Source organism: Halalkalibacter kiskunsagensis (assembly GCF_037027555.1).
Classification (GTDB): Bacteria; Bacillota; Bacilli; order Bacillales; family Bacillaceae_D; genus Halalkalibacter; species Halalkalibacter kiskunsagensis.
On record NZ_JAXBLX010000003.1, the window covers coordinates 1 to 115,343 of the forward strand.

The window sequence follows — 115,343 nt, forward strand, 5'->3', positions numbered from 1 at the left end:
CTCGGCCGTTATCATGGCAATATTTAACCTTTAATTCATCATATACAAAGGAAAAATCAACCAATTCGTTAATTCTCATTAGTATATTATCTTTTGGTACGACCATATCGTATATTGCTGAATAAGGACTTAAAAGAAGAGATTGTTGGTTAAATATCATTAGACACACCCGCTTTTGATTGATACTTAATTATAAATCAAATAAAAAGCATTTACTGCTCAAAAAAAAGAGTAGTAAATGCTTTCGAGACTTTTTCAGTGGCTTCCATTAACGCACTGGGGGTCAGGCACTTTAGGATATGAGGATACAGTTCATTTGTATCCTTAGAGCTCTTTCAAATATTAGCTAAGACCCGCTTTAGTTCGTGTCCATTTTATAGTCTAAAGCCACTCTTCTCTCTTTTGGCTCGATTAACCGTCAAAAGGTTTATCTGCCCACATAACATCATGCCTTAATACCCAAGCTTCTTCCTTCTCTATTTGTCTAATCGTACTTTCCATCGTTCTTATCCTACTCTTTCTTTCCATTTAGTTTATGATAAAGAGACATGCTTCCCCAAATAACACTTGGAACGGCGACTGCTCCTATTACCATATACACTAAAACGTGAACTGGACTGCCTAAACCATTACCAAATACCAAAAGGATAACTGCTAGAAAGAGGAGAAAGAAAGGTAATGTTGTTGCCAGGTTTGCCAATCCTTTTTTTTCTTTTGCCTTCCATTTGTTATTGTATGTTGCGCAAACTGTCCAAGCTACGGGAATGGCAATCACACTAAGAATAACAGCTATTACAAGAAGAACTGATTGCCATGTACCAGAGCTTACCATTGCCCCCATCCATGCGAGAGTCGTTATGAAAACGATTGGAATCGCTAGTCCTTTCATAGAACCACTTAGATTTGCGTACTTTTCTATCAATGTATCACGGTCACTGTAAATCGGTTTTGTACCAGATTTCGCTCGAAATAAATGAATATTTCCTTCTGAGGCAATATGCAACCACCCCGCAGATGAGAAAAAATCAAAGTATTCTTCTTCCTCCCCCTCTTTTAATGAACGACAATCTACACTGTAGATATAGTCTGTGCTTTCTCCTTTTTCAAGTATATACCCCATAAACTTGAAGCCTTTCACATGCCACCCATTTAAAGAAAATCTGCGCAATTTTTCCATGTCCTTCTTCTCTGAAAAAGCCAACCCACCCGAGGTAATGTACTTTGTTTGCATCATTTTTCATCCTCCGTTAATCCAACTTCTGCTAATTGAATCATCTGTTTTCTTAGCTTCACATCTTCTTCTAATACTTCTCTGCCTTTTTGGGTAAGTAGATATGTTTTTCGTCTTGAGTCCGAGCCATCATGCAGATAAATCCATTCTTGTTTCAATAACTTTTTTATGATCGTATACATGGAAGCAGGTCCTATCGTGATCGCGCCATTTGTTGTTTCATCAAGTAAGTTCATAATTGCGTACCCATGCCTAGGCTTCGTTAAGGCAGCCATAATATAAAACATGGAATCTGTTAATTGCTCTGTTGTTTTCAACTCATCACCCCTTTGTGTCACTTAAAGATATATCACATAACAATATAGTTCCAATTAAAATGTATCACAATGTGATACATTCGTCTATAGATATATCATAATTTGATATATCTGCAAATGGAAGAAGATGTGACAGACATTTTTGAACAGGCTAAAAATGGTGCCTGACCCCCAGTACTTCATTTTCTCTTCTATAAAATCAAACACTTCTCTTTTCGGTTTTGCATGACCAATGGTTCCAGAAATAAAAGTCTTTTCTACAGGAATCCAGCGACTAATGCCGAGTTGCTTTATTTTCATTGCTTGATGTTTTTCCTCACCATTGGTAAGAATCCCAAGCTGTTTTCCTTTTTTATTATCAATTAAAAAAGAAAAGCTCCTACAACAAGAACACCAAAAATATATCTTGAGGAAAAGGGATAAAAGTGCAATCCTTATCGATTTAGTGACAGAGGAGGGACAGGTTTTGAACTGTCCCCGTCACTCAGACGCCATACCTGTCCCCTTGTCCCAATAAACATTATTAAGATATAACTCGAATACATTAGGGATAATGCATAAATTTATGTTTTAAATGGGGGAGCATATGATACAAATTATGGGGATGCCTTTTCAACTGACTGAAATGGAGAACTTTGGTAGAGTAGAAAGAACGATTATACAACGAATGTATGAAGATCCTGCCCTATATTCATATTCTTACTTCGATGAATTTGTATTTGAAATCAAAACTCGAAAAAACATTATAGATAGTTCGATAAGCATGAATGAAAGCCAAATGGAGTTTACCGTATTCGAGAATGCTCGTTGCAATCCACAGTACTGGTACTTAACAGAAACAGGTGGATTCCTGTTAAGGCAAGATATTAGGCCCTCTGATGCCATTCAAGACATTTATAGGAACAGTTCACTTTATGGATTTGATTGTTCGACGGCTTGTGTCATCATCTTTTATCATGCCATTCTAAGCAGTATAGGTGACCATATATTTAATCAAATATTCCCAAACCTCTACTTATATAGTTGGCATGCTGATTCGGATCTTGGACTACACAACATTTATACAAATCATTTTATACCTGGTGATATTGTTTATTTTAATAATCCGGACTTTCATCCACAAACTTATTGGTTTAGAGGGGAAAATGCTGTAGTTCTTGGTGATGGGACCTTTTTTGGACATGGGATTGGAATATTGACAGCTCAAGAAATGATACAATTTTTAAATGAAAATAGAATACCACAGAGTAATCAATCCGCCTATTTGCTCGATTCCATCACTAGACCTGACTTTAGCCATTTAGCAAGAATGACAATGTTACAGCGAGGATATCTCACATTTAAAAAGCAACAAACCATAATCCATCATAACCAATGTTCAATATCCTTTATACAATATCTGTTTTACCTTCATCAAAACCTTAATCGATGATTAAAACGGACGTTCTCCTAGTAATCATTTTTGATTTTATGACTCCGAACCAAGACACCTACCCATTTTTATGTAGACGGGCTACATTTTCAAGGTAGGCGAGTATTATATAGTGATAAGTAACTAACCCGAGAGGAAGTGTCAACATGTATCCAAACGTAAACGCACCTTTTGCTATGGGAGCTAACGTTAACGCACCATTTACTATGGGAGCTGCCGAAAATATGCCATTCACTATGGGAGAAGCTTCTCCTTATCAACCATATCATTATTCTCCAGTTATGGGGTATAGTGCCCCTTCACGCTGCTACGATAGTTTCATTCTAATTGTAGTCTTGTTTATTTTGTTAATTATTGTAGGTGCGGGCAGCTACTCTAAATGCTAAGCTCTAGTACCGGGGACAGGACCAGCTAGCAAAAGGACGAATTTCTTGCCTCTTTTCATTAAAAAAACACAAGAACCGCCTCCTTGCTTCATAAATGGAACAGCTTCTTCTTCTGTCCACTCAGACATGAGACCATCATTTTTCTAAAAAAAACCTGTCATTTGTCGACTTCGACAAATGACAGGTACCACAACATGTTTAGACCCCCGAGAATAAAATTGAAAAGTTCCTGCCGCACTTGGTTGATTAAGAACAGCCATGTTTGTGTACTTACCTAGATTAACTTGTCGATAATTGTCCTAATATACTCCTTTATTGCCTTTTCAAAAGGATCTTATATACTTAATATACCAAAACATACGGCATGATTTCATCGTTAAATGTAATATTTAAGTACCGTTTTCTAAACCAGCGTTTCAACTGTGACAATCACATAAAAAAGACCATTCACCTCTTTAGCAAAATGGTCTTTCGTTTAACTAAATTTTTATATAGATTGTATGGCGTCATTTACAGCCTTCGTTCCTCCCAATACCTGGAATTCCTTTCCAATCGTTATGTCATTTTCTAAGCTAGCAACAATTACACTTGCTACGTCTTCTCTAGGTATCTCACCTATTTCTAGATCGAAGCCCGCTTGGATCAGATTCGTTCCTTCATCATTTGTGAGCGCGCCTGGATGGATGATTGTATAATCTAAATCCGTTCCTCTCAACCATTCATCGGCATAATACTTTGCTACCACATATGGTGCAAACGAAGGAGATGCTGCGAGGATTGCTTCACGCCTCGTGTCAAACGAACTTATCATGATAAACCGCTTCACACCAGCAACTTTGGCCGCCTCGATTGTTTTCACAGCACCATCCAAATCTACCATTATCGTTTTATCTTTCCCTGTGTGCGGCCCAGAGCCTGCGGTAAATACAATTGCATCGACTCCTTCAGCTGCCTTTGCAATGGATTCAATATCTCCTTCAAGATCAACCACTACAGTTTCCGCACCTAAGTTTTCAAAAAAAGAAGCTTGTTCTTGATTCCGAATCATTGCCCTCGCTTCCAGACGATCACTATCCTGAATAAACGACACAAGATGTTTTCCAATTTGACCATTTGCCCCAACAATAAGAACTTTCAAATTATCCATCCTTTCTATTTAAATGCATAAGATCCTATAGTCTTATGAATCTCATTTTACTTTCATGATAAAAGGATAGAAACGGAAATGCAAACACTATGTCCATATGAGAGAGGTTTCTTGACCCTTTTCCCAAAAAGTGTGACACTGTTTGGCCCTAATGTCCATTTACTTTTCGTATCTACTAATCTTTAATTATCACGTCTGAACTTGATTCGCAAAAATTGTTTTTTACCTTGATACATGTTTCAAAATATTAACTGGACACGGAACCTGCCCACGTGTCCATCTTATCCCATTATAATCTCACGAATATCCTCTTCTGTTAATACAGCTGATGCTTGTTCTTCTGAATCCACAATCTCTGCAATGAGATCTCTCTTTTTTTCTTGGAGCTCATTTATCTTTTCTTCAATGGTGCCACGGGCAACTAGCTTTATCACTTTCACACTTTTTTTCTGTCCCATTCTGTGAGCTCGGTCTGCAGCTTGCTCCTCGACCGCCGGATTCCACCAGAGATCATATAAGATGACCGTATCTGCACCTGTTAGATTCAGTCCTGTTCCTCCTGCTTTTAAGGAAATAAGAAACAACTCTCTCTCACCATCATTAAATCGGTTGCAGAGATCCAATCGTTCCTCTGAAGGAGTTTGTCCATCAAGATAGAAATAGGTTTGACCTCTCATTGTAAGCTCTGTCCCTATCAGCTCAAGCATTTTCGTGAATTGGGAGAATATCAGCACTCTTCTTCCAGAAAGTCTTGATTCCTCAACGATTTGTAGAAGCTGTTCAAATTTTGCTGAGCTTCCCTTATAGTCATCTACAAACAGGGCAGGGTGACAACAAATTTGTCGCAACCGGGTCAATCCTGCTAATATTTTGATCCGGTTCTTTCTTAGTGTATCCTTATCAAGATGCTTTAATGTCTCGTGTCGTAACTTTGCTAAATAGGCCATATAGAGCTTTTTCTGTTCCGGTAGCAACTCTGCTGATACAAGTGACTCGACTTTCTCAGGCAACTCAAAAAGCACATCCTCTTTTATTCTACGAAGTAAAAATGGGCGAACTCTCAGAGCAATTTTTTTCCTGGATAGTTGGCTGTATTCCTTTAATCCTTGGAATAGTTGCGGAAAAACGACATGATAAATCGACCAAAGTTCTTCAAGTGAATTTTCCACCGGTGTTCCTGTAAGCCCGAAACGATGGTCTGCCTTGATCCTTTTAACAACTCGAGCTGTTTGGGTCACTGGGTTTTTAAACGCCTGAGCCTCATCAAAGAAGACAGTATGAAACGTTTGCTTCTCATACCATTTAATATCACGACGAAGTAAAGGATAGGACGTAATCATTACATCTAATTCTTTCGTATTTTTTAGTATTCGTTCTCTATCCAATTTATTTCCATCTACTACTACGACTTGAAGTTCAGGAGCAAATTTCATGATTTCATGTAACCAGTTATACGTCAAAGAGGACAGGCAAACAATAAGGACCGGCTCACTTCTTTTTCGAATCCGTGAAAGCTCAGAAACAATGAATGTAATGCTTTGTAACGTTTTACCTAGACCCATATCATCGGCTAGAACGCCACCAAAACCATAACTCGCAAGTGTCTTCATCCATTGATATCCGCGCTTTTGATAGTCCCGTAATACAGACTCTAAGTTATGTGGCACCTCAAATTCCAGATTTCCCGGGTTAAGTAGATGATCAAGAAATTGACGAAACGATTCGTCTGCCCGAAAGACTTGGCTATCATCAATAGAATCAAGAAATTTTAGCCCTTGAATCATAGGCATATTAAGACTCTCTTCAAAGTCTTGATCCTGAAGCGGAACAGTATTCAAAAAACGATGAATTTCTTCCATCTCCTTCGTCTCAAGAGATAGAAGTGACCCATTTTGAAGACGGTAATATTTTCGCTTCTCTTCTAGTGCTGCTAAAATTTCCTTAATTTGTTTGTCGGCGATCCCATCCATTTCAAACTTAAATACCAGCCAATTTATTCTTTCTTTTTCATTGACCTTAACTCTAATTCTTGGATGGGGATTCTTTTTCAAGATGCGATTTCGGACAGCCGTTGTTGCATAGATTTGGACGATTGCTTGAAGCTTTGGAACGACATGGTATAAAAATTCATACTCAAGTGCTTCATTTTGCATAAAGTAACCGCCATCTGTTTTAGAAAAACCGCTTTCCTCCATGAGTTGAAGGATTTCCTCTTCTCTTTCCAAATCCCTTAAAATCATTGGTCCTTTTGGAATGTCTCTGCTTTCCAATGGTTGAAAAATAACATTTTCATATTGAAACTCTAGTCCTACGAGCAATCGGTTTCTCAAACGATCCAAGTATAGCTTGGCAATAAGCGGTGTTTTCAACATCTCCTGAGATAATGCTTTCGACAATTGGACCTTACCCACTTTTTTCAGGCCTGGTACGATTTTTTTCAGAAAAAAATTGATTTGTTCATGTGGAATTGGAATGTGATTCTTACTCGGAGACGCTAACATTTGCTTTAATTCGTATAATCGTTCACAATCCTGTCCTTCTAGCTGAAAGACTTTCCCGTCACACAGCACAGCGCTATAGAAGTTTAAAACGACCATTCGTTCAAAGCCTTTGATTGTCAATTGATAATCAGCGCCCTCGGTTTCTTCGAATGTAAACTGTATAGGAGGTGTTCCATCCACCATTTTGAATCTCTCAAAAGTACGACCATTATGCAAAAGCGAAACGAATGGAGCTTTTGTGAGTATTGGGACGAGATCCTCCCATGAGGAAGGTGGAAGTAGTAATATCTGATTCGTAACGGTATCGTCAGAAGCGTAAGGCTTGGCTTCTAGAAAGGCATTCTCATCACAAATGACACCAATAAGTTGTTGAATAACTGCATCTGTTTCAATTGAAAAGCAATGAATGCTTGGATCATAAGTAAATGCAGGGGATACCGCACTTGGTTTCCCTTGTTTTACAGCTTGTAGAAAGTCTCGTATGTTTTGTACTTTTGTACTCCCGATCTTTACTTCCATTCCAAGTAAGTGCTGATCCCTTCCGATCAAGACTGGAAGACTTGTAAACCTGACAGGAAGAACTTCTCTTTTTTCAAAATAAAGTTGTTGTCCAGTTGTTCGTGTAGGTCCGTCTTTAAATAGTGACATGAAGTCTTCTGTTAGCTCACCATAATTAGATGGTTCAACTTGTCCACTTGAAAGTGATTCCCCTTGCCGTTGTAGTCCATAAATGGCTAATAAAACGGCCGCAATATGTTGACAGCTTTTTTGAAAATTAGCTAATGTCGGACAGCTGCATTGCATCTGAATGTCCCCAGTTTCCCCTTTTGAAATTGTGACATGAAAATCATCCTTACCACTAACGGTGGCTTCACAGAAATCAGGGCTATACTGATTAAATGTCACTTTATTAGAGCGATAAAAAGAATCCCCTCTTTTATAGGAGACAGTACCGCAAATTTCTTTAATCATTTTGTGATTTATTTTTATCTCCATGTACTTCCGCTCTTCCCTTTTTATTTATTGAGACCAAACTCCTCGTATTTATTTCTTTCAATTTTTAAAGGTCCTGTCCCCCACTGCTTTAACGGAAGCCACTGATAATGTCCATCGAGAAAGCGGCAATTTTGCTTAAAAGGGGACAGGAACCAAAAATGGGTGATAAAAAGGAATTTTGTTATTTTATTTTTACGTCTTAACAATCCCCACAACATTACTTTTCGGAACGGTTGGATCATGCTTGACGATAAAAGCTTTTGAAAAACGACTATGGTATTTTGATTCATGCGATTTTGGTGTTAAAATAATTAACTTTCGTTGCAACTGTTGCACATATAAATCAAAAACCTTTACTTTTCTGTTTTCATCTAACGCACTATCAAACTCATCGAGGACAATAAAGCCTGGTGTGGTTTGTAAATTTTGAAGGAGAGCTAAGGCAAATAGAAGAGAACTAAGTGACTCTTCTCCACCTGAGACACCCTTCCCAACCTTCCCACCGCGGGCTTTCACACTGACATCCTCTAATGCTCCCTTATGCCCTTCTTTTCTTGCTTTAATATATAAATTAAAATGTGTCCGTTTTCTTCGGTCTTCATAAGATTCCCAACTAATGTCACCTTCAAATTGAAACTCGTTCATGTATGTTTTAAAGCGTTGTTGGATTTCTAGAACGCGCATGTTTATCGTTATCTCTAAGTTATTTCTTAGCTCTTCTGCTCGCTCTGTATCTTGCTCCAGTAATACTTTCGTACGTTTATATTCACTGTCTAATCGATCATATTCATTTTTTATTGTTTGATAGTTCGCCTCTGCCTCAGGATCTATTCCGTCTTCATGTCGTGCATTATTAAAATTAGCTTTTCCTAAATCGCTATTATGCAGCAATCGCGAAATCGTTAATAGCTTTCCCCTATCCAATTCACTTGAGCATTCATTATAAATCTCAAAGACCAAACCTTTCATTTCATTCAGCTCTTTAATACATAGGACGATTTGTTCTTTTTTCACATCTAAATCTTCTTGCTTAGTTTGAAGCTGTTTTTCATTCGTTCTTATTCTACCTATTTCAGAATCAATTTGATCCTGGATCGTGCCTCCTTTCCGCTCCGTACGCCTAATCTTCTTCTCTAAATATTCCTGCTGCTCATCCAGATCTTTATTTAATTGCTTCTGGCGGTCTAAATCCTTAGTATCGTTTTCATTCTTTTTCTTTAGACTATGAAGCGCTTCATACTTATCTGACATTTGACCTAATTCGTTATAAAATTGTTTTTCATCGTTTAATTCTTTTTGGAGATTTTCTTGCTTCACTTGCTTACGCATTAAAGCATCTCTTTCAGCTTCCAATAATTTCTGCTCCGACTCCAACTCATCTTTTTTGTTCGTCTCTTCTTCTAATTTTTGTGTTCGTTGTCGTCGTTCTTCTTCCAAGGTCATAAAAGCTTCCGATTCCTTTACTCGATGAATGATACTATTCAATTCCTGATGAATTTTTGTAGTATGTTCTATGCTTTCATTTAGATTCTCTCTTGCTTTTTTATCTGATTCAATCTGTTGCATAACCGCTTGTTTCCTTGCCATCAAAGCTTTTGCACTTAGGATGAATCGATCTTTTTCTTGCGGCCCTCTATAACCAAACGAATCAACTAAGCTTCCATTCTCCATTCTCACTTTCCCTTGAGTAAATAGCTGTTCGATCCACCATAATGCTTTCATTGCTTGAGGTTCTTTTGCGCCAATTCCACTCTTCATTTTTAAATGGAGGTGGGGTAAGCGAGTTACAGACCGGTTAGGAACTAGCTTCATTAAAGGGACATGATATAAATCATTGGGTGGATTCAGGCTCTTTCCTTCAAAAAAGATCGTATATTTCATCGCATCAAACATGTGTTCATCTTTCAGTCTTGCCTCTTCATCTAGCTCCACTAGTTCACGGAGCGGATAAGCTTCGATTCTCTTTTCTTTAAAGAACTGTAAGGACTCTATCTGTCTTTCTGATAAATCACGGTTTTGATCTAGCAATTCTCGTTCCCTCGTTAACTCAACTAGCCTTCTTTCTATATCGATTTTCTTATTTCGAAAAGTCGTCAAATCATTTTCTAACCTATCAATATCAACCTGCACAACGTGACTACTCTTATATCTTGCCAATCTTTCCTTATGAAGAACAGCTGCTTCGTTATCACCTTTAATCACCTGTTCAAGTGTTGCCATCTGTTCTACGATTAAACGCCAGTGACGATCCATTTCACTTAGCCTATCCTGCACTTTCTTAAACCTCTCGTTTGTTTCTTTTTGGGAGATAGTCAGAGTGTCTAATTCATCGCGAACTTCTGGTTCTGTTCTCCTAATAAATTGCTTTCTTTCGAGAATGGACTTTAGTTCTTGCTCTAACTCATTTATTTTTAACTCATTTTCTGAGATTTTCTGAGATAATTCATTTTCTTTTGTCTCTTCTTTTTCTATCTGTTGAAGGAGCCATTCATTATCGGCCTTTAGTTGTTTAATTTCAGTTTCTATTAGCTCCTGTTGCTCTTTTTTAGCAGCCACCCTTTCTTTTTCCTCTTCAATCTCTTCTCTTATTTGCTCAATTATATCTTCCAGCTGGTCTTTTTCGTTCTTATAATGAACTTCTAGTTGCAATAGAGATCCAATATAAAGCTTAGCACCAGATTCTAACCGGTTTTTATTAGCTAAAAAGCGATCTAGAGCATTTTTTGACAAGGAGAGCAATTGTTTTTTGTGCTTCACATTAATCTCTGCTGACCCTAGTGTTTCCTTCGTATCCTTTAACTTCTCCATGCTTTCTTCCCAATTTCGCTGTACCTGATCAATTCCGTGCATTTCGCTAAAAATACGGAAACGTTCTTCTGGGCTCATCACTGCAAATTGATTTACTTCCTGCTGGTACCAAATTAAATAAAATAAGTCAGGGTCAATTTTATATTTTTGTCCAAGTGCCTTTCTGTAAGCAGTAAAATTATTAAACCTATCCCCTGAGGTGAATTTAATCGGCGTTTCCCACTCATCAATTTCCTCTCCTGAAAAAATGAAGAACTCTTTCTTAATGGGTTGACCTGGCTCTTGGGCAATATGCAAAGAAAATTCAACATAGGAAGGTGCATCAATCTTCATTGCTCCTTCATTTTTAAAAAGGAGGGATATCTTCCCTTTCCACGTCTGTTCTTGTGGTAGATTTCGAGACTTCAACCCTTCAATGTCCACTTTCGATGAATACAAGACAGCCCCCATGCAGAAGGTGATCGTTGACTTCCCAGCCCCATTAGGTCCTGTAATCATTACATGACTGTCTTTACCGGACAAGTTTAGTTGTGTTGGTTCGTAATCCCGGATGCCTGAAAAGGTTAATCGCCACGGTATCATTCAGATTCCCCTTTCTGATAAAGGTTATATCGTTTAAAGAACTTTAAAACCTCGTCCTTATTTAATTGATTTGATTGACTAAATTCCGTTGATCTTCGTAAAAACGAATCCGAAAACAGGTGTACACCAATCGCAGTTAATACATAGGCTTTTTCATGAGAGGAGGTTTCGAAGTCTTCGATAGCACCAATTTTCTTCAAGGGATCAAGATTCACTAAAATACGTTGATTTGCCTTCGTAGACTCGTGCCCAAAAGCATTTAAAAGTTGATCAAATAAAGTAAACTCATGCTGCAAGACTTCTTGCTGATAAAACATATAGAAAAGAATAACTAAGCTCTCTTTTGTTAACGTGTTTCGCGCCGCCCTAGCTGGCACTCGCATTAACACAATGACTTGATCTCGGCGTTCATCATAGATCACTTTGAAATACCGGCTCACAGCTTGATTTACTCTTGTAATAAAGGAATAAAATTCTTTGTCGTCACCTTGAATTTCTAGTTGCTTTTCCACTTCTTTTCTAGATAAGCCAAAATTTCCACCTCGGATAGAAGCAGAAGAAGAAAACAGTATATTCATGAATGCTAGTTCTTCCCTCTCTGATAATACACCTTTTAACGATTGCATCACATTGAGCGGATTAACATTCGTCTCGCCATTTCCCTCACGAACAGACCTTTCATCATTCTGTTTTTTTTCTGTTTTTTCGTTTACTGACGACTTTGGATCTGTCTGCATCATTCATCCACTCCCAATTTCTATCATATAATGGGGATTTTGTTCCCTGCTCCCCTTTGGTGATCGCTACTTTCTTATTCCCGACTAATGCAGAAATGGCCGTCATCGCATTAATAGCATCACTCCACTTTGTTGAGGTGGCTTCAATCACCACTTGCTCCATTGGTGCCTCTTCTTGTTCCTCAATGTACTTTTCGATTTTTTCTGTCTCTATCATTTCCTTCATCATTAACCAATTTGCATTATTCAATAATTCTTCCACATCATCTTCAGATATTTCCTCTGATGAGTAAACTACTTCCTCCTCTACCTCTTCCATCGGAGCTTCAATCGGTTCATACGTTTCGAGATAATGTATCCCTTCGTCAATGGCTATTGGAGATAGTGGCGCAGCGAATTTCACAGGAATCCATAACCCGTCAATGGCTTCATCTTCATATTGATTTTGTTCCATAAAACTAAGGAGGTGATGCGCATTGGGAACGTCAGAATGTAAAGGAGGTGCAAACATTTTCGTAATAAAATCCCTCACTTTTTCAGGTTGAATATTTGAGGATAGAGGTGTTTCTTGCATATGTGTAAATTTCAGAAACTTATTTATCATCCCTAAACTTAAGTTGGTTCCTTCTGCTAGTACCGCTGTCCCCTTCTGCATAAGATTCGTTAATACTAGACTTTCCTCCACTGTTTGGAATTGGCGAAAACGGTCTTTCAGTTTCACATCTAAATCTTCCATCAGTCCATGGATCAACTCAAGTTGTGGCAAAGCATTCCGATCAGCTAACATTTCAAGTTCTCGTTCTTTCATTAATTGAATAGCATTTTCCACGTTTCGAATGATACTTGCAATTTTATTCCCACCTGATATTCCTTTGTCGTCATAGGCTTCACTCAGCTCTGCATCTCTTCTTGCCTGAAACAGAGACCGGCCAATGTCATCATGCTTATAATAAGCGAGGGAATCATTCGCGAGACGTATTAGCATATCCATCATTCGTTTCCCTAGATCCCTCATTTTAAGTTGTTTAGACTGCTTGGACATCCAATTGTTGTTAATTAAAATTCGAATGACTTGCTCCACTCTCTTTTTTGAAGGTGGATGTTCATCTGTAAACCTATTTTGGTATCGATAAAAAACAGTTTCTTCATTTTCGATAGGGTCATCAAGCCCAAGTGCCTCTTCGTTAATGAGTTGGATAATCCTTAAAAAGCGCAGAATTTCTCCTGGTGACTGAAACGCATCTTGGGAACCTAAGTCTTTTAGAACACCTGCTAACGAAGCAATGTCTCTCATAGACTGAGATACCTCTGGCTCCGATTCATTCGCAGTAAAAATAGAAGTTAATGATTGATCCATTTCAGCCAGTCCTCCTTTCCTCCCAGCACTTGCTCTTGTTCAAGTGATTGTTGTTCCAATAGGACCTCCATATATTTTTCAAATTCATGTATCTCTCTAATAATCATTTTTCTGTGAGTGATCCATTTAAACTCCATATTAGGGGCGGTTGAACATGCTTGATACAGCTCCTTGGTGATTTGCAGTCCGTCCTTATCATAGTCACACCAAATAATCACCTGTTTAAGAGAACTGTTCGTCAGTAACTGTTGGATACATCGCCGGTGAGAGTTGCGTAAATGCCCATCCACACAAATGACTAGCGTGTTCGTTGCCTTGAGAAACCCCTTTTCAGAAGCTACCCTCGTTAAGATTCCTCTATTTTCTACAAGCCATAATGTGGTTGCACTAGTTTGATAGTTATCTTCTACAATCGATAAGTCTGTTAAGCTATGCACTGGACCGTAAGAATACGAAGAGAAAACACCTCTCACGTCTCCTGAAAAATAAAGTGGTGTTATTTTTCCGAGACTAGTTAGACCGAGATTCACTACTGGACATTCAGCCCATTCTTCCAACTGTCCAATAAACTCTTCTTTGTTCGTATCAAAGACTTTTGAACCACCAATTTCTTTATAATAACTTGCCCCCACTTCTTTCCAATCAAAATTATCCTTTTGCTTAGAGAGTTGTAGCGTAGCCGTAGTAAAATGGAGAAACTTCAACCGCTTTTTAAAATCCCATTTATTTGGAAAAACATGTGTTAGTTTCAATGCATCTATGTCCTCATGTATCAGTGAAACTATTGACTCTTCTAATAAATGAATAGCTTCCTTACGTTTAGTAACCTGAGTAGCAATCTTCGTTTGTAAAATCTTATTCGCTTTTTCATTCCATAGGTGAAGTTCTTCCACACTAGCACTTCTATCTTGATTCGAAATATCTTCCAAATAAGCAAATAGTTTATAACCCATTCGATAGTCACTAGATTGAATCGTTTTTTCATCCTTTTGAAAACGTACTTCTTTCATAATCCACCCTAGATCAAGCCATTGAAGAGTTGTTTTATCATACTCATTTAGTTGTATCTTCTTTTTGGGTGTTAATTTCATTTTTTCAAGAATTGGATCGATCGAATCACAATTAGATGTATTACTATTTGGAGAGAACATTAATTCTCCAATTTTCCTGTACGTTCTCGCTGTTTTCTTTACAATTCCTACTTCCACAAAAGGAGACGCTTCCTTCGTCGTACTATTAAAATGTAATTCTTCCCCTTTTTTAAGAACATGTCGTTCAATAAAGTTAATAATTGATTGATCGATCATTTCCGTGCCTCCAATTTGTTGCTATCTATCATTTTTCGACAAAGTGCTATATTTCTATTTTATCGCTTTTTCCGAAGCAATGAAACGAAACTATATGATAATCAAAGACCACTTTCTCCCAATTATAGGCACAAGGGTACATGTCCCTCGTTCCACTAGCACTTTAAAATATTGGAAATCGGGAACCTTTTCTTTGTCTTTAAAAAACAACTACTAGTATCTCTTCCGGTAAATCCGAACCCAATCTTTATCTCATTCTCTCGCTTGTAACCTCTATGTAAACATATTGTAATACTATTCTTTTTTATGAACTCATAGGGATAGAATTATGTAAGTTACTATTCGATCTTTACTAGGAGGAAAACAATATGAACAAGCTAATTTTCGTACTAACTCTACTAGCAGCTCTATGTTTTGTGACACCTACTTTTGCTTATACCGTTCAAAAAGGGGACACCATGATGGAAATCGCACAAGACAATGGATTGACATTAAGCGAATTATCGAAAGCTAATCCACAAATTACAAATCTTGATCTTATTTATGTCGGTCAGCATATTAATATTAATTTACATAAAAAGAACCCCTCTCCTGAACCAAAAAGTGAAAAAAGCACCTCTATCAATGAATCTGTTTCAGAAAAAGAACTAGATCTCCTTGCTAGAATTGTAAGAGCCGAAGCTCAATCAGAACCTTTTGAAGGAAAAGTTGCAGTAGCTGATGTTGTCTTAAATAGAGTAGAAAGCCCTCAATTTCCTGATACGATAAAAGAAGTCATTTATGAGCCTGGACAATTTCAACCTGTTGCCAATGGTCAAATCAATAAACCAGCTGATGAGGAGTCAATCGAAGCAGTTGATGCGGTTTTATCAGACATGAGAAATATAACGGAAGAGTCATTATTCTTTTACAACCCAGACATAGCAACAAATCGTTGGCTAGATTCTAGAGAAACAGCCGTTGTTATTGGACAACATGTATTTAAAAATTAATTCTGCTATAAAAGTAGATTCAAGGAACATATAGGACTCTAAAATAAAAACCGGTCCATAACAAAAGTAAGATACTGATACTCCACTCTCTACAAATTAGGATAAAAAGGTCCTGCTCCCGCTCTACTAAACGGGTACAGGACCAGCCTACTCTTAAAACAGTCTTTTCCAACCTGCATCTTATTAATCTATGACAGATCCTTCACCCACAGAGCAATGTCGATCAATTTGTGTGCCTTCATCAAAGCCATTTCCTAGATTAATGCTTTAAATCGCTCGATAATTACCATTATTATATAAGATAGAATCTATTAGATTGTATGATTGGTATCATTTCATATAGCGGTATTCCATCAGACTATTCAAAATAGAGACTTCTTGCAGAATTTCCTCTCCAACATTCGTTTCTAGAACCTTTTTTCTTTCTAGTTCTTTATCCACCAATCTTTTTACTGATAAAACATCAGTTCCATTTAGTAGAACATCTTCTTTTGAATTAAAATGTGTATGGGCGACAAGCTGCATACCAAAGGAATTATATAATAAAGTATATCCAGCAATCCCTGTTGTTGATTGATAAGCCTTGGAAAAGCCTCCATCAATGACAATCATCTTTCCATTTGCCTTAATTGGATTTTCACCCTCAATTTCTTTAACGGGTGTATGGCCATTAATGATATGACCTTGATCAGGATTAAGATCAAATTCTGTTAGGATTTTGCGGCAGGTTTCCTCATTTTCACGTAAATGGTAGTATGGATTCTTTCTCTCTTTATGGGTTTTTTTATCCTTAATGAAATACCTTTCAAAGGTCGTCATTTCTCTTTTCCCAAAGAGTGATGAATATTCTCCTGACCATAAATACCAGACCATATCTTTCGCAAGATCATCTGTCTCTTCAGGATGTGCAAAAGCATGTCGTAAATAACGTTCAAACGTATCAAGTAAATCACGACCGGCATAGGTTTTATTTTCAATGACCATTTTTTCCATATTTCCTTCTTCATCTAAAGGAATACATCCGTGTATTAATAAGTTTCCGTTATACTTTAAATAGAGACTGCCTTTTTTCATAAGAAAATTCATGTGTCTAGCCAGCTTTTCCGAATGCTGGACAGAAAATAACAGTTTGTCCATCACTTGTGCTTCTTCCTCCAACAGTTGATCGGGTTGTTCCTGATTAACCGTTGCAAAGCAAGTATTTTCTAGTGGATATGTTTCCCCATGAATCGTTATTTCATTTCTGTCATAATCAATTTTCTCAAGCAAAAGCCTTTCTGACATCTTAAAGTACGGGCGTCTCTTTATAATTGGGCTTTCAAGTTTGAACTGAATCATGGCAATGGCTTGATGAATTTTCGTAATTTGTAATTGTTCTTCCTCAGATACTTTTTCATCTGAATGTCTTTTTGGTCTAAAGACTGGATTGTCGTCATAGTATTTTTCCGCAAGATTAAGAAGTGGCCTTAGATTGATTCCATACACATCTTCAATAATATCCAAATTATCGTACCGAGCGCAGATTCGAATAATGTTAGCGAGACAAACCTTGGATCCAGCAAAGGCCCCTAACCATAGGACATCATGATTCCCCCACTGAATGTCAACAGAATGATAATTGATAAGAGTATCCATAATTTTGTCGGGTTCTGGTCCGCGATCATAAATATCTCCCACTACATGAAGATGGTCTACAACCAACTGCTGAGTGGTATAAGCAAGACCTATAATGAGCTTATCAGCTTGACCTAAGGAAATAATTTGCTGGACAATTTTTGTGTAATAAGGTTCCTTATTTGTAAATTCATCCGTTTTGTATAGAAGTTCTTCTATAATATAAACAAACTGATCAGGCAATGCTTTCCGTAATTTCGAGCGCGTATATTTAGAAGAGGCATAAGAAACAAGATTAATCATACGCTCAATGATTACTGTGTACCATTGATGTAATTCTCTTTCATTGTCAAAATCATTCTTAATTAACTTTATTTTTTCTTCAGGATAATAAACTAATGTTGCAAATTCTTTAATCTCTTTTTCAGTTAATAACTTTTTATAAAGATCTTCTATTTTCCCTTTTACATTCCCCGAACCATTTCTTAACACATGCTGAAAGGCTTGATACTCCCCGTGTAAATCACTAACAAAATGTTCTGTTCCCTTTGGTAGATTAAGGATGGCTTCCAGATTAATAATTTCAGTGACCACTTTTTCTTCACAATCATATTTTTGGGCCAACAAATCTAAATATTTTGAGTTCACTATTATGTATCCCCTTCCAAAATTCATCATTGTTTTACATAGAAAAGATTGCGATTACACACTTACACTATAAGAGAAAACTCAAATCGAAATTATAACGGTAATTTATATTTTCATTGTTTTTGTTATATTTAAATATACCAATTCGATCAGATTCTACTATTATATCAAAAAGGGGGGAAAGGGGACAGGTTCACTGTCCCACCGCCTCAATCCGACGAAAACAAAGGGACGGTTCTTGCTTCTTTCCCATAATTGCTTCAGACTCCATGCTCATCACACAAGGGGATCGCCTAACCACTTCTCCTGTAACCGGCAACAAGTCCAAATTCAAGGTCTGTTGATAAGCATAGTTGTATTACGTTTGTGTTTGAGCAGGTTAATAGCAACAAGCGCACTATTATTCAGAAATATACGGAACTTACGGAAGAAGAAATTCAATTTTTTCGTTTTCATCCAGACACGCCTAAGGAACTACGAATTCGCTTTATATAGAATTTAGTAGAATTTAATGCTATGTAGGATTTAAAGAAATGGTTCCATTCCGTATTTCTCTAATGCTTCATAAAAACAGTGCCAGACCCCCAGGTGCTTTAAAGCACTGGGATCTGGCACCTATCTTACTCAATTCATTCATCTCTTGCATTCGACAAATCCGCCTCAATCCTGCTCATAAACTCCTCTGCAGCGCTGTATCCTTGCTGCCTTAAATACCAGTTATTTGCCGCAGCTTCAATTAGTCCTGCTACGTCACGTCCAGGCTGAAGTTGAATTTCAATGGATGGAACCTTTACTCCCATATATTCTGTAAAAGCAGCATCATGTTCCAATTCATTATTTAACGAATCTTTTTGCCATTTCATTAAGTGAATATCGAGTGAAATTCTTGTTTCATCTTGGAATACTTTTCGGCCATACATCCGTACTACATTTAATAGTCCAATACTCCGAAGAGCCAAAAACTCCTTTGTGTGTTCATCATGGGTGCCTAGAAGTGTTCGTGGACTAAGCTTCTTTAATACGACGACATCATCAGCCACAAGACGATGTCCCCGGCCAATTAATGTGTGTGCAATTTCACTTTTCCCTACTCCGGAATGACCACGAAGTAAAATCCCAACTCCAAACACATTTACACAAACTCCATGTATAGAAATTTGCGGTGCCAAATTTTTCAGCAAGTAGGCATCCAACATAATAATAAATTCAGATGTTGTTTCTACTGTGTTTGTTACTAATAAAGGGATGCCTTCTTCTTTACAATAATGCGTTAAATATGTAAGTCCTTCTTCACCAGCCGTAACGATAAAACATGGTGGGTGATAATGAACAATATTGCCAATCCTGATTCTTCGTTCCTCATGGCTTAGCTTATGCAAATAGTTAATTTCTTTTCTTCCTAATATTTGAACTCGTTCCGTCGGAAAAAAATCAAAATGGCCAACGAACTCCAAACCGGGACGATGCGCATGTGATTGGGTTATATTTTTTTGTAACTGATCCTCACCAGTCAATACTTTCAATGAAAATTTCTCTACCAAGTCTGCAACAGTTAATTTTTTCACTTTCTGTTCACCGCCATCATTGCCTATTAATTTTTTTTCATCTTTATTCATTATAGCACAAGGGACAGGTCCCTCGTCCCAGTCTGTCCTCTGTCCGTTAATCTATTGGATTAAGTTCCTGCCCCTGCACTATAACATATTAGAAGTTAGGAACCATTTCATTATTTTTGAAAAAGAACTTCCAGTATCTCCTCCGGTGAATCCACAAGGCAATCCGGCTGTTGTGACTGCACAAGCTCTTTTGCATCATAACCCCAACTTACCCAGATGATTTTGACTCCAGTTGTCTTGCACGCCAAAATGTCGCGTTGCTCATCACCCACATATATAACTTCCGATGCCCCTAGATGATTTTCCTTAAGAAATTTACGAATCAATTGATCTTTGCCAAATATTAGATTTGAACTCAAAATCTCTGATATATTTCGAACATAATTTCGTCGTAATACCTCTTTAATCACATCCTCAGAATTAGAGGAAATAATCGCAAGTTTGTGACCTTCTCTCTCCAATGTATCCAGCATTTCTTTTATTCCAGGATACAAGTTGATCTCCTTTGCATATTTTCGATAGAAACGATAGAAGTCTGGAATGATGAGTGGCGTTTTAAAGATCGGGAAGTTCAAACACTTGATTCTTTCAAGGATCGGTAGCTTTCTAAGTGAGTTCCATTCCTCACGTTTAATCTTTCGATACTGATGTTTGTCCGCTAAGCTGTTCCATGCAGAGATGAAAACATTTCTGGAATCAGCTAGCGTTCCATCAAAATCGAAAATAATATATTTAAGCATCATTGTCTCCTATTCTCTCCACAGTAATGAATACGCTAGATATAGATTCATACATACATTAGTCACATTTCTCCCATGCGTCTACAAAATCAATGCTCTATTTGTGAACTTGACCAATATAGCCATTTAATCCACCTATAGCCCGTTATTTAAAAGTTGGTTATCTGATAGCTAATGTATACTATTACCCCAAGCTCTAAAATGTACTCAATTAGCTGGAAATAAGCGAAATTAACGTAGTGGGAGACAGGCACCCGTATGTGCAACCGAACTTGTGACCTTTGTAAAAGCTATTAAACTGACCGCTTTCAATACAAAAAACGCCGGATTAAAACGACGTTTCATCAGTATTATTACGGGACTTTATCGCTTTTGTTTATCCATGAAAAGCGAAGACAGCACCTGAAAGAGAAGAACTGGGGGGCGTGGCTTGAGGGGTAGAAACCGTTTCGAGCCTCTCGACAGGTACCTAGTACCTACAAATATTGTTTAGTAGAATCTCGAATAATTAATTCTGGATCAATGACGCTGGATGCACCTGTATCCCTTGCTTTTTTGTGTGAGCTCGTTACTACTTTGATTATATCTAATATCATCTTTGCAGCACTTTCACCCATCTTGCTCTTGGGATGTTGAATTGTCGTCAATTTAACTTCCGTGACATTGGCCATAAAAGAATCGTCAAATCCAACAATCGAAATATCTTCAGGAACTTGAAGATTTTTTTCTCGAATAACATCAAGTAGTCTAATTGCTAGTTCATCATTATAACAGACAATAGCAGTTGGTACGTCACCATCTATGGTTAACTTGTCCCGCAAAATTTCAACAGGTTTCGTCGCTTTCTCTTCGGAACAATAGGTTACAATATTATTAGGGTCAAAGGTTATACCATGCTCACGGTGTGCTTTAAGAAATCCCTTCATCCGTTTATTACCTTGTATATCATCCGTTTTAAAGAAACCGATAATATTGGTATGTCCCAATTCAATGAGATGCTCTGTTTGAACATACCCACCCTTTTCATCATCCATCGTGATGCTAAGGGGATCTAATTCATCATAAAAAGCATTGATCATAATATAGGGGATATTTTGTCTTTCCAGATTTAAATAATAATTAATATTTGGATTAAATAATGCACTTTTCGTTGGTTCGATAATAACCCCATCAAAACGCTGTGTTAAGATTTTTTTTAGAGCCCTTTGCTCGCTGTCGTGATTATTATTCGTACTAAACAAACTAACATGATACCCGTACTGACTTAAATAGGATTCTGCTCCTCTGATGATGGAAGGAAAAATATAATCGGAAATGGACGTCGTAATAATTGCTATATTCTTTTGATTACTTACATTCGTACTTACTTCATCTATAGACCGATCTACACAAAACGTACCCGCACCTTGCTCTCGATATAACCATCCTTGTGTTACGAGCTCTCCAATGGCAACGCGAACTGTATGTCGACTGACTTCAAATTGTTTCATCAATTCACTTTCTGAATAAATCTTTTGATGAGGTCGGAAGGTGCCGTCAAGTATTTTAGACATAATCGCTTGTTTTACGATATTGTATTTTGTTTCGATTTTCATTCACCTCCATGACACGCTGCAGTTCGCTCCACTTATTACTTAATAAATTGACCCCATGTACTTAGGGATAAGCATAAAAAGGAAGCAGAGATTTATTTCTTTTAAACCTCTGCTCCGTTGATACTATCTTCTCCAAATTGCTTCATTCCACTTTAATTCATTGCGGAATTGTCTCACTTTCGTATCCTCATCGATGACAACCACTTCTATTTTTGCCATATCAGCAAAGTCGTATAATTGTTCTGTCGTTACATCAAAAGAGAATACCGTGTGGTGTGCACCACCAGCATAGATCCAAGCTTCAGTAGCTTCACTTAATGTAGGTTGTGGTTTCCATAATACTTTAGCTACTGGTAATTTTGGTGTCTCAATGGTTGGTTGTTCAGCTTTCACTTCATTGATTACAAGACGGTATCTACCACCTAGTTCAATAAGTGAAGCATTAACTGCATCGCCGCCTCTACCATCAAATACTAGACGTGCTGGATCCTCTTTCCCACCGATCCCTAGAGGGTTAACAACAATTTTAGGTTTAGTAGCTGATACTGTCGGACAAATTTCAAGCATGTGTGAACCAAGAACCATTTCATTACCAGGCTCTAAGTGGTACGTATAATCTTCCATGAAAGAAGTTCCTTTATTACCAGAAATAATTTTCATTAGGCGTAGCAATGCTGCTGTTCTCCAGTCACCTTCACCAGCAAACCCGTATCCCTCTGCCATTAGACGTTGTGCTGCTAGTCCTGGAAGTTGCTTCATTCCATGTAAATCTTCAAAGTTTGTCGTGAAGGCGTTGTAATTTCCTTTCGACAAAAATGCTTTTAAACCTAACTCAATACGTCCTTGCTCAAGGATCGAGTCTCTTACTGCGCCTTGGTCACTTGCTTCAGCTGGAAGCTCATATAATTCACTATACTCATTATAAAGTGCATCTAGCTCTTCATCCGTTACTTTGTTCATTTCTTCAACTAAATCACCGATGCCATAATAATCGACGGTCCACCCAAATTTAATTTGTGCTTCCACTTTATCCCCATCAGTTACCGCAACGTTTCTCATGTTATCACCGAACCGAGCCACGCGAATGTTTGGACCTTCTGTAACACCTACAGCTGTTCTCATCCAGCTAGCTAATTTTGTTGTTACATCGTTGTTTTGCCAATGTCCAACAATAACTTTTCTTGAAACATCCATTCGAGTTCCAATAAACCCGTACTCTCTGTCACCGTGAGCTGCTTGGTTCAAGTTCATGAAGTCCATGTCGATTTCGCTCCATGGGATATCACGGTTATATTGGGTATGTAGGTGAAGTAATGGTTTTTGTAGAGCCGTTAGTCCTGCGATCCACATTTTGGCAGGTGAGAATGTGTGCATCCAAGTAATTATCCCCGCACAACTTTCATCTGCATTTGCTTCGATTGCTAATTTTTTAATTTCATCTGCAGTTTTAACAACAGACTTAAATACAATGTTAAAAGGAAGTTCCCCTTCTGTATTTAACCCTCTTACAACTTCCTTTGAGTTGTTAGCCACTTCGCGTAATGGTTCTTCTCCGTATAAGTTTTGACTACCAGTAACAAACCAAAATTCATAAGGTCTTGTTTTTAACATGTGTATTCCTCCAAATTTATTATTTTATAGAGTTAGATTCATTGTTCAAGTACTATTGTTTCATGACATGATTTGGCCACGTTCGAAATAGATCAGCATATTTAGCCATTTAACATCCTCTTATTTTTTCTGTCCATAATATGCATTTGCGCCATGTTTTCTTAAATAGTGTTTATCCAATAACACCTGATCCATCGTTGGGATTTCCGGATTAATTTGATATGTGTGGAAATTCATTTGCGCCACTTCTTCTAAGACAACAGCGTTATGAACGGCTTCACTTGGATCTTTCCCCCAATTGAACGGTGCATGACTATGAACTAGTACACTAGGAATCTGCATAGGGTCAATGTCTTTAAAAGTTTCAACAATGACATTCCCCGTTTCCAATTCATACTCTCCTTGTATCTCTTCTTCTGTCATTTCTCTCGTACAAGGTACGGTACCGTAAAAATAATCTGCTTGCGTTGTTCCTAATGCATGAATGGGTTTACCCGCTTGTGCCCAGCTTGTTGCCCAAGGAGAATGGGTATGAACAATTCCCCCAATGCTAGGAAAATTTTGATAAAGTACTAGATGTGTCGCTGTATCAGATGATGGTTTTAAATCACCTTCCACAATATTCCCCTCTAGATCTAGTACAACTAAATCTTCTACTGTCAACTTCTCATAAGCAACTCCACTTGGCTTGATAACTACTAATCCACTCTCTTTGTCGAAACCGCTTACATTACCCCACGTGAAAGTTACCAAACCATACTTAGGTAAAGCCAAATTTGCCTCTAATACTTGCTTCTTCAAGCTTTCTAACATTAGCTGTTCAGCACTCCCTTCAACCAATCATCATCTTGTACGTATAAATCTTCTTTCATGAGTAAATAATAACGTAATTTGTACGTACAATCAACAGTAATTTTAAAACTAAGTTATATTGTAGTTATCTATCTACAATTTGTAATGTTCGCCAGCGGTAAGTGTATGTGTAGGTGCGGACCAGTAAGTATTCGAAAACAGCAAAAAAACGACAGGAAAAAACTCCCCCCCTGTCGCGCTGTAAATCCCTTCCTATTTATTGATGATTTTCTACTGCTGCTCTTTCAATTGCAAGCCCGTTCTTATAACGTTCCATAAATTGTTCAAAACCTTCTACATCTTTCGGATCTGGAGAAACCGTCTTCACTGCTTGGTCTACAAATACTTTCTCGTTCAAATACGCTTCCAATGTTTCATTTTCCTGTTTGTTCAACATATACGATCCAAGAAGGGCAATCCCCCATGCTCCACCTTCACCTGCCGTTTCCATAATTGAAACTGGAACATTAAAAGCAGCAGCTAAGATACCTTGTCCGACACCTTCTGTCTTAAATAATCCACCATGACCTAACACTTCATCCAGTTTTACGTTCTCTTCTTTAAGCAGAATATCCATCCCTATTTTCATCGCACCAAACGCTGTCAATAAATGAACACGCATGAAATTAGCAAGATTGAAATTGCTTTTTGAAGAACGAACAAACAATGGACGACCTTCTTCAAAATGGGTCATATGTTCACCAGAAAGATAGCCATAAGATAATAGACCACCACCATCGGGATCTCCTTTTAGAGCTTGCTTAAATAATGTTTCATATAACATATTCGTGTCAACTTCAATCCCCATTGCATTTGAAAATTCTTCAAATAATCCTACCCATGAATTCAAGTCTGAAGAACAGTTATTGGAGTGAGCCATCGCTACTAGATTACCTGTAGGTGTGGTGACAAGATCAATTTCAGGATGGACTTTGGACAAATCTTTCTCCAGTACCACCATGGCAAAGGCAGAAGTGCCGGCAGAAACATTACCAGTACGTTTGGCCACACTGTTTGTGGCAACCATACCAGTTCCTGCATCACCTTCTGGCGGACAAAGCGGAATACCAGCATGTAGCTCTCCGGTAACATCCAGAAGTTTCGCTCCTTCTTCTGTAAGTATGCCAGCGCTTTCACCCGCAACCAAAACGTTAGGCAAAATATCTTCCAAATTCCATGGTAGATTATTAGGGGCAATCAATTCATTGAATTGATCAAGCATTGTTTGATTATAGTTCTTTGTGTTCAAGTCAATTGGAAATACACCAGATGCTTCTCCAACTCCGAGAACCTTCTGCCCAGTCAGCTTCCAATGAACATAACCAGCTAGCGTCGTCTGAAAACCAATATCACTAATATGTTCTTCCTGATTTAAGATCGCTTGATACAAATGAGCAATACTCCATCTTTGAGGAATTTGATAGTTAAACAGTTCTGTTAAATGACTCGAAGCCTGTTCGGTAAAATTGTTCCGCCACGTACGGAATGGGACTAGAAGTTCTCCACCTTCGTCGAAAGCCATATAGCCATGCATCATTGCACTAAAACCAATTGCACCTATTGTTTGTAAGGTAATTCCATACTGCCGTTTCACGTCAATCGCCATCTTTTGATAGCTATCTTGTACACCCTTCCAAACTTCCTCCACACTATATGTCCAAATATTATTCACATTACTATTTTCCCAATCATGGCTGCCAGAAGCGATTGGTGCATTATCTTCGCCAATAAGAACTGCTTTAATTCGGGTTGATCCAAGTTCTATACCAAGTACTGTTTTCCCACTTTGTATCGCATTTTTCGCATCAAGACTCATTCAACTTTCCTCCAATAGATTCATAATTTAATAACCTAGTTCAGTAACCGCTTACATCAACTTGCGTAAAAGTAACTAAACCACTTATGTAATGTAACATCACACTTTAACACCTGTTTTTTCAAGTTTACTAACCTTAGCTTTTTTAGCACTCCTTTTCAAAAATGAAAATGAAACATCTTGTACGTATATATATGAAATTATAATTTCATGATACTATAATTGGTACGTACAATCAAGCGCAATTTGGTTGTGACATTGGACAGCCTCCTTGTCACACAGAATGGCAGCTTATCGAATTAGAACCATACCATTTACCTCATTTGTCTAGATCTTATGTTAATTGGTGCGATGAAATTACATGGTCAATCAAGAACACCCTTATAGATGCCTATCACTTAGAAATCTGTAAAACATTAAAAGAGTTTAGATCCTTGAAGTACAAGGATCCAACTTTTTCCCACTACAAATCTTGAATATAAAAACCATTCGACAAGTGACATGCACTAGTATCCACCGGGGAACAGGCACTTTATTTGATCTTCTATTGGTTTGCAGCGTTTCATCCCAGCGCTCGAGCCACGTATTCCAGACACGTGCGTAAAATAAAACAATCGTGTCACGACCGTGATAATCCATTTATCGTCTCCTTATTTTTTTCTAGTCTTTGTTATTAGTTATGCCACATGTATTTTTATTAATCACATAGGGTCTAGGAAGCAGCATATAACAGACATGAGTTCAATATTAGAAAAACGTTGTTTAAAATACAGTCACATGGAAAAACTGTACAATGAATTACGGATGCGAAAGAAAGAGTATTTAGATGAAGAATGTAAAGGAGTAATAGTATGTTTTTCAGTGTCGACGGTTTCTTTTCTTATAGTTATTTAAGACGTAGTGGTTTTGATGAAAATATATTAAAGGTCATGCCAGAAGATGAAATTATAAAACTAAATAATCTATATAGCCAAGACAAAGATGCTGCCTTGGAATATTTTGAACAATATTACTAAGAGCGAAGATAATACAAGACCACTGAAAAAGGTTGCTTTTTACCTTTTCCAGTGCCCTCGATAACCCTGTTTATTACATAGGGAGCTCTTTGCAGTCATCTGTTTCTTCGAGTGATAAAAAACGTTGAGGTTATTTATTACTTCTTTGGGTTCAGCCCTTCCCAGCGTTACTGGTACTATGGTTTCGGCTAACTTCTGTGCGCATGCCTGGCGCACAAGACAAAGCAGGAAAAGCTTTACAGCTTTTCCTGCTTCTTATCTATAATAGACCGGAAAATAAACCCTACACATTCACCCCGAAAATTCGCCTACTTCCGTCCATTTCCGTCTCCATTCAATCCGTTCCTGCTCTTCTATTTGTTTCTCAAGCATATCATCCCAGCGTTCAAGCCATGTATTCCAGACGCGCGCGTAGAAGATGTCCTGTTCTTTATTGTACAATTGAAATTCCAGACATGGAACATGTTCGACTGTCTGTTGCTCAAAACTATTTACATCAGCCACTACTGTTTGGAAACCATCTTCGTCCAATCCATTTTCTTTCTCGGTAAGAACCTGCAAAATTCGGTCCCTATTGATAAGGTCTTGAGTTTCTGCGTATCGGTAAAGTGTCCATTTATCGTCTGTTCCGGGCAATGGTACGGGCATCGATGGCCAAAATTCATCATGACCTGGGCTATAAAAAAGCTCTGTCCACTCTTCTTCCATTTCCTCTTCAATGATGCCTGTCTTCAACTGTTCATGCCCTTTCGTTGTTAACTTGTAGATTGATTTTTCCAGCCAGATCAAGCCTGTTCGCTGCATTTTTTCAATTAAATCGGCAATGAACAGCTCCTCTACTAACAGCATTTCAGCCAAGTTGGCTGCGCGCCGGATATTGGTCTGTTCAACAGCGAGCAGTATCATTTTCATGAGAATATCCATTTTAGACCGCTTTACCCGTTTAAAGGCTACGTCAAATGTTTCCACTGGCAAATACCATATAGCCGACTCTTTGATTTGGACAGCTTGGTTCTCTAGCAAACTAGCGCGTATACGTTTCGTGAAATTATCCATGCTGTATCACCTCTTCAAGCGTTCGCAGTCCGTGTTGCATTTTGACAGCTTCTAATACGTGCTTATACATATGTCTCGTTTCTGCTTGTCTTGCCTTTTCGGTAAACATTTTTGTACTGCCGATTAAAACGAGTAGCTCTCTTGCTCTTGATAGGGCGACATTTAGTCGGCGGTAGTCTTTGGCAAAGCCGATATCATCATGTTTGTTATCGTGGTTGCGTACCATGCTTAACAAAATGACATCCATTTCCATCCCTTGAAAGCGGTCGACTGTCCCGGTGCGAATCGTCAAGTGGTCCAAGCGTAGCTCCTGATGAATCAAGCGGTCAATCCTTTTGACTTGTTCCCCGTAAAAACTAATGACACCAATACTTTTTTTCTCATCCGCATTCATTCTTCCAGCTTGCTTCGCCTCTGCCGTCGCTTGATCCAATTCCTTCAGCAACTCCCCAATTCTCCTCAATTCAGCCGGGTTATACAGGCTTTTTCCGCCTTTCATTCTTTCTTCGAAAAACGCGGGCTCGTTCGCGATATCCAGCCATAATAGATGATTATCTCGCTGAATAAGCGATGATTCGAGCAAATGATCCCGCTCGGAATCGGAATCCGTCAAGCCACATTGGAGCCGTTCGTTTTCCTGCTCATAAAATGGCGAAATGGTTTCCATAATGTTTTCGTGCATCCGGTATTGAATTGCGAGCATCGTTTTATTGCTTTTCGGCAAGTTCTTAAACAACCTTTCAAAAAGCGATTCTTTTAACAATTTTTTTAATTCTACTTTTCCTTCAAAGTCTTCGCTTTCGTCCGCCATCTCCTGCAATGCCTCTTCTAGCGTATCGTTTCCTAATAGAGGCGGCAGCTGGTGATGGTCCCCGACTAAGATGATTTTTTTTCCTTTTAACATCGGCAAAAGGAGCTCCGGCGGGGTTGCTTTTGATACTTCGTCAATAATAACGACATCAAAAACGGGGTAGCTGTCGATAAAATCTTTGCGTGCGGATGCCACACATGTCGTTCCAATTACATTGGCATGCTTTACATAAAGCTTCCGGATTTCATCTAGATCATAGTCATTTGCTTCTTCAAGCAAGGAAAGCCATTGTCCTTGAATGGACTGGAAAAGAGGGAGTTTCTGTTTTTCCTGTTTTAATGATTCGCGTGTAAAGGAGAGACTTGCCAATTGCTTTAATACCGTTTCATGCTCCTGTTCCAGTTCGGTAGACAATATTTTATTTAAAGGTATCAGTTCTTCTTCCTTCTGCTCGATCACGTTATGCAATTGTGCCAGACTGGACTTTATTTGTGCGAGTTCTCGCTCCTCTTCCTGAAGCTGCGACGTTTCTTTTTCTCGATTCTGGCCATTTATAACTATCCGTTTTTTCACTTGCTCATACTGCTCTTTCCTTTTCTGCAGTTCAAGCGCATTTGCTTCCTTTTGAAGAAGCACTTCTTTTGCGTTTGGAATCGGTTCCGTTTGCGCCATCTTTTGCATAAGCGTGTTTTGAAGAGAGTGAAGTTCAGTGTTCTGCTCGTCGATCTCCTTTTGCCACTTTTGATAGGACATTTTGTTTTCATGCTGCTTATGCTGAAGTTGCTTTACCATTTCGTGTTTCAGCAGTCGAAAGGCATCCTGCGCCATTTTTTTATACGTATCATATGGCTTTAGTCGTTCCGCTTTTTGCCGCACAAAGCGTCTCCTGCTATATAATCCTTCAAGATCTGCGACAAGCATCTGCGGATAGATGTTTGTGTGTCCTTTCAGTTTCCTTCTTAGTTCATCTAAAAAATGATCAATTTCCACCGCGGTATAAACGGCTGACCGGTTCAACGCACGTTTTTGAACTTGGCCAATCGAAATGCGCTGCCCCTTTAACAGCTGTTCAACATAGGAAATCGCGCTGTTTAATTTGTCATTGTATTCTTTTAACTTTTCGAGCTGGTTGATTTCTCCGCGAATTTCCTTCAGCTCTTCAAGTAACTGCTGAACGTTTATAGGTCGTTCTAGATTTTGTTCAAGGATGATCCACTTTAAGCCGTCGACTTGTTTAACGTCTGTTACTTTTGCTAGTAAAGCATCCATTTGCTGTGTTGCCTCAGTCCACTTTTCATATTCAGCAGTAGCTTGATCCTTAATTCGTTTTCTTTTATCTATCTCATCTTCAAGCTCCTGACAGGCAATGCTGCGCCGTAGTTGCTGAATCACTTGCTGATTGTCATCATACTCTTTTTGAATGGCGTCACTGTCCGGCTCATCAAGTAAAAAGGTTTCATCTTTTTCAATGACTGCGTTCATCAAACGAAGAGACTGACGGGTCTTTTCCACATGCTGCTGAGCTGATTGCTGCTTTTGATCGGCCACATGCACTTTCTTTTTTTGCTCATCAATAAAAGATTCAATTTCGCTAAATCGTTCTTTCGCTTTCTTTTTCGCTTCAAGCTCCGCTTCCACTCGTACAAGCACCGGTTGCAGTTGCTCTTGTTCCCGTTCATTCTCCACCCATTCTGCTTCCATTTTTATTTTTCGTTTTTGGCGTGCTTTAAATTGAGCAGAGACTTCTTTTAACGTATGCTCTTTCCAATATTGGCCTACATTTTCTTCGATAAACTTTTTGCCTTCTTCTTCAATGCTTTCTGTGCGCCCTACCCGAAGGATGCGAATATCTTTATTAGCAAGCAACCTGCCAAGAGCATTGTCTACCGCCAAATTGGACTGCGAAGCAACGAGTGTGCGTAGCCCCGCTTTCGCATTTTGCAGGCAAATCTCAGAAATGACCGTTGTTTTTCCGGTTCCAGGCGGCCCTTGAATGACGTACAGGTCTTCGGCTGACATTGCGCCTATTACGGCTTCCTGCTGGAACTCGTTCAATCGATTGTGAAACTGCAGCGCATCTTGTTTTTTCGGCGTTCGGACCGGGGGCTTGTTTTCAAATAGAAGTTGTTCAAGCTCCGGGTTCGCAGCCAAGCCTTTCTCTAATTGCGAAAACCCTTGCCGTAATCTTTTCACCTGACTCAATGTCGCAAAATTGCTGAAGGTGACTTCTTTTTGATTCAGGTCAAGCTGTTGCTGCCTGGCTCGTTCCTCCATATATTTGTTCAGTTCCACTTCCACCGTGCGAGTGGAACGATTCGCTTTCAGCACCTTCCCTACATCCAGGTCAATTCCCTTAAGTTTAACGCTCAAATCTTTGAGTGATTTCCATTCCTTATCACCTAACTGACAGCCGGTAATCGTCATTCGGCTGAAATCACCATTGAACGTAAGCCCTGAATAACGAGAAATCATGTCTGGAATATCCGCAGAGCGCTCCTGAATTTTCAAATAGCCTTCCCAACTCGCAATACGCTTTTTCACATACAGTGAACTTTCCTCGGCAACCGGCATTTCGTAAATCAAACTCAGCAAATCAAGCGGGACCATACTCCCCCTTTGTACGTTCAAATCAAATGTTAGATCCGCTGCGCGTCGCCAGTTTGTCTGCACCGCTGAACGCCCCATCTTCGTCGTTACATTCGTTGCAATAAACCGCTCCTTCTCCACCACACAATGCAGAATGACCACAAGCCCATCATACGTATTGGTCAACCGTCTATTCGCCTCATTGTCAAAGTATAATGCAGCTGAAAGGGGACGATCGGCCGTTTGCGGATACTTTTCTATATATACGCGAAACGATTTCTCCAACGAAAAAAACGAACGCTCCTCTATCCCGAGCACCCGCATCTTGTCCTTCGCTTTATTCGTCAAAGTAATCGGACAACGATATGTCGTAATAAGTTTCTTCATCAAATGTCCACCTGCTTGCTTATTCAGCACAAAAAAGTTTTGAATGGTTATTCGTCCAAAGTGAATTATAGCATATTGAACCCGAGAGGTCTCAGAATGAAATAAGATACCAAAGATTCCTTATTGCCCACACATCGTTTCTTACTTGATTAATCTCACTACGAGAATCACAGGAAATGAATTTAGATAAGGCGACCTGTTTATACCGAATTCGTTGTTTTTTCATCGTCGTGTCTGTTATGAAATTTAAAGACACTTGTCGTGCTTTATTAAAGCATGTAAGTGTGACACACAACCATTAAGCAATCAAACTAAAAAAGACAAGGTTACCTGCCTTTGTCAATCATACAATATGTTGTGTTCGAGTATATGAACTGTCCCTAACATCGTTAACCACCCCTTTAATTTGGTCATGATCCAGTTATCTCCCTTCTTATAGACAATGAAGAAGCTCAATTTCGCAAGTTTGCTACTCATCAACATGAGTGAGGAAAAGGATACGGACGTAAGTTGTTAGACTATGTAATAGCGGAAGCGAAAAAAAGAGGAGCGAAAAGGATTTCGTGTAATGCAAGAAAGAATAAAGTACGTTTCTATAAAAAGTTTGGTCTAAAAGAATCAAACAAGAGTTTGATTAAAGGAGGCAGAACCTACATTATCATGGAAAAAAACTTGTAGCATGATGCCGGTTAGTGGATGAGTAAAATTAAGCAGGATGAAACTTTATGATATATTACGAAGGATATCACCACCATCTTCATTAAAACTCAACATTGGGGATGAAAATGCGTCCCCAATGTCGTTTTATTTATTGATCAAATTGGTCTAACAAAACTACTACTTTATTTTGATCGACAAACAAGACCAGTCACAAATTGTAACCACGCATACACTCCAGTTTTCACAGTTTCAGAAACCGCAGAATCCTTACTCGGATCCAAACATACAAAATCAATATGACGAACACTAGGTTGCTTCCCAATCTCTAGTAGGGAATCGAATAACTCTACTGTGGACAATCCTCCTGGTGTGGAAGCTGGTACTCCAGGTGCGACAGAGATATCGAGTACATCCATGTCAACTGTTACATACACGCGATCCACTTTATTGGCTAACTGGTTAAGTGCTTCCTTAACAGAATGAACAAATCCAGCTTTGCGAGCCTGCTTTAAAGTTATCATTTGAATCGAATGTTTTTTAGCGTAGGTGATAAGTGGTTTTGCATTAAAATAACCATGCAAACCAATATTAACGATATTTTCTCCCTTGACTGTAGATCCGTCCACTAATTGTCTAATCGGAGTACCATTAGCCGGTCCTAATTCAGCCGGGTCCCGTACATCAAGATGTGTGTCAAGTTGCAAGATTCCGATTGTTTCGTTTGGAAAAGCCTCCTTAATCCCTCTTACTGAACAGGCGGTCGTTGAATGGTCCCCTCCAATCATAGCAGTGATAGTTTCAGGGTAGTTTAACGCTAAAAAAGCTGTCATTTCTTGAATACGTCGATGGGACAAGAGGATATCTGTTGTATGCATAACGACATCTCCAGCGTCCGCAACTTTGAAATCTGCTAAATCGACATCCTCATCTAAATTGTATGTGGCAAACCCCTTCCACAGCCGCCGAAATTCCGACGGATATAAGGATGCACCAGAGACACTAATGGAAGAACGAGAAATAGGTGCACCATATAGAAGAAGATCGGGCGTTCCCTCGCTATCTTTCAGCTGTTTGACCCAATGATGGACATATGTTGGATCGTTTGTGTTTGTATTCCATATCCATTCTGGCGCTTGAAGCCACTCTTCACTCATGTTTTACCCTACCACCTTTATCCCTTTTTTCCACACTGCTTTCAGGTGATTAACACCAAATAAATACTGCAATTCCTGATAGTTTTTCACGTTCCATAACGCGATATCAGCTTGCTTTCCAACCTCTAAAGAGCCGATCCGATCTTGACGATTAATGGCACACGCCGCGTTATATGTCGCAGCGGTTAATGCTTCTGCAGGCGTCAAACGCATTAGGATGCAAGCTAAATTCATGACTAGCGGCATCGAGGTGGTTGGGGAGGACCCAGGGTTGCAATCTGTGGAAATCGCTACAGCGACCCCTTCATCAATCATTTTTCTTCCTTCAGCTGCTTCCTCACGTAAATAAAGAGCCGTTGCTGGTAGTAAGCAGGCGATCGTTCCTGATTTCGCCATTGCTTTGATTCCTTCGTCCGATGCCTTCAATAAATGTTCAGCGGAAATGGCTCCCACTTTGGCCGCTAATTCCGCTCCTCCGTATGCAACAATTTCGTCTGCATGTATTTTCGGGATCAGACCATACTTTTTCCCAGCTTCCAAAATCCGCTCCGATTGTTCTGGGGTAAAAACTCCCTTTTCACAAAAAACATCATTAAATTCAGCTAATTTCTCTTCCGCTACAACAGGAAGCATATCTAAAATTAAATGATCGACAAATTCTTCCTCTTTCCCTTTGTAATCAGGTGGAACGGCATGTGCTCCCATGAAAGTTGGCACAAGATCAATCGGATGATTTTCTTGTAAGTGCTTCATGACACGTAGTTGCTTCAACTCTGTTTCAAGATTCATCCCATAACCACTTTTTCCTTCTACAGTTGTAACACCATGTTGCATGAAGGAATCCAGTCGCTTCGTTGTCTGAATAATCAACTCTTCTTCCGTAGACTCACGGGTCATGCGGGTAGTGGCATGAATCCCGCCACCCGCATTCATAATATCCATATATGGTACCCCTTCAAGCCGCATTTCAAATTCACGTGCACGGCTCCCCCCATACGCAACATGTGTATGGGGATCGATTAATCCAGGGGTAACCAAGTGAGAAGTTGCATCAACAATGTCAGCTTCATTTACTCTAGTTGCATAACGCTGTTCTAATTCTATCGTTGATCCTACCGCTTGTATGATTCCACCTTCTATCCATAAGCTTCCATCTTCAATGATACCTAGTTCAGACATCGCTTCCTTTGAACGAGGGCCTTCCTTTTTGGATGCAAGAGTTGCCAACTGCTGAATGTTTTTGATCCAAATCGGTTTTTTCATGTTATTCCGTCTCCTTTTCCAACATTGGAATGTTTACTCCTCTTTCACGCGCAGTTTTCTTGGCTAACTCATAGCCAGCGTCAACATGGCGCACAACGCCCATTCCTGGATCGGTTGTGAGAACACGTTCAATCCGTGCTTCTGCATCCTTCGTTCCGTCTGCAACAATAACAATTCCTGAGTGAATGGAATACCCCATTCCAACTCCACCACCATGATGTAGGGATACCCATGTAGCACCACCAACTGCATTGATCATCGCATTTAAAATTGGCCAGTCGGCTACCACATCCGAGCCATCTTTCATGGCTTCTGTTTCCCGGTTAGGTGAGGCAACGGATCCTGAATCGAGATGATCACGTCCAATAACGATTGGAGCCTTCAGTTCTCCACTTGCTACCATTTCATTTATGATCTTACCAAAGCGTGCTCTCTCCCCATAACCAAGCCAGCAAATTCGCGATGGCAGTCCCTGAAATTGTATTTTTTCTTGCGCCATTTGAATCCAGTTACATAAATGTTCATTATCACTAAATTCACGCAAAATCACTTCGTCGAGCTTATAAATATCTTCTGGATCTCCTGAGAGAGCTACCCATCTAAAAGGTCCTTTTCCTTCACAAAATTGCGGTCTGATATATGCTGGAACAAACCCTGGGAAGTCAAAGGCGTTTTCTACCCCTTCATCCTTCGCGACCTGGCGAATATTGTTTCCGTAATCAAACGTAATGGCCCCTTTTTCCATCATATCAAGCATTGCTTGAACATGCTTAGCCATGGAAGCTTTAGAAAGCTTTACATATTCTTCTGGATTAGCCTCTCGTAATTTCGCAGCTTCTTCAAGAGATATGTTAGAAGGAACATAGCCGTTTAACGGATCATGCGCCGATGTTTGATCGGTAAGAACATCTGGAATAAAGCCTTTCTCAAGCATCTCCGGTAGGATATCCGCGGCATTTCCAATCAGCCCAATCGATAGTGCTTTCCCTGCAAGTCTTGCTTCTATAGCAAGACGAATTGCTTCATCTAATGAATCTGTTTTTACATCTGTATAACGGGTTTCAATTCTACGGTCAATTCGTGTTTCATCGACATCAATCCCGATACATACTCCACCATTCATTGTGACAGCAAGAGGTTGAGCACCACCCATTCCTCCAAGGCCAGCTGTTACTGTAATCGTGTTTTTCAGCGAACTTCCAAAATGCTGTTTTCCAAGTTCTGCAAACGTTTCGTACGTTCCTTGTACAATTCCTTGAGAGCCAATATAGATCCAGCTTCCAGCTGTCATTTGTCCATACATCATGAGCCCTTTTTTGTCTAACTCATGGAATGTATCCCAATTTGCATATGCAGGGACGATATTTGAATTTGCAATTAGTACTCGAGGTGCATCTACGTGTGATTTAAAAATCGCAACTGGTTTCCCGGATTGAACCAACAAAGTCTCATCATTTTCCAGCTCTTTTAGCGACTTCACAATCGCATCAAAGCATTCCCAGTTTCTTGCCGCTTTCCCAATCCCGCCATATACAACTAGGTCCTCGGGTTTTTCCGCTACTTCAGGATCTAAATTGTTCATTAACATACGAAGTGCAGCCTCTTGCAACCAACCTTTTGTATTTAATTCCGTGCCACGATAGCGAATCACTTTTTGATTTTTAACTTGTTCCATCTTGATGGCCTCCTCTTAATTTCACATTTTATTATGAGATTTCTAGTTTTTTATGAGATTCATTTAAAGCAGTTTACCAACTTTCTCTTCTACCACTGAAATAATCTCACCCGAATGGATAAACTCTTTCAAGATCTCTACATAAGGGTAAAGATACGTATCTTCATCCATTCTTGGTATAGATCGTGCTATTTTTTCTAACACAGCCACCGAAGCAGAGCCAGGAGTGAGATTGCTTTCCACAAACGAATGGGCATTATAGATAGACAAAAGCTCAATCGCTAATACATACTCTAGCTTTCTCGCTATTTCTCGTGCCTTTTTAGCAGAATTGTATCCCATTGCGACATAATCCTCTTGGTCTGCACAGGTCGGAATGCTGTCAACCGTTGCAGGTTGAGATAATAATTTCATATCATTTAACAGACCCGCTTGTGAATACTGTGGAATCATTAACCCTGAATTGAGACCGGCATTCTGAACAAGAAAAGTTGGATAGCCTGAAAGATGAGAATTGATCAGACGATAGTTTCTTCGTTCAGACATTTTTGCAATAGCCGTAACTGAGATACACGCGGAGTCTAATTCGATCCCAACGTACGATGAATCACAATTACTTCCTGAAATCGAACTGCCATCTTCTTCATCAGGCCATAATATCGGGTTGTCACAACATGCGTTCATCTCTACCTCGAATGTATTCAACGCATCAAAGAGCGTTTTTTTGGCAGCCCCGTGAAGCTGTGGAATAGCCCGTAACGATAAGGCATCTTGTAAACGATGATCGATAGACTGTTTGGCAATCATCGAATCCTCTAAAATTCTTCTTACATTTGCAGCTGTGTTTCTTTGTTGTTGATGTGGACGAACACTCATCAATCGATCGTCAAAGGCACGTGTTGTTCCTCTTAATACTTCTAAAGCCATCGCCCCTAAGATGTCGGCAGCCTTAGCTGCTTGTAACATATCGTATAGGGCAAGTGCTCCAATTGCAGTTGGACTCGTTGTTCCGCTAATTAAAGCGAGTCCCTCTTTTGCAGATAGTTCGATAGGCTCAAGACCCACTTTCTTAAGAGCTTCCTCTGAAGACAACAACTTCCCATCTACGTAGGCCTTCCCTTCACCAAGCAAAACCAAGGCAATATGAGATTCAACACTTAAATACCCAACAGATCCTTCACGAGGGACAAAGGGAATGACACCACGATTTAAAAATTGGCGATACATTTCCAAAGTCTCAAGCCGGACTCCAGAGTACCCTTGCCCTAAATTTTGCAAAACCATTAGCATAATTGCCCTTACACATTCTTTTTCTAATGGTTCTCCAACGGATGTAGCATGAGACAAAAGAATATTTTTTTGCAATAGTGTTGTTTGGTCTGTTGATATTATTTGTGTAGATAGAGCACCAAAGCCTGTATTTACCCCGTACATGATTCTTTCTTCTTCGATCCACTTGTTTACGAGTTGACAGGACCTCTCTACTCGTTGGCGGTAAGTATCTGAAAAAACTACATGGGCACCATAACGCGCGATGGAGACAAACATATCTAATGTAATTGCATTACCTAGGGCTATCTTTTTCACCCCTTGATCCGCCATGAAAATTCCTCTTTTCTCTTTGTAAGGTTATTTTTCAATTTTATCTATAAAGAACATTTTAATTGCTGAACAAACTTGTAAGACAAAGACGAACAGAACAGCAGAGCCACCTAAAGCAGCAAGATATTTTACACCATCAACACCTTGTACCCCGCCTGCGAATGCTACCATCACGAAGGCAATGATCGCAATGGAAATCGCCCAAATAAGCATTTTCCATTTAGCTGGTTCTTCATCGTAACGAATATTCACCGTACATAACATCGCAATTGCACGAACCATTGAGTCCGCAGCTGTGGCAAAAGAAAGGATTAAAGCGATCATCACGACAGGAATAATAATTGCCGAAAGCGGTAAATTAGCTAAGAAAGCCCATAAACCTGCAACAGCTCCGCTTTCTTGAATCGTTGCCACTAAATCAACCGTATTGTTTTGTTGCCAATGTAATGCTGTCCCACCAAATACGCCAAACCAAACAATACTGAATACTGCCGGTAAAATCCAATTGATTAACATAAACTGTCGAATCGTTCGGCCATATGAAATCACCGCAAGAAAGATCCCCATTAACGGTGCATACGCAATCCAGATCGCCCAGTCATATAATGTCCACCACATGACAAGGGCTTCCCCGCCAATGATTCCCGGATCAAGACCCCAACCCCAAAAGTTCTGTAACCAATGTGCGAAGCCTGCCGTTGTCGATTGTAAAATATATAAGGTAGGACCGATAATAATAAGTGCAATGAGCAGGATATAAAACACCTTTGCATTAATAGATGACATTCGACGTATCCCTTTGTCCAAGCCTTTTAAAGCCGACAGTGTAAACAATCCAGTAATGATCAGTACTAAGACGAACCAGACAATCGGTCCTTGCTGAATACCATAAATCGTCTCGATACCAGAGCCTACTAATGCTAAACCTGCTCCTAGTGAAGAAGCCAAGCCTAGTGCGATCGCTAACACAGCTAATGTGTCGATGATCCCAGGCCAAATTCCCTTTGTAATCTTGCTGCCAAACAGAGGGGTTAATGTTCCTGTCACAGACAATGGTTGTTTGCGATTAAAATACATATAGGCGACGACTAAACCGCTCAATGAATACATCGCGTAAGGAATAAATGTCCAATTGTATAAAGAGCGTCCCATTGCATAAACAGCAGCCATAGAAGTACCAGGTTCGACACCTGTATTGGCCATTTCTCCATAAATGTTACCAAAGTAAATGATCGGTTCATTTACACCATAGGTGATGACTCCCGTGGCTATTCCACCAGTCAAAGCCATCGCAAACCAAGCGGGAAATGGATATTTAGGAGTTGCATCCGAACCTCCTAAACGAACGTTACCTACCTTTGAAAACGTTACCAATATTACGATAGCTAGTGCCACAATCGATATGATTTGATACAGCCATCCTAGCCCCCGTAAAGATGCTATAAATCCATTCATTGAGATGTCAGCCAACAATTGATTGTTCACAATTCCTAATATGGCTCCTCCTCCAACCACAAGGAAAGCCGGTAAAAAAACAGATAAACGCGTTTTGTGCTTTTTGTTCCCGACTATTTCAGGAGACTTTTCCTTTTCCGTTGCCAATGACATCATAGATTCCCCCTTCAATTATTATGTAGAAAAAGATAAAAAAGTGGGATCGATAAGGGACAACACAATTCTTGATGCCCTTATAGACGGCTTTCCTTTATCTCAATATACTGAAAATTATAATGAATAAGTTTGTTTTAAAATAGATGATTAATTTTCGAAATTCGATACTTTTTTTCGAAGAGGATTGTGTCATTGTTCTTTTTCCACTCAAAAACTTATAATTATTTACGATTCTTATAATTATTTACGATTAATTGTATAAGAAAAAATTCCTTTACTCCATTCCCTCTCTCATGTTCAATCGATATTCACGAGGAGACATCGTGGTCATTTCTTTAAAAAGTCTAGTAAAATAACTAGGGTTACGGAACCCAACTTGAGATGCGATTTCTTGAATAGATAATTGACTTGCATGTAAAAGTCGTTTCGCTTCGTTTATCCGTTTAGTAGCTAAAAGCTGTCGAAATGAAATTCCCTGCCTCTTCATTAACAAATGACTATAGTATGATGTACTTCTTCCTACTGCTTCGGCCACACTTTCTAACATTAAATCAGGATCAGTATAGTGTTGATCGATATAAAGGAGCCCTCTTTCAATCACATCTTTTTTCGAAAAGACTTCACCAACCTTCGCATGATCTAGTAATTCATATAGAAATAAAAGCATCTCCTGGACAATTCGGTATAACACACGATTGTACAAAATCTCTGAAAAAATCTTCATATAGTAGTCTTCCATTTCCCCCTGATCAAGTTGGTACGTTTTCATGAACCTTCTTACTTGGGCTAGAATGCTTGTAAGTCTTGTCCGTAACTTTTCTGGGTTAGGAAAAGGCGTTTCCATATGCAAAAACTCTTGATGCATCCATTGTTTTATTTTCTGTTTATCAAAACTATTTAACATATCTACCCATTCTCGCTGCTGGGACGAGGTTAAAAACGGGTCCATTTCATACCAACATTCGTACCCTTCTTTCGGCAAAATGACTTGGCGGTAACCGATAAAAAAGGTCATTTCTAACAGCCTTCTAGCAACTAGATACATGTCATGTACAGATTTCATTTCGGTATTAGGTGGAATAATGACTGCAGCAAGGGGCTCAATACTAAAAGCTTCCCATTCTCTTAAAATTTTCCATGCTTCGTCTCTAATATGTTTGGTTGGACTTTTGAATAAACAAACAATCATATCTGTTAACGGTAGAATAGTAGCGTGTTCACGAAACGGAAAATACGTTAAAAATTGGAGCAAATCAGCTAGTTTTTTGTTATTTTCCGTATGAAGTAGCATCAATGTAATATCCCCATTATTTTGTTCTTCATCTAAAAATAATGTTCGATAGGAATATTCTTCATCCTTATGAGGAGAAAAGACATTGATTGTTTCCTGTTGTGTAACAAGTGATAATGCCAGTTGAAGAGTTTGTCTTATTTTCACTGGATCTAGCGGTTTAACAAGTAAATCCACACTCCCTAATTCAATGGCCTGCTTCGCCCGTTCAAATGTTGCCTCTGCTGTGACAGCAATGATTTTCGGTGAATAATTTTTAACATATCTTTTAAGTAGCGACCAATTTTCGGCTGGAATCAGATCTAATTCTAGATAGAGAATTTCAGGAACTTCTTTTTCTAATATCGCCATTGTTTCCTTTACTGTTTTCGTAACAAAAACGTTGTTAATTGGAATTGAATAGGTCGAAATAAGCCATTCAATCGCAACTCCTTCATGATTATCTCGTTCTGCAATTACTATTTTCATAATATCCGCCAACCTTTGTATGTAATGTAAGCTCTTTTCTACCCGCACCTCCATGGTAATTCCTTCCTTGCCTTGTCAAAAAATATTGGATAATTAGATCGTTTCTAACCACATAATAGATAAAGTATACTATCAACTATTTACGAGTGTAAGTTACTATAGAGAAATTATAGTAATAAATCATTAAATTTATCGGTTATTGTTAGGATTATTTTTTTTATAAAGAGGTATTTTTGTTGGAGTACAATTAGAAGAAGAATATATTAGGGAGTGTTAAAATTTATCGGGTAATAAATTAGAAATTGGTTGGAAAAAAGGGCCTGCCTCTAAGGCCCTCCAACAATATTCGACAGGTTCGAGGCAGTATAATCTATACTTCAATATGTTTAATTATTTTTGCTGGATTTCCACCTACTACCACATTATCCGGTATATCTTTTGTAACGACTGCACCTGAGGCAATAACAACATTGTCTCCTATCGTTACTCCTGGATTTATTACAGCACTTCCACCAATCCATACATTATTTCCAAAAGTAATAGGTTTTGCGTATTCTTTTCCTGAATTACGTTCAGTAGGGTTAAGTGGATGAGTTGCTGTATAGATATGTACACCTGGTGCAAGCATACAATTATCTCCAAATCTCACTTCACAAACATCTAAGATCGTACAATCAAAGTTTGCAAAAAAGTTTTCCCCAACAAATGTATTGTAGCCATAATCAAATCTGATATTAGGTTCCATATATACGTTTTCTCCAGTTGAACCAAATAACGCTTTTAATAATTTCGTGCGTTTGTCACCTTCTGTTTCTAAAGTTTGATTATAGATTCGCACTTGTCTTCTGGTATTTTCACGATCCTTTACTAATTCAGGATCTGCAGGATTATACATTTCTCCAGCCACCATTTTTTCCTTTTCTGTTCTCATAAAAATACATCTCCTTACCTATTAAAAAATCTACCTTGTGTATTAAAAGTAAATGTTAAAGGTTCATTTTTATCTCTTCCACTAATAACTCCTCTCTAGGTTCGTTCTTTCATTCTAATGTTTTACACTTGCGCACTGTTTTGTAAATTTATTCGTTCCAGACTTCTCTTTGGGCATTGACTCAAGATTTTTTGAAATGCTTATATATCGACTAAAGTATTACCTTACCTCAAGACTCCAAATAACTTTTTAATGCATCCAAGTCTTTCGCACAGGCTTTTTTAAAGGTTCCTGACATCATTTTACCAAACCATTTTGATAACCCAGTCAGTCCATTTATCTCACCATGCAAAGTGATTTCGGTATGATCATCTAATGAATCAAGTATATATGTAAAAACAAATTCTCCTTTGCCCGTTGTTCCTTTCGTTCCATCACAGCGTAGAACAATTTTTTTAGGTTCTTCAAGTCGAACAACTTCAAAATATTCTGAAGCCTCTTTTCCGAACATCTTTCTTGTTTCCTTCCATTGACTTCCCACTTGCAAAGGCCCCTTATCCATTCGCTCTATTCCCACTAAACCTTTCATCCACTGGTTAGCAGAATCAAGATCAAGCAAACCTAAATATGCTTTTTGTCGGGATACATAAAAGGTCCTATTCACTTCAAAACGAATACTCAAGCTATTTTCCTCCTCAACAACATGTTTATTCTTTTAAGATTCAGCTTAAACCCTTTGTCCAACTCATCTGATCTGAAGTTACAGTTCAACAAAAGATAGATTTAATCCTGCTTGGGTGAATTCATGCCAACTTTCACCAAGATTGTTTCATCTATTTCACTAACCAGTTGGTGAATAGGCCTTATACTTATTATACTAGTTGAATGTCAACTCACTGTATACTATTTTAGCTGATTGATTTTCCCTTCAGAACTTTGAAGGACAGTTTGCTTAATTCATGACTTCTCTTTGTCCTTCATTGCCTTAATGAAGGACCCTTTCCTCTGATACCTGCTTTGTTTTATCCTTAATTGTCTTATATAGGTTTCCCTTATTTTCTTAGTGTCACAATAAAAAACTAGATATAAAACAACCCCCCACCTTCTATCCGGCTTCTCGCCTTCCATAAGCCAGAAATTATTTTAGCTTCAGCTTCTCTAATTGATCCCTAGCATCCCTTTCAATTATATTAAATTCTTGCCATTTTACATGTGATTGTTGTAAGTTTCTCTTTTTATCCTGCAAAAGATTTTCTAAGTTCGGGATTGTAGGATCTTGTTCATATAAATGGATTAGAGCAAGAGTTCCAGCGCCTGATAATGTATTTAAATAATAAATATCAACCTTTCCTGTTTCGTCGTAACGTTGAATGTTTTGCTTGGCGATGATTTCGTCCATATGAATGCAATGAAGTATCGTAAAGCAAACAATCGCTGTAAAAAAGTAGAATCGGGCAAGCGACAGCTTTTTTAGCCAAACCTTTACCAATGAATACATAAAAATAATGCCTAAGAAAATCATGAAGCTATATACAAGGAAGCGCGTTGTTGTGAAACCATATTCTTGCTCATAAAGCATCAGACGAATAAAAGCGGACAAAAGCATGACACCACTTGAGAGGATCATGAAAGAAAGCAACACTTTAATCACGGATTTTAATTTCTTAGAACCCGTTTGCACAAAGTGGATGACCGATAGAAAAACAGTCCAGTTGATTAATGTGACAAAAACGAGCTCAAAGAAACCTCTTCTTGCATATTGTGCATACGTTAACCCTTCTTGAACAGATCCTTGGAAAAAGTATTGAAATTGTACAAAGACAAAGAGAAAATATAATAGGTTTAACGAAACGAGTACGGTTACCGTTAAAATTTCGTTCCACTTTATCGAGGTTGGTTCTTTTTTATCTTGTAATCTATATTTTGGTTGAGTTACTGATTGAATAAACCCAAATGTAAATAATCCAACGAACAGTCCAAAGAGGACCCTGAACAGGTTATCTCCCCATTGTAGTGTCATCAGCCATCTCGGAAATCCCGATAAGAACGTTTCAAATTGTTCATCTGCAGACATAAGTAATACAGACACGGCCATGACTAAAGGAACAGAGATAACCAATCCAAGGAAAATCATTTTCAGATTGTTATACATAGAAGGCTGCATGTTTTGTTTGAGCGTCCTTTTCCCAACGGCAGCATAGCGGGAGAGATAGTGAAACGCATAACCAAAGTAGGAAAGGACATGTGTAATAAATGCCCACTGATACCATTTCATATGAGTAGAGCTCGTTAATAGCACAAGATGAAATGCCACAAGAAATGGTAAGATCAAAAGACTCCAACCAAGTAATGCTGTATTCGTAAATACAGTGTAACTAAACGAAATAAGAATGACGCATAAGAATACAAATAGACTCATTCGAAAATGGGTTGATTTCGTATGTTTCATACTTGAAAAATACAACAGATAAAACAATGTAATCGTAAGTGAAATGGAAGCTCCAGGCTCTGTCCCAATCAGTAACCATTGAAACAACATACCGAACACGAAGCTAAGCAATAATAAGACTTTTGACGTTGATCGTTTGAGATCATTCATTTGACATTCTCCTTTTGTTTTCGATTATATAGAATAACTAGGTATAAGAATAAAAAATAAATCACAAAGCATAGTAATTCTAGGTAGTGTATTAAAAGTATAGAGAAAGAATGATATTACACTGATACCCTCTTTCCCCAATAGTACCCCAAAAAGCTTACTGGATATAATAGTGCTGTAAATATTATACAAGCTAAAATAAATTGATTCGATAATAACGGCTGAAACCATTGATGTGGTATGACACGAAACACCACTAGACACATTAACGTGAGGTTTGGAATAAGCGAAAGTAAAAATGTTCTTACAAGTAAGCTTTGCCCTTTTGGCCCAAACTCTTTCCCTATCTCATACCCTAGTAAGATCCAGAAAAATAAATACAATAAAATAAAAAGTGATTTAAAGTTTGTCAGGCTATTCCACAAGTGTTGAATCCCACTTACATCAAATTGATTATAGAAAAACGTAAGGATGAGCCCACCAGTGAAAAAGATCAAATTTGAAATGATAAAAATCCATGTTGTTTTTGACGGAGAGATCGCAAATTCCTTATTAAAAAGAGAAGCAATATACTCAGGATTACCTAGTCGCTCGATCAGATATTCCCACTCATCTTCTGTAGAATGAAAGTCATTGTCTCTCTCTAGCATGAGCATTTCGATATGCTGTTCATATTCATCTAGGATGGAGTATTTATTTGGATGCTCGCGCAGGTTGCTTTCTAACTGTTGTAAATAACGATCTTTACATCGAATCATGGCCTGTTTTTCCAATCATTTTGTTCATGACAGAAACAAAGCGATTCCACTCATTCGTCTTTTCTTGCAGCATCTCTTTTCCTGACTTCGTAATGCAATAATATTTTCGTGCAGGACCCTTCTGTTGCTCTTGCCAATAAAAATCAACATACTCTTGTTTTTCAAGCTTATGTAAAGCAGGATAAAGAGTGCCCTCTTTCACTTGAAGGTTGTGGTCACTTCTTTTTTCCATTTCTTTCACAAGTTCGTAACCATACATATCCTTCTCATTTAACAATTGTAACAACAATAAAGAAGTGCTGCCCTTCACAAGTTCTCGATTAAACATCGTTTCTCACCTACCTAGAATTGATATGTATGAATTAATCATACAAATAATTCCTTCATTTGTAAATATACTACAAAGAAAAAGATGGTTAGAGAGCTCAGACTTCAAAAAGGTTCCTAGTCCCCCAGTGTGTTAAACTGCTCGGAGACAGGAACCCGAAATCCTAATTATTAATTGCTACCTACGATTTTGTATAACGGAAATAATCAAAATCAACAAAACCGCCGATCTCCTTGGTTGCATAATTGAATAACCCAATCCTGCAGCCCATGAAATGATCCAATGTATATTTCAGATGCAACGGTTGTCCAATTTGATGCCAAGATACACCGTCTTCAGAATAATAAAAGGTCGCTATATCCTTGCTCTCTTCGAAATGAAAGTCAATTTTCAAATATATTTGTTGATTCTCATATCGAATAGACTCGACCGTTTCTTCATTCCCGTCCTCATTTCTGACACACATCGCAACATAACATTCGCCGTTATCTGACACTTGAATTCCAACCGTACCGAAATAGTGCTGCAGGGCAACTAATCCTGCTCGGTCCCCTGGTTTCATTTGATGCATTTCCAATAAGGTCATACCACTGCATTCCGGTCCTTCCGTCCGTTGCGTCAACGTATTCCGCGCATATTCAACGCTGTTAGTCAAATATCCTGTTTCTAATCTCAAAAAGCCGGGTCGATCCAGCAAAGACCACAATTGATGATCTGGATTATGATTCCACTGCCAATTAAGCGCTAATTTATTTTCTGAGTACTCGAATTCATCACTGTTGACAATCGGCTTCGATTCTGCCTCAGGCAACCGTGCTTCAAAAGCTTTAGGTACTTTCCCATCCAAACCAAATACAGGCCAGTCTTCTGACCAGGTAACAGGGACAACACAAGGAATTCTCCCAACAGCATCGTGGTCTTGGAATAAGAAAGCATACCACTCCCCTTCTTTTGTATCAACAATCCCTCCCTGTGCAACCCCATTGTTATAATAGTCCATATCGTTGTCGAGAATCACTCTATGCTCATAAGGACCGAGAAGCTCCTTTGAACGATAGCAGAGCTGTCTTCTGCGTTTATTGCCAGTGTTCGGCCAATCAATAAAGAACAAATAATAGTAACCATTTAGCTTATAAGCATGGCACCCCTCACATCGCAAGCCAATTCCTTCACGCTCCGTCTCAAACAGTAACTGATTGATGCCATCAGGTTTCAGAGCCGTAGCGTCTTTAGTCAACTCTGTTATACGAATATCCCCATTGCCATGGATCACATAGACATGACCATCGTCAAAGAGCATACTTGGATCATGATGGAGACCTCGGATGACGAAACGTTCCCACCTGCCGTTCTCGATATCTTTTGTTTGGTAAACATAGAAATTCTTCGTGTCATTACTTGAAAAACACACATAGAACGTATCATTATGAAAACGTAAACTAGCCGCCCAAGAACCTTTACTATAAATATTTTTTTCGTCAATCAAATTATGCTCATCATTATCCACTAACTTGTCAAACACATAATTTACGATTTCCCAGTCCTTCAAATTTGGCGATTTCATAATCGGACAGCCAGGCATCGAATGCATACTCGTACTAACCATATAAAACATTGACCCCACTCGTATGACACTTGGATCTGGGACATCGGCCCAAATAATCGGGTTTGTTATCGTTATTTTACTCATTTATTTACCTCCGAGTGCTTTACTTAATTCATTTTCATTTTTGAAAAGTAACAAAGTTAGATGCGTTAAGTCTTCATTTATGTATTAGGTTTAACATTGTTCCAATTATCATTAAAAGATCTTCTTCTTTTCTCCCTATTAGCCTTAAATTATATCGGTGACTTTTTTCAAACGTACTAAATGTTTTATTCATAATTTTCCCCATATCATGTTCCGAAATGAACCTTGATATGGGAAATGAGTAATATCTTTTGAAAACTAGCAAACTATCATACAATTATTCTTAGTCACAGAACTAAAGTTTATAACATTAAGACTTTTAACTAAATTGAATAATCATCTGTTCCCCGTTGTAAATAACCTTTCGCTGATTATATGAAGAGGAGATCCTATCTTCTCTACCGTTAATAAGAGTTATTACTAATTCTTTAGTACTCTTCATCCCATGAAAAGATCCTTGACGCTTTTCGATGACAAGACGATTTTCTTCGTCTTCCCAGCGTATAAGTATGGTTGAAAACTCTCCCTTTTCATAATTGTAATTATCACCTTCATCTTCATATAGCGTAAAACTACCATCTTCCCCTTTGTAAACTTTCAATTCTAATGGGTCTGTCGACTCTTCGGTACTATATTGAATATCGGGTCCAAATGGTACAATAGATCCAGAACGTACATATAAAGGCATTGTTTCAAGATCAGCAGCTGCCTCCATTTGTTGACCTCCAGATATCCGTTCGTTTGTCCAGAAATCATACCAATCTGTACCAAATGGCAAATAGACCATACGTTTTTTACTTGCACCTTCAATCTCAACCGATTTGTTACTATAATACATTGCTTCCGTTACAGGATTAACCAAGAAAGCGGGTCCAAACATAAACTGGTCTTTACTATTATGGGTTTTCAAATCATTTCTAAAATCGAAAGCTAAGGTTCGCATCATCGTATAATCCTGATGAGTCACCCAACCTGCAATCGAGTAAATATAAGGTAATAATCGATACCGTAACTTTATAAATTTTACAATCGTGTCGTAAAACATTGTACCCGGCTCACCGAATCTCCAGACCTCTCTTGGTGTATCTGTGCCGTGGCTTCGGAACATCGGTAAAAATGTGCCATATTGCAACCACCTAACATAAAGCTCACGATATCCCAAGTCTTCACAACCATCTTGATAGTCTCCATTCCAAAACCACTGATCCTTTTTAGAGACAAAGAATCCGCCAATATCTAATGTCCAGTATGGCACGCCAGTCACGCAGAAATTTAATCCATCAGCGATTTGCTTTCGCATGGTTTCCCAATTGGCAGTGATATCTCCAGACCATGCAATCGTTCCATACTTTTGTTGGCCTGCATAAGTGGATCTTGTTAAATTAACGACTCGTTTCGTTTCAGTTGTCTGCCGTTGTCCTTCATAGATTCCTTTTGAATGTAGAAGCGAATAGGCATTAATAAAACCAGGATCCAAATATTTTTTTGATTCTTCCGTGTTAATACGAAGTCTTTCTTCCGGTTCAGGTTTCACTTTCCCAGTCCAATCTGCCTCAAAAGGTTCTGTACAGTCACACCACCATGCATCAATGCTATGAGAAAACAATCCTTCATTTGCCTGTTTCCAGTACAAATTACGTGCTTCTTCACGAAATGCATCATAGGTCGCTTGATTCCCTAGAAGATAGCCCTTTTGCTTCATTTCCACATGATTTGGTCCATCGTTATTCATAATTGGCCAAATGGAAACCATCAGTTTAGCATTCAAGTCATGAATATTATGCATCATTTGTGTTGGATTTGGAAAACGTTCGGGATCAAAAGATTTTTGCCCCCAAAGATTCCCCGTCCATGATTGCCAATCTAGAACAATTGCATCAAGTGGAACTTGACGTTTTCTGTACTCTTTTATAATCGAGACTAACTCCTCTTGCGATTTGTACCGCTCTTTCGACTGAACATAACCAAAAGCCCATTTTGGCAAGAGCGTTGCTTTTCCTGTAAGATGACGGTAGGAACTTACAATTTGGTCAAAATTGGGGCCGTAAACAAAGTAATAGTCCATTTCGCTATCAACATCTGTCCAAATATATGAACCATACATATCATCATGGAACTTCATCAATGAATAACTATCTACAACGACTCCGTACCCTTTTGTTGAGACCAAAACGGGTACTACTGCCTTCATATTTTGCTGATATAAATATTGATGAGTACCCCTTAAATTTAAAATCCCTTCCTCGTGTGAACCTAGACCGTAGAGCGCTTCATCATCTGACCATTCGAATTCAAGTTTGGTATGATACGCCGTTCGATCCACGACTTGCTTTGATGGGATGGCTTTAGCACGAGCACCATCTACACTTTGTGAATTCTGAATCTCCGTATGTTGGTCAAAAACAGATGTAACCACTTCAACTGGGACAAGTGTTTTCCCACCACGTTCAGGTTCCTTTGCTAAAATCTGGCCTGATGAATCTGTATACGTAAAAGCTGATGTTTGTTTATTAATTTGAATTTGCACATTAGAAGTTGAAAACACGATTACACTGTCTGTTTCATGTACTGAAAAATCAACAAGTTCTTGTGCATCTTGTTCAACCATTAAACTTTCTTTTAAGCTAAATTCTTTCTCTAATGTATAACGGATACGAATGATTGAGCTTGTATATGGGGTGATTTTTATCACCCCATTTGTACTTTCAATCAGTAAATGGTCTTCTTTTTGTTCATAGCGTATTACCTCCATGATACATACATACCTACCTTCTCATATCTTAATCTATTAATTATTATTTTTTGAAAATAATAGCATTCTCTGTGACTTCTATTCCAGTGTAAAAGAAGCTAGACTAGCCCTACCATTTCCCGTGTATGTAATATATAATGCCTGTATACCGTCTGGGATAACTATGTCAGACGAGTATTCAGTCCATACATTTGTAAAATTAACCGGTATCTTTCCGAGTGTTTCACCATCCCATGATGTCTTCACTTCAAATTCACCATTACAATATCCTCTTACCTTAATTTTGACCTTTTTAATTCCCTGACAGTCAAAATATTTAAATCCTGCTGTTGCAGAATCAGTCATATTGGCAATATATCCGGTTTCTTCATCCCCATCTTTTCCATCCTGTGTAATTTTCGGAAATTGGCTATCCATCCATAGATCACCTGTATATATTTCCTCATCTCGACAGAACAGGTTGCATGCTAAATATGCTGGATACTCTCCTTGTCCGATAAGTGGCCCGCCATTCGAACCACAGGATGTCATTTCTACCTGCGGAATCGTCCCATCACCTAGGAATTCAATTGGTTCGATACACCCTTGGCGGCTGAAATTTGATCCATTCGTATGCCTATGATAAAAAATATACCATTTATCGTTGATAGCAATGATACTGCCATGATTATTTCCACCATAATACATAGGCTTATTTGCTGGCTTATAAGAATCAATGTGAAGATCATTATTACTCACTATTACTCCTCTATATACAAAACCTTTCGTCGGATGGCTGCTAGTAGCGTAACAAAGTTCATGCATGACAACTGAGGAATAGACTAAATAGAAAGTATCCCCTTTCTTCCTTATAGAAGGGGCCTCAAAAAATTCATGTCCTTCAAAACCACTCCCCGCACTGTAAGGTTCACTCGGTGCTACAATAACGGGTTCTTCCAAGATCGTAAGCATATCCGGTCCTAGAACCGTTGCCATCGCCCCACTTCTCGATTTATCGCCAACTGCACAAAATCCGGTATATAGAAATGTTTGATCTCCTTCTGTCAGTACACCAGGGTCAAACTGCGGTTCATCACCCTCTCTTTCTCCTAGTCGTACTCCATCTGAATCATGTACATATCCATAAAATTCATACTTCCCTGCTGGAGTATCACAAACAGCTACCGATACAACGGAGACCTTATCAAGTACATAGTACAAATAATATCTTCCATCCGGACCAAGTGTGACGTCAGGAGCATAAAGGCACATTCTTCCATCAGGGTTCAGCGGGTCATCTGTTTTTTTGTATATTACACCTTCATACTGCCAGTCAGCCAGATCATCTACGGATGCAGACCAGCATACATAATCATTTAAACAATAGGCATGTCCATTAAAACGGTCATGCGACCCATAAACATACACTCTGTCATTAAATACATACGGTTCCGCGTCCGGAATATATTCCCATGACGGAAGATAAGGATTCAATCCTTGCTTTGTCATTATAAGCACCTCTATTTTAATTTTTGATCTCATTATTCCCTTACATTTCAAGTAATGTTCTTGGTTCGTAAAACACTACTATTCGTTGCCAATACTTGAAAGCGTGTACACAGCTTCTCGTTCAGTCGAAAAACGAATCATTCCATCGCACTGATGTAAATCATTTACCTTTTTATTATTGTTATCAGTTAACTGGAAGGGGCCGACCCAGTTTATTTTGCATTCATTTCCGTATAAAGAATGAATGACTGCCCGTTCTATTGAGCCATTATCCCAATGTAAATCAAGGGTAAACCCACCACGAGCTTTAATTCCCTTAACAAATCCTTTCTTCCATTCTTTCGGTATTGCCGGAAGAAAATGAATTGAACCAGTGTGGCTTTGTAGAAGCATTTCAGCAATTCCTGCAGTTCCACCAAAATTCCCATCGATTTGAAAAGGTGGATGGTTATCTAATAGGTTCGGAAGTGTCGAATGCTTCAACATTTCTACTATATTTGAATAAGCAAGTTCGCCGTCCAAAAGTCTTGCCCACATATTGATAATCCAAGCACGACTCCATCCAGTATGTCCCCCCCCACTTTCAAGCCTTCTTTGTAAAGTTGTTCTAGCTGCCATCGCAAGCTCTGGAGTTTGTGTGACGCTAATTTGCTTCCCAGGATGAAGCGCAAATAAATGGGAAATATGGCGGTGCCCTGGTTCTGCCTCCTCATAATCCTCCATCCATTCTTGAATTTGACCATATTTACCTATTTTCGTTTCTGGTAAACGCTTTATAACTTTAACCAATTCTTCTCTAAATTCTTCATCTCTCTCAAGGATTTCACTTGACTCAATACACGCATAAAATAATTCACGCAAGATCTGGCTATCCATTGATGGACCGATACACAACGTTCCTTTTTCACCATTAGGAAGAATATAAGTGTTTTCTGGTGAAACAGATGGACTAGTTACGAGGTACCCCCCCTCGATTTCTACTAAAAAGTCTAAAAAGAATTCTGCGGACTCTTTCATCGTCTCATAACATTGGTTAAGAAAACCTTTGTCACAGTTAAATTGATAATGCTCCCATAAGTGGAGGCAAAGCCAAGCCGCACCCATTTGCCAATAAGTAGCCGGAGGGTAAATATCTTGCGGAGCTGTATCTCCCCATATATCGGTATTATGATGTGCTACAAACCCTCTGCATCCATACATGACCTTTGCTGTTTGTCTGCCATTTACTCGCATTCGTTCGATTAAATCAAATAATGGTTCATGACATTCTGATAAATTACATACTTCAGCAGGCCAATAGTTCATTTGTGCATTAATATTAATCGTATATTTACTATCCCAAGGTGGTCTCATTTTGTCGTTCCAAATTCCCTGCAGGTTTGCTGGAAGTGTGCCAGGTCTACTGCTTGATATCAACAAATAACGACCAAACTGGAAATACAATTCTATTAACTTTTGATCTTCTAACCCACTTTTTACCCTATTCATTCTTTCGTTTATTGGCAACTCGAGTAACTCTTTATTATATTCATCAGTTAAACTCAGCTCCATGCGTTTATAGAAAGCAGAATAATCTTCTATATGATGCTGCTTCAGTTGTTCATACGTTTCACTCACTGCTTGGTCAATCTTTTTGAAACATTCCTCTTCTGGATCAGTGTGACGAAAGGTTGTCTCAGCTGCTAGAAATAACAGGACTGAATCAGCGTCACGAACAATCAGATGTTCGCCAATTGTTTCTACTGTTCCTCCCTCTGCAAAGGCAGATAAGACAGTGGAAAAATCAGATCCACTTTGACCACCACAATTTCCTTCCATAACGAGACTATTTTTTCTTTTTGAAGACACCCTTTCAACATTTCGATTCTGATCTCTTGAAAGTCTAGCAGTAAACGAGATCGATCCAATTTCATTAGATGTAATACGAATAGTGGTTACTTGATTGGGAGAACTGGAGAAAATTTCTCTTTTATATTTTTTATTATTAAAAGAATAATCAACAGATACAATCGCTTTTTCTAAGTCAAGCTTCCTAGTATATCCTTCAACTTCCTCGTGACCAAAATTTAAAAAAAGGTCACCAAGTGTCATATAATGCCTCTGAGTATCAGGTGTTCCTGATAGCGCATAAGTTGCTAGCTGTTCAGCATCACTTAACCTACCTTCCTTTAATAAGGACCTTATTTTTGGCAGGTTTTCCAATGCATCTGGATTGTTTCTATCCCTTGATCCACCATACCAGACCGATTCTTCATTTAACTGAATTTGTTCAACAGATGTTTTTCCATATATCATTGCACCTAATCGACCATTCCCAATAGGTAGTGCCTCATTCCATGTCTTTGCAGGTTTATCAAACCAAATCATATTATTATTCAAGGCTGCTTTCTCCTTCTATCATTTTATCGAATGAATTTCAGAACCGAGTTCGCTCTATATATCAAATTCTCATACCTAGCAACAACTAATTTGACTCATAAGTCATAAGCACTTTTTTCAATCAAAATTAGTGGTAGTAGAAAAGCATAAGGATAGAACCGACGAAGGTATCAAATCTTCATCGGTTCTTATTAAATTGCTCAGCTTCTCATAGCTCTAGTTTACAAATCAGAGTTATCATAAGCTTCTTGCATAATTTCAAGGTAGCGATTAAGGTTTAGTTGTTCAAACCCTTGAACGTACGCATCCCATTCCTTATCTAAATCCTTCGAACCTGTAATGAATTGTAGTGAATTCTGTTCAATATAATCCTTAATATTCGTTTGAATCATCGCAACTTCATCTGCAACAGCAGGATCAATCCAGATTGCCCAATGCGGGAATACCTCAGAAGGCTCTTTTCCTTCATATAAATGTGTTACTTCCTGTAATCTGCGCTCAAATCCTCCATCTGTATAAATGTCTGTCGCTTGGACTAAGCCATCTCTAAATTCTCTTGAATGATAATATTGCGCCAATGCACTCCAATTATCGTTCCGTGGATCTTCACCATCTTCAAGATGAATTAGTGCCAAATTAGGCTCTACCCCTTCTTCAATTGCCACTTCGCCTTCTTGAGGTTCTCTCCAACTTACGTCTTTTTCACCATGATGACTGAGAATACGCCCTTCCTCTGTAAACATGTAATCTACTAACTTAATTGCAGCAATTTGTGCTTCCTCGCTTGCATTATTCGTTAATACAAATGCTCCTCCTGGAGTACTAGGATAGTTATATGTTGCATACTCAGAATGTGGTCCTTTAAGTGGTGCAACAGCATCATAATTTTTTAAATAGTCTTCATCTGTTACAAACATATATGGATGCATAGCAGTAGACGCACCTACAATTTGCGCTTCTGAATTATTCCCTAACTTTTGATGTGCTTCAGTATTTTGTGAAAATGCCCCTTGGTCTATTAACCCCTCATCATATAAGGATTTTATATAAGCTAACCCTTCCTTCCATTCTTCCTTATTTGCTGCCATTTCAACTTTTCCTTTATTCAAAAGCAATCGTGATCTTGAATCATCATAAATGAAGCCATTCATTAAATATGGAATAACTGAAGATTCAGGTACACTAGGTGAGCCACTTAACGGAACCTCGTCTGCTTTTCCATTTCCATTTGGATCTTGCGTTTTAAAAGCAGTTAAGACATCTCTTAGTTCTTCTGTAGTTGAAGGCATGTCCAACTCTAATTTTTCAATCCATGCTGTATTAATCCAAAATTTGTTTCCGTACGAGCAATGGAAACACTCATTTAAATGGGGCAGGCCATAAATATTTCCATCTGGAGCCGTTATCATTGATTCATAGTAAGGGTGACTCGCTATAACTTCTTTAATATTTGGAGCATGTTCATCAATTAAATCATTTAAAGGAAGTACAACACCTTGTTTTCCATAACGTAGTAAATCTGTCTGAGAAAACTGATCAACCCACGGAACAAGAAGGAACAGATCTGCATAATCGCCACTGGCAAGCGCAATATTCCTTACTTCACTTGCAGAAGTACCATCATAAGTCGTTACTTGCCAATCAAATTCGATGTTAAACTTCTCTTCTGCTAATTTCGTGAAGTAGTTGGATGCTAAATTTTGTTCTGCAGTTTGTGGTGCAAAAACCTTTATATTAACAGGTCCACCTTCATTATCTTGTTTGGAGCCTTCTGTTTCGTTAGAACTACAACCAATTAGAACAATACTCGCAAAAAGTATTAGTGATAAAAATAACATCATTTTCTTTTTCATCGTACAATCCCCTTTTCATTAAAATGTTAAAACATTAGCAATCTAGCAAATACATGTAAAGACGACTCATACTATCAATATCTACTTGCATCCCCCCTTTCATTACCAGATTTATCGTGCTTATCCTTTAACTGAACCAATCATCATCCCCTTTACAAAGTGACGCTGAACAAATGGATAAATGATCATAACAGGTAAACTCGCAGCAACGATTAAAGAATATTTCATTAAGTCAGCTAGCTGCTGTCGTTCTAACATTTGGGAGGCATCCATTGAACCAGAAGCGCCGGTATTTAAAATAATTATATTTCTGAGTATCAATTGCAAAGGATGCAGCTCGGGACTCCTTAAGTAAATCAAAGCGTCAAAGTATGCATTCCACTGGCCGACCGCATACATTAAAACAAGAACGGCTATAATAGGCTTAGCCAAAGGTAACACGATTGACCAAAGGAATCGTATATCACTACATCCATCCATTTCACTTGCTTCTACTAATTCGTCTGGTATAGACGATTGAAAGAAAGTACGTGCAATAATAACTTGCCAAACTGCTATAGCATTAGGAATCAGAAGAGCCCATCTCGTATCTACCATTCCTAGCGATTGTACAACTAGATAAGTAGGAATTAACCCTCCATAAAAAAGCATTGTGAACACGATAAATATCATTAAAAACCCTCTGCCAAAGAATGTTTTTCTTGATAACGGATAAGCAATCAATACAGTCAATGTCACACTAATTAACGTACCAAAAAAAGTATAAAATAGTGAGTTAGCATACCCAGTTACAATTTGAGGATTGCTAAAGATAACTTCATACCCTTTAAATGACAAGTCTACTGGCCATAACCAAACCCTTCCAGATGAAACGGCACCAGGGCTGCTTATGGATGCGCTGACAATATAAATGAGTGGGTAAAGTACTATTACCAGTACACTTATTAGAAAAATATAGACAAATGTAAGAAAAAGTCGATCAGTATACGATTCTTTTATTTTACTTTTACGTTTAAACATTGTTTCATCCCCCCCTGTTACCACAAGCTGCTATTAGAAGTTTTCCTCGCAAGTGCATTAACACCGACAAGTAAGACTAGATTAATGACTGAATTGAACAAACCAACGGCTGTTGCAAAACTAAAGTTCGCGTTTAATAAACCAACTTTATAAACATAGGTTGCAATCACTTCAGATGTCGCAAGATTAAGAGGATTTTGTAATAAAAAGACTTTTTCAAAACCAATCGCCATAATGTTTCCTACACTTAAAATTAGAATGATCGTTGCAACAGGCATAATACTTGGCAAATCAATATAAATAATTCTCTGAAGTCTTGTAGCCCCGTCCACTTTTGCAGCTTCATAATGTGATGGGTCCACACCAGATAAAGCAGCCAAATAAATAATGGCTGAATACCCTGCTAGCTGCCATACATCTGACAACACATAAATATCCCTAAACATACTTGGAATACCGAGAAAGTCAATTGATTCCAAACCAAAAAATCCCAACATTTTATTGACTACTCCAAGCCTAGGGGAAAGCATTAATGTTAACATTGACACGATGATAACGGTTGAAATGAAATAGGGTGCATACGTTACCAGTTGAATCGTCTTTTTAAAAATACCATTTCGAATTTCATTTAATGCTAGTGCTAGAATAATCGGAATCGGAAACCCCAACGCTAACGAATACACGCTAAGCACAAATGTATTTCTTATAAGATCCCAAAATTGTGGATTATTAAAAAAGAGTTCAAAATGCTTAAGTCCTACCCACTCACTTCCCCATATACCTTGCACAACACTATAATCTTTAAATGCTATGACGGAATTGACCATAGGTATATATTTAAAAATAAGAAAATATAAAACCGGCGGGATGATCAATAAATAAAATTGCCAGTGTCTATTAAAGGACTTTTTCGCCTTTTGCCATATCGTTTTTCTCACCTCGAATGACACCTTATTCCCTACCTCAACTTTCAATTAAACCACTCCAATCTCTTGTTTTTGTAAACGCTAACAAATTCTAAATTGAATGTAGCATTTTTTTAGAATATTTAGATAGGTTCAATTAAAATTGAATGGGACAATAAAGAAGTACTATAATGTAAACGCTTTACTAACTGCCTTTAATCGCTAAATAAAGAGTCACAACCTTAGCTAATAAGAATGTAAAGAAGAGTGCGAAGGTACAATTGATTTTTTTAGGTACAATAAGCTCAATGCGTGTTTTTATAGTATGAAAAGGTACATTTAACGAAAAAGTGGGCATGTACGACTTGCACGTATTGTTAGCTTAAGCGTACTGTTAGTACCAGACAAAAAATACTTCATTATCATCCCTACTTTTTTAACATTTAATCTATAGATAAAAAGAAGCAAAGAAAAAAAACAAATAGACATGTATCTACTTGTTTTTAAAAAGGTTATTACCGTTTTCAAGCTCTAAATATTTTTTCCCTCATCGTTTGGATTTGTTGCTTGTCTATAAACTTTTGGAGTTACATTTAACACCCTTTTAAAAGCCCTGCGGAATGAATGGGCAGAATTGTAGCCAACTTTTACCGATATCTCTTCAATGGTCAAGTCAGTTGTGATAAGTAACTCAGACGCTTTTGTAATCCGTAATTTCTCAATATAATCAGATAGATATTCACCTAATTGCTCCTTAAAAAGTTGGGAAACAAATTTTTCAGGAAGACCTATTTTTTCTGAGATTCGGTACAAAGATAGGTCAGAATCACCATAGTTTTCTTCTAATAACTCAATTATTAACTTTACAGAGTGATCATTTGTTTCTTTTTTTCTCTTATTTACTAAACTACAATACTCATCTACTATACATTCAAACCTTTTCCAAACTTGTTCTATTCCAAGATTCAGTTGAATCTGTAGCACTTTATCTATTAATGTCTTCGATTCATCACTATATTTGTACGTATCTGAGTAAAATGCCTTTATAAGCGTAGATTTCATTTGTTCAAGTAACTGCTCTACAATTTGAGGCGATAATTCTTTTTCATAAAAATTCTCTTGAAAAATTTGCTTTAATATTTCTTTGATATCATTTGTTTCTCCTGCTCTTAGCAAATTGATCAGACGAAGCTCAAGATCAATTGGATAATAAAAAATGCGAGTTTCTTTTACAATATCTTGATACCAAGAGATCTTGCTCTCATTTATTTCAGTAAACGTAAAGTCTAAGACCTGTCTTGCTTCATAATAAGAACGGCTTATTTGCTGATAACTTTTGAAGGCTTTCCCTATATACGTTGAAACCGAAATACGATATGACTTTTCTACTAACTGAGTAAGTGCATTGATAAGACGTTTTACTTCATGATTAGCATTTGATACTTTTTCTTGATGAAAAGTAAGAATAAAAACAATCTTATCTGAATGTAAATCGGTCATAAGAATCGTTGGTTCTAGTTCTTTGAGCGCGCGCTTAATAATAAAACGTGATGAACTCAACTCTTTATGAATCTCTTTATTCTCCATATCTCCATACCCATTAATTTTCAAGATTCCTACATAGCCAAACTCCCCTTTAAAGAATATTTGCAATTGCTCTGCCCTTTCGGATATTCCTTTCTGTGAGTATACTTCTCCATTCAATAAACTTTTTATAAAAGAATCTTTCAATAATTCATTTTGATTTGTTAGTTCATTTTCTAACGATTGATGATTCGTTATTAACTTCGAAATATTTCCATGCAAAAAGTCAAATTCATTTTTGTGGGTAACAGGCTCCGAACCAAATTGGTCTTTTACTACATTCATTAGATTATTGATAGGTGTACTATCTCTATATGCAAGGAACAAACAAAGTAAGATTCCAACTACTAGCGTACTACCAGTAACAATCCATGTTATTTGTTTAATACTTTCCGCCTTTTTCATTAATCCTTGTTTTGGGATACCTGCAACATAATGCCAACCATTGAAGTCTGACTGAATAGATAATAGCATCGTTTCATTATCTATGATCTTAGGTGAAGAATCTGTATCGCTTTCTAGCTTATTGACAATTTCTTTTGTTTGAACCTCACCAATCCCCATCATTGTAAGAGGATGTCCCTCTTTGTCAGCAACAAAGGCCCAGCCTCCATACTGTTTAGATAAACCTTCTAATAGAACACCAATTTGTTGTTGATCAATCGTCACAACTGCCGTACCCAATGGTTGGTCAAAACTATTAAAGGGCAGCGATTGGACATAACTGATGACAGAAAGCTCTTTTTTATTACTTGTATATGAACTAAGTGGGAGTATTTCACCTTGATGATTTGCTTCTAAAATATTTTTTTTCCATTGATCATAAGAAAGATCATTATAATGATAAATTTCATAAAAATGGTCAGCTCTAAAATAAACGGATCCACCTTTTAAAACAGCATCATAATTATTAAAATAGATATAAAAGTCCTCTAAAAAATCGTTCGAATGGGCATAAGTTGAAATAAAACGTGAAGTTTCTATTAAACTATACATATCTATCTTCTTAGGATCCAATCTAGCAATTAAATGTTGATTAAAATCATAAATTGCAAGCTGTCTAGTAAACCTATCAATTTCCGTTATTCTTCCTTCTAAAATTTCCTTACTCTTATTTAAAATCAACTCACTTGACTCAATTGAACTTTCCTTTGCAACATCCATTGACACTTGGTATGATATTATGCCCGTAATAAGTGGAAATAAAAGAATAATTATGTACGAAATTAAGTATCTTCTGAATGTCTTAGATAATCTAGTGTTTAAAGGCAACAAAATCCCTCCTCCCCAAAAAAAGATAACGCTTTCATTTTCGGGCGATAAAAAAATAGAACCCATTCAGCGTTAATACTACTACTTTATCACGTTTTTCTAGATATAAAAAGAAATTGCTGATTTATTTTAAATGTTGCTTGCGCTACAACAAGTAATAAAACAATCACTGCAACTTGCATAGCTCGCAGTCATTAGTTAAAAGTTAAATAATTGTTTGTCGTACTTAATAGGTTAGGTTGTAAGTTCCGCTCTTGAAAAACTCTACTATTATCATCAAGTTCATTGTTTGAATGAAGTCTAGTAACATCTTCTTATACATACGTTTAGCTTGGCGGTTGAGAAGACATTAAGTGAGGACTAAGAGGAAATTTTGTGGGACAGTTTCTTTCTACCTGCTCTTAATTTACCTTTGCTGATAAGGATGCGTTCTTGAAAACAAAAAAATGCGTTGATATTATGGAATTGTGTGCAAAACGCGTTGCAGCCCCTTCAACTTTATCTGTTCTCTTGATTTCCGCTGTCGGAATTAATCTGCTTTCACACGATTTTCTCAATGACCGCAAAGCATAGTGACTGACCACCATAAGTAAGTTCTTTTTCTCTGGAATAATCCGGATTCCAGCAGGCTTGCCTGGAGATTCCAGGATATCAAATGAAATCCGATTACCACCAAATTAACTAACAACTTCCAAGTTTCATGGCTCGAAGGTGAGATCAAACTATGCTGTAAAGCGGTGCTTTTTTCTGCAGACTTTCTTCTAATTCTCTTTCCATGAGGATCAGCTCCACTTCCTCTACGGCTAATATTGACTCAGGTATCAAAGCCGTCACAGGGCATGGATTCACCGTATTTTGAGCTATTGGACAACCAATTCAAATTGTATTTTGCTAGCCATATATTCCTCCCATTTAGCACTCATGTTTCTTCGTATGCCGCGCTGCCATCCTTGGCAAAGGAAAAACTGCTATTTTGCGATAAAGTTCCTGTCAAATCTAAATATACTGTGTATTCTTTTTCTTCAACTTTGTACAGTGGTATGAATGTCACTTTATTGCCCTGATCGTCATCCACAGCAAATTCTAACCTATCCTTTTGAAGCTTAACGAATGTTTCATTGATATTGCGATTCGTAATACCCTTCAAAGGAGAAGTCTGTCCAATCTGAGCGAGTAAAACATTTCCAAACATTACCGCCGCTAAACCTTCACTGCCTTGGAGCGGAACTAAATGCAAGAAAATATCGATTTCAATTTCGATTTTATCCTTATTGTTAAAAACACGATCAATAACGATGTACCCGTGCTCCTTCTTAAGGTCAATAAGAATGGAATTGATTTTTATTGCTTTGACTGCTTCTCCCTTTAACATTAGTTTAAACTTTGTAGGTGCAGCGACTTCAATCATGAGCGTAGACGTAAGATTGTCTGGAAATTCCGTAAGCTGAGTAATTTTGGCATTCTTTTCATTCCAAACAACCTTCGATGAGATAAAAGCATTGAGTAGTATTGCGTCCTCGTTTTTGAACCAGATGTTCTTTTGAATTTCACTCATAGCTTCGACTCCCGATGCGGTACAGCACCAGAAGGAATCAAACAAGCCACTAAATTTTTTGACGGCGCAACTCCCCATAGGCTGATGATACTGTGAAAGGCCAGTTTTATCACTTGCACTGTTTAATATGGCATTATATTTCAGAATTTCCATATGGTCCAAATATTCAATCGATGCGGACCATTCAAACAACCTCTCAAGAATACGTTCCGTATTATGTGCACAGCAACTCTCGCTTTCACCACCTTTTAACGCATCTCCAAGCGTTCCAAAGCCTCCCCAGTGTTCCGATTTTTCGGAAACTCCGCCTTTAATAAAGGCAGTGGCCTTTGAGCTGCTGTTTCCGTTTGCGAAAGTCCTTCCTAATAAGTAATCATAAAAATTTACCGCCGCTGTCTTATATTTTTTCTCGCCACTGATGTTATACCTATGCATTACGGCAATAATCATTGGAAGGTGAGTGTTAGCGTGCAGATTTTCAAGCACATCGTTATCGGCTTCAAGATTATCTATAAAATAATCCCTATCGAAAATATTGGCCAATTCGAGTATTTTGGAATCGCCTGTAATGTCATACAGGGTGTAGAGGGAATCACCAATTCCGCCAAACTCATTCACCGGATTAACCTTCGTACAACGGAGGATACCGTCGATTTTCCAGAAGGAAAGATTCTCAAATCGTCTATGAATGTAATATGCTAGATTAACCGCAAGTGCTAGGGATTTATCGCTGCTGAGAAAAATATGACAATCAACCAGTCCTTGCATAATTTTGTGCAAGGTATAGTAGGGTGCCCATACGTTCCTGTTCTCCTCGAATTCCAGCATATCAAGCTTCTCTTCTTCAAATGCGCTCAGATAACCGTTTGATTTTGCACACAAATCCATAATATCAACGATCTCATTTGCTTTTGTTTTCAAAAATTCATCCTTATCAGCATATGCGAATTTGGAGCAGGCAGAAAGAAAATGTCCTACAAAATGTCCTCTAAGACCGCACTCAACGTCTTCCCAACCGCCCAGCGGCTCTGCATTTGATGGGATTCCAGCATTAATTTTAAACGTATGCATAAGTCGATTGGTGTCAAATTCAACAATATACTTTTTTACGAGTTCTCTTCGAAAAGCAAAATATTTGTCTGTCAACACTACTTCATCCAAGGTAAAATTAGTAAACAAACGTGACACCTCTATTTTTAATGAGTAAATTTTAGCGATAAAACAAGCTGTATTATTCTTTATATAGCTGACCTCGATTTCTTTCAAATTAAATGTTTGAGATTGTACGTGTTTTATAAGGAAAGATTTTTTAAGCATATGTATTTATTGCCATTTTATCATGCTCCATCAACTTTTCAGCAGTCTCGACTGTAGAATTCCTCCACCTAATTCCACTCTGCATTGCCACTTCGCCACGTTTTATTATGAATAGGTTTGAAAATATCAAGAACAGCTACTAAAATATCCTCATTTATTGGTTCCTCAGTCCATTTAATATTTCGAGTTATGTTTTTTACACTTGCAGTACTAACTAAAGTAGTAGGAATCAACTCATTTTGTACAGAATATTGAATAGCTAATTTAGCCAGATCTTCACCGTGTTGTTTACAATATTCCGCAGCTTTTTGACACGCCTGCTTTATTTCCTCATCAGCAGGATGCCAATCCGCTACAACGCGTGTGCTTAATAATCCCATTGAGAGCGGAGAAGCATTAATTAATCCCACCTGCTTTTCTTCTAATAAAGGGATAAGAGATAAAAGAGACGTATCATTTAATGAATAATGACAATAGGATAGAATAACATCTAAATCTGCTTTGCTAAGAACTTTATCAAAAATAGATAGAGGTAATCCAGATACTCCGTAAAATCGAATTTTACCCTGTTCTTTTAACTCCTCTAATGCAGGAATTCCTTCCTCTATCACTTGATCATAAGAGCCAAATTCAATATCATGTAATAATAAAATGTCTACATAATCCGTACCCAATCTTTGAAGACTTTCCTCTAAACTTTTCGTTATACTGTTCTTTGAAAAATCAAACTCATCTTTACCATATCTACCCGCTTTAGTAGAAAGGTAATATTTATCTCGTGAAATATCTCTTAATGCATTCCCTAGAACCGTCTCTGCCTTTGTTAATCCATAAAATGGTGAAACATCAATCAAATTAATGCCTTGATCAATGGCAGCATGAACAGACTTAATTCCTTCATCTTCATTAATTTCCCTAAAAACCGCCCCAAGTGACGACGCACCATAACTAAGTACAGACACATCTAATCCAGTTTTTCCTAATTTTCTATATTTCAAAATTCTTCCTCCTCTTTTCTATTATTAAGTTTGTAAAAATCTATCGCATTTTTACCAAATACCAATTCTCTTTCTTCCTTTGAAACATAGTTTATAAGTGTATCGTTTAATAGATTGTAAACATCTTTATAACTAGCTGCCATAAACAAACTGGCCAATCACTTCCATACATAACACGGCGAATCCCTAAAACATCCATGATATGATATACATAAGGAATAAACTCCTCTTTTTTCCATTCTTGGTGGTTTGCTTCTGTTACCATTCCGGATAGTTTACAATAGATGTTTGGGTGACTAGCAATTTCAGCCATTTGACTTTTCCACGGTTCTAATTTCCCTTGTCCAATTTCTGGCTTAGCAATATGATCGATTACACCTCTAATTGACACATGATTTAATAATTCACATACGGCAGAAAGATGACTGGAATGAACTAAAAAGCTCGACTGGAAGATCAATATTCCAAAAATAAGAGAACGCTTTCAAATAATTTGGACTTAATCCATATTGGGATCATAAAACAGATTCCAACAAACTTCGGATTTTTTCTAAAAGTCTCCAGTTGTTTCTCATAAGAAGAATTATCTATGTCAATCCACCCGATTACACCAATGATGGATTCAGGACGTTCACTTAGTGAAAGAATAAATTCAGTTTCTTCAATGGTTGGAGCAGCTTGAACAGCAATCGTTTTTCTATACCACACCCCTATAAATGTTCTAAATCTAATTAAAAATTGTACAAATATAGCTTATCACCAAAAATTCGAAATAAAAATTACATTTCTTGCTTTTTTTATACTATTTTTTGATATAAAGTATAGGTGATAATAATGAAAGCAATAAAAAAACACTAGTTCTCCCTAGCTACTTTGATGAACTCTAGTGCAGGGTATCGGTTACATCGACTTCTTTGGGAATTAAACGCAAGCTATGAGGTGATCAATCAAGACATGAGCTTAAGTTTCTCGAATATTATCGAAAAAGTCGTAGGGACAAGTGTCATGTGGAAGAATATGTCTGCCTTTCTGAATCACAAGGCGCAGCAACCATCCGATTTGACGGTTATACAGATGACTATTTAACAGGTCTAGTCGCAAGAGACAACTGGGCTTAGCTAAATGATGACATTGTCATAGCCTACTTAAGAGCTCATTTGCGAACACACCAATTTGTGAGAGAATACCCGCCTAAGGCTGCAAAACTATTAAGTGAATCAACAGGAATTTCACATGAGATCACCACGAGTATTGTCTCAAAAGTAAGTTGGGATGCTGCTGTTTACAAACAAGACTTAGAAACGTTCCAAAACCTTTCCGTTACAGGTCATGCTTTCTCTGAAAATCTAACTGGTTCTCATACTAATAATTGTAAATTGTATCCCCTATAAAGGATATATCTCAATGAAGCTTCAAAAATGTTAAACCTGATGAGAGTCTTTGATGACCGATAGAGGGAGAGTGGAGTTTGGAGTATTTGTATTAGAAGGCGGGTGATTGAGTTTCTACCTACAAAACCTATTCACGATATAACGCGGGACTTGTTATGTTAAAAAAGCGAACGAAAAAGATTCTTCCCTCCCTTTGCTTCTATTTTTACCAATCGAGAAAAAGTACTTGTCCCCAGTACCTAAAAGTACTGAGGGACAAGTACTTAATCCTAATGTTTTTCATAACTGCACATTATCATTTCCTTATCTATGAAATTCAAATCCTAATTTGTAGAATTACTATAGAATTTATTTAGCTATTTCACCTTCCTTATGGAGAAATCATATCTTTTTTCGGAAATGATAATGATGCTATTTTCATAATGAGTAAACTGAGTAAACTGACACCAAAAACAGGGATTAACCCAGGAATGTACAGAAATAAAAATAGTACAATACCTAATCCTATAATCATAATGATTGTTTGGATTGGTTTACCTATAGCTAAAAACAACGAATACTTTAAGTATTGAACCATTCTTAATTCAAAATGAACAAAAACAGGAAATATATAGATGATAGTAAGCAAATAGACAAGGGTAATGACGAAGGTTACGATCATCAAAGAATGGTGTAAGAGGCTACTATCTAATTGTTGTAGTACTCGTAGATTTATGTATAAAATAACTCCAACTATCGAAATCACATAACCGAGAAAATTTGCTTTAAAGAACTCTACTTTAAACGTATTCCAAAATAATTTCAAGATCGGAACTTCTTCTGGTTCCATAACTAGCTTTCTCGTAACAGCAAATAGTGCTACAGTAGCCGGAAAGACTCCCAAAACAAAAAGTCCCAAGAAAGAAAAAACTACCCATAACATATTTAACAAAAATAAATTAAATCCGAACATCCCTAACCGGATGTACCAGTCTGTAAAACCCTTCATGTTCATTCCCCCTCTCACTTGATCGAAAACTCTCTCCTCATTCAACCAAACGATAAACAGCATCAAAGCAGAAACTAGTCACTTCTTCATTATTGCTTTGATGCTTGTATTTTTCTATTCTATGAATCAGACCTTCTTCACTTTGTTCTCTTTATTAACCTTTTACAGAACCAATCATAACGCCCTTTTCAAAGTATTTTTGTATAAAAGGATAGACAATTAAGATCGGTAATGTTGATACGATAATCACCCCATATTTAATTTGGTCTGCATATCTTTGTGCATATCCTCCAGCAGCCCCCCCACTACCGGCTCCTTCAGCAAATACTTGATTCGATATCAAAATATCCCTTAAGACGATTTGCAACGGTTGTAAACTATAATCTCGAACGTAAATTAAACCAGTAAAGAAGTTGTTCCAATGAAAAACTAAATAATAGAGTCCAATGACAGAAATAACTGCTTTAGACAGAGGCATTACAATTTTCATAAAGAACCTAAAATGATTACAGCCGTCAATTGAAGCAGCCTCATACATTTCTCTAGGAATCGTATGCTCAAAAAACGTTCTTGTAATAATAAGATTAAAGACATTGACCGTTGCTGGATTCAAAATGAAAACCCACATCGTATTAATTAAGTTTAAATCTTTCATTAAAAGATAAGTAGGAATTAACCCGCCATTGAAGAACATCGTGAAAATAAAGAAAAACATTAACAATCTTCTAGCTCTGAATTCATACCGTGATAAAACATACGCAGCCGGTAATGTGAACAATAAGTTCACGAAAGTTCCTCCAAAAGCGTAAATCATCGTATTTCTATAACCAGTCCAAATTCTTGAGTCCTGAAAGATCTCTTGATATCCAAACAGACTAAACCCTTTTGGAAATAATAACACTTGCCCAGTCGAAACAAGAGTAGAGTCACTGACTGATGCAATGACGACAAAATACAATGGATAAGCAATGATCAAGAAAATTAAGATACATGTCATATAAACAAAAATATCAAAAAGGACATCTGAACTCTTTCTATGTTTAAAAAGACCCACGTTACTCCCTCCTTCACTCTTTTTACCACAAGCTAATTTTTGAAGTTCTCTTTGCAATGTAGTTCATCAAGACTAATAAAGAAAAATTAATTAGTGTATTAAATAATCCAATTGCCGCAGCATAACTAAATTGATTAGACATGATACCGACCTTATACACATACGTTTCTATTACTTCTGAAACTGGTAAATTTAACGTGTTTTGCATTAAGTAAATTTTCTCGAAGCCTGTACTAATAATTGTACCCATATTAAGGATTAGGAGAATAATAATTGTAGGCACAATCGCTGGGAGCTCTACATTTCGAATGATTTGCCACCTACTAGCTCCATCTACCTTCGCAGAATCGTATAATTGTGGATCAACACTGGCAAGCGCAGCTAAATAAATAATGCTATTCCAGCCGACATGCTGCCAAACATCGGATAACACATAAACCGGTACAAATGTATTGGTAGAAGCTAATAAGTTAATATGTCCAAGTCCAATCGTATTCATAAAGTGCCCAACAATCCCCGTGTTTGGTGATAATAAGACATTTAATAACCCAACTAATACAACCATTGAGATAAAGTGTGGTAAATACACCGTTGTTTGTAACACTCTTTTTGCTCGTTTAAATCGTATTTGGTTAATTAATAACGCCAAAATAATAGGAGCAGGAAAACCAACAATAATTGTTGTCAAACTAATAACAAGTGTATTTCTCATCAAATCGGTAAAAATATGACTTCCAATAAACTGCTGAAAATACTTTAATCCTACCCATTCTCCACCAGCAAGACCTGCGACAAAATCATATTCACGAAACGCTAGTTGAATTCCATACATCGGTATGTAATTAAAGATAAAAACACAGGCAATCGCAGGAAGGATCATCAGCCATAATTGGTAGTCTCGCTTAAATGTATTAAAGATCGTTGGCTTTTTTTGTACAGTTATGCTAGTCATCGTACTCATTTTTTTGGTTTGAGGATTTATAAAGGGCATAATTGATTCTCCTTTATTTATGGAAGATGCTATACCTTCGATAAATGGTATAGCATCTCCAAATGATTTAATTATTGAATTTCAGCTACATACTCATCGTAATACGATTGCATGATTTCAATATTTTCATTAATTCCCATGTTTATCAATTGTTCCACATAGCTATCCCACTCTGCTTCAATTCCACCTTCAGTAATCCACTGAGAATACTTTGCCATAGCTAGATTCATAAGCTCTGTGTTTACTAAGGTCATCTTATTGTTGTCATCAATACTGTATTTTACAAACATGCCAGGAAAAACATCTTTAATAGGGTCTACGTTTTCAAAAGCAGGCAAAAGTGGCTCTGTTTGCGCTCCAACTGATTGCATGTCAGTACCTAACGTTAAGTCTAATGAATCTGCAATGTACATCGGTCCGTTATCCGCCCATGATGTTGTCCATTTCCACGTACCTGGATCCATATTTTCATCTTGTGGAGGTAATACACTATATGATCCATCCCCATTATCTTCAATATTTGTTCCTAGCGATCCGAATAATACTTGCATACTCACTTCTGGATCATACAATTCATTGATAAATTTCATAGCTGCTTCTTTGTGTTGACTGTTTGCAGATATTTGAACCATATTCATTCCATAATTTAATTGATTGTAATCATAGCTCCAAGATACGTCATCCGTAGAATTTGCGGATGTTTTCACTTGTGGCATCGCAACATATTGAGAAGACAACTCATTGCCGAATCTGTCCGTTAGCTCCCACCCATAAGTGTATCCCACTTTTCCAACTGAGCTCTCGCCACGGGCAATAGATTGATATCTTGTATAATCTTGTGTAAATACTTCCGAATTAATTAACCCATCCTTCCAAAGCTTATGCAGAAATTCAACTACCTCTTTATATCTCTCATCGATCAAGAAGTTGTTTACTACACCGTCTTCAACAAAATAACCTTGGCCGCCACCACCTGAAATGGTCATACCAGTACTTCCTAAAAGTACAGTAGGTTGAAAGAACCCAAACCCTGTCGTTCCTGTTGGAGAGAAGTCCATTGGAATTTCATCATTTGGATCTCCGTTTCCATTTGCATCTTGCTCTTTAAACGCTTTTAATACTTCATATAATTCATCCCAATTCGTTGGCATGTCTAATCCTAGATTATCTAACCACTCTTGATTGATAAATTGTCTAGTTGCTGTTTCAGGCCAAAATCTTTGGTACTTAGGCAAACCGAAGATCTTTCCGTCTAGTTGCGTTGCAATAATTCTAGTTTCGGGCTTTTCTTCAAACATCGTTTGGACATTTGGTGCATGTTCATCAATTAATTCACTTAAATCTTCAAATAACCCTGTAAACCGTGCAAAATCGGCGTCTGTAATCACATTAGGTCCGACAATTATATCTGGAATATCACCACCAGCTAGCATTGCCCCTTTTTTCTGATCCCAATCAGCTGAAACCTCTTCCCATTTTATTGATACCCCAGCACGTTCTTCAGCCTCTTTTAACCACTCCATCTCTGACAAGTCGTTTGTTAAAGCGTGTTTAAGAATAATACCTTCTAGTACTACTCTACCGTCTTCTGTTACTTCTTTGCTTGTATCTTTACTACAACCGACGAGTGCAACGATCAAAAAACAAAGAACTAGAAATACAGACGATACTTTTTTCATACTGCTTCCCCCTATTTTTCAATTTCACAAACTCATTTTCGAGCCAGCAATTACTCTGAACGAATCACAACACCCTTTCATTCCCCCTAAAAAAAGTGATGAAAAAAAACTTAACTTATACGTATAATTGACTTACTATCTTCAGCTCACTCGGATAATATATTAACTATTCAGAAAACAGAATGCGCTTTCAAATCAGTTAACAATTATCCCTTCAAGCCTGTTTGATAGAAAGAGGCAAATCTCTTTTTATCTATATTAACTAGATAAAAAGGGGGCATACGTATAAATGAGTAACCTTTTACAAAATATTTAATCTTTTTATTAATGAACTTATAATAACACTAGGCAACTCAAGTTGTCGGTAGTGAATTTATCATAATAAGTAGATTAATCCGACTTTAAATTCGCGCAATAATTGTTCTACTTTTACATTGAAAACACTAGTTTCTTCTTTTAAGAACATTACAAGACTAGAAGACACAATGCTATGCACAAAATAGAAGCAAAAAGAAAGGTTCCTCCCTATTGAAACACGGCAACTCTCTAGTTATGATTCATCAAATTTATGGTGCTGGTTTATTTTCAAAAGCTGGTTTTTCCTTAATTAATAAAGGAATTGATACATTTCTAGAGAATTAAAAAGTAAATTTCATGACTTTGAACAACTTGAAGCTGCCTTTGCAAGGTAAGTAGTTATAGGTAAAAAGAATGACTATTACAGTACTGAACACGTCCGTAATTTAGGAGGGATTGTTTTATGGGGGACTACATAAAAACTGACGTCAGCACACCTATTGACTTTATTAGTGGTGGACAATTTATTGCAACAGAATCTTGGAAACATATGAAAAGAAATATTGATGATATCTATGTGGCCATCATTAATATAAACAATACGATTTATATAGAACAGGGTGGAATTCAATATGAAATAAAACCAGGAGATGTTTTCTTCCTTATACCCAATCAGTTACATTTCGGATATAAAAATTCAGATATAGGAACTTCTTACTATTGGTTTCATTTCTTATTTCCTTCTTCCTTTGAACTACTGAATGAACGAAAAATGGAAAATGAAGTCATGGCCATTCGTTCAACTCATTACTCGCCTACAACTAAGTCTAGTTCTTCCATTTTATTACCGGTTCATTCCACACCAAAATATGTCGAAAGAATACAGATTTTATGTAAACAGTTACTCGATGTCTCAAAAGCGAATTATTACAACCACTATTGTGATAATTATCTCGCTACCTCCTTGCTTATTGAACTATCAGAACAGACGATTACGAATTTTAACACAACAAATCAAAAATCAACAACAGAGCAAAAAATAGTCAAGATTTTAGAATGGATCCGAATTCATGCAATGACTAATATCTCCGTTAATAAAATCGCAACAGAATTTAATTATAATAGCGATTATTTATCACGTATCTTTAAAAAGAGTACCGGAATGAATCTACAAGAATACATTCATATGATTAAAATTTCAAAAGCAAAAGAATTACTAATACGTACGAATGAGAGCATTAAAATGATCGCATTTGCAATCGGAATTAATGATGAAAAATACTTTATGAGACTGTTTAAAAAGTACGAAAAAGTTACACCTTCTGAATTTAGACAAGCTTATTATCGCGTCCTAATGAATAATGAGTAATCTTTTTGTACACTATCTAACAGCCCCGACTTACTTGCTCTCCTTACATAAAAAAGAACCGCCTATTTCAGGTGGTTCTCATTTCTTGAATGTGAGATTCAAGATCAATCATCTAGTCTATTTTCAGAAACTGAATTTAAGATTTTTAGGTTGTACACTCTACCAGCAATCCTCCCCTCAGTTGATGTAAATTTCACTTCTATTTGTTGTTTTCCTTCAGTCAATTCTAGTGGTATTTCGTAGATGACATCATATAAACCGTCGAGACTGTTGGCTTTAAGTTTTTGATTGGCAATGACTGTACCATCAATTAAAATGTGAAAGTCACGCTTGTATTTTTTCCCATCTACGACTAAATTTCTGTCGCCCCCAAAATAACTGACCTGTAGGTTCATTTGTTTTGTTGGCTCGACTGCCATAACATAACTAAAAAATCCCTCATCTCGGCTATCACGCCAACCCTTTTGAACAATATTTAAATAACCAGACGCTGAGTTTTCCTTATTAATTCCATGCTCCACTTCTGGCTGTTGTTCATTTGGTTGAACTTCATCAACCGTTCTCGCTCGTAATAGATTTAGCTCTTCTTGTTCTAAATCTATAAACGTCTTATATGCATCTTCGTCCATTACGTTCCAATATAACGTATATCGCTCGTGATGCAAATTATAAAACGGAATAAGAGTTACTTCCACATTTCCAGGTTGTCCTACTGCATCCGTTTTAAAGGTCAATGATGATTCTTCAACTGGTCTAATCCAACTATTCAGGTCATTTCTATTCGCAATTAGACTAGGCACATCAATCAATGGATGGTTGTTCAATTTCAGATGGTCCCCTAGAATATCATTTTCTGGGAAACCTTCTCTCCCTAACGCTCCTGCGAGTACAACTGGCCCATACATAATTCCAACTCGTTTCGGATCATCTTTAGCTACGTAAGTATGAAGATCCATTGGCAGTTCAATCACTATGCTTTCTCCTGTAACCCATCTTCTAGAAACTGTTACATATCCTTTATCGGTACTTTTATATGTTTCTTTGCCATTCACAACTACCGTTACAGCTCCTGACACCCAATAAGGCACACGAATATGGATGTTGAGAAATTCACCAGTCGCTCGCTCAACATAAAGTCTCGTTTGGTTTGACCTAGGAAAGTCTGTTTCTTGTTTTATCGTTACCTTCTCATTATCCATTTTTATTCGTGAAGCAATAAATAAGTTTACATATAAGTCTTCATTCGTTTGATAATAAATGTTTCTTGTATAGCGCGCTGGATTTTCCATCCCTGTACCTGTACAGCACCAAAAAGAATTATCTGGTGAACAGTACACTTTGAAGTGACCTGGCTGCGTTGACACGAAATACGTTTTCATCCCTGAGTCAGGATCCTGTGATGCTAGAATATGGTTATATAATGCTTTCTCATAGTAATCCATATAATCAGCTTGCTTGGACCAGTGAAATAAGTGCTCAGTTAGCTTTAACATATTATAGGTATTGCACGTTTCCGTCGTTTGGATGCCCAATTTTTCTTGGTTGGTAGGGCCAAAATGTTCGTTTATACTATTTCCCCCAATAATATAAGAACGGCGTTTTGTTACTTCTTCCCAGAAGAACATGGCCATTTTTTTATATTTTACATCTTTCGTAATTTCATAGATTTTTGCAGCGCCAATTACCTTTGGAATTTGAGTATTAGCATGTTTCCCCTCGAGTTCATCAACTCCTCTAGACAAAGGTTCAAGTATTGCTTTGTGGGAAAATCTAATGGCAAGAGTTAAATAATCGCGATTGCCTGTAATCGTATAAAGATCTACCATCGCTTCATTCATTCCACCGTGTTCACAAGTAAGCATTTTTTCAAATAACTCATCATTCAAATGGTCTGTCCCTTTTTTCGCCCAATCTGCAAGCTTTTTTACGACCATTAACGCTTTTTCATGGTTCATTAACGTATAACTATCGATAAGCCCTGCAAAAATTTTATGAATACTATACCAAGGCACCCATTGCCCAGCGAGGCTAAAATGTTCAACCTCAAACTCACCTGTGAAAGTTTTATCAAAACAGGTTCTAGGAAAACCACTCACATATCCATCCTCATCAAACCTTTGAATATAAGCAAGTTCATCAACAGCATAGTCTACCTTTTGCTTTAATTCTTCGTCCTCTGTAACGGCATACATTTGTGCTGTTGCTGAAAGCCAATGACCAATGGAATGTCCACTGATTCCCGTTGATTCCCACCCACCATAACGCGGCTTTTTAGGAGATTGGGATACTGCTTCATAGCACGGGGCAACTAGTCGATCAATATCAAGATAGAGCAAATATTCTTTTCCTTTTTCTTGTGAATTTTTAAATATACCATCGAGCAGTTTAACGTTTTTCATTTATGTAACCTCCATAACATAATTCAAAAACCTCTCCCTAGATTCATATTTAATTAACCACTTCTTTTGTGAATATACCATGTAATATAAGCTTTGTCGGTAGTGTAAGAAAGACAAAAGATAGACAAATCCGACTTCGCAGAAAAGGGTTCTGCCACTTGGGTGTTTGCCAAATTGCAAAAAATGTTCCTTTAGTATGTCTTATAAGATTCAAAACTCCTTTTAGCTAGCATAAAATCAAGGTATTGGATACTTTACCCAACACCTTGATTTATTTGAAAACTCTACAAAACTAATTGGTGACTCAAATACACTTATTAATAGAATGTTCGTCTTTCTTACCATCCTCTAATTTTTTTCTCCTATTAATACTGTCAATGTAACTTAAGATTTAACAACAATAAGCGACCTTGTAAATTCTTAAACGAATCACAAGGTCGCTTTTACACTTTCCTCAATCATTACTTTTTTTACCCTTCAACTTACTTTATTCATTAAACTATTATTTACCATTCTAACCTCGGACTGTTTCGGAATTATCATAAAATTGATTCAATAAATAAGTTAGGTAGGAATTCAGTTCAAATCGATCTTTATTAACAAAATCAGACAAGTTTAATTTACTTTCTCTAGACATCACTTTACCTCCTTTGTTTTAAAATTCCTTATCTTCTAACTTCCCAAACTATCACTCTTTTAAACATATAATCACTGCTCCACCTTTCATAATTCTTCCTCACAAGTAGTGAACAGCACTCCACGTGTGATGAGATTAGATAACAGACACTGTAATGGCCGTTGCTGCAATTTTAACTTCTATAACAAAAAAAAGTGAAATTATTCCATTTCCATTTCTCTTTCGCTGCTGATTTTCATGGTATATCTCATAGTCATAATCCTTTCATCCGTACAAAAGTCTTAATTGATCCATTACCAGTTAGTGTTACAAAGTTGTTGGTTAAAGGAATAAATTCGCATAACGATACGTACATATTCTAAATGAACAATCTTAGCCCAAATTCTTTAATTTTTTTCTTTGTGCCTCTTGATCTTTTGACTATATGTTGATAATCTAGAGTAGCGTTATTTGGAGAGGGAATATTTACTAAGTCGGGTCTTTCCAAGCAGATAATTTTGACCACCTACTTTAATGGAAATTAAGGCCATAGTGACTCTGGGTCAAAAGCCGATTGGCAACTTTAGTTGCCTTATTGATTGAGTTAAAAGCTCAAATTTTATAAGTTGGTTACTTTACAACCAGTGCATTTGCACATCAACTTGTGAAACGGTCAATAAGAGTGCTAAAAAGTGATTATTTGCTATTATAGACTCTGATCCTATTAAGATATTTTGAATATTAAAGAGCTTTCTACCATATTATTTTTTGACTTTTATGGTAGTACACACATATATATGACTTATTGTCATGGATTTCCTTATGCCTTTTTAATATTATTGATGATATCTTAGCAAGTGTTGTGCGCGATGATGCGTTTTACACTTGCTTTTTTGTTGTTTTAAAACGTTTTTTGAGGGGTAATCGGTCCTAAGTAGTTAATGCTGCTAATTAGGTGTTAGACCTCTCTTTCAATTGCAAAATCTATTTAGTTAGGAGATAGGATAATGGGAAAAGCGCTTATTATTGGATGTGGCGGGGTGGCATCTGTTACCATCCATAAATGTTGCCAAAACAGTGAGGTATTTGAAGAGATTTGTATCGCAAGTCGTACAAAATCAAAATGTGATGACTTAAAAGCCAAATTAGATGGCGGAAAGACGAAAATTACAACAGCACAAGTTGATGCCGATAATGTCGATGAGCTAATTGCTTTAATTGAAGAAGTCAAACCAGACATCGTTATGAATTTAGCTTTGCCATATCAGGATTTAACAATTATGGATGCTTGTCTTGCAACGAAAACGAACTACTTAGATACAGCCAATTATGAGCCGGAAGATACGGCAAAATTTGAATACAAATGGCAATGGGACTACCGAGAACGTTTTGAAAAGGCTGGAATTACCGCTCTTTTAGGTACCGGCTTTGACCCTGGAGTGACAGGTGTCTTTTCTGCACATGCCCTTAAACATCACTTTGATGAAATTGAAACTATCGATATTCTTGACTGCAACGCAGGAGATCACGGGTACCCATTTGCTACGAATTTCAATCCCGAGATCAATATCCGTGAAGTGTCTGCAAATGGAAGTTATTGGGAGAACGGTGAATGGATCGAAACGAAACCGATGGAAATTAAACGAGTGTACAACTTCCCTGAAATCGGTGAAAAGGATATGTATTTATTACACCATGAAGAAATCGAATCTCTCGCCTTAAATATTCCTGGGATTAAGCGAATTCGATTCTTTATGACATTTGGTGAAAGTTATTTAACTCACTTAAAATGTCTTGAAAATGTCGGGATGACTTCGATTGAGCCAATTGAATATGAAGGGAAAAAAATCGTTCCACTTCAGTTTTTAAAAGCTATGTTACCTGATCCATCTTCTCTAGGTCCACGTACTAAAGGGAAAACGAACATTGGTTGTATCTTCAAAGGGAAAAAAGATGGAAAAGAGAAAACGTATTATGTATACAATGTGTGTGATCATGAAGCATGCTATAAAGAAGTAGGATCACAGGCTGTAGCTTATACAACAGGCGTTCCGGCGATGATTGGTGCGATGATGCTGATGACTGGAACGTGGAATAAGGCAGGCGTATACAATATCGAGGAATTCGATCCAGACCCGTTTATGGATGCATTGAATAAGTGGGGATTGCCTTGGAAAGAAAGCTTCAATCCAGAGCTAGTCGATTCTGAGCCTATCAAACACCCGGAGACTGTACGTTAGTATGCGGTTTGAAGAATTACCAACACCTTGTTACGTAGTAGATGAAAGTCTTCTGGAAAAGAACCTTAAGATTCTAAACGCAGTCATGGAACGTACAGGTTCAAAAATTATCCTGGCACAAAAAGCATTTTCGATGTCTACGTTGTATCCATTAATCGGGAAGTATTTAAGTGGTACAGCATCAAGCGGGTTATATGAGGCACGTCTTGGTCATGAAGAGATGGGAAAAGAAAATCATGTCTTTGCCCCTGCTTATCGTGATGATGAGATCGATGAAATTATCTCATATTGTGATCATATCATCTTTAATTCCTTCTCACAGGTAGAAAAGTTTAAAGACAAAGTTCTTCAAGCTGGTAAAAAAGTTGGCTTGCGCATCAATCCTGAATGCTCTACTCAAGTGGGGCACGCGATCTATGATCCATGTTCACCAGGTTCGAGGTTTGGTGTAACAAAAGAGAATTTCCGTCCGGATTTGCTTGATGGTGTTTCGGGACTACATTTCCATACACTTTGCGAACAGAACTCTGACGATTTAGAAACAACTCTTAACGCCATTGAAGATAAGTTTGGGCCTTGGCTATCCCAAATGGAATGGATCAACTTTGGCGGCGGTCACCATGTAACGAGAGAAGATTATGACATCCCATTACTAGAAAAATGTATTAAGAGAATGCAAACGAAATATAATTTAGAAGTCTATCTTGAACCAGGAGAAGCGATTGCTCTTAATGCAGGCTATCTCGTTACGACTGTCCTTGACACGATGCAAAACGGTATGGGGATAGCGATCCTTGACACATCTGCAACGTGTCATATGCCGGATGTACTTGAAATGCCTTATCGCCCTCCTCTTCTTGGATCAGGGGAAGCAAATGAAAAGCCATTTACGTACCGCCTTGGCGGGCAAACTTGTCTGGCAGGCGATGTAATTGGAGACTATTCTTTTGATCAAGCATTACAGACTGGAGATCGCATAGTGTTTGGTGATATGGCAATCTACACGATGGTGAAAAACACCACTTTTAACGGCATGCCTTTACCAGCTATCGCTGTGAAAGATAAAGATGGAGATTATCATATCGTGCGTGAATTTGGCTATCAAGATTTTAAAATGAGACTCGCCTAATAGAATATAATCTATGTGATAGGAGCATAGTCTCGAATGTCATGCTCACATAAAGACTTATTAAAGAACCAGATTCTACATACAGAATCCGGTTCTTTTTATTTTAAATAAGCTCAAATACATAATATTTAGACATTTCCTGCGATAATCGGTTATAATGGAAAGAAACGGGTATAAAGAGGCTGATATTTTTGTTTTATAAGAGAATAGAGTTCAAGAATGTTGTTGGACAGAAAGTAAAAGTCACTGAAATCCCTGTAGTAGCAGCAAATGACCGTTATTATTTTATGATTCAAGCTCGTTTGCAACTCTTTATTTCATCACTTTACAAGAACCCTCAAGAAAAAAGTAGCTATTCCTTTCGAGAGTATTTAAAACGAAAAATAAGATGGTCTGATTTCGAGGATTTATTTCATGATTATAGTAAGACAAATTCCTGATCCCTAGTGTTTTAAAAGAGGCTACTGCAAAGGTTGGGTTTTACCTTTGCAGTAGCCTCTTTCACATTGAGGGGCAAGAACCCTAATTTAAAGTCGCACATACTACCTTCTTGTTCATTCCCTAAACACTAGTTGAAACTCATTTTCTAACTTTTCACTTTGTTCGATACGTAACTGGCTTAGTGTTTCTTATATTTTCTTTTGAAGTAAGAGCCGCATATTACATGTTTATTATATTCGTGCTCTAATGCTCCCATTGTTTATTACCTAATTTTAGCAAATAGGTGAAGATCCGAAGTAAAGACTATTACGGAGCAACATTTGCTTGATTTTCCGTTTCTTCCACACCATCTAACTCTTCGCTTATGATTGGACTTTTAATAAACAAGGCAAGAAGAAAACAAATACTCGCAAAAACAAGACCAATCGCAAATACATTCTGAACCCCTGCAATTAAAGCCTCCGCTTGATTCGCTACTACATTCCCACTAACACCTTCTAAAAATTTCATTTGACTAGAGCTCATCACAGTAACAAATACTGCAATCCCAATTGCACCGGCTACTTGAACCAATGTGTTGATGATCGCTGCGCCATGGGGATAATATTTTGGCGGCAGTTGGTTCAAACCATTTGTTTGGACCGGAGTCATTATTAACGCAACCCCAAGCATTAAAGAGCAGTGTAAAATTATAAAAGTAGTAACAGATGTTAAGATCGTGACTTTTGAAAAAAAGAACATCACAATGACGACGATTGTAGAGCCAGGTATCACGAGTGCCCTCGGTCCAAATTTATCAAACAATCTTCCAGACATTTGCGAGATTATGCCATTTAGAATTCCTCCTGGCAAAAATGCAAGTCCTGTTGCAAAAGCCGTTAAGAAAAGTCCCTGTTGCAAAAATAATGGCAAAATGATGAAGGAAGAAAACAATGTCATCATTAATACGACGGTAAGAATGGTTGCAAGAGTAAACATTGGAAAGCGAAAGGCTCTGACATCAAGAATCGGTTCCTTGAGCTGTAACTGGCGCTTAACAAAGACAATCAAGGAGATAACCCCCATTGCAATGAAAAGATAGACTTCTGGGTGTGACCAGCCTGCGGTTCCTTTTCCTGCTTGACTGAAACCAAAGACGATACCGCCAAATCCTAAGGTGGAGAACACAATGGAAGGAATGTCTACCTTTGGTTTTGTTAGTTTTGTAATATTCTTTAAATAAATGAAAGCAAAAACCAATGAAAAAACAATAAATGGCAAGACAAAGAAGAATAAGAAACGCCAATGGAACATTTCTACAATGATTCCTGATAGTGTAGGTCCGATCGCAGGAGCGACCATAATGACCAGACTAACCATTCCCATTGCCGATCCCCTCTTTTCCTTTGGAAAAAGGACTAATACGGTATTCATCATTACTGGAATTAATAAACCCGTCCCGATTGCTTGCACTAAACGGCCAACGAAAAGGATGGAAAAGTTAGGAGCAAAAGCACAGATCAGTGTTCCTACAGCAAATATACTCATAGCTCCTAAAAAGATTTGTCTCGTCGTAAACCATTGTAATATTAGCGCCGTTATCGGGATTAGAATTCCAACAACAAGCAAAAAGCCAGTTGTTAACCATTGGATCGTTGACGCGGTCACCTCAAAGTCTTTCATTAATTGGACATAAGCGACATTTAGTAAGGTTTCATTTAAAATCGCAAAAAACACACCTATAATCAAAGAGAGCATAATCGGAATACGTTTGAATTCATCTTGTTCTGATATAGGCTCGCTACCTTCTACTTTATTCACATTCAAGAAACGTCCTCCTAAATAAAATTAATTTTACAAGAATCATAGTACTGAAGGGGTAAGCTAAAAGGCTACTTTTCTGAGGCCCTATTCCCTTACTTTTTTAGTTCAACTGGCTGTTTTACTTCATTCAACCGATTAATCATATCAGTAAGCATCTCTTCTGTAAATGCCCTCATGCTGAAATTCACTAAAGCTCGAATTGGCATATATTTCATCATTGCCTCAAACATCTCAGCCGCATAGCCTTCTTGGTTGTAGCATCAGCAAACGGACTGTTTGCAAATGCTTAATAAGACCATTCTTTCTCTCCCATTTCCCGTGCAATCTCAAATGTTGCTATTCCTTCTTGTTGTCTATGAACATATAGATAATACGTAAAATGCGCTCAACGGCTTGATCCAGTTTTTCTTCATCCAGCTTTCCACTTTGGACGGCTTAATTCGAGCCCTGCTTCTAGTTATACTCTTACGTTATTCCATCGTATCCAACTTCCGTTTCTCTGCTAAAAGTAGTTGAAACTCCTTTTCTAACTCTTCACTCGGTTCAATGCTTAACCGACTTAATACTTCTGATATTTTCGTTTGAAGTACGAGCAGTTTATCTTCCTCGGTATTTCGTTGTTTTTCGTTTTCACTATTTTTATATTGATGATACGTTCCTTCAAACAGTTCAACCTCTTTGTTACGAATAGCCAAAATTCTTGTGGCGACATTTTCGATTAGTCGTCGGTCATGCGAGACGAATATCAAGGTGCCTTCATATTCGTTTAAGAGTGATTCCAATGCAGTGGCAGCTTCAATATCGAGAAAATTCGTCGGTTCATCCAAAATTAACGTATTAATATCGCTCAACATTAATTTCGCAAGCGCTACTTTTACTCGCTCCCCCCCACTTAAAATCCCTACAAGCTTATACACATCCTCTCTAAAGAAATGCAGTCTTGCAAGTACCGTTCGAATGAAAGTTTCATCCTGCTTTGAAGTGGATCGAACATTCTCTATAATCGACTTTTCAACATCTACTATATTTAAGTTTTGACTAAAGTAACCTATTTTCATTGACGGTGAAATAGTAATACCTTCATCTTGATAAATGATTTTTTTCACAAGAGTCGTTTTTCCACTTCCATTCGGGCCGATTATCGCTAGTTTCTCACCACCACGAACATAAAAACTTGTTGTATTCCAAAGAACACGTTCGGAAATGGCACCTGTCACATCTTGTACACGAAGAATAATTCGGTCTTTAAACGTATCCGCGTGGGGCAAATTCATTTTGAGTGGAGGAGCCTCTTTTACTTTTTCTACTTTTTCTAGTTTTTCTAATCTCGTTTCGATTGCTTTTCCTGCTTTTTGCAACTTCTTTTGTTTCTTGGCAAAGTATGGTTTCGCACCAGTTATTCTTGCTTCTGATTTGCTTACTTTTTTTGGAGCTTTGGTTGCTTTTTCAGCTTTTTTCTCTTTTAATTTCAAGGCTTCTTCTAACTGTTTTTTCTTAATCTCATACTTTTCATAAGCTAATTTCTTTTGACGATGCTCCATTTCTTTCTGTTTGTTATAATTCCGAAAGTTGCCTTTATACTCTTTCACCTTCCCATCATGTATCTCCCATATCGTTGTGCAAATGGCATCGAGAAATGCTCGATCATGAGATACAATCACCAAAGCCCCTTTCCACCCGCTTAACTTCTTTTCTAACCACTCAATATGCTCTGTATCAAGATTCGTGGTTGGTTCGTCTGCAAATAACATTCCTGGAGCCTTCACAAGTGCTTGATTAATGTATTCTTGTGTAACTTCTCCACCACTTTTGGTTGAAACTGTTCTTTTTATCTGTGGCAAAAGTTCAGATTCAACATGACGATTAACGATCCCATTTTCTGGCGATACCTTTCCAGCTAAAATGTTCAATAATGTCGTTTTTCCACTTCCATTATGGCCAATTAACCCAATTCGATCATTACTATGAATTTGTAATTGATCAACATCTAATAATAAACGTTCCTTTACAAATTGTTTTATATTAAGTGCTTCTAATAGAATCATACAATCATCCCCATTTTTCATTTTCTAGAGACAAAAAATGCCCCCCATCTACATTCAGAATAGGAGGCGTATGTATAGGTGGACATCAAAAAGAGAGACTACTCCTTTTTAGTTCAACTATAGAAATCCAATCCTATTCTGAAAACTCCGTTTGAAGGCATCACAAATAAAGCAGAAACATTCATTTGCAAAAAAACACCTTCAATTCATGGCTTTCGTAAATAGGATTAGTACTTCATGTAGTTGGTTCACCCTTCCAATTTTTATTTACTACAACTTTAAACGACACATGAAAAATTGTCAAATTTATGGATAACATACAATTATAAGCGATTTCTTTTTTTCTTATTTAACAAAAAAAGAAGCACTACTTTACAAAGAACATACACTTGCATACTATCTAACAGACGTGGGAAAAGGAAAATATAACAGAACCACATTCCGCTCACTATACATTCGGGCGGTGCCTGTACGAAGAACAACGGACAGCGCCTGCACTGTCCGCTCGTTTTCATTTCGCAAATGGAAGATTCAACAATTCTGGTACAGTGACAAACTCGTACCCTTGTTCTTGCAATGTCGGAATAATTTGGTGAAGAGATTCGATTGTATTTGTTCTATCACCATCCCAATCTGCACCGTCATGCATGAGAATAACCGCTCCTGGATGAACGATGTCTAACACATTTGAAGCGATGACTTCCGGTGGATCTTCCTCCCAATCCAACGAATCCACTGACCATCCAATAACCGAATATTGCATTTCAGCAAGCTTTTCGACCAATTCATTATATAAAAAACCGTATGGCGGTCGGAATAGACTTGTTCGATAACCAATAATGTTATTTAGAACGTCTTCAGTTCTTGTTACTTCCCTCTCTAGTGTTGGTATATCGGCCTCTTTAGCAAGGTTAGGATGGAAGTAAGTATGGTTTCCGATGACATGACCTTCATTATTAATCCGCTCAACAATTTCAGGATAAGCGATAGCTCGCGACCCCATTAAGAAAAACGTACCAGGTACATTGTATTGATTTAATACATTTAATACATCCTCAGTAAAACGTGGGTCAGGGCCATCATCAAAAGTTATAGCTATCCTATTTTGATCAGCAGGACCCTGTAAGAAAAAAGTATCTGGATACCGTTGCTGCAAGACGGTCATATCAACAGGCTGCTGACGAGCTCGTTCTGGATTTTCAGGTCCCCCTCTAAGATCAGGAAAGTCTTCCTTAGGTTTATCTGGTTTATCTTTTTTCCACCAAAACTGTTGCCAAGTATCACCCTGAGCTGGCTCATTAGCATGAACAGTCATGATATCCGAAATTTGAAAACACAACAAAAGCACAACAACTAACATCAACTTTAACATGCTCTCTTTCATCTATTCATCTCCTATCGAATATTAATACATAGTTATTTTTGATAAAAAAGGAGGGTTTATGCAAGAAAATAAATAATCTGTATTTTTTTATCTGCTTTGTTTTTTCCATAGGGTAATAATACAAGTAAGGCTGACACTCCCATACATAAAAAAATTAACTGTTAAAACACGCTTAGGTTTGAAGCTATTTACATATTTTATGAATGATCCGGAGCGAGCCAATTCCGTTCTTTCATTTCTTTTGTGCTTACGTACTGCTAAAGGTGAGCAACAGGAAACCCAATATGTAAATTACGCAGAATGATTGAACCACCAGAAAATCAATTTCCAAATATTACTATTAAACTTGATGGAAATGTAATAAAATAAAAAGTGTTTCGATAAAACTGTGAAACTATTATCAACTTTATACCGTATAAACCTTTGTTAAAGTTCCCATGAAAGTGAGGAGACAAAATGACCGTATTAGAAGTGAAGAATTTGAAAAAATCTTTCGGTACCATTCATGCAGTGCAAGACATCAACTTCTCAGTGAAAGCCGGTGAAGTATTCACCATCATAGGACCAAATGGTGCTGGAAAAACGACAACACTGGAAATGATTGAAGGATTGGTTACACCAGATCATGGAGAAATACACTTTGGAGAGTTGAACTGGGATCATCATGCAAACACGATCAAAAAGAAAATTGGTGTACAACCGCAGTCTAGTGCGATGTTTGATTTATTAACTCCTGAAGAAAATCTGAACCTGTTTGCTACTTTTTACGACAAGTCCCGCCCTACTGAGGAAATTCTAGAAATGATCAACCTTACTGATCACCGTAATAATCATGTGAAAAAACTTTCTGGTGGACAGCGCCAGAGGCTTGCGATAGGACTTGCGATGATTAGTGATCCTGAAATTATCTTCCTAGATGAGCCGACAACTGGTCTTGATCCACAAGCACGGCGCAACATCTGGGATATTATTTTACAGCTAAAAGAATTAGGGAAAACGACCATCTTAACCACTCATTATATGGAAGAAGCAGAACAATTAAGTGATCGAGTTTGCATCGTTGATCAAGGAAAAGTTATCACTTTGGATACCCCATCTGCCCTCATTGAAAAGTTAACGGAAGAGCGAGAAGTACGACTTTCTTTCCTTGATGGAACAGAAGCAGCAGAGGAGGCGAACGTATTTTCTGAAAATCTCGAATCAGTTACTCGTACTGAACGCGAAGATACGTCATTAAAACTGTGGACAACAAATCCTGAGGATACATTGTATGGCTTATTTGGATTTACAAAGGAAAAGAATTACCAGGTAGAACAGGTCTCCATTCGTGAAATGAGTTTAGAAGATGTCTTTATTGCATTCACTGGTAAGGAATGGAGGGATTAAATTGAACAAGATGAAACAGTTTAAGCAAATGTTCATTGCCCAATTAAAGTTGACGTTACGAGAAAAACAAGCTTGGTTTTGGGGCATTTTCTTCCCTGTGATCTTGATGGTCATCTTTATGACTATTTTTAGCGGGAGTTCCGACAGTGAATTTTCTGCAAATGTCGCTATCGTAGAGGAAAATCCGAATGCCACTTCTGAAATGTTGTTGCAGCAAATTAGCCAAATTCCTGTACTTGAAATCGAAACTAGTGAACCTGTCAGTCGCAAAGAAGCAGATGAGTTGGTAAAAGACAAGGATGTGCATGCTGCCATCGTTTTACCTGAATCAGAAGATGCCACTTCTCTCCTTCTTGTCGTAAACAAAGAAAACGAAGAAGGGGTAACAACGCAAGCTCTTTCGGGCATGCTAAATCATTTTGTACAAGAGGCAAATCTCTATGCTGCGGGTGCTACGCCTACATATGAACTCCAATTTGAATCGATCTCATCTAGCAGTAATGAATTAAGCTATACTGACTTTCTTCTCACTGGGATGATTGCCTTAGCCATTGCTCAGGGTGGAATGTTTGGAATGGTTGATTTAGTAGAAATGCGTCGAAAAGGCTTGATCAAAAGGTTACGTATGACTCCTGCGAATATGAACCTTTTTGGTTTAAGTGATATGATCATGCGGTTGTTATTTAGCGTGATTCAAATTATTTTACTATCTCTTATAGGAGTGTTTATCTTTGGGGCAAATCTGTACATCAACTTCCCGAGTCTCCTTATCGTTTTCTTATTAGGTGCTCTTTCTTTTAATGCGTTAGGATACTTTTTTTCTTCCTTTAGTAAAACAACCGAGGCTTATATGGGAGTAGCGAATATTACAAGTTTCCTGATGATGTTTTTGAGTGGCGTGTTCTTTCCAATTGAAACGATGCCCGAGTGGATTCAGCCGATCTCAAATGTTCTCCCTCTCACCTATTTTGTTGAAGGCTTGAGAGAGAGTATGGTTTATTCCACAAATATTTTTTCTGGCACTCTTTGGTTTGGAATTGGGATCATGGTCTTATGGGGCGTTATCACATTTATGATTGGTTCATGGTTATATAAACTTAAATCGATTGTCGCAACAAGGTAATGGTTTGGAGATGGGCCCTATCCCCAGTTCTATAACGTGGGGTACTAGAACCAGAATCACAAGTATTAATAACGGTTCACTTCAAAGGTTAGAACAATAAAATATCAAAGTAATGCACACAAGATTTCACATCTGAAATCTCGTGTGCATTTTTGTTGTTAATTTAAGCTATTATTGCGTTTTCAACTTTCTCATATCAATTATAGGATAATAATAATTATAGGGAATATATGTGAACTGGTCATGAAAATACAATTTTGTGTTATTAATAAAAACTGTAAAGGACATTACTTGGTACCTGATTTAATTGGGGGGTACAATGGTTATTTATAGGTTGGCTTTTAGTTTCCCACCAGTTGTAAAGTCCACTTCTAGCTCAAGCTTTCGAATATCTTCCTTTGCAATGTTCACAGAAGCTAATACTTGTTCAAGTGCTTCTTCAGAAGTAATATCAGGTTGTAGAGCAACTTGCTGGAGAAGGTCTTCTATTTCTGTTAGCGCTTGATCTCCTTTTATCTCTTCTTTACCATCATTTGTTTTCCTTTCAACCTCGGCAGTGGTAGAGCCACCATTATTTTTATATTCCATCTCAAGCTCTTCATTATTTACCAAATCAATTTCAAGTTCAAACTCTTGAATGTTCTCAATAGTACCAGCTGTTTCATTTGTTCTATCATTGATGTTTCCTTGTCCATCTTCACCTACTAGTTCTTAAGTAGCTAAGTCATTAGTACCACACCCTACTATAAAAAAATCAGAACTAATAATATACATGTATGTAGTATTTTTCTCATAAGTAACACCTCCATTTTTTTGTGTAGTGTGTCACTAAATAAAAAAAATATGCACGGTATTACAATACAAATAATGAGAAGGGAAGACTTTTAGTAGGCATACTCACTATTAGAGTATATGAGCTACCGAAGCTTGCTTGATTGGTACAAAACACACAAATAAGGTGTCTGTCCCCCACTACTTTAACGTACTAGGAGACAGGCACCCGAATCTCAACGATAGGCCATATCGCTCTCTATCTCCGAGAGTAGTCCAACTCACTTTTAGCAAATTCCATAGCTTGCTTTACAGTGCTGACTTTCTTTCTAGACCAATCACTTGCAATTTGATCAATCCGAAATTTGGGTAATTGAAAATCTTGTGTTATAAATACAAAATCAATTAAAACCTTGATGACTGGATCAGGTAGTTTGAAGTTGCTCTGCAACTCCTGAATCATTTCAAGATCTTCTTTGACAAGTTTACTTCCTTCATACCTTTCCTTAAGCAGTTTCTCTAGTGTAATAGTTTCATAGTAATTAATTACTTTTTCTTCTTCTGATAATCCCGTTACTGAATCTTTTCGTTGATTTTGTTGTAGGTCCATTTAACCACTCCTCTTTTCTTTTTCACTGCCCATTATTCCAAGTTAATAATTTTAGTGAATTCTAAGGTGAACTTAAACATTGCAATACAACTACATTCTTATAATACCTCACTTCCAAATTCTTCATATACAACTTAGTTAGATAATCTCTTATAAAAAATTTAAGAAACAACAAAAAAACATCGGTCCCCCTTTACCCGATGTTTTTTCGTGCACTTTATGCAGCTTTTGGCTCTTCTGTTTCTTTGAACACCTTCTTACGAGTAGCTGTTTTTCCAACAACAAATGCCCCAAACGGCAATTTTGAGATGACGTAGATAAGAACAATTGGAACAAAAACTCCAGCCACAAATTGGACAATTAAATAAATAAATTCCGTTGTTTCAGTCATTTGAACCCTTCTACTTAGTACTGTTTGAACCAATGGATGCAGCAAATAGATCCCATACGAATATCCACTAAATGAAACCACCCATCTTGGAATTCGGTTTACTTTCGAAACGAAGAAGAAAAAGAGAAAGAATAACAAAACCGTGTAGGGAATTATATCAAAACGAGCGGACGTCACTCGCATTAGTATTCCTGTATGATAAATAAATTGAACCAGCGCAAGCGAAGCGAGCGCACAGAACCCAATGAGCATCCAATTTCTTTTCAACATTTCGATAAAACGTTCATAGTTTCTTCCGCAATAATAGGCAACAACATAATAAAACAACCAGCCAATAAATAAAACTCTTGAAAAGAAAAAAGTCAAATAACTCGAATGATTAACGTAATCGATAAAATAAAAATATAAACTTACCCAATACCCCACACTAACGAAAAAACTAACCGTTAGGACATACATCAGTTTGAACCTATTTATATATTTTACGAATAGCAAATGTAACAAATAAAACTGAAAAATGATTAATACAAAATACCCATGCCAATGTCCTAATAAGTTGTAACCGAGCTCTCTGGCAAAATCGTTTATTGTCCATTCATATCGATAGGACTTATCAGCAGCATAAAACGCAGCCATTACTAGATAAGGTATAAGAATATACTTGATTCTCTTTATCAAAAATCCCTTAGGAATGTTTTCTTTGTATGCATGTGTCATGACGATGGTCGAAATCAACACAAACATCGGCGTCCCGTACAGCAATATCATTTGCAGAGTCCGATAAATCACTCGTTCGTCCCCTGTCACGGATAAGTCTGTAAGCACTCTACTTACGGCGTGAATGAGAACAACACTCAAACAAGCAATGCTCCGGAGCCAATACACTTCTTTCATCTCTTTCATGCGCACATCATCCACGCTCCTTTCCAAACAATCACTGAACACACTTCTACCTATTCTCTTCGATATCTTTCTTTTTCTCAATTAAAAATAATATCCTTTTTTAGATTTTTTTACCACTAAGGTGATATACAAATAACAACAAAAAAGCCCCTGTCCCTCTTCACGTACTGAGGGACTAGCAACCCGAGTAATCATACTTTATAAAGTTAGCAGGTATAAGAGTTCTCATAGATAAAAACACTTTATGATAAATAAAAAAAGAAAAAGATTGATACTGTGCTTCCAAATGAGGTAATTACGAAAATTGATCAAACCTATAAATCCTAGTGGAAGCTCAAAAACAGCACCATGCCATTTGGCTAGAGCATTGTTTTTATCGTGGCACTGGTGGTTCTGCCTAGTTACCACGATCACCCCATGGCTTATTTGGTGGGTTTTCAGAAAGAGAAACAGCACAAATCGATTATTGATAGGGTCACTCTTTGTCATAGCAATATCCATGTTTCTCGATTCATTTGGTGCGGAGTTAGGATTGTGGGATTACAGGTATGAAGTATAGCCATTTTTGCCATCCTTCTTACCTTGGGATATTAGCCTTATTCCCCGTGCTATTTTTTTCTTCAAATTAAACCTGAAATGAATCCAATAAAAAAGGCGATTTTCTTTTCAGTTCTTTCCTCTTTTATTGGCGAACCTCTCTTTGAATGGTTAGGATTTTATCATCCCTTAAATTGGATTCAATCTATTCATTTTTTATTTTTATTGTAATTTAATTAATTGAACATTTCCTCGTCATAAGTAAACATTTTGAGCCTTTAGACAGGTAATCTCATTATTTTTGGTATTTCTCCTTGCAATGAGCCTTGGTCAATTGTTTTAGAGAAATCATTATTTGCTAATAAGTATTTCCATTTGACATATACTGTATTAACTTTTAGCATGGTTGGTATTAAGAATTAATTGGTGGTAATTTCTGTTTAAATTAGCCTGTAGACGGGTATATAGTTAGAAATATTATGTTAGTGGAATGTCCAATGGACTTCCTTTATCTTACTATTTGAAACAAAACTAGAAAGATGTTGATCTAAAATGAAAAAAAAGCATGTAAATGAGATCTCTTTTTTAAGAAGCGTAGCCTGCTTAAGTATCGTGTTGCTACATTCCATTGTATGGGGGATGGAGTATATCGGCTTTTTATCTGATCTTCCATCTTACAGTAAGATTTTATTAGATTCTATTACCGTATTTTTATATTATGGGACACCTACATTCATTTTCATAACAGCATTTATTCTCGGGTTTAGTTACAGAGAGAAAGGTGAAATTTCCGAAGGCTTTTTAACAAAACGATTAAAATTTATTTTAATCCCTTATTTGTTCATGGCTATTCTTTATGCAACACCTTATAGTTTAGTATCTGTGGAACAATTTCTCCTTAAAATTGTCTTAAATATATTCATTGGCGACTTTCATGCTTATTTCGTCTTAATCATATTTCAATTTTATTTATTATTTGTCTTATTTAAGAAATGGTTAGACACCTATTCACCGATAAGAGTTATTCTATTTTCTTTATTCGTAAATGTGATGTACTTATCTTTTTTTAACTTTACCAATCCTATCGATATTATTTTCAGCGAATATATATGGGACCGTTTTTATTGGATTCCATTCCCTGGATGGATTTTTTATTTTTCACTTGCTTATTATATCGGTTGTCACTACCGAGCGTTTACTTACTATATTACTAGGTATAGAACATGTGTATTGGTTGCACCTTTTTTAACTGGGATTCTACTCCTTTATTTGTATCATAGCGGACTTATTACAATTCACAGTTCAAAGAGAATTGATATTTTGTTTCATACACTAAGTGTCATTGTATTTGTCCTTTTTGTTTCAAGAAAAATGAAAACCATACCTTCTTTGTTTCTTTCGATCAATAAATATTCCTACGGGATCTATTTGCTGCATACATGCTTTATGTCTTTGTTAATTTTGCTATTTAGATATTTTTCTTTTAATCTAGGCATTTTTACGATAGTAATCTTATTTGTCGGAAGTACGGTCGCTTCTATGGGAACCGTTTATTATTTGAATAGATTTTCATTCGGAAAGTATATAGTTGGTAAAGTGAACATCAAGCATAGCTCAGTGCCACCTGTTAGTTCAAAATCAATCTATGTAAATACAAATAATACCAGTAGTAGTTAGGATGATCGTTTTATGGTAGTTCGGAAAAAGAGAAAGCTTTTGCTGTTAGCAGGGATTATAAACCTTTTGGTCCTTTCGTTAATTGGCTGTAAAAATTCTTCTACTCAAGTCGAATCCACTACTTGGGAGTATCATAGAAACCCTGATGAAGTGGGATGGTCATTTGATAAATTAAAAAAAGCGAAGGATTATTATGATTCAATTGGTTCTACTGCTGCAATGGCTATATATGATGGAAAAGTGTTGTTTGAATGGGGAGATGTTACAAAAAAATCAAATGTTCACTCAGTGAGAAAAAGCTTCCTGAGTGCGCTTTTGGGGATCTATGTACAGGAAGGGACCATACATCTTGAGGAAACATTAAACGAATTAGGTATCTCTGACAATGTCACACTTACGATGCTTGAAGAAAATGCAACAATTGCAGACCTTCTTACTTCTCGTTCTGGTATTTACCTAAGGGCAGGAGAGGAATCCTTGTTAATGAGATGGAATCGTCCTGAACGAGAGTCTTATGTACCAGGTTCTCAATTTCATTACAATAATTGGGATTTTAATGTACTCGGCACTATATTTAATAACAAAACAAACTCTGATTTATTTGAGGAATTTAATGAGAGGATCGCTATTCCAATTGGAATGGAGGATTATGTTTTAGAAGATTCCATTTATAAATATGAATTAAAGCGCTCAATGCATCCATCTTATTTGTTTCGTATGTCTGCAAGAGACATGGCGCGCTTTGGGCTATTATTTTTGCAGGATGGGCAATGGGCCGGTCAGCAACTTATTCCTAAAGATTGGATTTCTGAAAGTACATCTGTACAGACGCCTGTCCCCACTTCCATTGAATATGGTTATGGTTACATGTGGTGGGTAGCCGATGCTAAACCTTTTAATGAATTAGGTCTATACTCTGCAATTGGGAGATATGGACAATCAATCGATATTATTCCAGAAGCAAACCTTGTCTTTGTCCATCGTGTTAATTCAGATCGTCTTATCAATAGAACTGTTAACCATGTAAATGACAAAAAAAGATTAACCTTGCTTGAGAAAGTTTTAGATGCACACATCGGGGATTAATTAGTCCATTTAAAAGTTATATATAAATTCTTTCCACAACAAAAACGGAGTTCATTACGAGCTCCGCTTTTTCAATCTATGTTATTTGCTAATAAACATTTGCGTCCAATAATTTCCATTTTGATGATATCCAACACCTATGTGAGTATAATCACCATTCATAATGTTTGCACGATGGCCTTCACTATTCATCCATGCTTGTACAACTTCCTCAGGAGATCTTTGCCCTTGGGCAATGTTTTCACCTGCTGAATTATACGATATATCAAAATCCCTCATCATATCAAATGGTGATCCATAGGTAGGACTTGTATGTGAAAAATAATTATTTTCTTGCATATCCTTTGACTTCACTCTGGCAACATTGCTTAAAGAAGCATCTGCTTGTAAATCTGGTAATCCATTGTTTCTTCTTTCTTGATTGGTTAATTCAATAACTCTTGACTCTACTTCACTTATTCCTTGTGTTTGTTCTGTTTCTTGTTCTTGCGGTTCCTCTTGCTGTTCAGGCTCTGGAGCTGGTGCTTCTGGCTGCTGAGGTGCTGCATTAGGTTGTCCTGGTTGTTGTGGTGTTGCATTAGGCTGTTCTTGCCTTGGTTGTCCTGGTTGTTGTGTTGGAACACCCGCTTGTAAGCGCTCTGCAATATCTTCTGGTCTTAATTGAGTTGCTCCTTCTGGCAATAATCGAGCGATATCTTCTGGCGTTAACTGCTCTACCCCTTCCGGTAAATGTTGCACGATATCACCTGGTAAAATACGAGCAATCTCATCTCGATTCATTTGAACAGAATGCTGTACATCAAAATCATACTTCGCGTGCTGAACTTGTATTGGCTTCGTATGAGGAAATTCCTCACTTGAAGCTGTTGTAAAATCACTAGAAATTTGACCTTCACTGATGCGTTGACCCTCCATCGAGTTTTCCTCATTATTACAGCCAACAATCGATAATAACACCAGACTCACCATACATAAAGCCATTAAAATTCTTTTCATCATAACATACTCCTTTTCAATATAATCAATAATAGTATTTCCGGTTTACAGAAATTAAAAATGGAAATTATTGAGAAAAAGTCAATTTGGTTACATGTAAGTTCACTACATTAACTAAGGCTACTCTTTCTAAGATTTGACTTAAAAATGACTGATAGTGGCAAGAGTTGGTTATGAATAAAAATGCTCTGTATGACTGATGCTAAAGAATGTTTGATACAAAAATTCAAACAGAAATAAAGGGGGAAAAAAGAATGGCAATGTTTGGTCGTAGACGTAGGAACAAGAACAACGGATTAATGATGTCTGTAGTAGGTTTAGGGGTCGGAGCAGCTGCCTATACGATGATGAGAAAACGTAATAACGGCGGTGGAAATAACATGAATATGATGGAACCTTTTAAAGACATATTAGGTCAAAATCAAAACAACCAATAAACTGTGTATGCCAAAAAGGGGATTCAATTGAATCCCCTTTTTTTTAGTACAAGGACCTAAAATGTTAGGTTCTGTAGTGGTTTTGTTTTTTACGCTATTTTTAACGTTTTCCCGAACGGAACTTTAGGTATGAAGTCATTAGGAACAAGCCACATCACATCATATTTGACCTGTAATTCCTCATAAAAATAACCAGTGACATCCGTTATATAAAAAAGAATGTCAATGTTCTCTTCTTCTCCCCACTCGAGAACTTCTGTATAGGAAGATTTCCCATGCTTAAAATACGTAATGTCAGCCTCTTCAATGGAGGAAATTTTTCTTATTTTAAAATCAGATTGCACAAGTTTCGTCTCTGAGTTAATTTCTCCAAATAAAGTAACAATGTTATGAATTAATTCAGAATTCACTTCATTCGTAGACGTATCCACCGCCAGGGCAATTTTTTTTCCTTGGTGTCGTTGAAGAGTATTGAGTAGTACTTTTTGCCATTTCACATGCATCTCTCCCTAATCATTAATAACTGCAACCCTTATTTTGTTTTTAGAAGCTAAAGATATACCTCATTTTCAGCTTCAAATCTTTCATCTTTTTTTTAAGCTTATTGAGTATACATGTATGATAAACCATTCGTCAACAAGCAAATGAATACACGTAAATCAAAAGCCTAGGATGAGATTAATCTCATCCTAGGCTTTTGATTTTTCCACATACTACTACCCGTTTTTATCCGATACCCATAGAAGCTCCTTTATGTTCTATTCTTAACAGAACCTCTTATAATTAGTTCTCCTGATAAAGAACGAGTGACAACCTTTCTCTTTTTTTCATTAATTTCATCCATCAATAATTGAATGGTAGCCTCAATCATTTCTTCCACTGGTTGTTTCCACGTTGTTAAAGAAAACGATGGCCAACTAGCCATACTAATGTCATCAAAACCAACAACAGATAATTCTTCAGGAATTCGATATCCTAAAGATTTTGCGGCATCAATTGCACCAAGTGCAGTTATGTCATTTCCACAAAAGATACCGTCAATTTGTTTTTCTGCTTGTAATAATTTTCTCATAGCAGTAAATCCACTCTCGTAAGTATAGTTTCCAATCTCAACAGAAAGATTAAAAATCCCCTTTTTTGCAAGCGCTTCTTCAAATCCCTTTTTACGATCAATTGTTGTAGACGTATCAAGAGGTCCTGAAATGAAAGCAAAATGCGTATGTCCAGTTTCTACTAAAAACGTTCCAATTTGTTGGCCAGCTAAATAGTTATCGCAAAAAACAGCACTACATTCTGGGTTTTCAATGTAACGGTTGAAAAGTACAACTGCGATTTCATTTTTAAGAAACCTTTGAACGGCTGACGATGATAATAATGCATCTGTTATGATGACTCCTTCAACATGGTACTCAATTAAATGATTAATCTCATCTTCTTGAACGAGATCATGTTCAGAACTAATGAAAATTAAGTGATAACCTTTTTTTGCTAAACATGTATAAAATTTTTCAAGTACTTCAGGGTAAAATGGATTTTGGATGTTTCGCATAACGATACCAATCATTTTTGTCTTATTTGTAATAAGACCTCTGGCAATCGCATTAGGTTGATATCCTAACACCTCTGCAGCAGAGAGAATTTGCTTTCGTTTTTCATCTGATACTTTTGCCCCAGCCCCAAAAACTCTAGACACTGTAGATTGCGAAACACCCGCTAATTTAGCAACATCCATTGAAGTTACTTTCCTTTTACTCATTCAAATTCCCCCTAAAAATCCACAGGGAAATTATATCATATATTGATTTTAGTTTTTAACTGTATCCTTTTTATAGCGCTTTACACGGAGGTCTGCTTGTGCTTTGTGGCCCATGAAACCTTCCAGTTCACATAAGCGAGAGCCATATTCACCTACAACAACACTCGCTTCAGGCGTACATTTTTGATACGTACAAGTTTTAAGGTATTTACCAACCCAAAGGCCACCGGTAAATCGAGCTGCACCTTTAGTTGGTAACGTGTGATTTGTACCTATTACTTTATCTCCGTATGCAACATTTGTTTCAGGCCCTAAGAATAACGCACCAAAATTTGTCATATTTTTAAGGAAGTAATTGGGGTCTTCTGTCAATACCTCTACATGCTCATAGGCAAGTTTATCTGCCTCTGTAACAGCTTCTTCTAAACTATTTACAAGGATAATAGAACCATAATCATTCCAAGCTACACCGGCAATATCTGCTGTAGGCAGTATTTCTAATTGGCGTTCAATTTCCTTCACTGTCTCCTCCGCTAGTGACTTTGAAGTTGTAATTAAAGCAGATGGAGATGTTGGTCCATGTTCGGCTTGACCAAGCAGATCTGTTGCAACCATTTCTGCATCTGCTGTTTCGTCCGCAATGACAAGGGTTTCTGTTGGTCCTGCAAATAAATCAATTCCAACTCTTCCAAACAATTGGCGCTTTGCTTCAGCAACAAATGCATTCCCAGGCCCTACGATCATATCTACTGGCCTAATTGACTCTGTACCAACCGCCATTGCTGTCATTGCTTGAACGCCACCAAGAATGTAAATTTCATTCGCACCAGCTAAATACATAGCTGTTACAGTTGCAGCAGGAATTTCACCTTTAATTGGCGGTGTACACGCAATAACTCTTTTCACACCCGCAACTTTTGCAGTTAAAATACTCATGTGGGAAGAAGCGACCATTGGGTACCTCCCTCCAGGTATATAACACCCTACACTGTTAACTGGGATATTTTTATGTCCTAAGATCACACCAGGTAATGTTTCTACTTCGATGTCTTTCATTGACTCCTTTTGTTTCTCCGCAAAATTTCGTACTTGTGCTTGAGCAAATTTAATATCATTAATTGTTTGTTCTGGAACTGATTTTACAATTTCAGTAATTTCGGTGTCACTTAAACGAAAGTTCTCCGCTTTCCAGTTATCAAACTTTTCAGCCAAAGCTCGTACTGCCTTATCACCAATTTGCTCAACATCCTTTATAATTCCACTAACTATCTCTTGTACTTTTGCTTGAGATTCTTGAATTTCAACATCGCTTTTTCCTGATTTTAAATATGTAGCCATTCTTTTCACTCTCCTTTAGTGTTTTGCATACGTATTCAAAAAAATGAAAGTTATTTAAGTTAGCTTATCACTATCAATATATTTTTAAAAATTCATTTATGAATACGTATGCAAATCAATTATAAGAGGTTTTTAGAAAACCGTAAACCCTTTCTTTTTCTTTTTATAAATGTCTTTAAATTATAGCTATCACTTTTTTCTAATAAGACATTATTAACTTAAACAAAAAAATTACTCAGGAACGCATGGATATGCATTTCCTAAGTTAAATTAAAGCTCTATCTATAAAGCCAAACGATTCCACTCGTGTGTTAGCTCTGCTAATTTATCTTTTATATTATTTATAGAGTTGACATCAGCAATTTTCAAGTAATATGTCAACTCAATTAAATAATGATCAATTTCACTATAAACAGCCTCCCTATTTCTTTTTATTTCATTATTTTTTGAAGCTACTTTAACTGTAAAATCAATATCATTGTCTAACACTTTTAATACATTTGGACTTTTTAACTTCGCCTCGACTAATTCTAAAAACCCTTTATGCCTAATAAATACTAATTTATTATTTACTTCACTGTTATAAATATTTAATATCATTTTTCCTTTATTAAACCCCCAAAAAATGCGATATTTATTTTGGAGTACACCATTAATTAACTTATCTAATTGATTTTTAGGAACACAAATGGATAGATCATCATAATGTGTTGCTTCCATTTTCAATCACCCCTTACCATTATAGTAATTGCTGAGTATTAATAATGTGTATACAATTCAGACTAATTATAGACGTTTGAATCATTTTCTTATCTCAATACCAATGATGTAAGCACTTACATTTCTATTATATTCACACATTTCAATTCATGCCACTTTTCTTTCCCCTGTTTTCTTTGCTAAAAGAGGATGTCTCCTTGAGACATCCTCTTTTTTAATTTGTAAAATGGCCTTTAAATACATTCTTTACTTTTTGAACAACATACCGACTCCCATTTCGATCCTCAACATTTTCAATCATCATCAGAACAAGAAGTTCGGGGTCGTCTGTATTCATCGCTACAAACCAACCTGTTTCTTCACCTTCGTCTTCTTGAGATAATTTATGTTCAGTGGTGCCTGTTTTACCAGCTAATCGTACGTGATTAAAATTAACTGCGGTCGCAGTTGCATTTTCGACAACTTCTAATAAAGTTTTTAAAATCGTTTGAGAATGCTCTTCACTCACAACATTTTCAAGTAAATATTCTGGTTCTTCATCCAAAAGTAGCAATGGTTTTGGAATAGATCCGTTTGCGACAAATGCTGAATAGAGCAATGATAAATGCAACGGATTTACAGACAACTCTCCTTGACCATAACCCGTATCTGCAAGCTGAATTTCATTTGGTATCGATTCCTTTGCAATCGATGAAGGTGTCAATCCAAAAACAAATGGGATATTCTCTCCGAAGCCAAATTTCTTAAACCCCTCTTCAAACACTTCTCTTCCCATATCAACTGCTACTTGTGCAAAATAGATATTATCTGAATACATCATCGCTTCACTAAGATTCAATTCCTTCAGTGGATTAGATACACGCCTTACACGGTAATCTCCCCAAGTTGAATCCTTCCTCCATCCGAGATCTGAACTTTCAAGCCTCTTATTTGGATCTAAACCATTACTAAGAGCGACTGCAGCTGTAATTGGCTTTATTGTTGAACCAGGCGTAAATGATTGAGTAAAGCGGTTTGTTAGAGGCCTTTTCTCATCATTATTTAGCGTCTCATACTTCTTATTCGAAATCCCTAAAATAAACTCATTTGGATCATAGGCTGGTGAACTAACAAGCGACAGAACTTCTCCTGTTACTGGATTCAATGCCACTCCAGTTCCAGCATCGTCAGCTTCATTTAACTGATTATAAATGGATTTTTGTAAATTACTGTCAATCGTCAACTGGTATGATTCTCCGTCTCTGGGATCTTTTTTAGCGATAATATCTTTCTCTTGACCGTCTGCACTTTCTGTAACAATAACGGATCCTATTTCGCCTCGAAGTCTGGTTTCTAATAGCTTTTCAAGCCCAGTCCTTCCAACTGTTGAATTAGCATGATACACTTTCTCCGAATCTTCTTCTAGCTCTTCGGCTGTGATCATTCCCATATAGCCTGTTAAATGAGCAGCAGCTTCTCCGAGGGGATACTCTCTAGCTGGAATTTGTCGATATGTAGCTCCAGGAATAGTCTCGTGTAGTCTTTCTACAAAACTCCTCTTTGATAGAGGAACTTTTTTTAGGGGGACAAGCGTATCAGGCCCTACCCAGCTTTGTTTTAAACTGTTATGAATAGATTCTTCAGACAGATCGATTTCTTTTGCTAAAGCACGGATCGATTCTTCTTCCTGCCCTTCCATGCGGACTGGAACAATTGCAATTTCATATGCGAATCCATTAACTGCCAGCTGTTCACCATTCCGATCAAAAATTTCTCCTCGATTTTCTGGATACAGGATTCGCATACTAATCGTATCTCCATAATCCAATACAGGGAAGATGATCGAGGGCGACCATTCTATTTTCCAGTTATTGTCTTCTTCATCAAGTTTCAACGGTACAAAAGATTCAAATACAAATTCTCCCGTGAACATGTCCATCTTATTCTCAAATGGCATGGATACTTCCGTTCTAACCTCTTCTTCTATTTGCTCGGACTCTTGTGCAATAAGATTAATTGATATTGAAGTCAACTCAATTTCACTATATGTATATGAGTACAGTTCAACAAATTCTTCTTCTAAGATCCTATCTTTACTCTCGACCGAAAGAAAAGAATACATAGCCTGATACTCCCCTTGTTCCCATAGCGTTGCAAACTCCTGAAATGTCTCTTCTGGAGTTGGTACCTGTTCTGAACAGCCGACTACGATAAATATCATTACTAATATTGCTAATAATAATGTTCTTTTTTGCATCATCACCAACACCTTTCCATTCTGGTCTCATATCATATTATACAAAACTTTCCACTAAATAGGAGGTTTTCTGCTTATTTATCTCCTTGTTAACATAATATTATTATAATTAATTAAAAACACACAAAAAAAACATCGCTTCAAACGAAGCAATGTTTTTGTTAAGCAATTTATAGTTTTACAACGTTAGCTGCTTGTGGTCCACGGTCGCCCTCTACGATTTCAAATTCAACAGATTGACCTTCGTCAAGTGATTTGAAACCTTCGCCAGTGATAGCGCTGAAGTGTACGAATACGTCGTTGCCGCCTTCTACTTCAATGAAACCGAATCCTTTTTCTGCGTTAAACCATTTAACTGTACCAGTTTGTGCCATGCTTAAAAACCCCAATCTTAAAATAATTTACTTAATATGCAATCGTATTTACAATCCGAGGTAAATAAAAATTCACATATTATAAGGAACATCAACCACGAATCGAGTGAATATCCCTTATAACATGTGAATACTGAACTCTATTAAGTGTTACTATTGATGCAATAAATATGGGTAAATATAAGGATTCATCATCCAATCTCCAAACGATGAAAGCCCTACCTCTCGTTCATCCTTGCGGCTCCGAAGCCGCGCCAGCTGAATGAAAAGCGCTAAAAAACAACTGAACGTTAACAACCGTTGTGTTAACTATATCCTATTTGATTGGAAATTGCAAGCAGCATTCATGCTTTTCGCTCCCTCTTTCGTTATCAATATCCCCCCTCTGTATCATAACAGAATTAAACAGAGCCTTTATTTCACAGGCTCTGTTTAATTCATGCTCTTGTTAATTTCTGCTGTAGTATTCATTTATAGATTTAAGGATTGAATGATCCTCTTTAATTACTACTGCTTTGCTACTTGCATGCGTTTTAGACTTCTTCATTTTCCCCTCACCCTTCCAACAAAATTATTTGAATTTTTCCTCTTTTCTTGCTTATATTATATGCCCTCTGTTCTATAATAGTCAATACTTTTTACTAAATTGTATTAATACATTGAAATTTATATTTAAAACAAAAATAATTAGCCCAAAAGCAAAGGGTTGGATCCACTAGCTTCCAATTTGCTAGTGGGATCCAACCCTGTAAAATTACTCCTTAAGAAAGTGCACGACCTTTCTCAAAAATCACTAAGCCGCACGTTTCTTTATTTATTCTCTGCTAACGCGCTTCGAATTGCAAAAGCAACACCGTCTTCTTCATTTGAATTCGTAACAAAGTCAGCTAACTCTTTAACCTCTTGCTCCGCATTTTCCATTGCTACTCTTACACCAGCTACTTCAAACATGGAAATGTCATTAAAACTATCCCCAATTACCATTACATCATTCATGGAAATTCCTAGTTTCTGTGCGTAAGCTTTTACTGCCAATCCTTTTTGAGCATGAATACTAGTAATTTCGATATTATCTCGTGCAGAGGCACTAATTGCTAATTGGTCAATATCTAATAGCTTCTTTCTAGTTAGGTTTCGTTTTTGATCATCTTTTGAAAAGGCGAGTACTTTTAATACAATCGTATCTTCTTGCTCTAGAAAGTTATGATAACTATCGACTAAGGTAATAGCTCCTACTTCAAACCGTTCTTTAGCTATTTCACGCATCGTTTCCATATCATCATCAGATCCAGAAGACAGTAAGAAATCCACTACTGTTTGCAACGCTTTTTCATAATTGTTTGAAACCGTTCCACGGTTCGTATAAACCTCAAAATAGATTTCATTTGTACGTAAGATGTCAAAAATGACATTTGCCTGTTCCTTGTTAATCGGAAAACTGGATAATATGTTTCCTTTTTCATCACGAGACTGAGCACCATTTACACTAATGATGGGACAAGTAATATTTGCTTCTTTAACTGGTAACCTTGCTTCTTTCTCGTCTCTTCCAGTTGCAACAACAACCTCTATTCCTTGATTTTGAGCTTCCTTTATTGCCTTAGCATTATCTGTTGTCACCTTTCTTATATCACCAAGTAATGTACCATCCATATCAATTGCAATTAACTTAATCAATTATTTCCACTCAACTCCTATATGTATCAAACTGTCCTATATCTTTCTCTTGCTAACTATTGTTATTTGACAAACGAGCAAAAGCAACCAAGTCACCTTGATCACAAAAATAGAACTCAACATCATTATACAAACTTAAAACTTGTTTTAAAGGAAGATCAACGTTTTCTTTTACTGTTATAACCAAATTAATCAGCCTCTTATTTCACTCTTAAAGTTGAAACTAGAGAACACCTTTAAGATCTCATCATTATTTTAATAAGCTCCTAACTCTCCTGTTCGTGCCTATTTCACTATAACATATCCAAACGAACTCAACATTTTGTGCCAAATTTACATCACGCACAAAAAGCATGCTTAAACAGCATGCGACTTTAAATAATGCGCTGGAAAAATGATTTATTTTTAATTTTTTTACTTCTAATTTCTTTTCCTTTTTTCGTTTTGTTGCATCATTTTAGCAATTTCACTTAATTCTTCATCTGCCTCTTTTGCTTGTTGATATTCAATGACATGAGCTACTCTATTTCCAAGTATCATAAATCCTAAAAAAAGTAAGAAAAACAATGACAACGCTATACTTATTATGACAGTATACATTGAACTTCCCCCTCCCGCTTTTTACCATCATACGGTTGAAGTTTGGGGTTAATGCATACTTTTTCCTACTTGTTTCATACTAGAGGAAACGTTTGTATATCGGAGGTTGATGTACTTTGAAAAAACAGAAGTTATTGTTTATTTTCGGGACAAGTTTGATACTCGCAAGTTGTGGTGCTGATTCAGAAGCGGATATCGTAAATGATATTGAAGCTCAACAATCTGAACCAGAATTTCACTATTACCCAAAACCAGCAAGCATAAGAGATCAAAACAAAGAAAAAATACCGGAGAACACAGCGCTTGAATCTTACGGTGATGAAGCTGGTCACTATATAAGTGAAACGACTACATTATTAGAGACGATGGCATCCTTATTTGAACAAAGAACCGTTCATACGACTGATGTTCAAACTGTCCTTACCCAATTAGAAGAACTAAGAGAAAAAAGTTCATCATTTATCGATTTAGACAGGCCGCAGCCTTTTGATGGATTACACCATGTCCATTTATCAACACTTATTGAAATAGATGCCCTTGAACGTGTTCTACTTGATATGAAAGAACCAATTCACCCACTTCAAGTAACGAATGCACGAGTATATTATGAGAATGCTGTTATGTCCCATAAACTAATGGAACGTGAATATTTATCAATTACGGAGGAATTAGGCATACATTAACAACAAATAATAGGTAATCTTTCAATTCAAAAAGAACAGGGTTTCCTGCTCCCTGTTCTTATCTTCCATGAGCTGCATCATCTATCAAATCTGCCAATTCCCCTACAGTTCCCCCAATTGCATCAAACGGTTGTTTAAGACTCACATGATGCTCAAGAGCACTCATTCGATTAACGATGTTTCGATTGGTCGTAATATACACATTTGAAAGATCCGTTACTTGTTCAATCTCTTGCTCAACTGAACGACGAAGTTTTCCACGGTCTTGCTCGTTTGACTCTAATCCAATAATAATCTTGTTTCCATCCGACATAACATGAGCGTCATGAATATTTTCTAGCGCTTCAATACGAGTTTCGATTTTTCTAGTGATGTCTGTAGATGCTTGTTGGTGTCGATTATTTTGTATCGTTATTTTCTTGTGTAATCGTGAATCTGAACTATGTGGATATTTATCACGTATTATCCCAGGGCGGTTGTTCAAGATCCTCGGTCCTTGCTGATTAATTCCTTCATGAGGCATACTCAAGTTACGTTTTCCTGTTGTGTACGCCCCCTCACGCATTAGCTGCGGAGCTGGATCTGTTAAGCCTTTTGGTGCATCGTCAGGAACCATCAAATCAGAGAGTGGGCCCTCTAAGTTACGAGCCTGGGCTACTCCAAAACCACTAAATCCTTCGTTCCGATTTGTATTGGCTCCCATTTCTTCTTTTTGAGGTAACGTGCAACCTGTTAAGATAAGTATTCCTATTAGCAGGTAGCCTACATATTTCATTGAAATCCCTCCTATCCCTATTGTGCGATTCTCTTCCTATTTTCAACCTGAAAAAATATAGAAATTCCTCATTTTTTCTGCAGAACTTGTCGATTCTTTTCTGTTTTTTCGCTGAATATGCCTACTTTAACAGAAGCACTTTTCAATATTTTTCTTTTAGTAATAATAAATTTCAAATAAACATCTACTTAGTTCACACATCTGAAGAAGTTCAAATTTCTTATTCTTTATAAAACATTCAAGGCGGAGTGGAAATAAATGTATGTAGCAGTAGAGAAAAAGCGATTACAATTGATGACTCTTGCCAAAAAGTACGGAATGACAGCAGAAATTACCGTTCAATGTAGTCAAGAACTGGACAAACATTTAAACTTACTGCAAGAAATTCATCATAAACCATTGCATTCGTTAAGAACATTTGGTAAGGTAAACACAAATTACGTTATATCTTACTTCATACTTTGAAGTGAGGGTAGAGGTGCAATTACCATTAGTACATTAGCGAAGGAGAATGAGCTCCATCGAAGCTAATTGAAAGGGGTACTTGCCGAAGCTAATAAAGACTCATTATTTATTAGCTGGGACTGTTCTAAATAGGGACAGTACTGTCATATAGCAAACTCGCTATATGGAGGGCTATCTCACACATTGAATTGGTTTTGCTAAAGTGGCTTAACCTAACAACAATGAGTAGAGGCCTCATTGTTGTTTTTTTGTGCCTCCCAGTAGCCCATCTAACCCCATACGTACATGGAAAATTTTATGAATCGAGGGTGAATTGGATGAATTTTGGACGAATAGTAACCGCAATGGTGACACCATTTAATCAACATGGACAACTTGATCTTGTCGCAACAAAGGATTTAGTACAACATCTAATTGCAAATGGAACCGATGCTTTAGTAGTAGCTGGTACGACAGGAGAATCACCTACTCTTTCGACACAAGAGAAACTCCTTCTTTTTAAAACTGTTGTCGAAACTGTAGATGGACAAATTCCTGTTATTGCAGGAACTGGATCAAATAATACAAATGCTTCCATTGAACTGACAAAGCAAGCGGAAGAAATTGGCGTGGATGCGATCATGCTCGTTGTACCTTATTACAATAAGCCATCTCAGGAGGGAATGTTCGCTCATTTCAGTGCCATTGCTAACGAAACCAAATTGCCAGTAATGCTTTATAACATTCCTGGTCGTAGTGCAGTCAATATGAGTGTTGAAACAACGTTACGATTAGCACAAGTTTCAAATATTGTAGCAACAAAAGAGGCAAGTGGAGATTTAGAGGCGATGGCAACAATTATCGAACATGCACCTGAGGGATTCTCTCTATATAGTGGTGACGACAGTTTAACCTTGCCTATTTTAGCAATTGGGGGGACAGGCGTAGTGTCAGTTGCTTCTCATATTGTAGGAAGTGAAATGCAACAAATGGTGCGAAATTACCAATCAGGACAAGTGACTGCTTCGGCTATGCAGCATCGTCAACTTGTTCCAGTTATGAAATCATTATTTATGGCTCCAAACCCAACAGCAGTTAAAGCGGCTCTAGAGATGAAAGGTATCAAGGTCGGTTCAGTTCGTTTGCCTCTTGTTCCATTAACTGCAGAACAACAACAAGAGCTCCAAACAGTTGTACATCCAACGATGAACTTCTTTGTAAGTTAAGAAAAGACCGCATCTGCGGTCTTTTTGCTATGAGCGGAACCACAACTTTTTAGTCGTACGACGTGCTGCATGTGGAGACATTTGCCCTTCATTGAGAAAGCTTTCATACCTCTTTAAAATCACTCAAATTCTAAAAGCATGTAGCCTATAGCTACATGCTTTTTTGATGAACAGGATCCCGAACTTTCCTATGTTTACTTGTTGCCTTTTCAATGTATCCAGTACCAAATAAAACACCGATAACAATAAACAAGAAGCCAAACGTTTGATACCAATATACTTGCTCTTTTAAGAATATAGCTGAGCTAATTAAACCGAAAAAAGGCACAAAATTGTTAAATATAGCTGTCTGTCCTGCACCAATACGCGAAATGGCTGCATTAAATAAAAATGTCCTACTCCAGTCGCAAAAATAACAGAAACAAAGAAAATGACATACACAGGTATTGACGCCTCCATCACACTTCCTGCGTTCCTAGGCTCCACAACAAAACTTATAATTAGAAGTCCCACTGAACCAATCAAGAGCATCATGCTAGTCATTTGTTTAGAATCAAGGGTTTCTGTTCCTTTTTTTATAAAAATGAAGCTAAGCGCTTGAACGACCATTGCCACAAACACATAAAATTCTCCACGTGTAAGTGTTCCTTGGGTTCCGCCTTGAATACAACTTACTCCTATAAGTGCAAGACCTATTCCAATCGTTCTCCATATCGTTAGTCTATCTTTAAGGAATATCATCGCAAAAACTGACGTTGTTAATGGCAAAAGCGCTAAGATCAAAACGGCATTGGATGCATTGGTTAACGTTAGTCCAATTGCTAAAAAGTAATGATGACAAGTTACACCTAAAAAAGCTCCTATTAACGTATGCCTCCATTCTTTTTTCGTTAGGAATCTCATCTTCCGGCTTAGAATGATAATAGCAATAGTCACAACACCAGCAACAAATATTCGAAAAGTAGTCATCCATATAGGCGGAAACGTACTAACAAGTACTTTAAACATTACTACATTAAGTCCCCAAGTAATCATAACAAAGGTGACGATTGCGTATGTAAAAAGAAGTGATTTATCTTTCATTTTATTGTCCCCTCCGTATATCAGTAGTTGTATCTTAACACCTCCTTCAAAGTTGGTCATCATTTAAGTATTGATTATGTTTTAAAAATGGAATGAAAAAAGGAGTGTTTCAAAAAGTCATTTTCTGACTTTTTGAAACACTCCAATTAAGAGGTATGTTCATCAGTTAAAATAGAAAGAGTTGGTTTTTCATATAAATTACGTGGGAAGTTCGTTAATAAATCTACACCCGTATTTGTGACTTGAATGGTTTCGGTAATTTCAACTCCATAATCGTTATACCAAATTCCTGGCATCAAATGGAACGTCATATTTGGTTTCAAGATCGTTTGGTCCCCCGGTCTGAAACTAACTGTGTGTTCGCCCCAATCTGGGGGGAAGCTTAACCCAACTGAATAGCCAAGTCTAGAGCTTTTTCTATGACCGTATTTCCCAATCGTTTTACTCCAAACTCGTTCAACTTCTTCCGCTCTAATACCCGGTCGAATGAAATCAAGGGTCGCTTCTATTCCTTCCTCTACCACTTTAGCAAGCTCTTTCACCTCATTCGGAGCTGTTCCGATTGACATCGTTCTAGCCATAGGAGCATGATAACGCTTATAAGCACCTGCTATTTCAATTGTTAAGAAATCACCTTTTACATAGGGTCTTTCCGTCCATGTGAGATGTGGACAAGAGGTATTCTCATTTGTTGGCATCATAGGAACTATTGATGGGTAGTCACCACCAAATTCTTTCGTTCCTTGAATTTGAGCGTGATAAATGGCAGCTGCAACATCACACTCTCTAACCCCCACCTGTACTCGGTCATACGCTGCTGTCATTGCATTCTCGACAATTTTTCCAGCTCTTTTCATATACTTCATTTCCTGTTTTGATTTGATTAAGCGAATCATATTAATTAGACTAGATGTGTCTTTAAACATTGCATTTGGTAAGCCATGTTTCAATCGCTCATAACATAATGCAGTAAAGTAATGAACATCCATTTCTACGCCAATGATTCTTGTACTCTGCCCAATCTCAGTTAGAATATTAGCAACAAAGTCAATTGGATGACGCTCTGTCGATTGCACGTAGTAATCAGGATAAGCGATAATATGGTGCTCATCTAGCCACGTCGTTTTTGCTACACCTATAGCATCCATCTGTCTACCAATCCATATAGGCTGCGCATCTTCAAGTGTCACAACCATCATTTGATGAACATAAAAACTCCAAGCAGAATAATTAGTTAAATAATACATGTTCGATGGATTTGAGATGAGGAGAACGTCCACTCCTTCATCGACCATTCGCTTTTTTACTTGTTCTAACCGTTTTGTGTACTCTTCTAATGCGAACAATCATTTCACCTTCTTTCTCTCACTAGTCTATAGAATGTGATGCAGAATCTTCTATAGTTAGCCTTTTTCATTAATTGATAGCTTTTTTTGAAATCTGAACTGACTTTAAGTTACAATCGCTTTTGTAACTTAAATGCAACAACCTTTTGCTCTGTCATTGCCTCTATTGCATACCGAACGCCTTCCCGTCCGATTCCAGATCCTTTTATTCCGCCAAATGGCATTGCATCAATGCGAACATCACTACTGTCATTAATCATGACCCCACCAAATTGTAATTCGTGTATCGCTTTAAAGGCATGCTCGATATTTTCTGTAAAAATGCCCGCTTGCAATCCGTAATTTGTATAATTAGAACGCTCTATTGCTTCCTCAAGCGTGGTAACAGCTTCAATGATTACAACAGGTCCAAATACCTCTTGATTAGCGATTTCAGACGCCCTAGGGACATCTGTAAGAACGGTTGGCTCCAAGAAAGCCTTTCTTCGCTTTGATCCACAACAGACAGTTGCTCCAAGGTTCTTCGCTTCATGAATCCATTGCTCTACACGTTGTGCTTCTTTTTCAGAAATCATTGGTCCAACATCAGTTGATTCATCATTTTTAGCACCCATTTTTAACTTTTTTGTTTTCAAAATAAATTCATTTAAAAATTTTTCATAAACTGATTGTTCAACATAAATCCGTTGAACTCCAATACAGTTTTGCCCTGCAACACCAAATGCACCTGAAACTGTCGCCGAAACAGCCTCTGTTATATTAGCATCGTTTAATACAATCGTTGGCGAGTTAGACCCCAACTCCATCGCGGTCTTTTTGACTCCCACTTTTTGAGTAATTTCTTTTCCTGTTTCATAGCCGCCTGTAAATGAAACAAATCGGACATCATTATGTTGAATCAAGGGATCGCATATAATTGAACCATGTCCCGTAACAACCGATAAAACGCCAGCAGGTAACCCTGCATGTAAAAATGCTTCTGCTAGTCGTAATGCACTTAAGGGAGTCATAGATGCTGGTTTTACAATGACCGCATTACCAGAAGCAATAGCAGGACCAACCTTATGAGCAACTAGGTTAAGAGGATCATTAAATGGTGTAATAGCTGCCACGATTCCAACAGGAAACCGATAAACGTATCCGACTCGATTTTCATGCCCAGGCATTTGTGAAAACGGGATGGTTTCTCCTTCAATTCTTCTTGCTTCTTCAGCACTTAAACGTAATGTCTCAATACAACGCTTTACTTCTTTTCTTGCTTCTCGAATCGTTTTGCTACTTTCTAATACAATCGTTTTTGCGAAAACACCAGCATTTGTATCAATATAGGATGCTGCATCATGAAGAATTCTCATTCGTTCATGTACAGATAAGCTCGCATTTTGCCGCGCTCCCACTCGAGCTTGTGAAATGGCTAAATCTACATCACTTGCGCTTGCAGCAGGTACAGTTGCAATTAGTTCACCGGTACCCGGGTCGTACACGTCTATCGACTCTTTTCGATCTATCCATTGCCCCCCAATTAACATCCGCTCTTGAACAATTTGTTTCGCCATTTTCACCCCTCCATTCCTTATCGACTCCGTTCAATTTGTATTAAATCAATTAAGACCGCAAATCCAGTCTCTTTAATTCCTGCACCTGCCCCCATTAATGTAATTGGACCAGATAAGTCACACGTGTACGTGATCGCATTCATGGCGCCGGTTACACCAGCTAGCGGATCATCATACGGTACCATTTCAGGTTGAACAGCTGCTTTAATACCATTTTCCGTTACGGTCAACGACCCAATTAATTTCCAGCATTTTTGCAAAGATTTTGCTTTTTCTATATCATGAATTGTTAACTCAGATATCCCTTTGCAAATAACTTCCTCACGTTTTAACGGGTACCCTAACACGACATTCGCCAAGATTAACACTTTATATAAAACATCAAATCCTTTTACATCTGCTGTTGGATCTGCTTCTGCATATCCTAATGCTTGCGCCTCTTTCAACGCTGAATCATAATCGAGCCCTTCCTCCATGCGCATTAACATATAATTGGTTGTGCCGTTTAAAATACCTCTTATTTCAGTAATGTCATTGCCTGTAAGAGTTGCTTCAGGTAAGCGTAATGCAGGTGTTCCACTCATTACTGCACCTTCAAATAGCCACTGAACATCATTTTCCTGAGCAAGCTTTGAGAGTGTTTCGTAAGCTAATGCAACCGGCCCTTTATTGGTCATCACAACATTTTTCTTATTCTTAAATGCCCACTTACAATGATCAATCGCAGGTTGACCTGTAGTAACATCTGTAAATGTCATTTCAATAATTGAATCAGCATTCGAATTGGTAATGGTTTCTTCACTTGACCAACCACGAATGAGTCCTGGTTGATCAGGATACGCTTCAAGATTTCCCTTTTCCTTTATTACACTCATAACATCATCTAGGCAAAGTCCTTCCGGGCGATAAAGCGACCCTTTATATAAATCACAGATCGATACAATCGTAAAATCTATTTGATGCTCTTTGCTCAGTTTCGTGCTTTTTTCAAGTAGAATTTCAACAAACCCTTGACCTACTCCACCAAATCCAATTAAAGCAAGTTTATGTGCCATTTATATTCCCTCCTTTTTTTAGCAAAAGTAAGGTTGATTTGATCAGTGTTTGCATGCCTAACTCTAGAGCGCACTCATCAAAGCAAAACGTTGGTTGATGAAGACTAGTTTTCCTTTTTGTTTGATCAAAAGCTCCAAGAAACAACATTGCTCCTTTAAATCGGGTCGTCAGGTGACTAAAATCTTCTCCTCCCATGCCGTACGGCTCTTTGTGAATAGTAACATCTGGTCGAATTGTCTTTATCGCACACTCCAAAACGTCAACAATTTCTGAATCATTATAAAGAGCAGGCTCACCTAAATGTAGCGATAAATCGTAAGCCCCACCTAACCCTCGGATGGTCTCTAATCCTTTTTTTAGTTCAACTGCTAAGTGTTCTCTAGCAGTTTGCGAATACGTCCTCATCGTTCCTTTGATCACCACTGATGATGGAATAACATTCGAGGATGCTCCACCAGTAATTTGACAAATGCTTAGGACAGACGGCTCAAGCGCTGACAATTGACGATGAGACATGCTATATAAATAAGGTAATACCAATGAGGTGAGCCATATTGGATCAACTGATTGTTCAGGATAGGCTCCATGACCTCCCGTACCCATTATTGTAATTGTGAATGTGTCAACATTTGCCATGACCAATCCTGATGTTAATTTCACTTCTCCTAAAGGGAGTTCGGGATCTAAATGTAGGGCGATAATGGCTTCAGTACCTTCGAGAATCCCACTTTGTAATACATATTGCGCACCTGTGTTTCCCTTGTTATCTTCTGTTTCTTCCGCTGGTTGAAACAAACACTTTACTGTACCATGTAGTTTCTTTAATTCGTACAATTTAGACAGATAGAAAACAGCTCCAAGTAACATGGCAGTATGACCATCATGACCACATGCATGCATAACACCAGGTCGACAGGATTGATAAGCCGCTTCTGTTTCTTCTTTAATAGGCAGGGCATCAATATCTGCTCGAAGTCCAATAATTGGTTTTTCACCATCGCCAACCGTTACTAAAGCTCCTGTTTGTAAACCCAACTGTTCAACTCCTGTTGCTATGGTAACTCCTGGTAAGCCTTGTAATTGGTCAATTATATATTTTGTCGTTTCCACTTCCTGAAAGCTTAATTCCGGATACTGATGTAAGTGTCTTCTCCACTTAATTAAACGGGTATGCCACTGATTAGCTTCCATCTATACATCATCCTCATATATTAAAGGTCAATCGCTGCTAGAGCTTGTTGTAAGTCACAAATTAAATCATCTATGTCTTCAATTCCTGCTGAGTAGCGGACTAACCCTTCTGGTATGCCTAAAGCTGCGCGTTCTTCTGCTGAATTCTCAACATGACTTGTCGTTCTTGCTGGACCAACCGTTGTTTCGACTGCACCTAAATTTGCTGCACGATGAGCCAATTGCAATTTTGGTAAAAACTGCCGTACAGCCTCTAATTCTCCTTTTAACGCGAAACTTAGCATTCCACCAAACCCATTCATTTGTTTTTTTGCAATATCATGATGTTTGTGAGTTTCTAGTCCTGGATAATATACTTGCTCAACCTTTTCATGAGTTGATAAAAATTGTGCAATTTTCAAGGCATTTTCTTGTTGTTTTTCAACCCGAAGTTTTAATGTCTTCATTCCTCTTAAAAGAAGGTATGCAGCCATCGGATCCATGGTTGCACCATTAATTTCACGATAATGATAGATTTTCGTTACAAGCTCAGCTGAGCCACACACAACGCCACCTAAAGCATCTGCATGCCCACCAAGAAATTTCGTTGCACTATGAATAACTAAATCAACACCCTCACGTAGTGGATTCTGATTAATTGGGGTGGCAAATGTATTATCGACAAAAACAAGAGCACCAACAGCTTTGGCTGCTTTTGTGATTTGCTCAATATCCGTAATTTTTACTGTTGGATTTGTAGGTGTTTCTAAATAAACTAGTTTGCACCCTTTGGCAATTTCTTTTTCCATTTCTTCATGATTTCCTGTCTCAACTAACGTAACATCAATGTTCAACCTAGGTAAAAATTCAGAGAATATTTTATTTGTGCCACCATACGTATCTTTTATAGAGACAATCTTGTCACCAGGCACAAGAAATGTGAGAAGAGAATTCGATATAGCTGCCATTCCCGTCGAAAAGCTTGTTGCGGCTTCTGCATGCTCAAGCGCTTTTACTTTGTCTTCAAACGCTTGCACTGTTGGGTTGGTATTTCTACCATAAATATGGCCCTTTCGTTTACCTATAGCAACTTCATACCATACATCAATGTCATCATAATTATAGGCAACACTATGCACGACCGGGACTTGCGTTGCTCCATGCACCAAATACTCTTTTTCTCCAGCCCAAACTGACTTTGTACCTTCACTCATCGGTTTCTTTGCTTCCATTTTGCCACCCCTTTCTTTTCTTACTTTCATCGTATTCAATATTCTGGTGAGATTCATTCAACAATTTGTATGAAAAAAGCACAAATAGATTCATTCATTTTTACAAATGTTCTGAAAAGTAATACAATTAACTCGTAGTAGATGCGTGGAAGGAGGAAAGGCTAATGAGTATTACAATGAAAGATGTTCAATCACTTGATATTTTGAGCAATGCCGTTATTCGTAGTGGAGAATATGCACTAGATACAAGAATGGTTGATTGGATCTCTGTTATTGAAGCTCCTGTTGAAACATTTGTCCGAAAAAATGAACTAGTCCTTACTTCTGGGGTTGGTTGCGCTCATAAGCTAGAGGCTTTCTACAAATTTGTGGAGGAAGTCATTCAATCAAATGCATCTGCGTTAGCCATTGCTATCGGCCCTTTTATAAAGACAATTCCTCCTTCTGTCATTCAACTTGCCAATAAGCATAAATTTATATTACTAGAAGTAGATTGGTCTATTCGTTTTTCTGATATTCTAGAAGCTGTTTTAGAACAAATTCATGAAAAAAAACATCAATACCTAGAAAAAATTGAATACATACGAAAGTCCTTACTTGATTATATTCTTACTGGAAAATCTCTAAATCGTGTCGCTGAACATGTTTCACAATCGATTAATTGTAACGTCCTAATCGCAGATAAACGAGGCGTCGTCCGTGGTAAGTCAAATACTTTTTCTAATAATCTCCTTGAAAAGTGGGCTACTTTTTTACAAAAGCAATTAGAAGAGGATGGTATCTATCACTCTTTAGAACAAACATTTGAATGGGTAAAATATGATAGCGGCTATGCCCTACAAGTAACGATTCACTCATCTGGCAATATTCAAGGATATATTGTAGTAGATGGGTTTGGTGAAGAGCCATTAAGTGATGCTGAACACAATGAATGGCTGATGCTGCTTGAACACGTCACAACTGCAGTTGCTATTCATTTTTTACATGAGCAAGCTGCAAAAGAAGCGGAATGGCGCCTGAGGGATGATTTTGTA

The 115,343-nt window shown here is 37.4% G+C and carries 88 protein-coding genes, 3 pseudogenes and 1 riboswitch (1 of these 92 running past the window's edge); of the genes and pseudogenes, 19 read left to right on the forward strand and 72 right to left on the reverse strand.

Translation table 11 applies throughout. The annotated features are described in order from the left end of the window. From SLH51_RS02260 to SLH51_RS02270, 3 genes and pseudogenes are all read right to left on the reverse strand, one after another. Positions 1-160: pseudogene (locus SLH51_RS02260) on the reverse strand (IS5/IS1182 family transposase); the annotation flags it as partial. A gap of 351 nt (positions 161-511) precedes the next feature. Beyond that, entirely contained in the window at positions 512-1,234 is a 723-nt protein-coding gene (locus tag SLH51_RS02265; protein ID WP_335958795.1) for a DUF2812 domain-containing protein, read from the reverse strand. Then, positions 1,231-1,548 (reverse strand): PadR family transcriptional regulator, encoded by a 318-nt coding sequence (locus SLH51_RS02270; RefSeq protein ID WP_335958797.1) that lies wholly within the window; start codon positions 1,546-1,548, stop codon positions 1,231-1,233. The genes SLH51_RS02265 and SLH51_RS02270 overlap by 4 nt, the downstream gene beginning before the upstream one ends. Positions 1,549-2,134: 586 nt before the next feature. Here SLH51_RS02270 and SLH51_RS02275 point away from each other — a divergent pair. Both SLH51_RS02275 and SLH51_RS02280 read left to right on the forward strand, forming a co-directional pair. After that, positions 2,135-2,980, forward strand: coding sequence for a protein-glutamine gamma-glutamyltransferase (locus SLH51_RS02275; RefSeq protein WP_335958799.1), 846 nt, complete (start codon positions 2,135-2,137; stop codon positions 2,978-2,980). A gap of 146 nt (positions 2,981-3,126) precedes the next feature. Continuing rightward, on the forward strand, positions 3,127-3,366 hold the full coding sequence (locus tag SLH51_RS02280) for a YjcZ family sporulation protein (RefSeq protein ID WP_335958800.1): 240 nt from the start codon (positions 3,127-3,129) through the stop codon (positions 3,364-3,366). Here SLH51_RS02280 and SLH51_RS02285 read toward each other — a convergent pair. The 7 genes from SLH51_RS02285 to SLH51_RS02315 form a co-directional block, all read right to left on the reverse strand. Then, a complete protein-coding gene (locus SLH51_RS02285) occupies positions 3,363-3,494 on the reverse strand; it encodes a hypothetical protein (RefSeq protein ID WP_335958801.1) in 132 nt (43 codons plus the stop codon). The two genes, SLH51_RS02280 and SLH51_RS02285, sit on opposite strands and share 4 nt — an antisense overlap. A 359-nt stretch (positions 3,495-3,853) precedes the next feature. Then, on the reverse strand, positions 3,854-4,513 hold the full coding sequence (locus SLH51_RS02290) for an SDR family oxidoreductase (protein WP_335958802.1): 660 nt from the start codon (positions 4,511-4,513) through the stop codon (positions 3,854-3,856). Positions 4,514-4,794: 281 nt separating this feature from the next. Next, the gene (locus SLH51_RS02295) at positions 4,795-8,010 is read right to left on the reverse strand and encodes a DEAD/DEAH box helicase (protein ID WP_335958804.1); all 3,216 of its coding nucleotides are present in this window, start codon (positions 8,008-8,010) and stop codon (positions 4,795-4,797) included. Between the two features lie 192 nt (positions 8,011-8,202). Next, the gene (locus tag SLH51_RS02300; RefSeq protein WP_335958806.1) at positions 8,203-11,400 is read right to left on the reverse strand and encodes an AAA family ATPase; all 3,198 of its coding nucleotides are present in this window, start codon (positions 11,398-11,400) and stop codon (positions 8,203-8,205) included. Further along, positions 11,397-12,026, reverse strand: coding sequence for a hypothetical protein (locus SLH51_RS02305; protein ID WP_335959050.1), 630 nt, complete (start codon positions 12,024-12,026; stop codon positions 11,397-11,399). Before SLH51_RS02305 ends, SLH51_RS02300 begins: the two co-directional genes overlap by 4 nt. Before the next feature lie 55 nt (positions 12,027-12,081). Continuing rightward, the gene (locus SLH51_RS02310) at positions 12,082-13,494 is read right to left on the reverse strand and encodes a hypothetical protein (protein ID WP_335958807.1); all 1,413 of its coding nucleotides are present in this window, start codon (positions 13,492-13,494) and stop codon (positions 12,082-12,084) included. Next, positions 13,479-14,801, reverse strand: a complete 1,323-nt coding sequence (locus tag SLH51_RS02315) for a DUF2399 domain-containing protein (protein WP_335958809.1) — start codon at positions 14,799-14,801, stop codon at positions 13,479-13,481. Before SLH51_RS02315 ends, SLH51_RS02310 begins: the two co-directional genes overlap by 16 nt. A 368-nt stretch (positions 14,802-15,169) precedes the next feature. Here SLH51_RS02315 and SLH51_RS02320 point away from each other — a divergent pair, with 368 nt between their 5' ends. Beyond that, positions 15,170-15,793 (forward strand): cell wall hydrolase, encoded by a 624-nt coding sequence (locus tag SLH51_RS02320; RefSeq protein WP_335958811.1) that lies wholly within the window; start codon positions 15,170-15,172, stop codon positions 15,791-15,793. Between the two features lie 330 nt (positions 15,794-16,123). On the opposite strand, the gene fbp is transcribed toward SLH51_RS02320, so the two are convergent. The 8 genes from fbp to SLH51_RS02360 all read right to left on the reverse strand — a co-directional run bounded on the left by fbp (position 16,124) and on the right by SLH51_RS02360 (position 26,924). After that, positions 16,124-18,055, reverse strand: a complete 1,932-nt coding sequence (gene fbp / locus SLH51_RS02325; protein WP_335958813.1) for a fructose-1,6-bisphosphatase — start codon at positions 18,053-18,055, stop codon at positions 16,124-16,126. A 629-nt stretch (positions 18,056-18,684) separates the two neighbouring features. Next, positions 18,685-19,620, reverse strand: a complete 936-nt coding sequence (gene hprK / locus SLH51_RS02330) for an HPr(Ser) kinase/phosphatase (RefSeq protein WP_335959051.1) — start codon at positions 19,618-19,620, stop codon at positions 18,685-18,687. A gap of 161 nt (positions 19,621-19,781) precedes the next feature. Next, positions 19,782-20,414, reverse strand: a complete 633-nt coding sequence (locus SLH51_RS02335; RefSeq protein ID WP_335958815.1) for an HAD-IA family hydrolase — start codon at positions 20,412-20,414, stop codon at positions 19,782-19,784. A 473-nt stretch (positions 20,415-20,887) separates the two neighbouring features. Continuing rightward, positions 20,888-22,000 (reverse strand): GntR family transcriptional regulator, encoded by a 1,113-nt coding sequence (locus SLH51_RS02340; protein ID WP_335959053.1) that lies wholly within the window; start codon positions 21,998-22,000, stop codon positions 20,888-20,890. Positions 22,001-22,129: 129 nt separating this feature from the next. After that, positions 22,130-23,617 carry an L-arabinose isomerase gene (gene araA, locus SLH51_RS02345; RefSeq protein WP_335958816.1) on the reverse strand — a complete coding sequence of 496 codons (1,488 nt, stop codon included), beginning with the start codon at positions 23,615-23,617 and terminating at the stop codon, positions 22,130-22,132. 120 nt (positions 23,618-23,737) lie between these two features. Next, positions 23,738-24,430, reverse strand: a complete 693-nt coding sequence (gene araD, locus SLH51_RS02350; RefSeq protein WP_335958818.1) for an L-ribulose-5-phosphate 4-epimerase — start codon at positions 24,428-24,430, stop codon at positions 23,738-23,740. Between the two features lie 256 nt (positions 24,431-24,686). Then, the gene (locus tag SLH51_RS02355) at positions 24,687-26,285 is read right to left on the reverse strand and encodes a xylulokinase (protein ID WP_335958819.1); all 1,599 of its coding nucleotides are present in this window, start codon (positions 26,283-26,285) and stop codon (positions 24,687-24,689) included. Between the two features lie 426 nt (positions 26,286-26,711). Beyond that, on the reverse strand, positions 26,712-26,924 hold the full coding sequence (locus tag SLH51_RS02360) for a hypothetical protein (protein WP_335958821.1): 213 nt from the start codon (positions 26,922-26,924) through the stop codon (positions 26,712-26,714). 212 nt (positions 26,925-27,136) lie between these two features. Here SLH51_RS02360 and SLH51_RS02365 point away from each other — a divergent pair, with 212 nt between their 5' ends. Next, positions 27,137-27,301: a hypothetical protein gene (locus SLH51_RS02365; RefSeq protein WP_335958824.1), complete on the forward strand. Its 165-nt coding sequence runs from the start codon at positions 27,137-27,139 to the stop codon at positions 27,299-27,301. A 291-nt stretch (positions 27,302-27,592) separates the two neighbouring features. Here SLH51_RS02365 and SLH51_RS02370 read toward each other — a convergent pair whose 3' ends face one another. Together SLH51_RS02370 and SLH51_RS02375 are read right to left on the reverse strand one after the other, a co-directional pair. Beyond that, on the reverse strand, positions 27,593-28,357 hold the full coding sequence (locus tag SLH51_RS02370) for a hypothetical protein (protein WP_335958826.1): 765 nt from the start codon (positions 28,355-28,357) through the stop codon (positions 27,593-27,595). Continuing rightward, positions 28,350-32,141 (reverse strand): DEAD/DEAH box helicase, encoded by a 3,792-nt coding sequence (locus SLH51_RS02375; RefSeq protein WP_335958827.1) that lies wholly within the window; start codon positions 32,139-32,141, stop codon positions 28,350-28,352. Before SLH51_RS02375 ends, SLH51_RS02370 begins: the two co-directional genes overlap by 8 nt. 501 nt (positions 32,142-32,642) lie before the next feature. Here SLH51_RS02375 and SLH51_RS02380 point away from each other — a divergent pair. Further along, positions 32,643-32,819, forward strand: a pseudogene (locus SLH51_RS02380) (GNAT family N-acetyltransferase); the annotation flags it as partial. A 164-nt stretch (positions 32,820-32,983) separates the two neighbouring features. Here the strand turns inward: SLH51_RS02380 and SLH51_RS02385 are convergent. The 23 genes from SLH51_RS02385 to SLH51_RS02495 all read right to left on the reverse strand — a co-directional run bounded on the left by SLH51_RS02385 (position 32,984) and on the right by SLH51_RS02495 (position 66,002). Next, positions 32,984-33,955, reverse strand: a complete 972-nt coding sequence (locus tag SLH51_RS02385) for an agmatinase family protein (RefSeq protein WP_335958828.1) — start codon at positions 33,953-33,955, stop codon at positions 32,984-32,986. 3 nt (positions 33,956-33,958) lie between these two features. Continuing rightward, entirely contained in the window at positions 33,959-35,218 is a 1,260-nt protein-coding gene (gene hutI / locus SLH51_RS02390) for an imidazolonepropionase (RefSeq protein ID WP_335958829.1), read from the reverse strand. Between the two features lies 1 nt (position 35,219). Next, positions 35,220-36,893, reverse strand: a complete 1,674-nt coding sequence (gene hutU, locus SLH51_RS02395) for a urocanate hydratase (protein WP_335958830.1) — start codon at positions 36,891-36,893, stop codon at positions 35,220-35,222. A gap of 63 nt (positions 36,894-36,956) precedes the next feature. Next, positions 36,957-38,495 carry an HAL/PAL/TAL family ammonia-lyase gene (locus SLH51_RS02400; RefSeq protein ID WP_335958831.1) on the reverse strand — a complete coding sequence of 513 codons (1,539 nt, stop codon included), beginning with the start codon at positions 38,493-38,495 and terminating at the stop codon, positions 36,957-36,959. Between the two features lie 27 nt (positions 38,496-38,522). Beyond that, complete coding sequence (locus SLH51_RS02405) at positions 38,523-40,106, reverse strand: BCCT family transporter (RefSeq protein WP_335958832.1); 1,584 nt, start codon at positions 40,104-40,106, stop codon at positions 38,523-38,525. Positions 40,107-40,380: 274 nt separating this feature from the next. Next, on the reverse strand, positions 40,381-41,919 hold the full coding sequence (locus SLH51_RS02410; RefSeq protein ID WP_335958833.1) for a DNA-binding response regulator: 1,539 nt from the start codon (positions 41,917-41,919) through the stop codon (positions 40,381-40,383). A gap of 316 nt (positions 41,920-42,235) precedes the next feature. Further along, a complete protein-coding gene (locus tag SLH51_RS02415) occupies positions 42,236-42,796 on the reverse strand; it encodes a sugar O-acetyltransferase (RefSeq protein WP_335958834.1) in 561 nt (186 codons plus the stop codon). 229 nt (positions 42,797-43,025) lie between these two features. Continuing rightward, a complete protein-coding gene (locus SLH51_RS02420) occupies positions 43,026-43,478 on the reverse strand; it encodes an SRPBCC family protein (protein WP_335958836.1) in 453 nt (150 codons plus the stop codon). 456 nt (positions 43,479-43,934) lie between these two features. Then, entirely contained in the window at positions 43,935-45,395 is a 1,461-nt protein-coding gene (locus tag SLH51_RS02425) for a DUF4153 domain-containing protein (protein WP_335958838.1), read from the reverse strand. Positions 45,396-45,511: 116 nt separating this feature from the next. Further along, positions 45,512-46,153, reverse strand: coding sequence for a DUF1700 domain-containing protein (locus SLH51_RS02430; RefSeq protein WP_335958840.1), 642 nt, complete (start codon positions 46,151-46,153; stop codon positions 45,512-45,514). Next, positions 46,140-46,481 carry a PadR family transcriptional regulator gene (locus SLH51_RS02435; RefSeq protein WP_335958842.1) on the reverse strand — a complete coding sequence of 114 codons (342 nt, stop codon included), beginning with the start codon at positions 46,479-46,481 and terminating at the stop codon, positions 46,140-46,142. Before SLH51_RS02435 ends, SLH51_RS02430 begins: the two co-directional genes overlap by 14 nt. Positions 46,482-46,662: 181 nt before the next feature. Then, positions 46,663-48,171, reverse strand: coding sequence for a glycoside hydrolase family 43 protein (locus SLH51_RS02440; protein ID WP_335958845.1), 1,509 nt, complete (start codon positions 48,169-48,171; stop codon positions 46,663-46,665). Positions 48,172-48,490: 319 nt separating this feature from the next. Then, complete coding sequence (locus tag SLH51_RS02445; protein WP_335958847.1) at positions 48,491-50,923, reverse strand: glycoside hydrolase family 31 protein; 2,433 nt, start codon at positions 50,921-50,923, stop codon at positions 48,491-48,493. Positions 50,924-51,001: 78 nt separating this feature from the next. Next, positions 51,002-52,411, reverse strand: a complete 1,410-nt coding sequence (locus SLH51_RS02450; RefSeq protein ID WP_335958849.1) for a family 43 glycosylhydrolase — start codon at positions 52,409-52,411, stop codon at positions 51,002-51,004. A gap of 78 nt (positions 52,412-52,489) precedes the next feature. Beyond that, a complete protein-coding gene (locus SLH51_RS02455) occupies positions 52,490-54,790 on the reverse strand; it encodes a glycoside hydrolase family 95 protein (RefSeq protein WP_335958850.1) in 2,301 nt (766 codons plus the stop codon). A gap of 221 nt (positions 54,791-55,011) precedes the next feature. Next, complete coding sequence (locus SLH51_RS02460) at positions 55,012-56,643, reverse strand: extracellular solute-binding protein (RefSeq protein WP_335958852.1); 1,632 nt, start codon at positions 56,641-56,643, stop codon at positions 55,012-55,014. Positions 56,644-56,763: 120 nt separating this feature from the next. Then, positions 56,764-57,663 (reverse strand): carbohydrate ABC transporter permease, encoded by a 900-nt coding sequence (locus SLH51_RS02465; protein WP_335958854.1) that lies wholly within the window; start codon positions 57,661-57,663, stop codon positions 56,764-56,766. 17 nt (positions 57,664-57,680) lie between these two features. Beyond that, positions 57,681-58,637 (reverse strand): ABC transporter permease, encoded by a 957-nt coding sequence (locus SLH51_RS02470; RefSeq protein WP_390183794.1) that lies wholly within the window; start codon positions 58,635-58,637, stop codon positions 57,681-57,683. Positions 58,638-59,099: 462 nt separating this feature from the next. Continuing rightward, a complete protein-coding gene (locus tag SLH51_RS02475) occupies positions 59,100-61,427 on the reverse strand; it encodes a helix-turn-helix domain-containing protein (RefSeq protein WP_335958856.1) in 2,328 nt (775 codons plus the stop codon). A 916-nt stretch (positions 61,428-62,343) separates the two neighbouring features. Continuing rightward, the gene (locus SLH51_RS02480) at positions 62,344-64,296 is read right to left on the reverse strand and encodes a beta-L-arabinofuranosidase domain-containing protein (protein WP_335958857.1); all 1,953 of its coding nucleotides are present in this window, start codon (positions 64,294-64,296) and stop codon (positions 62,344-62,346) included. A gap of 68 nt (positions 64,297-64,364) precedes the next feature. Then, positions 64,365-65,294 carry an aldo/keto reductase gene (locus SLH51_RS02485; RefSeq protein WP_335958858.1) on the reverse strand — a complete coding sequence of 310 codons (930 nt, stop codon included), beginning with the start codon at positions 65,292-65,294 and terminating at the stop codon, positions 64,365-64,367. A 106-nt stretch (positions 65,295-65,400) separates the two neighbouring features. Further along, the gene (locus SLH51_RS02490; RefSeq protein ID WP_335958859.1) at positions 65,401-65,685 is read right to left on the reverse strand and encodes an amidohydrolase family protein; all 285 of its coding nucleotides are present in this window, start codon (positions 65,683-65,685) and stop codon (positions 65,401-65,403) included. Positions 65,686-65,750: 65 nt separating this feature from the next. Continuing rightward, positions 65,751-66,002: a hypothetical protein gene (locus SLH51_RS02495; protein WP_335958861.1), complete on the reverse strand. Its 252-nt coding sequence runs from the start codon at positions 66,000-66,002 to the stop codon at positions 65,751-65,753. A gap of 449 nt (positions 66,003-66,451) precedes the next feature. On the opposite strand from SLH51_RS02495, the gene SLH51_RS02500 reads away from it, so the two are divergent. Then, a complete protein-coding gene (locus tag SLH51_RS02500) occupies positions 66,452-66,685 on the forward strand; it encodes a hypothetical protein (RefSeq protein WP_335958862.1) in 234 nt (77 codons plus the stop codon). A gap of 370 nt (positions 66,686-67,055) precedes the next feature. Here SLH51_RS02500 and SLH51_RS02505 read toward each other — a convergent pair whose 3' ends face one another. The 4 genes from SLH51_RS02505 to SLH51_RS02520 all read right to left on the reverse strand — a co-directional run bounded on the left by SLH51_RS02505 (position 67,056) and on the right by SLH51_RS02520 (position 71,397). Further along, entirely contained in the window at positions 67,056-67,673 is a 618-nt protein-coding gene (locus SLH51_RS02505) for a YesL family protein (protein WP_335958864.1), read from the reverse strand. Between the two features lie 154 nt (positions 67,674-67,827). Then, positions 67,828-68,670, reverse strand: coding sequence for a carbohydrate ABC transporter permease (locus tag SLH51_RS02510; protein WP_335959056.1), 843 nt, complete (start codon positions 68,668-68,670; stop codon positions 67,828-67,830). A 79-nt stretch (positions 68,671-68,749) separates the two neighbouring features. Then, positions 68,750-69,679, reverse strand: a complete 930-nt coding sequence (locus SLH51_RS02515; RefSeq protein WP_335959057.1) for an ABC transporter permease — start codon at positions 69,677-69,679, stop codon at positions 68,750-68,752. 110 nt (positions 69,680-69,789) lie between these two features. Continuing rightward, positions 69,790-71,397 (reverse strand): extracellular solute-binding protein, encoded by a 1,608-nt coding sequence (locus tag SLH51_RS02520; protein ID WP_335958865.1) that lies wholly within the window; start codon positions 71,395-71,397, stop codon positions 69,790-69,792. Between the two features lie 760 nt (positions 71,398-72,157). Between SLH51_RS02520 and SLH51_RS02525 the strand changes: the two genes are divergently transcribed. Next, complete coding sequence (locus SLH51_RS02525) at positions 72,158-73,063, forward strand: AraC family transcriptional regulator (RefSeq protein ID WP_335958866.1); 906 nt, start codon at positions 72,158-72,160, stop codon at positions 73,061-73,063. 104 nt (positions 73,064-73,167) lie between these two features. Here the strand turns inward: SLH51_RS02525 and SLH51_RS02530 are convergent, their stop codons facing one another. Both SLH51_RS02530 and SLH51_RS02535 read right to left on the reverse strand, forming a co-directional pair. Further along, complete coding sequence (locus SLH51_RS02530) at positions 73,168-75,462, reverse strand: beta-L-arabinofuranosidase domain-containing protein (RefSeq protein ID WP_335958868.1); 2,295 nt, start codon at positions 75,460-75,462, stop codon at positions 73,168-73,170. Between the two features lie 514 nt (positions 75,463-75,976). Further along, on the reverse strand, positions 75,977-76,099 hold the full coding sequence (locus SLH51_RS02535) for a hypothetical protein (protein WP_335958869.1): 123 nt from the start codon (positions 76,097-76,099) through the stop codon (positions 75,977-75,979). A gap of 986 nt (positions 76,100-77,085) precedes the next feature. On the opposite strand from SLH51_RS02535, the gene SLH51_RS02540 reads away from it, so the two are divergent. The 3 genes from SLH51_RS02540 (at position 77,086) to SLH51_RS02550 (ending at position 79,887) form a co-directional block, all read left to right on the forward strand. Then, the gene (locus SLH51_RS02540; RefSeq protein WP_335958870.1) at positions 77,086-78,318 is read left to right on the forward strand and encodes a saccharopine dehydrogenase family protein; all 1,233 of its coding nucleotides are present in this window, start codon (positions 77,086-77,088) and stop codon (positions 78,316-78,318) included. Position 78,319: 1 nt separating this feature from the next. Continuing rightward, the gene (nspC, locus tag SLH51_RS02545; RefSeq protein WP_335958872.1) at positions 78,320-79,447 is read left to right on the forward strand and encodes a carboxynorspermidine decarboxylase; all 1,128 of its coding nucleotides are present in this window, start codon (positions 78,320-78,322) and stop codon (positions 79,445-79,447) included. A gap of 191 nt (positions 79,448-79,638) precedes the next feature. Continuing rightward, the gene (locus tag SLH51_RS02550; RefSeq protein ID WP_335958874.1) at positions 79,639-79,887 is read left to right on the forward strand and encodes a DUF2535 family protein; all 249 of its coding nucleotides are present in this window, start codon (positions 79,639-79,641) and stop codon (positions 79,885-79,887) included. 307 nt (positions 79,888-80,194) lie between these two features. On the opposite strand, the gene SLH51_RS02555 is transcribed toward SLH51_RS02550, so the two are convergent. The 4 genes from SLH51_RS02555 to SLH51_RS02570 all read right to left on the reverse strand — a co-directional run bounded on the left by SLH51_RS02555 (position 80,195) and on the right by SLH51_RS02570 (position 85,120). Further along, positions 80,195-81,625, reverse strand: a complete 1,431-nt coding sequence (locus tag SLH51_RS02555) for an MDR family MFS transporter (protein WP_390183798.1) — start codon at positions 81,623-81,625, stop codon at positions 80,195-80,197. 158 nt (positions 81,626-81,783) lie between these two features. Continuing rightward, complete coding sequence (locus SLH51_RS02560) at positions 81,784-81,909, reverse strand: hypothetical protein (protein WP_335958878.1); 126 nt, start codon at positions 81,907-81,909, stop codon at positions 81,784-81,786. A gap of 252 nt (positions 81,910-82,161) precedes the next feature. Then, the gene (locus SLH51_RS02565; RefSeq protein ID WP_335958879.1) at positions 82,162-83,736 is read right to left on the reverse strand and encodes a Vga family ABC-F type ribosomal protection protein; all 1,575 of its coding nucleotides are present in this window, start codon (positions 83,734-83,736) and stop codon (positions 82,162-82,164) included. 511 nt (positions 83,737-84,247) lie between these two features. Next, on the reverse strand, positions 84,248-85,120 hold the full coding sequence (locus SLH51_RS02570) for a polysaccharide deacetylase family protein (protein ID WP_335958881.1): 873 nt from the start codon (positions 85,118-85,120) through the stop codon (positions 84,248-84,250). Between the two features lie 456 nt (positions 85,121-85,576). On the opposite strand from SLH51_RS02570, the gene SLH51_RS02575 reads away from it, so the two are divergent. Together SLH51_RS02575 and SLH51_RS02580 are read left to right on the forward strand one after the other, a co-directional pair. Continuing rightward, the gene (locus tag SLH51_RS02575; protein ID WP_335958883.1) at positions 85,577-86,506 is read left to right on the forward strand and encodes an ABC transporter ATP-binding protein; all 930 of its coding nucleotides are present in this window, start codon (positions 85,577-85,579) and stop codon (positions 86,504-86,506) included. 10 nt (positions 86,507-86,516) lie between these two features. Continuing rightward, entirely contained in the window at positions 86,517-87,629 is a 1,113-nt protein-coding gene (locus SLH51_RS02580) for an ABC transporter permease (RefSeq protein WP_335959058.1), read from the forward strand. Positions 87,630-87,956: 327 nt separating this feature from the next. Here SLH51_RS02580 and SLH51_RS02585 read toward each other — a convergent pair whose 3' ends face one another. The 3 genes from SLH51_RS02585 to SLH51_RS02595 all read right to left on the reverse strand — a co-directional run bounded on the left by SLH51_RS02585 (position 87,957) and on the right by SLH51_RS02595 (position 90,304). Continuing rightward, complete coding sequence (locus tag SLH51_RS02585) at positions 87,957-88,310, reverse strand: YusW family protein (protein WP_335959059.1); 354 nt, start codon at positions 88,308-88,310, stop codon at positions 87,957-87,959. 349 nt (positions 88,311-88,659) lie between these two features. Then, on the reverse strand, positions 88,660-89,010 hold the full coding sequence (locus SLH51_RS02590; RefSeq protein WP_335958885.1) for a DnaD domain protein: 351 nt from the start codon (positions 89,008-89,010) through the stop codon (positions 88,660-88,662). Positions 89,011-89,227: 217 nt separating this feature from the next. Then, positions 89,228-90,304 (reverse strand): acyltransferase family protein, encoded by a 1,077-nt coding sequence (locus SLH51_RS02595; RefSeq protein WP_335958887.1) that lies wholly within the window; start codon positions 90,302-90,304, stop codon positions 89,228-89,230. 1,089 nt (positions 90,305-91,393) lie between these two features. Between SLH51_RS02595 and SLH51_RS02600 the strand changes: the two genes are divergently transcribed. Beyond that, positions 91,394-92,518, forward strand: coding sequence for an acyltransferase family protein (locus tag SLH51_RS02600; RefSeq protein WP_335958889.1), 1,125 nt, complete (start codon positions 91,394-91,396; stop codon positions 92,516-92,518). Positions 92,519-92,530: 12 nt separating this feature from the next. Next, the gene (locus SLH51_RS02605; protein WP_335958890.1) at positions 92,531-93,604 is read left to right on the forward strand and encodes a serine hydrolase domain-containing protein; all 1,074 of its coding nucleotides are present in this window, start codon (positions 92,531-92,533) and stop codon (positions 93,602-93,604) included. A gap of 81 nt (positions 93,605-93,685) precedes the next feature. Here the strand turns inward: SLH51_RS02605 and SLH51_RS02610 are convergent, their stop codons facing one another. Continuing rightward, complete coding sequence (locus tag SLH51_RS02610; protein ID WP_390183799.1) at positions 93,686-94,519, reverse strand: CAP domain-containing protein; 834 nt, start codon at positions 94,517-94,519, stop codon at positions 93,686-93,688. Between the two features lie 335 nt (positions 94,520-94,854). Here SLH51_RS02610 and SLH51_RS02615 point away from each other — a divergent pair, with 335 nt between their 5' ends. Further along, positions 94,855-95,037, forward strand: coding sequence for a DUF3918 family protein (locus SLH51_RS02615; RefSeq protein WP_335958894.1), 183 nt, complete (start codon positions 94,855-94,857; stop codon positions 95,035-95,037). An 89-nt stretch (positions 95,038-95,126) separates the two neighbouring features. On the opposite strand, the gene SLH51_RS02620 is transcribed toward SLH51_RS02615, so the two are convergent. The 8 genes from SLH51_RS02620 to SLH51_RS02655 form a co-directional block, all read right to left on the reverse strand. Continuing rightward, on the reverse strand, positions 95,127-95,534 hold the full coding sequence (locus SLH51_RS02620; RefSeq protein WP_335958896.1) for a VWA-like domain-containing protein: 408 nt from the start codon (positions 95,532-95,534) through the stop codon (positions 95,127-95,129). 254 nt (positions 95,535-95,788) lie between these two features. Next, positions 95,789-96,793 carry a LacI family DNA-binding transcriptional regulator gene (locus tag SLH51_RS02625; protein WP_335958898.1) on the reverse strand — a complete coding sequence of 335 codons (1,005 nt, stop codon included), beginning with the start codon at positions 96,791-96,793 and terminating at the stop codon, positions 95,789-95,791. A 48-nt stretch (positions 96,794-96,841) separates the two neighbouring features. Next, positions 96,842-98,131 carry a histidinol dehydrogenase gene (gene hisD, locus SLH51_RS02630; protein WP_335958899.1) on the reverse strand — a complete coding sequence of 430 codons (1,290 nt, stop codon included), beginning with the start codon at positions 98,129-98,131 and terminating at the stop codon, positions 96,842-96,844. A gap of 282 nt (positions 98,132-98,413) precedes the next feature. Beyond that, positions 98,414-98,851, reverse strand: a complete 438-nt coding sequence (locus SLH51_RS02635) for a hypothetical protein (protein ID WP_335958900.1) — start codon at positions 98,849-98,851, stop codon at positions 98,414-98,416. 214 nt (positions 98,852-99,065) lie between these two features. Then, the gene (locus tag SLH51_RS02640; RefSeq protein WP_335958901.1) at positions 99,066-101,090 is read right to left on the reverse strand and encodes a penicillin-binding transpeptidase domain-containing protein; all 2,025 of its coding nucleotides are present in this window, start codon (positions 101,088-101,090) and stop codon (positions 99,066-99,068) included. 167 nt (positions 101,091-101,257) lie between these two features. Then, complete coding sequence (gene cspD / locus SLH51_RS02645) at positions 101,258-101,461, reverse strand: cold-shock protein CspD (RefSeq protein WP_034633915.1); 204 nt, start codon at positions 101,459-101,461, stop codon at positions 101,258-101,260. An 810-nt stretch (positions 101,462-102,271) separates the two neighbouring features. Further along, complete coding sequence (locus SLH51_RS02650) at positions 102,272-103,138, reverse strand: Cof-type HAD-IIB family hydrolase (RefSeq protein ID WP_335958903.1); 867 nt, start codon at positions 103,136-103,138, stop codon at positions 102,272-102,274. Positions 103,139-103,558: 420 nt separating this feature from the next. Further along, complete coding sequence (locus SLH51_RS02655) at positions 103,559-103,738, reverse strand: hypothetical protein (RefSeq protein ID WP_335958904.1); 180 nt, start codon at positions 103,736-103,738, stop codon at positions 103,559-103,561. A 116-nt stretch (positions 103,739-103,854) separates the two neighbouring features. Between SLH51_RS02655 and SLH51_RS02660 the strand changes: the two genes are divergently transcribed. After that, positions 103,855-104,421: a hypothetical protein gene (locus SLH51_RS02660; protein WP_335958906.1), complete on the forward strand. Its 567-nt coding sequence runs from the start codon at positions 103,855-103,857 to the stop codon at positions 104,419-104,421. A 58-nt stretch (positions 104,422-104,479) separates the two neighbouring features. Here SLH51_RS02660 and SLH51_RS02665 read toward each other — a convergent pair whose 3' ends face one another. Continuing rightward, positions 104,480-105,196, reverse strand: a complete 717-nt coding sequence (locus SLH51_RS02665; protein ID WP_335958908.1) for a YhcN/YlaJ family sporulation lipoprotein — start codon at positions 105,194-105,196, stop codon at positions 104,480-104,482. A 258-nt stretch (positions 105,197-105,454) separates the two neighbouring features. On the opposite strand from SLH51_RS02665, the gene SLH51_RS02670 reads away from it, so the two are divergent. Next, positions 105,455-105,661 (forward strand): aspartyl-phosphate phosphatase Spo0E family protein, encoded by a 207-nt coding sequence (locus tag SLH51_RS02670; RefSeq protein WP_335958910.1) that lies wholly within the window; start codon positions 105,455-105,457, stop codon positions 105,659-105,661. After that, positions 105,662-105,843: riboswitch (Lysine riboswitch) on the forward strand. A gap of 135 nt (positions 105,844-105,978) precedes the next feature. Beyond that, entirely contained in the window at positions 105,979-106,866 is an 888-nt protein-coding gene (gene dapA, locus SLH51_RS02675) for a 4-hydroxy-tetrahydrodipicolinate synthase (RefSeq protein ID WP_335958911.1), read from the forward strand. A gap of 151 nt (positions 106,867-107,017) precedes the next feature. Here dapA and SLH51_RS02685 read toward each other — a convergent pair. The 6 genes and pseudogenes from SLH51_RS02685 to SLH51_RS02710 all read right to left on the reverse strand — a co-directional run bounded on the left by SLH51_RS02685 (position 107,018) and on the right by SLH51_RS02710 (position 114,309). Then, positions 107,018-108,012, reverse strand: a pseudogene (locus SLH51_RS02685) (DMT family transporter). 83 nt (positions 108,013-108,095) lie between these two features. Beyond that, positions 108,096-109,295: a M24 family metallopeptidase gene (locus SLH51_RS02690; protein ID WP_335958914.1), complete on the reverse strand. Its 1,200-nt coding sequence runs from the start codon at positions 109,293-109,295 to the stop codon at positions 108,096-108,098. Between the two features lie 110 nt (positions 109,296-109,405). Further along, entirely contained in the window at positions 109,406-110,851 is a 1,446-nt protein-coding gene (locus SLH51_RS02695; protein WP_335958916.1) for an aldehyde dehydrogenase family protein, read from the reverse strand. 17 nt (positions 110,852-110,868) lie between these two features. Then, entirely contained in the window at positions 110,869-111,906 is a 1,038-nt protein-coding gene (locus tag SLH51_RS02700; protein ID WP_335958918.1) for a homoserine dehydrogenase, read from the reverse strand. Then, on the reverse strand, positions 111,896-113,098 hold the full coding sequence (locus SLH51_RS02705; protein WP_335958919.1) for a M20 metallopeptidase family protein: 1,203 nt from the start codon (positions 113,096-113,098) through the stop codon (positions 111,896-111,898). The genes SLH51_RS02700 and SLH51_RS02705 overlap by 11 nt, the downstream gene beginning before the upstream one ends. 20 nt (positions 113,099-113,118) lie before the next feature. Further along, on the reverse strand, positions 113,119-114,309 hold the full coding sequence (locus tag SLH51_RS02710) for a cystathionine gamma-synthase family protein (protein WP_335958920.1): 1,191 nt from the start codon (positions 114,307-114,309) through the stop codon (positions 113,119-113,121). A 164-nt stretch (positions 114,310-114,473) separates the two neighbouring features. Between SLH51_RS02710 and SLH51_RS02715 the strand changes: the two genes are divergently transcribed. Then, positions 114,474-115,343, forward strand: partial view of a PucR family transcriptional regulator gene (locus SLH51_RS02715; RefSeq protein ID WP_335958921.1) — the 5' portion only. The gene runs 825 nt beyond the window's last position; only the first 870 of its 1,695 coding nucleotides appear in the window; its start codon is at positions 114,474-114,476; its stop codon lies beyond the right edge, outside the window.

Excerpts from the sequence above, each read along its gene's own strand:
- SLH51_RS02265 (WP_335958795.1), bottom strand. The coding sequence starts at position 1,234 with ATGATGCAAACAAAGTACATTACCTCGGGTGGGTTGGCTTTTTCAGAG.
- SLH51_RS02275 (WP_335958799.1), top strand. The coding sequence starts at position 2,135 with ATGATACAAATTATGGGGATGCCTTTTCAACTGACTGAAATGGAGAAC.
- SLH51_RS02280 (WP_335958800.1), top strand. The coding sequence starts at position 3,127 with ATGTATCCAAACGTAAACGCACCTTTTGCTATGGGAGCTAACGTTAAC.
- SLH51_RS02285 (WP_335958801.1), bottom strand. The coding sequence starts at position 3,494 with ATGTCTGAGTGGACAGAAGAAGAAGCTGTTCCATTTATGAAGCAAGGA.
- SLH51_RS02290 (WP_335958802.1), bottom strand. The coding sequence starts at position 4,513 with ATGGATAATTTGAAAGTTCTTATTGTTGGGGCAAATGGTCAAATTGGA.
- SLH51_RS02295 (WP_335958804.1), bottom strand. The coding sequence starts at position 8,010 with ATGGAGATAAAAATAAATCACAAAATGATTAAAGAAATTTGCGGTACT.
- SLH51_RS02300 (WP_335958806.1), bottom strand. The coding sequence starts at position 11,400 with ATGATACCGTGGCGATTAACCTTTTCAGGCATCCGGGATTACGAACCA.
- SLH51_RS02305 (WP_335959050.1), bottom strand. The coding sequence starts at position 12,026 with ATGCAATCGTTAAAAGGTGTATTATCAGAGAGGGAAGAACTAGCATTC.
- SLH51_RS02310 (WP_335958807.1), bottom strand. The coding sequence starts at position 13,494 with ATGGATCAATCATTAACTTCTATTTTTACTGCGAATGAATCGGAGCCA.
- SLH51_RS02315 (WP_335958809.1), bottom strand. The coding sequence starts at position 14,801 with ATGATCGATCAATCAATTATTAACTTTATTGAACGACATGTTCTTAAA.
- SLH51_RS02320 (WP_335958811.1), top strand. The coding sequence starts at position 15,170 with ATGAACAAGCTAATTTTCGTACTAACTCTACTAGCAGCTCTATGTTTT.
- SLH51_RS02335 (WP_335958815.1), bottom strand. The coding sequence starts at position 20,414 with ATGATGCTTAAATATATTATTTTCGATTTTGATGGAACGCTAGCTGAT.
- araA (WP_335958816.1), bottom strand. The coding sequence starts at position 23,617 with ATGTTAAAAACAAGACCTTATGAATTTTGGTTTGTTACTGGTAGTCAA.
- araD (WP_335958818.1), bottom strand. The coding sequence starts at position 24,430 with ATGTTAGAAAGCTTGAAGAAGCAAGTATTAGAGGCAAATTTGGCTTTA.
- SLH51_RS02355 (WP_335958819.1), bottom strand. The coding sequence starts at position 26,285 with ATGAGTCTTGATGCGAAAAATGCGATACAAAGTGGGAAAACAGTACTT.
- SLH51_RS02360 (WP_335958821.1), bottom strand. The coding sequence starts at position 26,924 with ATGGATTATCACGGTCGTGACACGATTGTTTTATTTTACGCACGTGTC.
- SLH51_RS02365 (WP_335958824.1), top strand. The coding sequence starts at position 27,137 with ATGTTTTTCAGTGTCGACGGTTTCTTTTCTTATAGTTATTTAAGACGT.
- SLH51_RS02370 (WP_335958826.1), bottom strand. The coding sequence starts at position 28,357 with ATGGATAATTTCACGAAACGTATACGCGCTAGTTTGCTAGAGAACCAA.
- SLH51_RS02375 (WP_335958827.1), bottom strand. The coding sequence starts at position 32,141 with ATGAAGAAACTTATTACGACATATCGTTGTCCGATTACTTTGACGAAT.
- SLH51_RS02385 (WP_335958828.1), bottom strand. The coding sequence starts at position 33,955 with ATGAGTGAAGAGTGGCTTCAAGCGCCAGAATGGATATGGAATACAAAC.
- hutI (WP_335958829.1), bottom strand. The coding sequence starts at position 35,218 with ATGAAAAAACCGATTTGGATCAAAAACATTCAGCAGTTGGCAACTCTT.
- hutU (WP_335958830.1), bottom strand. The coding sequence starts at position 36,893 with ATGGAACAAGTTAAAAATCAAAAAGTGATTCGCTATCGTGGCACGGAA.
- SLH51_RS02400 (WP_335958831.1), bottom strand. The coding sequence starts at position 38,495 with ATGGCGGATCAAGGGGTGAAAAAGATAGCCCTAGGTAATGCAATTACA.
- SLH51_RS02405 (WP_335958832.1), bottom strand. The coding sequence starts at position 40,106 with ATGATGTCATTGGCAACGGAAAAGGAAAAGTCTCCTGAAATAGTCGGG.
- SLH51_RS02410 (WP_335958833.1), bottom strand. The coding sequence starts at position 41,919 with ATGGAGGTGCGGGTAGAAAAGAGCTTACATTACATACAAAGGTTGGCG.
- SLH51_RS02415 (WP_335958834.1), bottom strand. The coding sequence starts at position 42,796 with ATGAGAACAGAAAAGGAAAAAATGGTGGCTGGAGAAATGTATAATCCT.
- SLH51_RS02425 (WP_335958838.1), bottom strand. The coding sequence starts at position 45,395 with ATGAATGATCTCAAACGATCAACGTCAAAAGTCTTATTATTGCTTAGC.
- SLH51_RS02430 (WP_335958840.1), bottom strand. The coding sequence starts at position 46,153 with ATGATTCGATGTAAAGATCGTTATTTACAACAGTTAGAAAGCAACCTG.
- SLH51_RS02435 (WP_335958842.1), bottom strand. The coding sequence starts at position 46,481 with ATGTTTAATCGAGAACTTGTGAAGGGCAGCACTTCTTTATTGTTGTTA.
- SLH51_RS02440 (WP_335958845.1), bottom strand. The coding sequence starts at position 48,171 with ATGAGTAAAATAACGATAACAAACCCGATTATTTGGGCCGATGTCCCA.
- SLH51_RS02445 (WP_335958847.1), bottom strand. The coding sequence starts at position 50,923 with ATGGAGGTAATACGCTATGAACAAAAAGAAGACCATTTACTGATTGAA.
- SLH51_RS02450 (WP_335958849.1), bottom strand. The coding sequence starts at position 52,411 with ATGACAAAGCAAGGATTGAATCCTTATCTTCCGTCATGGGAATATATT.
- SLH51_RS02460 (WP_335958852.1), bottom strand. The coding sequence starts at position 56,643 with ATGAAAAAGAAAATGATGTTATTTTTATCACTAATACTTTTTGCGAGT.
- SLH51_RS02465 (WP_335958854.1), bottom strand. The coding sequence starts at position 57,663 with ATGTTTAAACGTAAAAGTAAAATAAAAGAATCGTATACTGATCGACTT.
- SLH51_RS02480 (WP_335958857.1), bottom strand. The coding sequence starts at position 64,296 with ATGCTTAAAAAATCTTTCCTTATAAAACACGTACAATCTCAAACATTT.
- SLH51_RS02505 (WP_335958864.1), bottom strand. The coding sequence starts at position 67,673 with ATGAAGGGTTTTACAGACTGGTACATCCGGTTAGGGATGTTCGGATTT.
- SLH51_RS02510 (WP_335959056.1), bottom strand. The coding sequence starts at position 68,670 with ATGACATGTATCTTAATTTTCTTGATCATTGCTTATCCATTGTATTTT.
- SLH51_RS02515 (WP_335959057.1), bottom strand. The coding sequence starts at position 69,679 with ATGACTAGCATAACTGTACAAAAAAAGCCAACGATCTTTAATACATTT.
- SLH51_RS02520 (WP_335958865.1), bottom strand. The coding sequence starts at position 71,397 with ATGAAAAAAGTATCGTCTGTATTTCTAGTTCTTTGTTTTTTGATCGTT.
- SLH51_RS02525 (WP_335958866.1), top strand. The coding sequence starts at position 72,158 with ATGGGGGACTACATAAAAACTGACGTCAGCACACCTATTGACTTTATT.
- SLH51_RS02530 (WP_335958868.1), bottom strand. The coding sequence starts at position 75,462 with ATGAAAAACGTTAAACTGCTCGATGGTATATTTAAAAATTCACAAGAA.
- SLH51_RS02535 (WP_335958869.1), bottom strand. The coding sequence starts at position 76,099 with ATGTCTAGAGAAAGTAAATTAAACTTGTCTGATTTTGTTAATAAAGAT.
- SLH51_RS02540 (WP_335958870.1), top strand. The coding sequence starts at position 77,086 with ATGGGAAAAGCGCTTATTATTGGATGTGGCGGGGTGGCATCTGTTACC.
- nspC (WP_335958872.1), top strand. The coding sequence starts at position 78,320 with ATGCGGTTTGAAGAATTACCAACACCTTGTTACGTAGTAGATGAAAGT.
- SLH51_RS02555 (WP_390183798.1), bottom strand. The coding sequence starts at position 81,625 with ATGCTCTCTTTGATTATAGGTGTGTTTTTTGCGATTTTAAATGAAACC.
- SLH51_RS02560 (WP_335958878.1), bottom strand. The coding sequence starts at position 81,909 with ATGATGAAATATATGCCAATTCGAGCTTTAGTGAATTTCAGCATGAGG.
- SLH51_RS02565 (WP_335958879.1), bottom strand. The coding sequence starts at position 83,736 with ATGATTCTATTAGAAGCACTTAATATAAAACAATTTGTAAAGGAACGT.
- SLH51_RS02570 (WP_335958881.1), bottom strand. The coding sequence starts at position 85,120 with ATGAAAGAGAGCATGTTAAAGTTGATGTTAGTTGTTGTGCTTTTGTTG.
- SLH51_RS02575 (WP_335958883.1), top strand. The coding sequence starts at position 85,577 with ATGACCGTATTAGAAGTGAAGAATTTGAAAAAATCTTTCGGTACCATT.
- SLH51_RS02580 (WP_335959058.1), top strand. The coding sequence starts at position 86,517 with ATGAAACAGTTTAAGCAAATGTTCATTGCCCAATTAAAGTTGACGTTA.
- SLH51_RS02590 (WP_335958885.1), bottom strand. The coding sequence starts at position 89,010 with ATGGACCTACAACAAAATCAACGAAAAGATTCAGTAACGGGATTATCA.
- SLH51_RS02595 (WP_335958887.1), bottom strand. The coding sequence starts at position 90,304 with ATGAAAGAGATGAAAGAAGTGTATTGGCTCCGGAGCATTGCTTGTTTG.
- SLH51_RS02600 (WP_335958889.1), top strand. The coding sequence starts at position 91,394 with ATGAAAAAAAAGCATGTAAATGAGATCTCTTTTTTAAGAAGCGTAGCC.
- SLH51_RS02605 (WP_335958890.1), top strand. The coding sequence starts at position 92,531 with ATGGTAGTTCGGAAAAAGAGAAAGCTTTTGCTGTTAGCAGGGATTATA.
- SLH51_RS02610 (WP_390183799.1), bottom strand. The coding sequence starts at position 94,519 with ATGGAGGGTCAACGCATCAGTGAAGGTCAAATTTCTAGTGATTTTACA.
- SLH51_RS02615 (WP_335958894.1), top strand. The coding sequence starts at position 94,855 with ATGGCAATGTTTGGTCGTAGACGTAGGAACAAGAACAACGGATTAATG.
- SLH51_RS02625 (WP_335958898.1), bottom strand. The coding sequence starts at position 96,793 with ATGAGTAAAAGGAAAGTAACTTCAATGGATGTTGCTAAATTAGCGGGT.
- hisD (WP_335958899.1), bottom strand. The coding sequence starts at position 98,131 with ATGGCTACATATTTAAAATCAGGAAAAAGCGATGTTGAAATTCAAGAA.
- SLH51_RS02635 (WP_335958900.1), bottom strand. The coding sequence starts at position 98,851 with ATGGAAGCAACACATTATGATGATCTATCCATTTGTGTTCCTAAAAAT.
- SLH51_RS02640 (WP_335958901.1), bottom strand. The coding sequence starts at position 101,090 with ATGATGCAAAAAAGAACATTATTATTAGCAATATTAGTAATGATATTT.
- cspD (WP_034633915.1), bottom strand. The coding sequence starts at position 101,461 with ATGGCACAAACTGGTACAGTTAAATGGTTTAACGCAGAAAAAGGATTC.
- SLH51_RS02655 (WP_335958904.1), bottom strand. The coding sequence starts at position 103,738 with ATGTATACTGTCATAATAAGTATAGCGTTGTCATTGTTTTTCTTACTT.
- SLH51_RS02665 (WP_335958908.1), bottom strand. The coding sequence starts at position 105,196 with ATGAAATATGTAGGCTACCTGCTAATAGGAATACTTATCTTAACAGGT.
- SLH51_RS02670 (WP_335958910.1), top strand. The coding sequence starts at position 105,455 with ATGTATGTAGCAGTAGAGAAAAAGCGATTACAATTGATGACTCTTGCC.
- dapA (WP_335958911.1), top strand. The coding sequence starts at position 105,979 with ATGAATTTTGGACGAATAGTAACCGCAATGGTGACACCATTTAATCAA.
- SLH51_RS02695 (WP_335958916.1), bottom strand. The coding sequence starts at position 110,851 with ATGGCGAAACAAATTGTTCAAGAGCGGATGTTAATTGGGGGGCAATGG.
- SLH51_RS02700 (WP_335958918.1), bottom strand. The coding sequence starts at position 111,906 with ATGGCACATAAACTTGCTTTAATTGGATTTGGTGGAGTAGGTCAAGGG.
- SLH51_RS02705 (WP_335958919.1), bottom strand. The coding sequence starts at position 113,098 with ATGGAAGCTAATCAGTGGCATACCCGTTTAATTAAGTGGAGAAGACAC.
- SLH51_RS02710 (WP_335958920.1), bottom strand. The coding sequence starts at position 114,309 with ATGGAAGCAAAGAAACCGATGAGTGAAGGTACAAAGTCAGTTTGGGCT.